This window comes from Ruegeria sp. HKCCD6604 (genome assembly GCF_013110635.1).
Taxonomy (GTDB): domain Bacteria; phylum Pseudomonadota; class Alphaproteobacteria; order Rhodobacterales; family Rhodobacteraceae; genus Ruegeria.
This window is the reverse complement of sequence record NZ_WVQW01000006.1, coordinates 56,828-172,170: the sequence shown is the minus strand read 5'-3', so window position 1 is coordinate 172,170 and position 115,343 is coordinate 56,828. Positions and strand designations below refer to the sequence as shown.

Below are 115,343 nucleotides of genomic sequence, written 5' to 3'. Positions count from 1 at the left end.
CGCCACCGCCCGTTGATTTGCAAATACGACTGCGCCACGCCCTCGTATTTGAAGGCCGAACTTTCCAGCAATCCGCGCGACGCCCGGTTTTCCGGCAGGCAGGCGGCTTCGATCCGGCTCAGGTCCAAACGGGTAAAGGCATGGTGAACCATCGCGCCGATGGCTTCACGCATATACCCTTGTCGGGCAAAAGCCTGACCGGTCCAATACCCCAATGTGCCCGCCTGCGCGGGACCGCGCCGAATGTTGTCCAGCGTGATGGCCCCAACCAACACGTCATCCTCGCGGCGAAACAGAAAAAGCGGGATTGCCGTCCCGGCCGCTACCGAACGTTGTGCCCAATACACACGGTTGGTAAAGGATTTGCGGCTCAGGTGGTCCTTGGCCCAGATCGGTTCCCAAGGCGTCAGATAGTCTTTCGAGGCCCGCCGCAACGCGGCCCAATCGTTGAAGTCGGAATGTACTGGCGGGCGCAGGCTGAGCCGCGCAGTCTCGAGTTTCAGCTTGCGTCTGCCCAACAGCATCACGCCGCCCGCCTCTCCTGTAGTTCGGCCAATGTCGGCGCCCCCGAAACCGGCCCGTACAGCGCCAAAGCGGCAGGTGCGTTGACGGCCATCTGCTCGGCAAATACGCGCACATCTTCGGTGCTGACCGCATCAATCCGGGCCACCGTATCTTCCAGAGACGGGACCCGCCCCCAGATCTGCACCAGCCGCGCCAACCGTTCGGCCCGGTTTGACGGGCTTTCCAGCCCCATCAACATCCCGGCTTTCATCTGCGCACGGGCACGGGCAACCTCTTCCGCGGTCATGTCCTCTGCTGCGCGCTTCATTTCGTCGATGGTGATGGTGGCAAGCTCTGCCACCTGATCTGCCGAGGTACCGGCGTAGATCGTCGTCGTACCGGTATCGGCATAGGCACCGGTCTGGGCAAAGATCGTATAGCACAGCCCGCGCGACTCGCGCACCTCCTGGAACAACCGCGAAGACATGCCACCCCCCAAAGCGGTGGAATAGATCTGCGCCGTATAGATCGCATCGTCGCGATAGCCCGGGCTTTCCAGCGCAAGTGCGAAATGGGCCTGCTCCAGCACTTTTTCCTGCCGCGCTTCACCACCGGTAAAACGCGCAGGCTCGGCGATCAGCCCTGTGCGTGGTTGCAGATGACCGAACATCTCTTCGGCCATTTTCATCAGCTGATCGTGATCCACGGCACCGGCAGCGGACAGGATCATCTGATCGGGGCCATAATGCTCTGCTACGAAGCCAGAGAGGTCTTCTCGTGAAAACGCACTGACCCGTTCGGAGGGTCCCAGAATGGTGCGGCCCAAAGGCTGGTCGTGATAGCTCTGCTCCTGCAACCAGTCAAAGATCACATCGTCAGGTGTGTCATAGGCCTGGCCGATCTCCTGAAGGATCACGCCGCGCTCAACCTCGATTTCGCGCGGGTCGAAAACCGGGTTCAGAACGATGTCGCCGATCACGTCCATCGCCAGCGCCACGTCGTCCTTCAGGACGCGCGCGTAATAGGCCGTTACCTCGCGCGAGGTATAGGCGTTGATATACCCGCCCACATCCTCGATCGCCTCGGCGATTTGCAGCGCCGAACGTCGCTCGGTTCCCTTGAACGCCATATGTTCAAGGAAATGTGCGATGCCGTTCTGTTCGATCCGCTCATGCCGCCCACCGGCGGTTACCCAGATGCCGATGGCCGCAGATTGCAGCCCCGGCATATGTTCACTGACGATACGAAAGCCGTTCTTCAGTTGGTCTTGTCTGACAGTCACTCGGCGATGTGCCCTTTGATATGATCCTCGATGGCGCCCAGATCGTTGGCGATCCGGGTGACCCGTTCCGGACGTTCATACAGATCAGACATGCGGGATGGAAGAGGCGGATGCACGTCGCTCGCCTTCTCGACTGCGGCAGGGAACTTGGCGGGATGCGCAGTGGCCAAGGTGATCATCGGGGTATCGGTGGCACGGTGGTCTTGGCCGACCTTGATCCCGACCGCAGTGTGGGGGCAGACCAGTTCCGCGTTGTGGGCAAGCGTATGCCTGATCGTCGCCAGCGTTTCGCCTTCGGACACCCGGCCCGAGTCAAAACTCTCGCGCAGCGCTTCCATCGCGCCCTGGCTGACATTGAAGCCGCCATTTTTGAGCTCATCCATCAACTGCGCCACGGCACCGCCGTCCTCGCCATAGGCGTAATACAACGCCCGCTCAAAGTTCGAGCTGACCTGAATGTCCATCGACGGGCTGATCGAGGGGATGGTGTCGCCCTTGAAATACCCCTCACCCGACAGACACCGGTGCAGGATGTCGTTCTGGTTGGTTGCCACGACCAGACGATCGATGGGCAAGCCCATGCGCTTGGCCAGATAGCCCGCGAAGATGTCGCCGAAATTGCCGGTCGGCACGGTGAAGCTGACCTTGCGGTGCGGCGCGCCGAGGCTGACGGCGGCCGAGAAGAAATAGACGATCTGCGCCAGCACCCGGGCGAAGTTGATCGAATTCACACCCGCCAGCTTGACCCCGTCGCGGAAGTCGAAATCGTTGAACATATCTTTCAGCGCAGCCTGACAATCATCGAAATCGCCATCCACGGCCAGAGCATGAACATTGCTGTCCGCAGGCGTCGTCATCTGGCGACGCTGCACCTCGGACACGCGGCCATGTGGGAACAGGATGAATACATCCACGGCATCCAGCCCCCGAAAGGCCTCGATCGCGGCCGAGCCGGTGTCACCGCTGGTGGCGCCGACGATGGTCACGCGGTCATTGCGCCGTTTCAGGGCCACCTGGAACAGCTGGCCGATCAACTGCATGGCAAAGTCCTTGAACGCCAGCGTGGGCCCATGGAACAGTTCCAGCAGAAAATGGTTCTCGTTCAGTTGCTTCAACGGTGCGCGGGCGTCATGACCAAATCCTTCATAGGCGCGGGCAATGATCTGCTTGAACTCATCCTCGGCAAAGGAGCCGCTGACATAGGGCCACATCACACGGAATGCGATGTCTTCATAGGGCAGACCAGCCAGCGCCGCGATCTCGTCATGGCTCATCACCGGGATCTCGGCGGGCAGATACAGACCCCCATCGCGGGCCAATCCGGTCAGCATCGCCTCTTCAAAGGTCAGTTCTGGCGCTTGGCCACGGGTCGAGATGTATTTCATTGCTCTTCACTCTCAGAAGGGGCGCGATTGCGCCACAGGAAATAACTGGTCATCACAGCCCAGACCAGAGCCAAGCCAAACCAGGTGATTGCATATTGCAGGTGATCGTTTGGAATCCCCGCCGTATCCACCGGCAAAGGCGTCACGTTCGGGTCGGTCTGAGACCGCGCGATCAGCAACACCGGCTCGGCCCCCAAAGCGGCGGCCAGATTGGGCACGTCCCGGGCAAACCAGATGTTGTCGTCAATATCGGGCTCGGGCGTATAGCTGTCGACCTCATCCGGCCAGTGCAGGTTGCCGGTGATCTCCATCGGACCGGTCAGACGCGGCGCCTGTTTTGCCGTTGTCGGCACAAACCCCCGATCGACCAGAATTGTGCGGTCCTCGGTGCTGAACGATTGGATGATGCGATACCCTGCCCCGACCTGTTTGACCGAAACAAGCACATGGATTTCGCCTGGTTCCATTTCACCCGAAACCGTTACCGGAAGGTATTTGTCGGTGTCCTCTGAAACATGCCTGGGCAAGGCGATGGGGTCGGCTGAAATGCGGCTTTCGATCTCTGCCAACAGCTCCTGTTTCCAGGCCAGACGCTGCGTCTGCCAGATCCCCAGCGACAGCAGAACGCCCAAACCGGCGAGGCCGAAGATCAGCAGGAACAGAATGCGGCGCATGGCAGGGTCGAACCTCGTTTCAGGAACCGGCGTCTTGTTAAGGGGCGTGTGGGCCAAATTGCAACCACGCAATTGTATGGGGCGCAATCTTGCGCCCGGAACAGAGAAAAAGCCGCCCCTCAAGGGCGGCTTTTGCAATTTGATCAGCTGATCGGGCTTACATCAGCGGGGCCTGTCCCCAGATGTAGACCGCGAAAAACAGGAACAGCCAGACAACGTCGACGAAGTGCCAGTACCAGGCCGCCGCTTCGAACCCGACATGCTTTTCCGGTGTGAAGTCGCCTTTGAGGGCCCGGATCAGGCAGACCGACAGGAAGATGGTGCCGATGATGACGTGGAAACCATGGAAACCGGTCGCCATGAAGAAGTTCGAATAGAACTGATCATCGCCAAATTTCCAGCCTTCATGGGCCAGCAGCTCGTAATACTCGAACGCCTGCAAACCGGTAAAGGCAATGCCCAGAACGATACCGATGGCCAGACCGTTGATCAGCGCTTTGCGGTCGTTGTCATGCACCAGCGCGTGGTGCGCCCAGGTAATAGCACAGCCTGACAGCAGCAGAACCAGAGTGTTGATCAGCGGCAGGTGGAACGGGTCAACCGCGTGGATGTCCGGCTGGATGTATTCGGTGCCGGCATAGTCGTACATCGGGTACATGCGATGTTTGAAGAACGACCAGAACCAGGCAAAGAAGAACATCACCTCGGACATGACGAACAGGATGAAACCGTAGCGCAGTCCGATGCGAACGACAGGGGTGTGATCCCCCTGGCGGCTTTCGACAACAACTTCGGACCACCAAGCGAACATGGTGTAAAGAACTGCGACCAGACCGGCCCAGAACATCCACGGGGTCAATCCGTGCATCCAAAGGACGGCTCCGAACAACATCACAAAGCCGCCGACAGCTCCGATCAGAGGCCAGATCGACGGGGCCAGAATGTGATAATCATGGTTTTTAGCGTGTGCCATCAGCGTCCCTCACCTACAGGCGTTAGTTCGTGTTTGTTTCTGCCTGCGCTTCAAGGGCGGCATAGCCCTCTGGCAGGTCGATTTCGTAGAATGTATACGACAGCGTGATCGTATGAACATACTTTGCTTCAAGATCTTCGACCATTTCAGGATCGACGAAGAAGGTCACCGGCATCTCTACCCGCTCGCCGGGTTGCAGCACCTGCTCTTCAAAGCAGAAACAGGCAATCTTTTGAAAATACCCGCCTGCCGAATAGGGTGCCACATTGTACGAGGCCTGACCCGCTATTGGACGATCCGTTGGGTTGTAGGCCTCATAGAAAGCCAGTCCAGTCTCGCCGATGCGCACTTCCATCTCGCGAACGACCGGTTTGAATTCCCAGGCCATGTTTTTGGCCTTGGACGCATCAAACCGTACGGTGACCGTGCGGTCCAGAATGTCTTCGGGGGCGGCTTCGGCCACACCGGTTGTACCGCCAAATCCGGTCACGCGGCAGAACCAGTCGTAGAATGGTACCGCCGCCCAGGCCAGGCTGCCCATCAGGACAACCACACCCACGGTTTGAGCGACCGTTTTCTGTGGACCAGACAAAGCCATCAGTTCTGGACCTCCTGTGTGGCCATATTGAAATCAGTGCCCGAGACCTTGACGATCGTCAGGCCAAAAATGATCACGATAAAGGCAACCAGTGTCACTCCAACGCCCAGATTGCGGCTGAACCGTCGCTGATGCAGTTCATGGCTTTTGCGCAGGCTCATGACCATCCTCCCAAACCATAGGGTTTCAGCAAGGCTTCGGCCAGAATAGCGCCGAAATGCAGGAAGAGGTAGAGCAGCGAAAGCTTGAAAAAGCTGCGTTCGACCTTGAAATTATCGGCCTCCGAGTCATCCTCGGTCCGACGCGAAATTTGCCAGGCGCCGCGCAGGAACAACGCGTTCAACACCAAAGCCACGGTCAGATAGATGGGACCACCGATGCCAGAGAATGCGGTTCCCACCGCCAGTATCGCCAGCAGGGCCGTATAGACGAGAATGTGTACACGCGTTGCACGGCGGCCGTGAGTCACAGTCAGCATGGGCACGCCCGCATCGTCATAGTCCGAGCGCATGAACAGGGCCAGAGCCCAGAAATGCGGCGGTGTCCACATGAAGGTCAGGGCGAACATCAGCCACGGTTCAACCGCCATGGACCCTGTTGCGGCCACCCAGCCGATCACCGGAGGGAAAGCGCCCGCCGCACCACCGATCACGATGTTCTGCGGCGTCGAGCGCTTCAGCCACATCGTGTAGACAACAACATAGAAAAAAATTGTGAAGCCCAGAAACGCACCCGCGAACCAATTGGTCGCAAGGCCCAGCATGATCACCGACAGGCCCGACAGGGTCAGGCCGATGGCCATCGCCTCACCCTCTTCCACCTTGCCGGAGGGGATCGGTCGACCTTTGGTGCGTTTCATCACCTTGTCGATATCCGCATCCCACCACATGTTCAGCGCACCCGATGCGCCGCCGCCGATGGCGATGAACAGAATGGCGCAGAACCCGACAAAGGGATGGACCGGAACCGGGGCCGCCAGCAGACCGACCAGAGCCGTGAACACGACCAGAGACATCACGCGCGGCTTCAGCAAGGCGAAGTAATCGCCAAAGCTGGCCTCGTCCGCGTGGGCGGTCGCTGTGCTGGCATTGATGCTTGCGTCGGTCATCTCGGGTCCTTTTGGGGCGAAAGCTGCGCGGTCAGCCCGCACAGCCTGCATTTCGTGTCAGGCGGGCTTCAACCCGCCCTCAGTGTGCTCAGTTCGATGCAACCTGATAGCTTTGCGGCAAACCGGCATATTCTTCGATCGCGCCTTGCAGCCACTGGTCATACGCTTCCTGGCTGACGACTTTCACGGTGATTGGCATATAGGCGTGGTCTTTGCCGCAGAGTTCCGAACACTGACCGAAGTAGATGCCTTCCTTCTCGGCCTCGAACCACAGTTCCGCTAGACGCCCGGGCACGCCATCCTGCTTTACGCCGAAGGATGGGATGGTCCAGGAGTGAATCACATCAGATGCGGTAACCTGCATCACGATAACCTTGCCAACCGGAACAACAACGGCAGTGTCCGTGGCCAGCAGCCATTCGTCATCGCTGTAACCCGCATCTGCCAGCTTCGCGCGCATGGCATCGTCAAGCACAAACGGGGTCACGTCGGCGTCAGCCGGGCGCGCGCCCTCGTCCAGAGTGGCCGGATGGCCCAGCAGGTAGCTGTCGAAGGCAAAATCGTGATCAACATATTCATAGGTCCAATACCACTGGTTGCCCACGACTTTGATGGTGATATCGCCTTCCGGGATCTCCTGCTGTTTGAACAGAACCGGCAGCGAAAACGCACCGATGAAGACCAGAATCAGGATGGGGCCAAGGGTCCATGCAATCTCAACCGGGGTATAGTGCGAAAAACGTGCCGGTTTCGGGTTAACGCGTTCGTTGTAACGCACGATGCAATAAACCAGCAGGCCGGCAACCAGCAGGCAGATAACGGTGATGATCACCAGAATCATGCCGTCCAGACGCTGAATTCCTGTGGCAAGGCTGGTGGCTGCCGGCTGAAAGCCCATACCGCCGTCAACCGGTTTGCCAATAATCTCAAGCTCCTGAGCCATGGCTGGAAGGCTGGAGAGGGCTGTCATAAACCCTGAAAGCATCAAAGCATTCTTCATGTTCTGTCCTGATCGTTTGATCTTTGCGTCCCTGGCGAAAAGGTGTGAATCGGTCGCACCTCTCCCGTTGTCTTTGGCCGCGTTAAAAACCATATTCCGTCGGGTAGATAAAGCAAAATGCTTGCGTCAAACAGACGCTATTTTTGATCTGGATCAAACCCGAAAGGTCCCAACCCATGACCGACGCCCCGTTTCGCCCGTTTGAAAGCGCTCTACCGCACGATGAAGCGCTTGCCATTTTGCGCTCGGCCACGGACGGTGCCGAGGACGGAGAGCTGTTTGTCGAGCGGCGAAAATCCGAGTCTCTCGTGTTCGATGACGGCCGTCTGCGCACCGCGTCTTACGATGCGTCGGAAGGGTTCGGGCTGCGTGCCGTACAAGGTGAAGTGGCTGGATATGCGCATTCCACAGACGTTTCGATTCCTGCCCTGAAACGGGCGGCGGAAACGGCAAGACTGGCTGTCGGGGATGGCGGCGGGGTCTTGGCGGATGCTCCGCGCTCCACCAATACGCGCCTCTACACGGACGAAGACCCGATTGATTCTGCCGCGTTCCCGGTCAAGATCGAGACATTGCGTGAGATCGACGCCTTCGCCCGCGATCTGGACCCGCGTGTGGTTCAGGTCAGCGCCACGATCGCGGCAGCCGTGCAAGAAATCGAGATTCTGCGCCCTGACGGTGTGATGGTTCGCGATGTGCGCCCCATGACCCGCGTGAACGTGTCGGTCATTGTCGAACAAAACGGACGCCGCGAAAGCGGATCCGCCGGTGGTGGTGGCCGGGTTGGCCTGAGCGGGTTGATCGAACCCGCCGACTGGCAGGCCAAGGCCCGCGAAGCCCTGCGTATCGCATTGGTCAACCTGGACGCAGTTCCTGCGCCGGCCGGCGTGATGGAAGTCGCATTGGGCCCCGGCTGGCCCGGCATCCTGCTGCACGAGGCCATCGGGCATGGGTTGGAAGGAGACTTTAACCGCAAGGGGAGTTCGGCCTTTGCCGGGCTGATGGGGCAGCGGATCGCCTCCAAGGGTGTGACCGTGGTGGATGACGGGACGATCCCGGATCGTCGCGGCTCGATCACAGTGGATGATGAGGGCACGCCCAGCTCGCGCACCGTGCTGATCGAAGACGGCATCCTGACCGGCTACATGCAGGACCGGCAGAATGCGCGCCTGATGGGCGTGTCCCCCACCGGCAATGGACGCCGGCAAAGCTATGCGCACAAACCGATGCCGCGCATGACCAACACGATCATGCTGGGCGGCGATGCCAACCCGGCGGATCTGGTGGCCGAGATCAAGGACGGCATCTGGGCGGTTGGATTCGGCGGCGGTCAGGTGGACATCACCAATGGCAAGTTCGTTTTCTCGTGCACCGAAGCGTATCGTGTCGAAAACGGCAAAATCGGCGCGCCGGTCAAGGGCGCCACGTTGATCGGTGACGGGCCATCGGCCTTGAAACGTATCCGAGGGCTGGGCAACGATATGGCGCTGGACCCGGGCATGGGAACCTGTGGCAAGGACGGACAATGGGTGCCGGTAGGTGTTGGCCAGCCGACCGTCCTTATGGACGGGCTGACTGTCGGTGGTTCGGCCGCCTGAGTCGGACGCGGCGCAGTCCAAGAGGCGCAGGGTTAACCCAGCGTCTCTTTTTTCCGAAGATCGCCTTAGGTGACCAAAGCGCCCTTTCTAATTGAGCATTATTTATTTTACTTATTATCAATGTGTTATGTGCTTTCCCCCGACAGAATTGCAAAAAATCACTTCTAATTTTCAACGATTCACAAGCTGTTAACTGCCTGTCCCGTAAACCAGTTCTGCAACAAGGCGGAGCAACGGATGACCGAAGAGCAGCTTTCTTCCAATCACCCCCCACTCCCACCCACCACGGAAGAGGACCGGTTCTCGTGGCTTCGTCTGTTGCGTTCTCGCAAGGTCGGTCCGGTGACATTTCGTCGGCTGCTTCGCGAACATGGCTCAGCGCAGAACGCGCTGGCCGCGCTGCCTGAAATGGCACGCGCCGCCGGTATAAAAGGGTATGAAACCTGCCCCCCCGGCGTGATCGAGGCGGAACTCAGGGCCGCAAAAGCCGCTAAAGCGCGGCTTTTGTGCCTTGGGTCCGCTGAATTCCCCGCGGCCCTGGCTGAACTGAACGAAGCCCCGCCGCTGCTTTGGGCGATCGGAGACGTTTCGCTGCTGCAAAAACCAGCAATTGCGATGGTCGGCGCGCGAAACTGTTCCTCGCTCGGCGCGCGGATGGCACGTGGCCTGGCCACCGAACTGGGCAGCAAAGGGCACGTTATCGTCTCGGGCTTGGCGCGTGGCATCGATACAGCCGCGCATATGGCCGCGCTGGAAACCGGCACGGTGGCAGTCATGGCCGGTGGCGTTGATGTGATCTATCCGGCCGAAAACACGGAACTGGCCCATGACATCGCGTCCCGCGGCTTGCGGATTTCGGAACAACCGATGGGCGTGACACCCCAGGCCCGGCACTTTCCACGCCGAAATCGGATCATTTCGGGGCTTGCGCAGGCGGTTGTCGTCGTCGAGGCTGCCGCCAAGTCCGGCAGTCTGATCACGGCACGGGACGCACTGGATCAGGGGCGCGAGGTTCTGGCCGTTCCCGGCCATCCATTCGATGCGCGGGCCGCCGGCTGCAATCTGTTGATTCGTGATGGCGCCGCACTTGTCCGATCCACTGAAGACGTTATTGAAGCCTTGCCGAGGCAGGACGACCTGTTTTCCCGGCCAATCGAACCGCCCTCGGGACCAATCGCGCGTCCCGCAAGAGACCTGCACGAGCAAATCATCGCGCGGCTTGGCCCCTCACCCATCGCCGAAGATCAATTGCTGCGGGATATCGCGGCTTCGGCCGGTGAGCTTGGACCGGCGCTGATCGACCTTGAACTTGACGGGCGAATCCAGCGTCAGCCCGGAGGTCTGCTGTCGCTGGCAAGTTGATCGTACCCTCGTACCGGCGTGCCCGGTTTCTGAAGATCGGTGGTAGCGCACTGAAATCACGGCGCTTTTCCACCGGCGAAAGGAACGCATTGACAATTCCTGCTTGCCCCACACATTTTGCACCACCATAGAAGGCGCCAAATTCGTCGAGCGAGGTTTCCCCTTAAATGCCCGTAGTTGTTGTAGAATCTCCGGCCAAAGCAAAAACAATCAATAAATACCTGGGCCCCGACTACACGGTTCTGGCCTCTTACGGCCATGTGCGGGACCTGCCGCCAAAGGATGGATCGGTCGATCCCGAACATGACTTCTCGATGAAATGGGAGGTCGGCAACGACAGCCGCAAGCATGTCAAGGCCATTGCCGACGCGTTGAAAGAAGACAATGCGCTGATCCTCGCCACCGACCCCGACCGCGAGGGCGAGGCGATCAGCTGGCACCTGCAAGAGGCGTTGACCAAACGCCGCTCGATCAAGAAGGATACGCCCGTCAGCCGCGTCACCTTCAACGCCATCACCAAGGACGCCGTGACCGAGGCGATGCAGAACCCGCGTCAGGTCGATATGCCGTTGGTCGAGGCCTATCTGGCCCGCCGCGCGCTGGATTATCTGGTTGGGTTCAACCTGTCTCCGGTTTTGTGGCGCAAACTGCCAGGTGCGAAATCGGCAGGTCGCGTGCAATCCGTCTGTCTGCGCCTGATCGTCGAACGCGAAATGGAAATCGAGGCATTCAAGCCGGTGGAATACTGGTCGGTTCGGGCGCTGTTCGAGACACCGCGCGGGCAGACCTATGAGGCGCGTCTGGTCACGCTGGCCGGCAAGAAGCTGGACAAGCACGATCTGGCCAATGCGACGCAGGCCGAGCTTGCGGTTCAGGCCATCACCAGCCGCGCGCTGAGCGTGACTTCGGTCGAGGCCAAGCCCGCCGCCCGCAACCCCAGCGCGCCGTTCATGACATCGACCCTGCAACAGGAAGCCAGCCGCAAGTTCGGCATGGGCGCGCGCCACGCAATGCAGGTGGCGCAGCGGCTTTATGAGGCCGGGTACATTACCTATATGCGGACCGATGGCATCGACATGGCGCCCGAGGCCGTGGCCGCGACCCGCGAAACAATCGCGGATCGATACGGCGCTGAATATGTACCGGACAGCCCGCGCATGTATAAGAACAAGGCCAAGAACGCTCAGGAAGCGCACGAGTGTATCCGCCCGACGGATATGTCGCGCGATGCCAAGGCGCTGAAAGTGACAGACGAGGATCAGCGCAAGCTTTATGATCTGATCTGGAAACGCACCATCGCCTGTCAGATGGCTGCCGCGCGTCTGGAGCGCACCACCGTCGAGATCGGCAGCGACGACGGTCAGGTCGGCCTTCGCGCCACGGGCCAGGTGGTCATGTTCGATGGGTTCATGCGGGTATACGAAGAAGGCCGGGATGACGTCGCGGACGAGGATGAAAAGCGCCTGCCACAGATCACGCAGGGCGATCCGGCCCGTTTTGCCAAAGCCTCTCTGAAGGATCAGTTTGCCAAGGCGACCAGCGAAAGCGGCGACAAGATCGCGAAAGAAGCAATCCTGTCCGAGAACGAAGCCGTTCTGGCCCTTCAACACCACACCCAACCGCCCCCGCGCTATACCGAAGCGACACTGGTCAAAAGGATGGAAGAGCTGGGGATCGGGCGCCCATCAACCTATGCGTCGATCGTAACGACGATCCAAGACCGGGAATATGTCCGCAAGGACAAGAACAGACTGATCCCCGAGGAAAAAGGCCGGATCGTCACGATCTTCTTGCTGAATTTCTTCCGGCAGTATGTGGGGTATGAATTCACTGCCAATCTGGAAAAAGAACTGGATGACGTCAGCGCCGGGGAGCGCGACTACAAGGACCTGCTGGGCAAGTTTTGGCGTGATTTTTCAGCCGCGATTGGCGAGACATCCGAACTGCGGATATCGGAAGTGTTGGACAAGCTCGACGAAGCTCTGGCTCCGCAGCTCTACCCGCCGCGCGAGGATGGGTCCGATCCGCGTATCTGCCCGAAATGCGGCACCGGTCAGTTGCACCTGAAGACCTCTCGTACGGGTGGGTTCGTTGGATGCGGAAACTATCCGGAATGTACCTATACGCGCCCGATTGCCGGTGAAGGCGCGGAAGGTGACGAAAGGCTGCTGGGCGAAGATGCCGGGGATGAGATCTGGTTGAAATCCGGCCGCTTCGGTCCTTACGTTCAACGGGGCGAACCCACGCCCGAGAACAAAAAGCCCCCGCGCGCATCCCTTCCGCGCGGGTGGAGCAAGGATGACATGGATCTGGAAAAGGCGCTGACGCTACTGTCCCTGCCTCGTCAGATCGGCGAACACCCCGAAGGCGGCATGATCAGCGCGAATTTCGGGCGGTTCGGGCCTTACCTGATGCATCAGCTGCCGGAGGAGCCGAAGCCGGTCTATGCTAATCTGAAAGACCCCAATGACGTGTTCGAGATCGGCATGAACCGCGCCGTTGAATTGCTGGCCGAAAAACGGGCAAACCCTGGTCGTGGGCGGCGGGCCGCGGCAAAACCTCTGAAAGAACTGGGTGAGCATCCCGATGGCGGCGCGATGCAGGTTTTGGACGGGCGCTATGGGCCTTATGTGAAATGGGAAAAGGTCAACGCAACGATCCCCAAGGACATCAAACCCGAGGACGTGACGCAGGAAATGGCCATTGAGCTTGTCAACGAGCGCGCTGCCAAGAAAGGCACCAAGAAAAAGGCCACGTCCAAAAAGAAAGCAACCACCAAGAAAGCAACAACCTAGGCTGACAGGTGGTCGGGGTTGAAAAAGCCCCCCCGCAATCGCCGTTTCGGCATTGCGGGAGGGCTGTCAGCGAATTACCTGGGCTGTGGGCCGCACCGGACTTCCAGCGTCGTCTGCCAGTCTTCTGAGCTGCTTGAGCTAGGATAGTAGCCGGGTGCGCTGCCTGAGTTCTGGGCAGCAGCGGTCAGGACATCGATGATCAGGGCTGCATTCTTGTCCACCCCCTGATAGCCGGTATCGCTGGCCAGAACGAAGGCCTCTTTACCCTGCTGTGCGCACCGTGCGTTGGCGGTTGAAATTGCAGATTCAAGTGAAGACTTCTCAGAATAACCGGTTCCTATAACTTTGATCTTGTTATCGTCGAGCGGAAGTACGGTCGCTTGCTCAGGCTCACAGGCTGACATAGCCAAAAGCGCAACACCCGCGACTGTTCCGACCCAAATTCGTTCCATGTTTTCAATCTCCTATAAAGGTACGTCGCTTATGCTGAACCGTCCGGTTCATTGCAACAGCTCATTTCACTGGTAGAAATACCACCTCCTCCTTGGTTTCATTGACTTCCCCGTGACACGGCGGCACAACCAGCCCATCACCATGTCATTGGGGGAGTTTTCCATGAAGAAAGTCTATGCCAATGCCACTGAGGCGCTCGATGGGGTGCTGTCGGATGGCATGCTGATTGCCGCAGGCGGGTTTGGCCTCTGCGGAATTCCGGAACTGTTGCTTGAGGCCATCAGGGACTCGGGCGTCAAAGACCTGAGCTTTGCGTCGAACAATGCCGGTGTGGACGATTTTGGAATCGGCATCCTGTTGCAGACCAAGCAGGTCAAAAAGATGATCAGCTCGTATGTCGGTGAAAACGCCGAGTTCATGCGCCAGTATCTGAGCGGTGAGCTGGAACTGGAATTCAACCCCCAAGGAACATTGGCCGAACGGATGCGCGCCGGTGGCGCGGGCATTCCGGGCTTCTACACCAAGACCGGCGTCGGCACCGTGATCGCCGAAGGGAAAGAGCACAAGGACTTCAACGGCGAGACCTACATTCTGGAAGAAGGCATTTTTGCCGATCTGGCCATCGTCAAAGCCTGGAAGGCTGACGACACCGGCAATCTGGTTTTCCGCAAGACCGCCCGTAATTTCAACGTTCCTGCTGCGACCTGTGGTAAGATCTGCGTTGCCGAAGTGGAAGAGATCGTTCCGCGTGGTTCGCTGGACCCCGACTGCATCCACCTGCCCGGTATCTATGTGCATCGCATCATTCAGGGCGAACACGAAAAGCGCATCGAACAGCGCACCACCCGCAAGAAGGAGGAAGCATAATGCCCTGGGACCGCAATCAGATGGCCGCACGCGCGGCAGAGGAACTGGAAGACGGCATGTATGTGAACCTCGGCATCGGGATCCCGACGCTGGTGGCAAACTATGTGGGTGACAAGGACATCACTCTGCAATCGGAAAACGGCATGCTGGGCATGGGCCCCTTCCCTTTTGAGGGCGAAGAAGACCCGGACCTTATCAATGCAGGCAAGCAGACGATCACCGAACTGTCCCGCACGGCCTATTTCGACAGTGCCACATCCTTCGCCATGATCCGCGGTGGCAAAATCGCTGCGGCGATTCTGGGTGCCATGGAAGTGGATGAGAAGGGCGATCTGGCAAACTGGATGATCCCCGGCAAGCTGGTGAAGGGCATGGGCGGCGCGATGGACCTGGTTGCAGGCGTCGGCCGAGTGATTGTCGTGATGGATCACACCAACAAGCATGGCGACAGCAAGGTCCTGAAGGAATGCACCCTGCCACTGACCGGAAAGGGCGTCGTGGATCGCATTATCACCAATCTTGGTGTGCTGGATGTGGTTGAAGGCGGTCTGAAAATCGTCGAACTGGCGGAAGGTGTCAGCGAAGACGATCTGCGCGCCGCAACGGAAGCGACAATCGTTTCCTGATCAAATGGAAAGGCCCGCCGGATCACGACGGGCCTTATTAGTTGGAAGTCTGAAAAACACAGCCATCGGAAATCAGGTCTGGCGGCGTTGCGCACAAAGCCCGCGCGATCTGAAACGCGGCGAGGACTTTTGGCACGTAGTCTCGAGTTTCAGCATAGGGTGGCACGCCACTGTGTTTGCGTACGGCCCCCTCTCCCGCGTTGTATCCAGCCAATACAAGTATTGGATCATTCCCGAACTCTTCCATCAGCCAGTTGAGGTATTTCACACCGCCCGCAATGTTCTCAGAGGGCTTTAGGCTGTCCTTTACTCCGAATCTCGCCGCTGTCGCGGGCATCAATTGCATGAGCCCCTGTGCGCCTGCGGAACTGACCGCGTCTGCACGTCCGGCCGATTCCACCGAGATGACCGCAAGCACCAGCGCAGGTGAAACATTAGTTCCCACAGTGGAACGGAGGATATCGATCCCGCGTTCCTTTGCGATATCTTGCAGCGATTGTAGTCGCGGTGATCTCACGTTGGTTGCGGCCAGGGCGTTGATCGCTGCGTCAAGCCGCCCGGCCCCGCGTTCATCAATGTGCGGTGAAATCCGGCTCCAGAAAGCCTTGTACGATCCTTTGGGATCTCGTTTGACTTCCGCACCCGGCGCTGGCAGCGGGGCGACTTTGGTACGCGCGATGATTTCCGGGACTACCAGTTCAGTGCCCGTGCTGGGCGCTGAAGGGTTAGCTGCGTGTTCTTCCGGAGTGATCTGCACGGTCACACGCGGACGTTCACCGGGTTTTGGGGCTTTGACGCGCTTGTATACGCCGCGCGGATCTGTCTCGGTCGCATTTACAGATGCGGTGCCCGATATCAGAAACGCCAGCACACCGGCGCATTGAAGTGCGTTCCGGAGGTTCATTTGCCTGCCTCATGTTTTCTTTTTAGGCGATTTGAACCCCGAATCTTCCCGCAAGGCCAGAAAAACAAAGCGAAATGGGGCAGTTTCGCCTCATTTGGCGCAATTTTGCATCGCTATAGAGCCTTTGCTTCAACCGTTGTGATTTTTTTATCTTTTATTTTCATGATGTTATAAAAAATATAACCAAAAAGTTAAGCCGTGCGAAAAAAAATCTGTGTTTGGCCCAATTCCTGCCACGCCCAACGGTCAAACATAGTCCCATACCGAGACGGACATGAGCGGACTGAGAGAGAAAGCTCTGAAAGACGCCTAGGTTTGTTAAACTCTTTTTGATCCTTTAGGAGGGACGTAACATGATCAAGTTCATCAAGAACTTCCGCAAAGACGAAGACGGCGCAGTAACAGTTGACTGGGTTGTTCTGACCGCAGCAGTCATCGGCCTGGCCGCCGTTGCTTATCAGCAGATCTCGGCTGGCGCCACTGGCCTGGCAACCGGCGTAAACGAAGCGCTGAACGCCGCATCGCTGAGCACCGGCAGCAACACCGCGACAGGTGGTATCACCGGCGAAGGCAAAAGCAACTAAGTTGCTGATCTAGAGAATTTCCAAGGCCGCGCTCATCGGGCGCGGCCTTTTTTATGATCTGAAACTGCTCCATCCCAAGTTCGCTGGAGCCTGCCCGAGCGCAAGTTGTGAAGGCAATCGCGACGATCATGGCGTTTTGCTGTAATTGCCGCGTTTCTTCTGCCCCGATCAACTCGACCAACGCGCAAAACCTGCCAGGATTTCCCAATTTCCTTAGGAAATCAATATTTAGCCCAACTTTCGCCATCCATGCGAACCAGTTTTAGGCCAACCTGTTTTTAGCACTGACGCGACGTATTTGGAGATAAGCACATGTTAAGGTTCCTTAATCAGTTCAAATCTGACGAAGCAGGAGCGGTGACAGTTGACTGGGTGGTGTTGACCGCCGTGGTCATAGGATTGTCGGGCGCGACCTACCTTGTAATAAGCTCAAGCGTCGACAGCATGGGCGGCAATATCAACGGGGCCATGAACAGCGCCGTCGTCAGCACCGGCTCGAATACTGCACCGTCTGGTATTATCACGGCGGGAACTGCCGGCGGCGGCGGCTAAGTTGCAGCTGGTGCGCGCTCTGGCTGGTTTCCAAAAACGTCTTGCTTAACCCTTTCGAAGCAAAGCGCTGCGCCCGTTGGGTGCAGCGTTGTTTTGTTACGCTCGGTCCGCTGGCAATCATGGGAAAGGTAACAATAACCATGCGGAATTGTGCGGAAGAAGGCGCAGAAATCTGACAATCAGGCATTTTTGTCCCACATTTCGACACAATTTGCGGTTAGCAAATAGGCTGTTTCAATGTGGTTCCTTGGCCGCTAAGTATTCGACCAAACAAAAGAATGAGGTACACGCATGCGAGCAGTTTTCGGACTTGTCCTGATTGTCGGCGTTGCACTGGCCGGGGGCGCCGTATACATGGCGCGAAACTATATCGCGGCTTACCAAAGTGAACTGGCACGCCAAAGGCTTGCTGCGGAAGAGGCTCTGGCCAATGCCAAAGTCGATGTTGTTCCGACAGTCACTGTATTGGTGTCGAACCGCGCCCTAAAATACGGCGAGCGACTTACCGAGGAAGATATCCGCGCAGTTGACTGGCCGGAAAACGCGATTCCGGAAGGTACATTCACCGAACTCACTGCCCTGTTCCCCGAAAGCGGCGCAAATGAACGTTTCGTTTTGAGGGCAATGGAAAAAGACGAAGCGATCATGGAGGTCAAGATCACTCGTCCAGGCGAAAAGGCCGGCCTGACGTCACGTCTGGAAAAAGGTATGCGTGCCTTCGCGATCAGCGTTGACGTAGCTTCTGGCGTTTCAGGATTCCTGCGGCCCGGCGACAGTGTTGACATCTATTGGACCGGTTCCAGTGGAACCATCGAAGGGAACAGCGGCGGAATTACCCGCCTGATCGAAACCAACGTGCAGCTTATTGCCGTCGATCAGACCGCTGGTTCAGACGTCACCAACACAACCATTGCACGTACAGTCACGGTCGCAGCCACACCTGAACAGGTCGCGGCTTTGGCACAGGCTCAGAACACGGGGCGTCTTTCCTTGGCTCTGGTTGGGGTACAGGATGAGTCCGTTGCCTCTACGATTGAAGTGGATCAGCGCAAGCTGTTGGGAATTCAAGAAGCCGCGCCGGAACCAGAAGCAAAAGCCGAAAGGGTATGCACGACACGTATTCGCCGCGGTGGCGAAATTGTAAATGTGCCTATCCCCTGCACAAATTGACGCCAATTCAGAACGTTACAGGTTCAGAGCCGCGCCCTTGGTGCGGCTCATTTTTTTGCGGATGTTGCCAATTCCCCACATAAGGAAACTTACGGAAACCATTGATTATTGCAATAAATTCGGATTTCGCGCAGTCTCTCCTCCCATAGGGCATAAGACCCAAAAAAACGAGGCGTGATCGGAGAGGCAGGTCACATGACAATACGTACCTGGATCAGCGCAACCCTGCTGGGGTTGTCGCTTGTTATGGGCCCCATTGGCGACACCGCCTGGGCTGAAACTTTGCGCGTGGTGAAAAAAGGGACTGTGGAAACACTGGACGTCCCGATGAACCGCGCAATCGTCGTAGAAAGCGAACAACCTTTCGCAGAGCTCAGCATTGCCAATGCCGGCATTGCAGACATCTCTTCTTTGTCGGAGCGCACGATCTATGTTCTAGGCAAGGCGCCTGGCCTGACCACGCTGACACTGTTTGACGGCGCGGGCAATCTTTTGGCCAATGTCCGCGTCCGGGTCGCACCGGATGTTACAGAATTCAAGGAACGTCTGCGTCAAATCCTGCCCAACGAACCAATCGAGGTTCGCACAGCCAATGATGGCATTGTTTTGTCCGGTACGATCTCCAGCTCGGCCAAACTGGCGCGCGCGCTGGAACTGGCTGAACGGTATGCCCCCGAGCGTGTCTCGAACCTGATGTCGGTCGGTGGTGTGCAGCAGGTCATGCTGAAGGTCCGCTTTGCAGAGATGAACCGCTCGGTCGCCAAAAGCCTGACAGCGTCGCTTGGCTTCGGTGGAAGCGACGTTACCGGAGGCTTTAACACGCTTAACAACCAGTTCGCACTGAACAACGCTTTGGCGAACAACATTCCGGCAGTTCAGGCCAATACCGGTGCCATCCTGTTTGGGTTTGGCGCGGGTTCGACGCAGGTTCGCCTGTTGCTCGAAGCTCTGGAAACCAAGGGGCTGGCCCGCAGCCTGGCCGAGCCGAATCTGTCCGCGCTGTCCGGCCAGGAGGCATCGTTCCTAGCCGGTGGCGAAGTTCCCATCCCGGTACCGCAGGATGACGGCGTTGTGGCCATCGAATACAAGGCCTTCGGCGTTGAAATGGACTTCATCCCACGCGTCGTGGATGGCGATCTGATCAACCTTGAGATGGGCACGGCTGTTTCAAGTATCGACAACAGCTCGGATTTTACCATCAACGGGGATTCGGTTCCTAGCTTCATCACCCGCAGGGCCAAAACAACGATTGAACTTCGCGATGGTGAAAGCTTTGCCATTGCAGGCCTGATCCAGGACGATTTCGCGGATCTGAGCAACCAGATTCCATGGTTGGGGGATGTGCCGGTTCTGGGCGCGTTGTTCCGCAGCGCCAACTACCAGCGCGAGCAAAGTGAACTCGTCGTTATCATCACCGCGCATCTGGTTTCACCGACTCGGGGCGAAACTCTTGCGCTTCCAACCGATCGGGTCAAACCGCCCAGCGAATTTGACTTGTTCTTGAACGGCCAGGTAGCGCGTACACAGCGCACGGGCGCCGGCGGAGCGTCAGAAGTCGCCAAGCAGAACTTCGGCAGCTCCTACGGCTACGTCCTAGATTGATCAGGAGGATAGGACCAATGCATAAGTGGATCATCACACTGGGTCTTTCGGTCGCTGTCGCCGCATGCACCCGCGAGGCCGGGTACGAGATCGATACAGGCACTTTCGGAAACGCGACGCTCAACAACGTCCAGGTACAAAGCGGCGAATTAACCTACGCGCAGATTCTCAGCCGCCGGTTTGCCGCGGATGTACCCAGCCAGGTAAACTTTGCGTTCAACAGCTCGCAACTCGATGCTTCGGCTCAGCGCATTCTTTTGCAACAGGCTGACTGGATCAAGCAGTTCCCCGAGGCCCGGTTCCGCGTTTACGGACATACGGATGCTGTGGGGTCGGCCAGCTACAACAAAAGCCTTGGCCTTCGCCGCGCTCAAGCAGTCGTCGCGTTTTTGGGGCAGCAGGGTATCTCGCGCTCACGGCTTGAGGCGGTGGTATCGTTTGGCAAAACGCAACCGTTGATCGCAACGCAAAACCGGGATCGCAGGAATCGCAGAACGGTCACTGAAGTTTCGGGATTCGTTGATCGCAACCCGCAGCTTCTGGACGGCAAGTACGCTCAGATCATTTACCGCGAATATGTGGAAAGTGCGACCGCTGTAAGCCAGATTCAGGAAGTGAACGCCCAAGACGCTGGCAGCGGTGGATAATACGTTTGAAATGGGCGACATCGTCGCCCATTTCCCTACAATTGGTTCTTTTGCGCCCAATTCTCGCCCAACTTCAAAGCAACATTGTGAACAATAGGGTGACCTGCGGCCAAATTTGACCGTATTGGGGCGACAGCACATCAATCTGGCGGATTTCGTTCATATGACATGCTGAGCCCTCACGACGAGGATAGTGTTTATGACCAGCGCAACGCCGCAAGACGACAATACTGCAATCTTGGCCTGCACCATCAGTCGGGATGTTCAGAATTTCGACCTTCTGATCGAAGACATGGAAGCCATCTTGGGCGAACGCTGGGGAGATCTGGGATTTGCAGAAGCGTTGGCCTTTTTCAGCCAACCCGAAGCTGAAACGCTGGAATTCGTAGCACTGGCGATCGACGGAGAAGACGAAGACAACCTTTCTCTGCTAGGTGAGATAATCACTCAAGCCAATGAAAAGAAAGTAAAAGTTGTTCTGATCGCCGAGGATGTTACTCCGGCATCCCTGCACCAACTGTTGCGCAAGGGTGCTGACGAGTTCGTGCCCTATCCTCTTCCCGAAGGCGAATTGCAGGAAGCCATTGAGCGTATGAAGCAGCCCGACCCGGTTGCCGTTGCGCAAGCAGCCGCCGTTCCTTTGGCCGGCGGCGCGTCCAAGGAAGGCGCACTGTTTGTCGTTCAGGGCCTGGCAGGTGGCGTCGGCGCAACGACACTGGCCGTTAACCTGGCCTGGGAACTGGCATGTGCCTCTGACAAAGACGCGCCGACCGTGTGTCTGATCGATCTGGACCTGCAATACGGGACCGTTTCCACCTATCTGGATCTGCCGCGACGAGAGACCGTGTTTGAAATGCTGTCGGACACCGATGCGATGGACAGCGAAGTATTCTCGCAAGCCCTTCAAACATATGAAGAAAAGCTTCAGGTTTTAACCGCACCCTCCGATATGGTGCCACTGGACTTGATCACTCCGGAAGACATTCAGCGCGTGATCGACATGGCGCGCGCGCATTTCGACTATGTCATTGTCGACATGCCAAAAACGCTGGTCCTGTGGTCGGAAACAGTTTTGCAGGCCGCCCATGTGTATTTCGCCCTGATCGAGCTGGACATGCGGTCCGCCCAGAATGCCCTGCGCCTGAAGCGTGCGTTGCAGGCAGAGGAACTGCCATTCAACAAGCTGCGTTTTGCGTTGAACCGAGCGCCGAAATTTACCGATCTGAACGGGAAAAGCCGCGTGAAACGCATGGGGGAAAGTCTTGGAATCTCCATCGACCTGCTGCTGCCTGATGGTGGCAAACCGGTCATGCAAAGTGGGGATCATGGTCTGCCTCTGGCAAATGCGGCCGCCAAGAACCCGTTGCGCCGGGAAATCGCAAAGCTGGCGAAGTCGCTTCACAGCCTCGGCAGCAGTGCCGAAGAAGCTGCGTAACATCATCCCAAAGGGGGGATAAGCCGTGTTTTCAAGATACAAAAAGCAACCTGCAGCGCAGCCCGTCAAAACGCCGGCACAACCGGCTGAAACAGCGGCATCTTCTGCACAGGCGACACCTGTTGCGACCGCGGTGGCACGCAAACCCGTGAAAAAGATTGCAGGTGAGGTCGCAAGTTCAGACAAAGACCGCAAACGCAAGGAGCGGTTGGGTGAGATCAAGATCGAACTGCACCGTGAACTGCTGGAAAACCTGAACCTGGCCGCGCTGGAAAACGCCGGCGAAGCCGAGTTGCGCACTGAAATCAGTGCTATCGCCAGTGAAGTTCTGGAAACACGAAACATTGTTCTGAACCGCGAAGACCGGTCCCAACTGAACAAGGAACTGTATGACGAGGTGACGGGCCTTGGCCCGCTTGAGGCGCTGCTTCAGGACGATTCGGTCAACGATATTCTGGTGAATGGTCCACAACAGATTTTTGTGGAACGTGCCGGCAAGCTGGAACTCAGCGACATTACCTTCAAGGATGAAAAGCACCTGATGCGGATCATCGACAAGATCGTGTCCGCCGTGGGCCGCCGCGTCGATGAATCCAACCCGTATGTTGACGCCCGTCTGGCCGATGGATCGCGTTTCAATGCCATGGTGCCTCCGATCGCGGTGGACGGATCGCTTGTTTCCATTCGTAAATTCAAGAAAGACAAGCTGGGAATTGACGACCTGGTCAATTTCGGTGCGTTCACCGAAGAAATGGCCGCATATTTGCAGGCCGCCGTGTCCACCCGACTGAATATCATCGTTTCCGGGGGTACGGGTTCGGGTAAAACAACCACGCTCAACGCCCTGTCCAGCTTCATCGACGATGCCGAGCGGATCCTGACCATCGAGGACACGGCGGAACTTCAGCTGCAACAGACACATGTGGGTCGGATGGAAAGCCGCCCGCCCAACGTGGAAGGCAAAGGTGAAGTCAGCCCGCGCGACTGTCTGAAAAACGCCCTGCGTATGCGTCCTGACCGCATCATCGTGGGTGAGACACGCGGCGCCGAGGTCATCGACATGTTGCAGGCCATGAACACCGGTCACGACGGATCGATGACCACGATTCACGCCAACTCGGCCCGTGACGGCATTTCACGTCTGGAAAACATGATCGCGATGGCCGGGATCGAAATGCCGATCAAGGCGGTCCGCAGTCAGATCGCCTCGGCTGTGAACCTGATCGTGCAGGCCAGCCGCCTACAGGACGGTTCACGCCGGATGACCTCGATCACCGAGATCACCGGGATGGAAGGGGACGTGATTTCCATGCAGGAAATCTTTCGTTTTCAACGCGTTGGCCTGACACCAGACAACAAGATCATCGGGCATTTCACCGCCACTGGCGTCCGCAGCCACTATTCGGAACGGTTCCGTCTGTGGGGCTTTGACTTGCCAGCGTCCATCTACGACCCAACCACAATGTAGGAGAACCAGGTATGCAATTGCCTATGGAGGCGATCATTTATGTCGCCATCTTTGTGGGGGTTCTTGCCTTGGTCGAGGGCATCTATCTTGTCGCCTTCGGCAAGTCCATCAGCCTGAACAGCCGGGTCAACCGACGCCTGGATATGCTGGAAAAAGGTGCCGGACGCGAACAGGTGCTGGAGCAGCTGCGCAAAGAGATGCAGCAGCATATGAAATCGCAGAGCATTCCTCTGTACTCACTTCTTGCTGACAAGGCGCAAAAGGCTGCAATCGCGTTCTCTCCCCGTCAATTGATCATGATCATGGGTCTGGTATCAGCCATGGCCTTTGTCGGTTTGAGCATTGGCACCGCTACGGACACGGCACTTCGTATCGTTGTTTCCATCGCAATCGGCATCGGCGGCGTTTACGCCTGGGTCAACCACAAGGCCAAGAAACGCATGGGTATGATTGAAGAACAACTGCCCGATGCGGTTGAGCTGATGGTTCGATCTCTGCGTGTTGGCAATCCATTTGTGTCGACGATTCAGGTGGTTGCAAACGAAGTTCAGGATCCGCTGGGAACCGAATTTGGCGTTATCGCTGATGAATGTGCCTATGGTCGCGATGTGGGCGAGGCGCTGAAGGACATGGCTGAACGATTGGACATGCAGGATATGCGCTTTCTTGCCGTAGCCGTGGGTATTCAGCAGCAATCCGGCGGCAACCTTGCCGAAATTCTGGCCGGATTGGCAAAGGTGATCCGCGCTCGTTTTCGCCTGTTCCGTCGCGTCAAGGCGATTACGGCCGAGGCACAATGGTCCGGCAAGTTCCTGTCCGGGTTTCCCGTTGCCTGTCTGATTTTCATCTTGGTCAAAGATCCGGGCTATTACGACGAGGTGCTGGATCACCCATGGTTTATTCCCGCGTGTTTTGTTGTCGCCATCCTGCTGACATTGAACCTGATCGTCATGAAAATCATCACCAACATCAAGGTCTGAGGGCAGCACAATGGAATTCCTGACCAGCATCAATGACCTGTTAACCCAGCACCTGGGCGAATTCGGCCCCCTTATCATTGTCGGCGTACTTGGCCTGCTTATGGTTCTGGTCGCTGTCACACTGATGATGAAGCAGCCGGAAGATCCCCTGAAGAAACTGCAAAGATCGAATGCGGCTCCTCCAAAGCAGAAAAAAGGGAAGAAAGAGCAGCTTCGAAACTCAAGCCGAAACGAGCAGCTTGAGAAGTTCGCAACATTCCTTGAACCCAAGAACGAAGAAGAATACTCGGCCGTCGAGCTGAAGCTGCGCCAGGCGGGCTACAGGTCGAAGGATTCGGTTCGGTTCTTCCACTTTGCGCAGTTTTCCTTGGGTATCCTTGGTATTCTCATTGGTGTTCTGCTGGTCACGGTCTTTTCCGGCGGCCAGGAATTTACCGGAACACAGATGATGATCCGGGTGCTTGTCCCCGGCGCGATTGGCTATTTCGCACCAAAATACTGGATCACGCGCCGGGTTGAAGAACGGAAGGAAGCAATTACCGCTGGCTTTCCTGATACGCTCGATTTGATGCTGGTCTGTGTCGAGGCCGGTCAATCGCTTGATCAGGCCATCGTTCGCGTTGCCAGCGAAATGAGTGCGTCTTATCCGGATATCGCGCAGGAATTCGAAACTGTCGCGCACGAAATGAAGGCTGGTAAGGATAAGGATACAGTCCTGCGTGATTTCGGCGTGCGATGTGGTGTGCAGGATGTGAACTCTTTTGTCACCGTCATGATCCAATCGGCGACATTTGGTACATCGATTGCCGAGGCATTGCGGGTTTACGCCGGCGAGATGCGCGACAAACGCGTGATGCGCGCCGAGGAGGCCGCGAACAAGTTGCCGACCAAGATGACTCTTGTCACAATGATGCTGACGGTCCCGCCGCTGCTGATTATTCTGGTTGGCCCGTCGGCGAATGTTATTTCGAGTTTTGGACGCTAGGTCGGATAGAACCATATGAAAGCTGAATTCAGGTGCTTCCCTTCCGGGTTTCGCCGAATGCTCCGGGCCACCATGGTTTTTGCCATGGTGGCTTCTTGCACAGAAGGCCTGTCATCCAACGGATTGGATGCACCGGGAATTGACGCCAAGGGTCAAGCAGAGGACAACATCGAGGTCGGAAACAGATTGATGGCCGCCGGAGAATACGAACTGGCGCTTGAAACCTTTACCCGGGCCGCGCTTGAACAGGGTATGACGCCCCAGGTCCTGACTTCTCTGGGTACTGCAAATGTGGGGCTACGCCGCTTGGGGCAGGCGGAAAAACTGCTGCGCAGGGCCGTCGAAGACGACACGGACTGGCCGGTGGCCTGGAACAATCTCGGTGTCCTGCTGATGGAAAAACAGGAATACCCCGAGGCCGCGCAAGTGTTTCAGCGGGCCTATGCGCTGGACAATGGCGAAAGTGACGCAATCCGGGACAATCTGCGCTTAGCACTCGCAAAAATGGAAAATCCTGTTAATAATACCCCACAAGAACAACAAGAATACACACTGGAGCAGCTTGGCGACGGGCAATTCACGCTACGCAAGATCCAGTAATTGAGGCGAGAGCAGTAAAGGACGCAAAAAATGCGCCAGCAATTCTTGATTCCGACTGTTGTTATCAGTGGTCTGATCCTGTCGGCCTGCGCAAAGGAAACCGAAGAGGAAAAGGTTGAACGAACGTTTCAGGAAGTGAACGTTATTGACGAAACAAACCTGAATGATGTGCTTCTGAGCGCCGCAGATCCAAACGAAGCAGTGACCTATTTCCACGGTGCAGCGCTCAAGAACCCGGACCGGATCGATCTTCAGCGCGGACTGGCAATTTCTTTGGGCCGTGCCAAACGCACGACCGAGGCCGTGACCGCATGGAAGCGCGTCACAACGATGAAGGGCACGAACGCCGCGGACAAGGTTGAATACGCGGACGCCTTGGTCCGAAACGGCGACTGGTCGCAGGCCAAAACGGTTCTGGATTCGGTTCCCCCCACCTTTGAAACCTTCAAACGGTATCGACTCGAGGCAGTCGTTGCGGATTCCCGGAAAGAGTGGAAACGCGCGGATCATTTCTATGAAACCGCTGTCGGGCTGACGACACGTCCGGGCAGTGTGATGAACAACTGGGGCTATTCCAAATTGACTCGCGGCGAATATGCCGAAGCGGAGCGGTTGTTCTCGGAAGCGATCCGACAGGACAATTCGCTGTTTACCGCCAAGAACAACCTGGTTTTGGCCCGATCGGCGCAAGGCAACTACAGCCTGCCAGTCGTCCCGATGACTCAGGTCGAGCGGGCGCGTCTGCTCAACACGATGGGTATTTCGGCAGTCAAACAGGGCGATATCACCACAGCCAAGAACCTGTTCCGCGAAGCTATTTCAACCCACCCGCAGCATTTCGACGAGGCGGTCCGCTCGCTTCGGGCGCTTGAAGGGGCCTGACACATGCAAATACCCGCAGTGGCAGCGGCCTGGTTTCTGCCGTTTGTGCTGCCGATCTGCTTTTACGTGGCCTTCACGGATATGCGTGAGATGCGGATCAAGAACCATGCAGTCCTTGCGCTGACGCTGGTTTACATCGTGATAGGTCTGATCGCCATTCCACCCTGGTCTACAGGCAGCCTCAGCGGCAATCTGGGGCCGGTCACCGTGTCTATGCCGGTCTATTTCTGGCAATTGCTGCATATTGTCGTGGTTTTGGTTATTGGCATCTTTCTGAATGCCGCGGGCACAATGGGCGCTGGCGATGCCAAATTTCTGGCCGCCGCTTCGGCGTTTGTCTGGCTGGGCGATCTGAGAATTATACTGATGATCCTGACCGCCTGTGTTCTGGCTGCCGTGGTCACACATCGTTTGGCCAAAATCACAAGGCTGCGCACGATCGCGCCGCATTGGGAAAGCTGGAGCCGGGGCAAGCAGTTTCCGATGGGTTTCGCCTTGGGCGGATCATTGGCCATGTACCTGATTTTGGGTACTGTTCTCGGATCGTAAACTATCATCAGCGCGCCTTGTCGCTGCCTTTGTCCCGCCACAAAGCTGGTTCATTTTTCTTCAAGACGCCCTTTTTCGGGTTCTTGGCGTGACAAATTGATGGACGAGCACCGCGCATGAATATGCAGAATTCCTCTGTTATGGCCCCCCCTGCCCCCAAGGGTTTGGGCGAAATGAAGCTTCCGCTTGTAATGATGCGAGACATCCTTCTGAAGACGGTTTTTCGTAAAAACGCGAGCACGGTTTCAGAAGTGGCCGAAGCGATCTGTCTCCCCGGATCGGTAACTCAGGAACTGGTCGATATCGCGCGCGATCAGAAACTGCTTGAAGCGACCGGGACACTGAACGCCAATAGCGGCAATGAGATGGGATATCAGCTGACCGATGCAGGCAAGGCCCGTGCGCTGGATGCGCTGAGCCAATCCGAATATTTCGGCGCGATGCCGGTGCCGCTGGATGTCTATCGCGAGCAGGTCAAACGCCAGTCGATCCGAAATATTCAAGTCACGCGAGAGCAACTAGTTGGCGCAATGGGTCATCTCGTTCTGCCCGACAGCCTGCTGGACCATCTGGGCCCGGCGGTTAGCGCGGGCCGGTCGATTCTGATGTACGGTCCTCCGGGCAACGGTAAATCCTCGATCTCGAACGGCATCCGGGATGCGTTGGGTGACAACGTCTATGTGCCCTACGCTATCGAATATGCGGGGCAGGTGATCACGGTCTATGACCCGATCGTGCACACGGCGATCGAACAGGAGCCGGACGACCCCAACAGCCTGCGTCGTCGCAAGCGGTTCGATTCTCGCTATGTGCAATGCGAACGCCCTACCGTCGTAACCGGTGGTGAGCTCTCGCTCAGTATGTTGGATCTGGTCTACAATCCGACCGCCCGAACCTATCAGGCCCCGTTGCAACTGAAATCCACCGGTGGCATTTTCATCGTAGATGACCTTGGCCGTCAGGCCGAACCGCCGCAGGCGCTGGTCAACCGTTGGATTGTCCCGCTTGAAGAAAACAAGGATATCCTCGGCCTGCAATCAGGTGAAAAGTTCGAAGTTCCGTTTGACACGCTGGTCATCTTCTCGACCAACTTCCACCCCAATGAGATCTTCGACCAAGCGGCCTTGCGCCGGATCTTCTTCAAGATCAAGATTGACGGCCCCAATCAGGAGAACTTTCTGAAAATCTTTGCCATGGTGGCCCGCAAACGTGGAATGCCGCTGGACGAGGCGGCATTGGTGCACCTCTTGAAGGTCAAGTACCCGACTATCAACAATATTTATGCCAACTACCAACCGATCTTCCTGATTGATCAGATGATCTCGATCTGCGAGTTCGAAGGCATCCCTTATCAGATGAGCCCGGACCTGATTGACCGTGCCTGGGCCAACATGTTCGTAAAAGACGAGAAAATCGTTAAATAACGCCGTGCCAATCCCTCCTCCGGGCGGGTAATCTGCAACCATGACGCAGATTCCCGCTCGGATTGGTACGTGGTTCTCCTCCAAAGGCTGGTCCATCCACCCGCATCAGAAAGAGATGTTCGACCGGGCGGAGGAGTCGGCAACCCTGCTGATCGCCCCAACCGGTGGCGGCAAGACCATGGCCGGATTTCTGCCTTCCCTGTCCGAGCTGGCCGACGGTGGCCACAACGGTTTGCATACACTCTATGTCTCGCCGCTCAAGGCGCTGGCAGCGGATATCAAACGTAACCTGCGCACCCCGGTGGAAGAGATCGGCCTGCCCATTCGGATCGAGGATCGCACCGGTGACACCTCGGCCACGCAGAAAAAACGCCAAAGGGCCGATCCACCCCATATCCTGCTGACCACACCGGAAAGTCTGGCACTGCTGACCTCGTACGAAGATGCGCCGCGCATGTTCGATGGGGTACAGCGGATCATCGTCGACGAAATCCACGCGCTGGCGGAAAGCAAGCGCGGCGATCAGCTGATGCTGGCCCTGGCACGCCTTCAGCGCCTCAACCCGGGTCTACGTCGTGTAGGCCTGTCAGCCACAGTCGAAGACCCCGCGGCAATTGCCGGCTTTCTGGCGCGCCACCCGGACCCCTGCCGGATTGTGCAGGCCGATCCCGGCCCGGACCCAGACATCCAGATGTTGGAAACAACGGAAATGCCGCCCTGGTCCGGCGGAGGCGCGGCCTATTCGATTCCGGCTGTGCTGGACCAGATCCGGCGGCACAAGACCACGCTGATCTTTCACAACACCCGCGCGCAGGCCGAGATCTACTTTCACAATCTGTGGCTGGCGAATGACGACGGCCTGCCCATCGGCATCCATCATGGCAGCCTTGACCGACAGCAACGCGAGCGGGTCGAGGCCGCGATGGTGCGTGGCGAATTGCGTGCCATCGTCTGCACCGGCAGCCTCGATCTGGGCATTGATTGGGGCGATGTCGATTTGGTGATTCAGATCGGTGCGCCCAAGAACGTCAAGCGGCTGGTGCAAAGGATTGGTCGGGCCAACCACCGCTACAACGCGCCTTCCAAGGCGCTGCTGGTTCCTGCGAACCGTTTTGAGGTTGTCGAATGCGTCGCTGCGCTCGAGGCTGCCAAAGCCCATGAACTGGACGGAGAACCCCGAGGCCCCGGCCCCCGCGATGTGTTGTGCCAGCACATTCTGATTGCGGCCTGTGCCGGGCCCTTTGGCGCTGATGATCTATATGCCGAGATGACATCCGCCGGACCTTACGCACAGTTGACCCGACCGGAATTTGACGCCTGTCTGGATTTCTGTGCCACCGGCGGCTACGCCTTGCGCGCCTATGATCGATGGCAAAGGTTGCAGAAGCGTGTCGACGGGCAATGGCAATTGCGCGATCCTCGAGCAGCGTCGCGCATTCGCATGAATCTGGGCACGATTCAGGACACGGATACACTCAAAGTTCGCCTTAAACGCAGCCGTGGCGGTAAACCGTTGGGCGAAGTCGAGGAAGCCTTTGCTGCTTCGCTGACCTCCGGCGATACCTTCCTGATCGGCGGACAGATCGTACGGTATGAAGGTCTGCGCGAAATGGTGGTCGAAGTCAGCCGTCGCGCCGATCGCAAACCAAAGATCGCGACCTTCTCGGGCACGAAATTTGCGACCTCAACGCAACTCAGCGACCGCATTCTGCGCATGTTCGCCCAAACTGACTGGCCGCACCTGCCCTCCCATACGGCTGATTGGCTGGACTTGCAGCGTCAAATGTCCCGCCTGCCTCAACGGGATCGTCTGCTGATCGAAAGCTTTCCAAGCGACGGGCGAGAGCATCTGTGCGTATACGGATTCGCTGGCCGCAACGCGCAACAAACACTGGGGCTGCTGTTGACCAAGCGGATGGAGGATACCGGTTTGGCGCCGCTGGGGTTTGTCGCCACAGACTATGCCACGCTGATTTGGGGTTTGGATGCGGTCACTGACCCACGCCCATTGTTTCAACCCGAAGCGCTGCGTGACGGGCTGGACACATGGCTGGCAGGCAACGCAGTCATGAAGCGTACCTTTCGCGCGTCGGCCACGATTGCCGGTCTGATCGAACGCAACATGGCCGGGCAACGGAAAACCGGGCGGCAAGCCACGTTTTCGTCGGATATTCTCTATGACACTTTGCTGAAATATGATCCCGATCATCTGTTGATGCAGATCACCCGCGAAGAAGCCATGCGCGGGTTGGTTGACTTCGGTCGGATCGAGGCAATGCTGGCGCGCATCGGCGACCGCATCGACCTGCTGCGTCTAGATCGCGTTTCCCCACTGGCCGCGCCGCTGTTTCTTGAGGTCGGAAAGGTGCCTGTCAAAGGGGCCGCCGAGGAAAGGCTGCTTGCAGAAGAAAGCGCACGCCTGCTGGAAGCCGCCGGGTTGGACCAGCTTTGATCCCCTTGCGCAAGATGTGGAATCAGGTCAAGAACGTATCATGAACGTGTGCAAGTTTTCCTTTGCAGGCCAGCAACTCGATGCGTTGCCGTCTGGCGCATTATGGTGGCCGGCGCGGCAACTGCTCTGTGTTTCGGACCTGCATCTGGGAAAATCCGAACGTATGGCCCGTCGGCGCGGGGCTACGCTGCCGCCTTATGACAGTCGCGAAACGCTTGACCGGCTGGCCCGCGATCTGGAACACACCAACGCCGAAACCGTCATCTGCCTAGGTGACAGCTTTGACGATCTCGAAGCGGCCCAAGCCTTGCCCGACGCAGAAGGGTTGAGGATTGCGACTTTGCAGGCCGGGCGACAATGGATCTGGATCGAAGGCAATCACGATCCCGGCCCGATCGAGATGGGGGGCTCTCATCTGGTCGAATGGCAGTGCGGCCCTCTCGTCTTTCGTCACATCGCCCAGGATCGGCCGCAAGGTGAAATTTCAGGCCATTTTCATCCGAAAGCACAGATTCGGACGAAAGGCAGACACATTTCACGACCTGCCTTTCTGCTGGACAGAAATCGGCTGATCCTGCCTGCCTACGGAACTTACACCGGGGGGTTGCGCAGTTCGGATCGGGCACTTTCCGATCTTTTGGGCGCGGACGCCATGGCCATTCTGACCGGCCAGCAACCGCAGATGATCCCAATGCCGCGTTGAGTTCAGATCAACCCGTCTTCTTCCAACTTCGGTTTGTACTTGCGGCTTACTGGAACCAGATCGCCGTTCATCAAGCGCAAAAAAGTTTTGCCCCCCGATTTTTCAACCCCAACGATTGATGCGTCCACCACCCAATGTGAACGGTGCGAACAGTGTCCGGGAACCGGCTCCATCTCGGCAATTGCGTCCGTAAAGCGCGAGCGGACCGTGAACGTGCCTTCCGAAGTGACAATATCCACATTGTGATCCCTGACCGTCAAACGATGGATTTGACCATGGAAGTCAGGCGGCAGACGCCTGATCAGGCGCGGCCTCTCGGTTTCAGGTGTTGAGGCCATCAATGGGTTCAAATCATTGCGTTGCACAAGAACCAAACCCGTTGCAAACAGGACCCCATATACCGCCACGGTCTGGGCGCCTGGTGCCATGTGACCTCCGCAGGTGAACAGGATCCATGCCAACATCCAAAGGGACGGCGTGAACAGAACCAGGATCAGTGCCGCGAATGCCAGATCACGGACGGGAACATTCAACAGAACGGGGTTTTTTTGCATCAAGTTGCGCGCCAACCCGGTGACTGTCAGGGCAAGAACCATCACTCCGGTCCAGAAAAGAAGACGCAAACCGAAGCTCAGATCCGCGACCAGAAACGGAGGAAACGCGTAAGCAAGCAATGGAAGAAAGACAAGGCCCGCCGTCACTCGCTGTGGGGTGCAAGCATTCCGAATAGTGTTTATCCCAGACGTCATACCGCTTTTGTGCATGACTTAACAAAATTCAACCTTAGCACGACAAGCACTGAAGCACCTTACCTGTAACCAACTGGGAATACAGGGATATCACGATTTTTTAAGCTGTCAAACCCATTCAGGGCAAATTGACTGGAGCGTCCGATGATTGTCCCGCGAAGTCATGCACAACCGAGGAATGTGCCGGGCCGACAAGATCGACCCGACCAGATTACCTTACGCCGTCAAACCTTCTGGTTCGGGCAGAGCGTTGGCGCGGCAGCACGCAGTCAAAGTGTTGGCCAACAGGCATGCAATGGTCATCGGACCTACACCCCCCGGAACCGGAGTGATGGCGCCAGCACGCTGGGACGCGCTGGCATAGTCCACGTCACCGACCAGCTTGTTCTTTCCGTCGCGTTCGATGCGGTTGATGCCTACATCGATCACGGTCGCGCCTTCCTTGATCCAGTCACCCGGCACCATTTCCGGACGCCCCACGGCAGCCACGACGATGTCGGCGCGGCGTACGACGTCCGGCAGATCCTTGGTGCGCGAATGCGCGATGGTCACGGTGCAGCTATCGCCCAGCAGCAGCTGCGCCATCGGTTTGCCCACAATGTTCGAGCGACCGATCACAACGGCGTCCATGCCGGAAAGCGAACCGTGGTGGTCACGCAGCATCATCAGGCAGCCCAGCGGGGTGCAGGGCACCATCGACTTCTGACCGGTGCCCAGCAGGCCCACGTTCGAAATGTGGAAGCCATCCACATCCTTGGCCGGGTGGATCGAGTTGATCACCAGATCCTCGTTCAGGTGTTTGGGCAACGGCAACTGGACCAGAATGCCATGCACGGCCGGGTCGTTGTTCAGCTTGTCAATCAGCGCCAGCAGATCTTCCTCGGATGTATCGACGTCCAGCTTGTGCTCGTACGAATTCATGCCGACTTCAACGGTCATTTTGCCCTTCGAACGGACATAAACCTGGCTGGCTGGGTCTTCGCCCACAAGAACCACGGCCAGGCCGGGGGTGATGCCGTTTTCTTCTTTCAGCTTTGCGACCTGATCGGCAACTTGACCGCGCACTTTTGCGGCAAAGGCCTTACCGTCGATAACCTGAGCTACCATACTTCGATCCCTTCTTTCAAAAAACGGATCGGGCGCACAGAACGCCCGGTCAGTCAGTCGGTGCCAATCACGCGCTCTTCGCGTGCAATCGACCAGTCAATCAATATGCGCCATAGCTTCTCGGCCAGATCCGGGTCCATCCCCAGCGCGTCCGAACTTGCACGCACGCGTTGCACCACCTCTTCGACACGTTCCGGGATTCGGGCCGGAAGGCCCTCGCCCGGTTTCAGCTGCGACGCGCGGTCAATATATGTCGCGCGCGTTACCAACATTTCGATCAGTTGGCGATCCAGCTTGTCGATCTCAGCCCGCAGCTCCTGCATCGTGTTGCAGTTCTGAGGCGGTGTCAGAGTGGGCATCGTCATCTCCTCATGGCCCGGGAATGAATCCCCGGACCACGAGATGTCCTATTCGGCGGCTTAGAACAAGCCCTCGATCTCACCTGCGTCATTGAGGCAGATGGTTTCAGCAGCCGGCTTGCGGGGCAGACCAGGCATGGTCATGATCTCGCCGCAGACGACCACGATAAAGCCCGCGCCCGCGCTCAAGCGTACCTCGCGCACCGGAACCGAATGGCCCGTGGGTGCGCCCCGCAGCGATGGGTCGGTCGAGAAGGAATACTGCGTCTTGGCCATGCAGACCGGCAGGTTGCCATATCCGGCTTCTTCCCATTCACGCAGCTGGTTGCGGATCTTGTTGTCAGCCAGAACCTCGTCAGCGCGGTAGATGCGCTTGGCGATGGTTTCGATCTTCTCGAACAGAGGCATATCGTCGGGGTAGATCGGTGCGAAGTTCGCGGTGCCACCTTCGACGATTTCGACGACTTTCTCGGCCAACGGCGCAGACCCTTCGGAACCCAGTTCCCAGTGACGCGACAGAACCGCCTCGACGCCGTGCTCGCCGCAATAGTCTTTCACCGCCTGAACTTCGGCATCGGTATCGGTGACGAAGTGGTTGATGGCGACGACAACCGGTACACCGAAGGATTTCACGTTCTCGATGTGACGGCCCAGGTTGGCACAGCCTGATTTGACGGCCTCAACGTTTTCCGCACCCAGATCGGCCTTGGCAACGCCGCCGTTCATCTTCATCGCGCGCACGGTCGCAACCAGAACAACTGCCGACGGGGCAATGCCCGCCTTGCGGCATTTGATGTTCATGAACTTCTCGGCACCCAGATCCGCACCGAAACCGGCTTCGGTCACGACATAGTCGGCGACTTTCAGAGCGGTCTTGGTCGCGATGACCGAGTTACAGCCATGCGCGATGTTCGCGAACGGGCCGCCATGGACGAAGGCCGGGTTGTTTTCCAGCGTCTGCACCAGGTTCGGCTGCATCGCGTCCTTCAGCAGAACGGTCATTGCGCCTTCGGCCTTGATGTCACGGCAGTAGACCGGTGTCTTGTCGCGGCGATAAGCAACGATGATGTCGCCCAGACGCTTTTCCAGGTCTTTCAGGTCGTTCGCCAGACAGAGGATCGCCATGACTTCGGACGCTACGGTGATGTCAAAACCTGCCTCACGCGGGAAGCCGTTCGACACACCACCCAAGCTGGCGGTGATCTGACGCAGGGCACGGTCGTTCATGTCGACCACACGGCGCCATGCGACGCGGCGGGTGTCGATCTCCTGCTCGTTGCCCCAGTAGATGTGGTTGTCGATCATCGCCGACAGCAGCGAGTGAGCAGAGGTGATGGCGTGGAAGTCACCGGTGAAGTGCAGGTTCATCTCTTCCATCGGAACGACCTGCGCATAGCCGCCACCCGCAGCGCCGCCCTTCATACCGAAGTTCGGGCCAAGCGAGGCTTCGCGGATACAGATCATCGCGTTCTTGCCGATGCGGTTGAGACCGTCACCCAGACCCACTGTGGTCGTGGTCTTGCCCTCACCTGCCGGGGTCGGGTTGATTGCAGTCACCAGGATCAGCTTGCCGTCTTCGCGGTCCTGCACCGAGTTGATGAAGTTCTGGCTGACCTTCGCCTTGTCATGGCCGTAAGGCAGCAGATCCGCAGAGTCGATGCCGATCTTGGCACCGATTTCCTGAATCGGCTTTTTGTTCGCTTCGCGGGCGATTTCGATATCGGATTTGTAGCTCATTGGCCGGGGTCCTTGATTGAATACCGTGCAAAACCGACGCGGGGCGTCGGCGCTGTGCATTCCATACCCTTGTGTACAATCCCGATAGCCATGGATTCCGACATTCTGGCGTCGCGAAGCGTCGTAAGTTCGTTTCAGGGGTTTCTAATCGGAAACAAGCCTGTTTTCACAAACCCACGCAGGTTGATCCGGAACAAACAGTTTCAGCCGATCCCGCAGTTGAATGCGCCCCGGACGTTCGACCCATCCCGTGACGCCCCGACGCCCGACCGCCGCAGGTTTGAAAGCCGCGCCATGCCCCGGTTGATCCGCTTCGATCTCGCGCCCCGGCAGAACACAAGGGGCGTTTTCCATGTCCACCGTTATCGTCGCCCCGCTCGTTGCCTGAAGACGTGAAGACGGGGGGATATGCGAAAAATCCGGGATCCCGCGCAGCACAATGGAAACCCCAAGATAGGACGGATCAAGCTGATCCAACCCCATGTCCTGCGAAATTTGCTGCAACTCCTCTTCGGACAAAACTGAAAGCTGACGCACGTTTCGAATTTCAGTGCCTTTCGGGTAAAGGTTCGAGACCCTGACACAGGACGCCCGATTAAGGCCTTCGTGGCGCTCACCCTTCACGCCGTCAAAACCCAGATCCAGCGTGTCAACAGCCTTGGCCCGTAAAGAAGTTCCCGCAGAGACATGGCCAAGCCAGACTGCTTCGGCGGCAAATTCGGTTTCACGCAAAAATGGCATAGCCTTCCCTTTTCGCTCTTTTTCTTGCGTGCATATTGCCAGGCAAAACACCGATGAAAAGAAAAAAGACCCGGACGATGCGCCGGGTCTTTTTTGACTATGCGGTGGGTTCGGGCTCCATCCCGCCATCGGGCGGAGATTTCTTGGCCTTTGTCTTGGGAATCGCCGTGACACTGGGCGCGCTGCCTTCATCCGGCTTGTCGCCTTCGTCATCATCCTCGGTGGGTGATTCACCATTCATGACACGCTTGATCTCATCACCCGTCAGGGTTTCGTATTCAAGCAAGCCCTGCGCCAGGCGTTCCCATTCTTCGCGCTGTTCGGTCAGAATCTGGTGCGCGCGCTCATAACCCTGCTGGATAAGGCGTTTCACCTCTTCTTCGATCAGCTCTTTCGTATGCGCCGACACCGAGAACCCTGCGGTGTTGCCCTGATAGCCTTCGTGCGCCTCGGCATAGTCGATGTTACCGACCTTGTCCGACATGCCCCAGCGCATCACCATGGCACGCGCCAACTGGCTGGCCTGCATGATGTCCCCGGCCGGGCCGTTCGAAACGTGGTCTTCACCGTATTTGATAACCTCGGCGGCTTTGCCGGCCATGGTCATGGCCAGCTTTTGCTCACACTCATCACGGTGGTAGTTCAGGCGATCCATTTCAGGCAGAGATACAACCATACCCAGCGCACCACCGCGCGGAATGATCGTGGCTTTGTAGACAGGATCGCACAACGGCAGGGTCAGGCCGACAACGGCATGCCCCGCCTCGTGATAGGCTGTCTTTTCCTTCTGGTCCTGCGTCAGCACCATCGAGCGGCGCTCGGCGCCCATCATCACCTTGTCCTTGGCGTTCTCAAAGTCTTCCATGGTGACAAAGCGGCGACCCACGCGGGCGGCCATCAACGCAGCCTCGTTCACGAGGTTCGCCAGATCGGCCCCCGAGAAGCCCGGCGTACCGCGCGCAATGATGCGCAGATCGACATCGGGGCCCAGAGGCGTCTTACGTGCGTGCACGCCCAAAATCTTCTCGCGGCCTTTGATGTCGGGGTTACCAACGGTCACGTTGCGGTCAAAACGGCCCGGACGCAGCAGCGCGGGATCCAGAACGTCTTTACGGTTGGTAGCCGCCAGAATGATCACGCCTTCATTGGCCTCAAAGCCGTCCATCTCAACCAGCAACTGGTTGAGGGTCTGTTCGCGCTCGTCATTACCACCGCCGTAGCCAGCGCCACGATGGCGACCCACGGCGTCGATCTCGTCGATGAAGACGATACAAGGCGCATTCTTCTTGGCCTGTTCAAACATGTCTCGGACACGGGATGCACCGACACCCACGAACATCTCGACAAAGTCGGACCCCGAAATAGTGAAGAACGGCACACCCGCCTCACCCGCGATGGCGCGGGCCAGCAGCGTCTTACCGGTGCCCGGAGGGCCCACCAGCAGCGCGCCTTTCGGGATCTTGCCGCCAAGGCGGCTGAACTTCTGTGGATTGCGCAGGAATTCGACGATCTCTTCCAGCTCTTCCTTGGCTTCGTCGATGCCCGCGACGTCGTCAAATGTGACGCGGCCATGCTTTTCGGTCAGCATCTTGGCCTTCGACTTGCCAAAGCCCATTGCACCGCCTTTGCCGCCGCCCTGCATCCGGTTCATGAAATAAACCCAGACACCGATCAGCAGCAGGAACGGCAAGAGCGTGATCAGGAAAGACTGGAAGCCCGACTGCTGTTGCTTGACCGCCTGAACCGGGATGTTCTCATCGATCAAAAGCTTGGTGACCTCGGCGTCGCCGGGTTTGATCGTGACGTAAGTCGCACCGCTTTCGGTCGTATAGCGGATCTGTTCGCCGTCCAGCGTCACGTTCTTGACTTCACCGCTTTGCACGGCGCCGACGAAATCGGAATAAGTTCTTTCATTGCTCTGAAGCGTTCCGCCCGGTCCACTGAACAGATTGAACAGTGCAAGGATCAGCAGAAACAGAACGACCCAAAACGCGATATTGCGAGCGTTGCCCAAGGAAATTCTCCCAAAAGTTCCGGCAGGTGAGGAGCTGCCAAGTTACCTCTTAAAATAGAGAGGATTGTGGTATGTTCAATGCGATAAAAAAGATGCGTAGAACTCGGGCCATTCCGGCGTCGTGTCCGCGCGCCATCCGTTCGCAAATCCCGCAAGCGGAGCGGCCAGCACCGCGCCCCCCTTCCAGACTGCGGGCGTCGCACTCAAGGCCAGCCTGGGCCGGCCTGTTTCGCGCCATTCGGGCACCTGTCGCAGCCCGTCTTCACCCAGAGCGCGGATCTCGGCACCGGAAATCTCGGGCCCGGTCAAGACCCATTTGCCATCCCAAACTTCGTCACGTGCTGAAATCCGAGCCTCCACGGCCTTGAATTCCCTGCAAATCCAAACACTCATCCCTTCCGGGACCAACAGGCAACCGCTGAGCGACCCTGCCCGCCCGTCGGTTATGGCCTTCATGGCCTGCTCGACCGCCGCCTGACGCGGGGGATATCCCTGCCCTGCGATCCAGGCAAGGCATCCAAGCAACACGCGGCGTCGGATTTCCTTGGGCAATGCGGCAAAACCGGCCCTGTCCACCTTCACGTCGCTTTGTTCGACCTGGGCGACATTCCGTGCGGATTCCTGCGCAAACACACCCAGGGCTGCATGGGCCTGCGCCAGATTTTCGGCCACTCGCGACAATGAAAGCGCGTCAATTCCCAGTGGTTTGAGGCCGGACACGGCCTCTCGTGCCTTGATCCGGTCGAAACGAGGGTCCTGATTCGACGGATCTTCGACCCATGTTGCGCCGATACCGGTCAGGTAGGTTCTCAGATCCTTGCGTGTGATCCCCAGCATTGGCCGCAGCAATGTCACACCTTCCCATTGCCGGCTTGCCGACATGCCGGAAAGTCCCGTAACACCTGATGAACGACCCAGTCGCATCAGCAACGTTTCTGCCTGATCATCCGCCGTGTGCCCCAACGCGATAGCGTCGATTCCGCGCTGTTGCGCCCAACCGGCAAGCAGGCTGTAACGCGCCTTGCGGGCCTCGTCCTGAACATTGCCCGACCTGTCCCAACCCGCCCAATGCAAAATGTCATGCGGCAGCCCCAAAGCAGCGGCCTGGCGCGACACTGTCACGGCCTCCTGCGCTGCGTCGGGGCGCAAGCCGTGATCGACCGTGGCCACAAAAAGGGCGATCTCTTCGTTTTGGGCGACTTGATGCAAAAGATGCATCAACGCGACGGAATCCCCACCGCCCGAGACCGCCACGCCCAGTTTAGGCGGAAGCCTTTCGGGAAGCCGGGCGCGAAGCTCTGCAAGCAGGTTTTCGCTGTGACGGTTCAAGAACACCCCAGCGCAGACATCTCTTGCGTCGCATCCGCAAACGCCGGAGCGGATGGAAAGCGCACGCCAACTTCATTGAGCGTGATGCAGGCCTGATCGGTCTGCCCCAGACGCCCCAGCGCCGCGCCCAACTCGAACAGCGCCTCGGGGGCAAATGCTCCTTCGGAATCTCCGGTAAAGCTTGCCAAGAACGCCCGTGCCGCTTCGCGGGTGTCGCCAAGGCCTTCAAGCGCATGACCACGTTTCAGATTCACTTCGGGCGCCAGGGGGCTGCCGGGATAGTTCGTATCAAACTGCGCAAACAAATCAGCCGCAGTCTGGTAATCCCCATCGGCCAGTGCTTGCGATGCCGCGTCGAAATCCGCCCGCTCGCCCACGGCCAGTTCACCCTGATCGGTTTGGGATGGCGTGGCAGGCGTGATAACGGCCGTACCTACATCTGTGCCCTCTCCGCCCAGTGTGCTGGTCGGTTCGCCTGAAATCTCGCAGTTTGCCTCAAGCTCGCACAGGCGGAACTCCAGATCTCCGATGCGATTGGTGCCGTCCGAGACAATGTTTTGCACACGCTGGTTCAGCTGCTCGGTCTGACGGGTCAGGCGTTGCAGTTCCGCTTCAATGGCGTCAACCCGTTCAAGAACCGAACTGCCGGACAAGTTTGGCGCTGGCGATCCTGTGGTGGAAAACTCGCGCTTCAGGCGCTGAATTTCCACATGCAGCACCGTCAGCTCCTGACGTATGTCGGCCAGGGTTTGCTGATCCTGTGCCTGTGCAACACCGGCTGTCGCCATGACCGCCGCCAATACCCATCCTGCCATACGCATTGTCTTACCCCAGTGTTGATCCGGTCAGCACAGTCACTGCGCGGCGGTTCTTGGAATAGCATTCCTCAACGCTGCAAATCTCGATTGGGCGCTCCTTGCCGTAGCTGACGGTTTTGAGACGGTTGCCAGCAACACCACGCGAAATCAGATACTCACGAGCGGCATTTGCGCGACGCGCACCCAGCGCAAGGTTATACTCGCGCGTACCCTGCTCGTCCGCGTGACCTTCGATCGTGGCAACAAAATCCGGATTGGCCAGAAGCCAGTCCGCTTGCCCTTGCAACACGGTCTGCGCCTGTGGTGTCAGGGTGGACTGGTCCACGGCGAACAGAACACGATCCCCGACGGTCTGCTGGAAATACGCAGGCGAACGCGGGTCACTGGGCGAGCCCGGTACAATTGCGCCTGTGCCGCCGGCACCGCTGCCGCCCAAGGCGGATGGGTCATTGTTCGTACAGGCGGCGATCACACTCAGCGCGCCCAACGCCAGGACTTTGCTCAATACATTCATTTCAAGTGCCTCGTGTTTTGATTGTTGCCGCCTGTCTACCACAGGGACGATTCGTTGTGAACTTTGCTGCGATCAATTCTGTAGTGGGCCCCATGACGGATCACTGCCGCCATCCGGTGTACGCACCGGGCGCAGGTTGCGGCCCGAGATATCCACCGAATATAGCGAGGCCCGGCCGCTGGCGCCCTGCGTTTCACGGGTGAACATGATGACGCGGCCATTGGGCGACCAGGTCGGGCCTTCGTCCAGAAACGAGGCGGTCAACAAGCGTTCCTCTGATCCGTCCGTGCGCATCACCCCGATGTGGAAGCGGCCCTGGTTTTGCTTGGTAAAGGCAATCAGATCGCCGCGCGGCGACCATACCGGCGTGCCATAACGACCCGAGCCAAAGCTGATCCGCGTGGCCTCGCCGCCATTCGCGGGCATCACGTAAAGCTGCGGTGTACCCGAACGGTCGCTTTCAAACACGATCCGGCTGCCATCCGGCGAATAGCTGGGGGCGGTTTCAATCGCCGGCGTGTTGGTCAGACGAGTGCTTTGCCCCGACGCCAGATCCATTTTCCACAGGTCCGTGTTTCCGCCCTGAATCAATGAATACACGATCGACCGGCCATCCGGCGAAAAGCGGGGCGAAAAGCTCATGGTTCCGTCCTGCGTCTTCAGTTCCTGCCGTTTGACGCGGCCCACATCCAGAACATAGATGCGCGGGCTTCCGCTTTCATAGCTGGTGTACAGCAACCGATCGCCAGTAGGCGAAAAGCGCGGCGCCAGAACGATTGCGGCACTGTCGGTCATGTACTGCACGTTCGCGCCATCATAATCCATGATCGCCAGACGTTTCAGGCGTTGGTTTTTCGGCCCACTTTCCGAAACAAAGGCCACGCGGCTGTCAAAATATCCGCCCTCGCCTGTAATCCGGCTGTACACCTGATCGGCCACTTTGTGAGCCATGCGCCGCCAGCCCTCGGTGGTGCCTGCCAATTGCAGCCCATTGCCCAATTCCTGACCCGAAAACACATCCCAGACCCGGAATCGAACCGTGAGGTTCTTGCCCGAAACATTGACTGCCCCCGTGATCAGCGCATCGGCATTGATCGCTTTCCAATCGGCAAACTGAACCGGAGCCTCAAAGCTGCTGACCCGACTGATGAAGGCATCCGAAGAGATCTCGCGAAACAACCCGGTTCCTGTCAGATCAGCCGCCACCACGCGCGAGATGTCCTGTGCATATTGCGCCGCTGACGGGCCATCGGGAACAAAGTTCGGCACCGCAAAGGGCAATGGTTCGATAATGCCCTGGTCCAATTCCAGCCGCAGGGGACTGTTCTGTGCAAGAACCGGCGTAGACATCAGCGTCAGGCCGACAAAGAGGCTGGTCAGAAGTTTCATCATTTGATCCGCATCCTCTCGGGATTGAATGTAATCTCAACATCCTGCCAATGAGCGTATTTGTCAGCAGGCAAGTCATATCCTCTGGCCCCGCAGCGCAAAATCGCGCGCCGGGCGGCCTGATAGGCCTGATTGGCCGCGCCAGCAGACCCACCAGAACTGTCCAGCATCCGAATGCTGCCATCCACAACCGTACCATCACGGTTTAGCGAAAAAGCCACAACGACCACAGTACTCAGTGCATCCGTAGACAAAGAGCCCACATTCCAGCACTTGGACACGGCTAATCGCATCGCGTCCTTCTCGCCGCTGGTCAGTGGTGGGCCGGATGGCTGGGTTCCACTGCCCAAGGCTTCGGCCAGAGCGTCATTGATCGCGGCCTCGTCGGCCTGCGCGTTCGGTTCGGGCGCCGCCTCGGGCGTCTCTGCCACAACGGGTTCGGGCGGTGGGCTTGGGCGGTTCGGACGCACCCGCGGTCGCGGAGACGTAAGCGGAGACTGCTCTTTGGTTTCCTCTGCCTCGGTCACGATCTCGGGGGCCGCTTCTTCCGGCGCGGTCTGATCCTGTTGTTCCTGCTGAACCTCGGCGCCCTCATCCAGTGAAACGGGCGGCGTTTCGAAATCATCCGGTTTTGCCTCGGGCGGTGGTGGCGCTATGGCCTCGGGGGCAACACGATCGGACGGGCGAGGCTGCGCCTCGGGCCCCGGAGGCACAGGCTGTGCGACAGGTTCGACCTCGGGCTCTGTCAGTACCGGCAGCTCATCCGGCACGTCCGGTTCCGGCGGTGCTTCGACGATAACGGGCGCAGGCTCGGGTTCGGGTTCGGCAGGCACGACGGGTTCAGGGCGGGGCTGTTCCTCGACCACAGGTTCTGGCGGCGTGCTATCAGCCTGTGGTTCGGGCGGTTGTTGCAATGCCGCCGGCACCTCTGGGATCTCAGGCGCATCCCGCTGGGCCGTCATGGCCGCGAATTGTTCAGCGGTGATCACGGACACATCCTGTACGGCCATCGGCAAAGGCTCGGACCGGAACGTACCGCCGAAAAGCGCCACTCCGATCAGGCTGACATGCGCAATCGCTGAAATCTTGGTGCCGGTATCCACCGTGCGCCCTCACTCTCCACCTTCGTCCAGCGTCGGCCCGCCCGTATCGGTCACAAGCCCAACGTTGGAAAACCCGCCCGCGTTCAGCGCGCCCATGACCTGCATGACCTGCGCGTAAGGAATCGCGCCATCGGCGCGCAGGAAAACCCGGTCACTGCTCCGCTCTGCGGCGATGGCCCGCAGCTTGCCGATCAGTTCCTCGCGCAACACGTCTGTTGTCTGGATCTGCACACGTCCATCTGCCGTCAGGGTCACGGTCAACGGTTCTTCATTGTCACCCGGCAAAGCACTGGCGGCGGTCTTGGGCAGATCTACCGGAACACCGACGGTCAGCAATGGCGCGGCCACCATGAAGATAATCAGCAAAACCAGCATAACATCCACAAACGGTGTCACGTTGATCTCGGCCATGGGTTGCGCGCGCCCGCGACGCCGACCGCGTCTGCGCCCGTTTCCACCCGAGGATTGCTGAACCGCCGCGCCCATTTTTAGCTGTCCAACTGGCGCGACAGAATGGTCGCGAACTCGTCGGCAAAGGCTTCGTAGCCGCCAACGATGCGGTCACAGTCTGCACTGAGCTTGTTGTAGAAAATAACCGCTGGGATCGCGGCCAGAAGGCCGAGCCCCGTTGCCAATAGTGCCTCGGCAATACCCGGGGCCACGACCGCCAGGTTGGTATTCTGCTGTTCGGCGATTTCGATAAACGCATTCATGATGCCCCAGACCGTACCAAACAGGCCGATGAACGGCGCAGTCGATCCAACCGTGGCCAGGATGGGCAGACCTTTCTGCAAGGTCTCTGCCTCTTTCGCTATGGCCACATCCATGGACCGGTCTATCCGCGCGGTCGCTCCGGCAATCAATCCGCCATCATTTCGGTGCGACCTGCGCCATTCGATCATTCCGGCAGCAAAAATCTTTTCAGAACTGCCATCCGGCTGGGTTCCGATCTGCTCGAACAGCTCGTCCAAAGGGTTGCCGGACCAGAAGCTCTCGTCAAATGCCTGCGCCTCGCGACGGGCCGCGCGATAATTGATCAGCTTCTGAATGATGATGCCCCAGGACCAGATGGATGCACCGATCAGCATCAACATCACCAATTTGACGATAAAGGTCGCGCGGGCATACAGCCCCCACATGGAGAAATCGATCTCCTGCGCCAGCGCCAGCGTTTCAGCTTCCATGAACCTGCTCTTTGTTTTTGCCTGACGGCCGTTTGTTTGGCCTTGTTTTGCCAAACGCTAACGCAGTTGGGGCTGAAATGCCAACAGAACCACCCCTGACCCGCAAATTGTTACATCAATGCGCGAATCTCTGCCGGAAGCCGGATCGGCCTGCCATCCTTGTTGATGCAAACGGCAGTGACCGAGGCGCGAAAAATCTCGGTCTCGCCGCGCCGGACCAGCTGCGCCATGGTCAGCCGCACACCCGAGATTTCCGTGACTTCGGTTTCGACGATCAGTTCGTCATCGAACCTGGCAGGCGCAAGGTATTCGGCCTCGACCCGCCGCACGACCCAAACAATGCCTTCTTCCCGCATCGCGTTCTGGTCATTGCCCAGATTGCGCACCCAATCCGAACGCGCACGTTCGATATACCGCAGATAGTTCGCGTGATAGACGACGCCGCCCATGTCGGTGTCTTCATAATAAACGCGAACCGGATAGGTATGTTTCATTGCAGTGGCTCCAACCGGGCAAACAACCTGAGCGCATGAGACGCATCCTGCGCCGAACCCGGTAAAACCGGATCGTAAGCAGCCCGAATCAACGCAGCAATATCGGGGCGCAGGATCGTCGTTTCGCCCGCCACGGCCAGCGGAGATTGCGTCCGAAACGCAGTATCGGACCAAAGCAGGATGGTCTGCACCACCTGGCTCAGCGCCAGCGTTTCCGCCGGTACCTTGGACAACTGCTTGTCCATGCGAAGAAAAACAAAAGCCGCACGGATCGCGCCGTCTTCTTCGAACCGGAAAATGCGGTACTGGTTTGCATCCGCTTCAACCAAGCGCCCGACCAACGGTGCCAGATCCGGGATCAGACGATCAAGATCCGGCACGTCCAGCAGCTCTTGCCAATCCCGGAAGAAGAAGACCATGCAGTTGGCACCAAGTTCGGGGTCGGTTTCGGCCATTTTGTGACCGGCCAAGGTGACAACCGCCTCGAAGGCGCCCTTCACAGTGGACAGCGTTTCGTCTTCAACGCCAAACACAATCGGCACGATAGGTCGTCCCCAACGGGCAAACAGAAACTCACCGCTTTCGCGCGTGAACAGCGCCTCAATCTCTTCCGGTGTCACGGTCAGGCCTTCATCTTTTCGAATATACTCTCGCCGAAGGCATAAAATTTCCAAGCGCAAGCTTCAACCGAACAGATCGCTTTGCCGTTTGGGTGCAGTCATGCCCAGATGCGTCCAGGCCTTTTGCGCCAACATCCGCCCACGCGGTGTTCGCTGGATAAACCCCTGTTGCAACAGAAAGGGCTCGATCACTTCTTCCAGCGAGTCACGGCTTTCAGACAAGGCGGCTGACATCGTTTCGATCCCGACAGGACCACCACCATAATTCTCGGCGATCAGTTTCAGATACCGGCGGTCCGCACCATCCAGTCCCAAATGGTCCACACCCAGCCGCGTCAAGGCTCCGTCAGCCAGTTCGCGGGTGATCCGCCCATCTCCTTCGACAATGGCGAAATCCACCACCCGGCGCAGCAGACGTCCGGCGATGCGCGGTGTACCGCGCGACCTGCGCGCAATCTCGCGCGCGCCCTCATCATCCGCCGGAGCGCCGAGTTTCCGCGCGTTTCGGGTGACGATCTCATGCAGTTCGTCCACAGTGTAGAACTGCAACCGGGTCGGAATACCAAACCGGTCGCGCAAAGGTGTGGTCAGCAAACCCATGCGCGTCGTGGCCCCGACAAGCGTGAAGGGTTGCAACTCGATCCGAACCGTTCGCGCGGCGGGCCCCTCGCCGATCACCAGATCAAGCTCGAAATCTTCCATCGCGGGGTAAAGCACCTCTTCCACCGCCGGGTTCAGGCGGTGGATTTCGTCGATGAACAAGACATCCCGCGCTTCGAGATTGGTCAGGATCGCAGCCAGATCGCCCGCTTTCGCCAGAACCGGCCCGGACGTCATGCGAAAATTCACCCCCAGTTCACGCGCCATGATCTGCGCCAGCGTCGTCTTGCCCAACCCCGGAGGGCCATGGAACAACGTGTGATCCATCGCCTCGCCCCGCTGGCGGGCGGATTGGATGAAGATGCGCAGATTGGCGCGTGCCTCGGCCTGACCGATGAACTCATCCAAGCCCTGCGGGCGCAATGCGCGGTCGTTGTCCTCGGGCAATGGATCGGGGCGCACAGTGGGATCAGCGTCTACCATTCATTCAGCCTTTCGGAGCCAGCAATTGCAGCGCGGCACGAATCAGACCCGCTTCGTCTGCATCCGGGTTGTTGGCGGCCGCCTCGGCAACCGCGGCTGCTGCATCCGATGGCCCATAACCCAGATTAGACAAGGCAGACAGCGCACCTGCGGACGCCGCGGCGGCCCCAGAGGCCGGATTTGGCGTCTGCTTCCGAGCAGGCGCTGCCTCGACAGGCTCTACAACTTCGATCGAAGGGCCATCCATCGCATCGGTCAAGGTGCCACCCATGGCCATCACGCCCGGCGCCTTGTCCTTGAGGTCCAGAACGATCCGCTGCGCCGTTTTCGGGCCCACACCTTTCGCCGCCTTGACCGCCGCCCAATCTCCCAGTGCGATTGCGCGGCTGACACCGTCCGGCCCCAGCGCGCTGAGGATCGCCAGAGAGACTTTCGCTCCGACCCCCTGAACCGAGCACAAAAGCCGGTGCCATTCCTTCTCGACCAGCGAAAGAAAGCCATAAAGCTGCATCAGGTCTTCGCGCACGACCATGTCCGTATAAATCGAAACCGCCTCGCCCACGCCCGGCAATGCCGCCATGGTCCGGTCGGAACAATAGACGATATAGCCCACACCCCGGACATCGATCAGCACATGATCCGCCGCGCGATAGTCCAGCCTTCCGGTAAGTTTTCCGATCATGCCCGCACCTCTTTCACACGCGCCTGCTGGGTCTTGCCGTAGTAGGCATGGCAAATCGCAATCGCCAGAGCATCTGCTGCATCCGCGCCCTTGGGCTGACATCCGGGCAATTGCAGTTTGACCATGTGCAACACCTGCTCCTTTTCCGCGTGCCCGACACCCACGACCGTTTTCTTGACCCGGTTCGGGGCGTATTCCCCCACCGGCAATCCGGCCTGGGCCAGCGTCAGCAACGCAACACCCCGCGCCTGACCCAGTTTGAGCGTACCGGCGCCATCCTTGTTCACAAAGGTCTGTTCGATGGCCGCCTGGTCCGGTTGATGATCGGCGATGACTTCGACAATCTGGTTATGGAGAGACAACAGCCGCTCACCCAGATCATCCCCATCCGACTTGCACAAACCGTTGGCCACGTGGCTCAGGCGGCTGCCATTTGATTCGATGACGCCCCACCCCAGGGTCCTAAGCCCCGGATCAATGCCCAGAATTCGCATGTTTTGCCTCGGCCTGCTCGGGTTCTGTGATCTTTTTTCAACGCCTAGCACGAAGCGTGAACATTTTCCAAGAGAATTGACCCAAAGCCTGAAAACGACACACCTGTCCCATAGGCGACTCAACACGCCATTTGCGACTTCAAAAAGTCTGAATTCGACACTTTTGTGAACGCGTTTTCACCAATTATTTAAGGGGATTAAAGCCTTTTGGAGCATTGCAGGAAACGCATAGGACACATGCAAAAACTGAACTTGTGCGGGCGATTTGGCGGCACTAGATGCCGGGCAGATCGCAAGACCGCAAAGTGAACACCAACCAGAAGGAAACAGGATATGGCTGCACTGGACACCACCCGCTTCGCCTCCACTGGCTCGTTCGGCCTCGTTGGCCGTATCGGCGCATTTTTCGTATCGGCCGTGAACGCCGCCGTCGAATGGAATGACGCCCGCGTTACCCGCAACGCGCTGACCGGTCTAAGCGATCGTGAACTGGAAGATATCGGCCTGTGCCGTGGCGACATCGACGCCATCGCCCAAGGTCGCCGGTGATACCGACCACCACTCGCATACGCCCCTTCCTCCTCCCTTGAGGGGCAAATAGAAACACCGCGCGCCCCGGGCACGCGGTGTTTTTCGTCCGAAAACTGAGTCAAAACTGAAATTCAGTATAAAATCTTGTTGAGTTGCACGGCAATCGCCTGCGACACCGGGTCAATCTGCATCACCCAGGCACCTGCTTTTTCGACCGATGTGCCTTCGTTTAAACTGTCGATCCGATATTGGTATCCGGTCGGGCCAAGGCTGGACAAAAGAAACGCCTTGAACGCCACAACACTCAGAAGCGTAAGCAACAGCACCCTGGCCGGCACTGCCGAGCTTACCCGCTGCGGCTTCATGACGACCAGACCATCCTTGCGCATAGTCGCGCGATAGCCACGGCTCATCTTTTGATGTTTTTTGTTCAGGCGATTAACGCGCTGAGTGAACTCCAGTTGTTTACCCGTCATGGCAGCCTCCAAAAACCGCCCCCCTCGACTTCAGTCAGAAAACGGTAAAAAGAGATTACGACAAAAACGTGGCAAAATTCCACAAAACTCCTGCAAATGGCCTAGTTTGCGCCCTGTTTCATTAAGATTAGGGTCGTCCATTCACCAATCTCATCCCTATGGGTAAGATTGAATTCATTTTGAGAATAAACGGACACCACATCATCGGCCTGTTCGTTGAGGATCCCCGACAGGATTGCATACCCTCCGGGACGCAGATTCGCCGCGATTTCCGGCGAGAGGGCGACCAGAGGACCTTTGAGAATATTGGCAAAGATCAGGTCATAGGGCGCGTGCGCCCTGAGATCGGGGTGGTCGAAACCCGCGGCTTCCACGCACCGCACGGCACCGGACATCCCGTTCGCCTTGAGGTTGGCTTCGGCCACGTCAACGGCCACTTCATCAATGTCGCTGGCAATGATGTCACCGTCCCAGACCCGGGCTGCGGCCATGGCCAGAACGGCGGTACCGCAGCCGATATCCGCCACTTTCGTCGCGGTGAACCCTTCGTCCAGCAATCTGTCAAAGGCCTTGAGGCAACCCAACGTCGTACCATGGTGGCCGGTGCCAAAGGCCATTGCGGCCTCGATCAGCAATGGAATGCGACCTTCGGGCAGCTTGTCGGCATCATGGCTTCCATAGACAAAGAAACGCCCTGCCTCGACGGGCGCAAGCTCGCGTCGCACATGCGCAACCCAGTCGGTTTCCGGCAGCTCTGAAACAACAAACGGTTTGGCGTCGAACGCGGCGGCCAGAACCGCCAGTGCGGTTTCGTCCGGGGCTTCGGTGAAATATCCGCCGACCTCCCACAGGCCGGATCCGTCTTCGACCTCGAACACACCAACGCCGGTTGGTTCCGGCTCCAGACGTTCCATCGCCTCGCCCAGACCTTCGGCGGCCTTCTTACCTGTCAGCGTCGTCAGTGCGGTGAATGTGGGCATTGGGGCCTCCTGTCTCGATTGACACCGCGCCTAGGACGCCGCGCCGTCAAGGTCAAGCGCCGAGGCCTATTCAGCAGGGGCCGGAGCGTATTTGGTCAGGATGGTCTCGTTGCCGGGCTCGGGATGACGCGGGATCAACAGGGACAGCAGCAGCGAAACGACAGCCATCGCCGTGGCCAGGCCAAACACGGCGCCCGGCGACACGACCCAAAGCAGGCCAAGCAAAGCGGGCAAAAACACCGCCGCAATATGATTGATCGTAAAGGCCACCGCAGCGGTCGGCGCGATATCAGCAGGGTCGGCGATTTTCTGGAAATAGGTTTTCAACGCCAAAGCCAGCGCAAACAGCACGTGGTCGATCACATAAAGGATTGCCGCAAGCAGAACACCCCAGCCGAACCAATAGATGCCGCCATAGGCTGCGAACACGATGGCCAGACCGGTGTATTCAAATATCAGCGTGCGCCGCTCACCGAACTTTGCCACCGCCTTTCCCAGCAATGGGGCGGCCATCATGTTGATCATCAGATTGATCAGATAGAGGCTGGTGAGCTCATGCACTTCAAAGCCGAATTTCTCGACCATCATGAACCCGGCAAAGACGACAAATATCTGCCGCCGCGCGCCTGCCATGAACTGCAATGCGTAATACAGCCAATACCGGCGACGCAGGATCAGCTTCTTGGTCTGGGGCGTGGGCGCATCGAATTGAGGATAGGCGAACAGACAGAACAGTGCCAACGCAGCCGTAACTCCACCCGACGCCATGAATACAAAGTTGTAGGACAGATCAAAGCGATCCCAGGTCAGTACGATCAGCCCATACACCACCATGGTCGCCGCCGATCCCATCGCAACCAGCCATCCCAGCACCTGCGGAGCACGATCCTTGGGCAGCCACTGCAATTGAAGCGACTGGTTTACGGTCTCGTAGTAATGGAACCCGATCGAGCTGAACAACGTCACAAACAGCAACCCGCCCAGGCTGGGAAACCACGCGGTCACCGCCGTTGCGACACCAAGCATTATCAGAGAGATCATCGCCAGCACCTGCTCGCGAATGAAAATGATGACGGCAATCACGCCAACCGCCAGAAACCCCGGAATCTCGCGCACTGTATGCAGCAGACCGATATCCGCGCCATCAAAGTTCGCCACCTCAATAACAAAGTTGTTCAGCAGCGCGCTCCATGCGTTGAACGCAATGGGCATGGTCAGCGCCATCATGAACAACAGCGTGATGGGGCGGCGCCAGAACGGCAGGATCTGCGCCTCGGTAAGGGGCATGGGTTTCAGCATGAGAGTCCTCTACGCCCATTTCACCGCTTTGGCGAGAGGGAAGCGGTCTGCGCACAATCACCCTGCACAGATGCAGAGGTCAGTAAAAACTCTGTGGGTCGATATCGACGGTCAGGCGGATATCGCCCTTCAGGCGCAATGGGGCGATCCAGCGCGCAATGGCATCCTGAATCGGCGCCCCTTTGGGGGCTTTCACCAACAAGCGCACTCTGTGGCGGCCGCGTATACGCGCAATAGGTGCCGGCGCGGGGCCAAAGACCTGAGCACCGATGGCGCGCAGGGGCGCATCGTTGCGGGCCATTGCATTGCCGATATCGAACACCGGCCCGACCTCGGGGCCCGACAACACGATCCCGGCCATGCGACCATAGGGCGGCACGCCTGCCGCCTGCCGACCCGCTGCCTCGGCTTTCCAGAACCCTTCCTCATCACCCGACAGGATGGCCCGGATCACCGGGTGTTCCGGTTGAAAGGTCTGCAAAAGCGCCTGCCCCGGCTTGTCCGCCCGTCCCGCGCGCCCCGCCACTTGCCGCATCAATTGAAACGTACGCTCAGCCGCGCGCAGATCCGCGCCGTGCAGGGAAAGGTCAGCGTCAATCACACCGACCAATGTAAGCTTGGGGAAGTTGTGCCCCTTCGCCACCAATTGCGTACCGATGATGATGTCGGCATCCCCGGCGGCGATCTCTTCAATCTTGGCTTTCAATGCCCGGGCTGAACCAAAAAGATCGGAACTCAGCATCGCGGTTTTCGCCTCGGGGAAGGTCGCCTCGGCTTCTTCCGCCAGCCGTTCGATCCCCGGCCCGACCGGGGCCAGCTTACCCTCCACGCCGCAGGAGGGGCAGGCTTCGGGCATCGGCTTGGTTTCGCCGCATTGGTGGCACATCAATCGCTTGAGAAACCGATGCTCGACCATGCGTGCGTCGCACTGATCACAGGCGATCTGCTCGCCACAGGCCCGGCACAAGGTGACCGGCGCATAGCCACGGCGGTTGATGAACAACAGCGATTGTTCACCTTTTTCGATCCGCTGCTGTACCGCTTGCCGCAAAGACGGAGAAACCCACGTTCCGGGCGGCATCTGCTCGGCCCGCATGTCGATGGGCTTCATCTCGGGCAATACCGCCGCTCCGAAGCGCGAGGTCAGGTCAAGCCTTTCGTACTTGCCCGCCTCGGCATTGGCCCAACTTTCAAGCGAAGGTGTCGCACTGGCCAGAATCACCCGCGCGCCACAGATCGCCGAGCGCAGAACCGCCATGTCGCGTGCGCTGTAGTGCACGCCGTCTTCCTGTTTGTAGGACGTGTCGTGTTCCTCATCGACGACCACAAGCCCCAGATCGCGAAATGGCAGAAACAGCGCCGACCGGGCGCCCACGACCAGTTGCGCATTGCCCTGCCCGACCATCCGCCAGACCCGCCGCCGTTCCGTCATGGTTGCGCCGGAATGCCATTCCGCCGGGCGCGCACCGAACCGCGCCTCGACCCGGGTCAGAAATTCTGCGGTCAGGGCAATCTCGGGCAGCAGAACCAAGGCCTGCCGCCCCATGCGCAACGCCTCGGCCACGGCCTCCAAATAGACCTCGGTCTTACCGGAACCGGTAACGCCTTTCAGCAGCGTGGTGCCGTAATCGCCGGTCCGCTGCCCAGCCTGAAGCCGTTCGACCGCCGCTGCCTGATCCGCTGTCAGGTCTTTCCCGGGAAGGTCCGGATCAAGATGAGGATAAGGCAGGTCGCGCGGGCTGTCCTCTTCGCGCACGGCGCCTTGTTGGACCAACCCTTTTACCACGGATGACGTTACACCCGCCTGCTCGGCGAGTTCCTTCAAGGTAAAAGCCAGCCCGCCGTAGTCGCGCAATACCTCCAGAACCCGGGTCCGGGCATCGGTCATTCGGTCTGGTTGACCTTCACCCAACCGATAGACCTTGCGCATCGATGGCGGATCACCCAAGCCCGGTGCCCGCGTCGCCAGACGCAGCATCGCAGGCATGGGTGTCAGAGTGTAATCGGCGACCTTTTCCAGAAACACCCGCATCTCTTCACGCATCGGTGCAACATCTAGAACCCGGAGCACCGAGCGCGCCTTGCTCAGGTCAAAGCCGCCCTGCCCCGGCCCCCAAACCACCCCAAGCACCTTGCGCGGGCCCAAAGGAACCTCGACAAACGCGCCCAGAACGCACCCGCCTTCGGGCGCCTTGTAATCCAGCGTCCGGTCAAGCGGCTGCGTTGTTAGCACCGCAACCAGCTCTCCTTGGTCGAAAAATCCGTTAGCGCTCACGGCATATCCTTCGCAGGGGGTTCCAGCAGGGGTCTCTTTGAGGTAAAGCCATCCGCGACCAAGGCCAACCCATCAAAGGACTGCCCTCATGAAATTCTTCATAGACACCGCCGAGATCGACGCCATTGCCGAACTGAACGATCTGGGCATGGTGGACGGCGTCACCACCAACCCTTCGCTGATCCTGAAATCAGGTCGCGACATTCTGGAAGTGACCAAAGAGATATGTGATCTGGTCGATGGCCCGGTATCGGCCGAGGTTGTCGCCACCGAAGCTGACGACATGATCGCCGAAGGCCGCAAACTGGCCAAGATCGCGCCGAATATCGCCGTCAAAGTGCCGCTGACATGGGCCGGCCTGAAAACCTGCAAGACGCTCAGCGACGAAGGCCAGATGGTCAATGTGACACTCTGCTTCTCAACCAATCAGGCGATTCTGGCTGCAAAAGCGGGCGCGACATTCATCTCGCCTTTCATCGGACGGCTTGACGATATCAACCTCGACGGCATGGACCTGATCGCAGACATCCGTCAGGTCTATGACAACTACGGGTTCGAGACCGAAATCCTTGCAGCATCGATCCGGACCGTCAACCACGTGACCGACAGCGCCCGCATCGGGGCCGATGTGATCACCGCACCGCCTGCCGTGATCAAGAAACTGGCCGACCATCCGTTGACGGACAAAGGTCTGGAAACCTTCCTCGCGGACTGGGCCAAAACCGGTCAGAAGATCCTCTGATCCCAGACCCGACCGCGCGGTGCCGAAAGGCGCCGCGCCCGGCCCAACGGCCAAATGCCTGTTCTGTGATCAGGCATGGCGGGCGGGAGCCTCTTGCCACAGCATGCAAGGAAATCCACCCTTGCGTGCATTTTTTCCAAGGCAAATCCGGTCCGGCATGTTATAAGCCGCGACAACAAAAAAAAGACCGGACGGGACATGAGCAGCACCCCCAAACTCGAGGATAACCTCCGCGCGGCGATTCTGGCCGAGCCGGATGTCGTACTGGACGACAAAGACCTGATGCAGGCGCTTGTCGCTGCCAACGAGCAAGCGCGCGGCGACAACGTGATTGACCTGCGCGGCATTGCGATGCAACGGCTCGAGGCGCGACTGGATCGGCTGGAAGACACCCACCGTTCCGTCATCGCTGCGGCCTATGAAAACCTCGCGGGCACCAATCAGGTCCACCGCGCCATTCTGCGATTGTTGGAACCTGTCGAGTTCGAAGATTTCCTGCGCACGCTGGGCGCCGATGTGGCGGACATCCTGCGCGTCGACAGCGTTACGCTGGTTCTGGAAACAACCGTGGTTCAGAACGATCCCGCAATCGACACGTTGGGCGGGGTCCTGACGATTGCGGAACCCGGTTTCATCGACCGGTACCTGACCATTGATCGCGGCGGTCCTGCGCGGGATGTGATCTTGCGGGAAATCCATCAGCCGAGTCGGCGTATTTTCGGGTCACAGGCCGATCAGCTTCGTTCCGAGGCCTGCCTGAAGCTGGACCTCGGGGCCGGTCGCCTGCCTGGCATGATCGTCATGGCCGCCCGCGACCCGCGGCATTTCACACCGCAGCTGGGCACCGATCTTCTGGCCTTTTTTGCCGGCGTGTTCGAACGCTCGATGCGCCACTGGTTGTCGTGAGCCTGATCTCGCCTGCCTGCCGCGACGCGCTTCAGCATTGGCTGGACAGCCTGAGCGCACTGGCCGGACGATCCGAGAATACGCTAAACGCCTATCGTGGCGACGTCGTCGAGTTTCTGTCGTTCATGACCCTGCATCACGCCGAACGGCATGGCCTGAAGGCGCTGGAACGGATCACAGTGTCGGATATGCGCGCCTGGATGGCGGATCAGCGCGGCGCGGACGTCAGCGCGCGGTCTTTGGCGCGTAAACTGTCGGCGGTCAAAAGCTTCTACCGTTGGCTGGCAGAGCGTGAGGGGTTCGAGCCCACCGCCGTTCTGTCCACCCGCGCGCCGAAATTCACCAAGAAACTGCCCCGGCCACTGGCCGAAGATGCAGCCCGCGCCATGATCGATACGGTGGAACTGCAATCCACATCCGACTGGGTCGCGGCGCGCGACGTCGCGGTTGTGACGCTGCTGTACGGATGCGGCCTGCGCATATCCGAGGCGCTGTCCCTGACCGGAGCGGACGTGCCTTTGCCCGCCACGCTGCGCATCGTCGGGAAAGGCGACAAAGAACGGGTCGTACCGGTTCTTCCTGCCGCCCGCGAAGCGGTCGACAGATACCTGAAGTTATGCCCCCATCCACAAGCACAGGACAAAGCCCTATTTCGAGGTGTCCGTGGCGGGCCATTGAACCCACGTGCAATCCAAGGGGTTATGGCCAAGGCGCGTATGCAATTGGGGTTGCCTTCAACCGCAACACCCCACGCGATGCGGCACAGCTTTGCCACCCACCTGCTGTCAGCCGGAGGCGACCTGCGGGCCATCCAAGAGCTTCTTGGCCACGCCTCCTTGTCGACGACGCAGGCCTATACGGCAGTGGACACTGCGCGGTTGATGGAGGTCTACAACCGCGCGCATCCCAAAGCCTGACGTGCACATGACTCGAAAACCCGGGCTTTTGGTTTGCATCTCGGACGCGCATCAGTCATGACGCTCGCATGACACTCAGATTCAAAGCTCTTTCCGTTCATCTCTTTACTGCAACAGGCGCTGTTTTTGCCATGCTGGCCATGCTGGCTGCCGTTGAAGAGAAATGGAGCCTTATGTATCTTTGGCTTGTCGTGTCTTTCATTGTAGACGGTATCGATGGCCCGCTGGCGCGACATTATCACGTCAAGCACAACGCGCCCGAGTTCGACGGCGTTCTGCTGGATCTGATCATCGATTACCTGACCTATGTGTTCATCCCGGCCTTTGCCCTGTTCAAATCGGGGCTGATGGACGGCTGGACCGGATGGTTCGCGATCATCGTCATCACATTTGCCAGTGCGATGTATTTCGCGGATACACGCATGAAAACCAAGGACAATTCCTTTTCCGGTTTTCCCGGGTGCTGGAACATGTTCGTGATCGTGATCTTCGCGCTGGAACCGAATTTCTGGATCATCCTGCTGCTGGTCACCCTGCTGTCGCTGGCCATGTTTCTACCGCTGAAATTCGTTCATCCCGTGCGCACCGAGCGCTGGCGCAGCCTGACTTTGCCGATGGCGCTGGCATGGACGTTCTTCGCGGGTTGGGCCGCATGGGTCGATTTCCACCCGGAAAGCTGGGCCCATTGGGGGCTGGTCATCACCAGCCTGTACCTGACCTTCGCAGGCATCGCCCAACAGGTTGTTCCGCAGCGCCGCGCCTGACGCAGCGCTGCCCGTCCCGTTTTACAGAACGTCCTGCACCTCGAATTCGGTGCCGTTATGGGTAAAGACGTCGCCCTTTTGCAGACCTGCCATCGCCAGATATATCGGGCTTTGGGTTGAAATGCCCATATAGGTCTTGCCATCCACTTCAAACCGCGTTGTTGAAACACACACAACAAATCTGCGGTTGTTGAACTTGATCACAGCTCCTGGCCTGACCGTGTCGGCAAGGCTGAAATCGGTATTTTCGATGACATCAATCTTTGCATGATGCGCATGGACCGGGGCATCAAAGGCAGCCGCCAGATCGGCGTTTTCCCGCGATGCGGCAATGTCATCCTTGTCGTGACCTTCCCGGTCGTCCAACTGGGCATCTTTCAAAAACGCATCGTAATGCGCCTGCGCCGTTGCAAGCTCTTGCGCTTCAAGCGACATCAACCGGTCGATAATGGCCTTCTTGCGGGCTGCACGGTCTTGTTCAGTGGTCATGCAATGCGGTCCTTCAAATTCAGCAATGGTTACAAGTTGTGTCTGCAAAAAGCGGATTGCAACCGAATTTCGACGCTCAGATCAAAAGACCTGCCGCCCGCTCATGCCGCAACAGGGCAACTTTCGTCTCAACACCACCGTCGCCCGAAAAACCGCCCAAGCCATTTGCGGCCAGTACCCGGTGGCAGGGAATGATCACGGGAATGGGGTTTGCTCCGCAGGCTTGGCCAACCGGCTGGGCGGGCTGCCCCAGTTCTTTGGCGATATCGCCATAGGTGCGCGTTTCTCCAAGCGGGATGGCATACATCAGGTCACAGACCCGCTTTTGAAACTCTGATCCGTCAACGCGATACGGCAGATCGAAACGGTCAAGCCGCCCTTGATCATAGGCCCTCAACTGGGTGGCGGCTTCGCGCAGCAGCGCAGTCGGCTCACCCTCGTCCCTGCCGTTCCAGACAAGCCGTGTAAGGGCCCCGTCTGTTTCTTCAACACCAAGTCGTCCGAACTGAGTTTCAACGGAAATCATCGCCATGGACCGACGGTTTCAGATCAAAGCGCCAAGCACAAGCGCGGGAATGTGCAAGACCACGCAAAACGTCATTTTTGGGCATTGGCGCCATTCGTGATACGCTCCTGCCGTTACTTAGAGAGATTTTGGAGAACGCAATGGGTCGACATTTGATCCTCACAGTACATGGAATCGGTGAACAAAAACCCGGCGAAACCGTCGATCAGGTCGTTGGCGCAGCAACAACTTGGCTGGATGGAAACCCCAGACCACCGATCGAAGTCGAACGCGGCATGATCGAACTGGCCGAATCCACCTTCGACGGAAATCCAAGAAATGCAGAGCTGTTCGAAGTCAATCTGCGCACGGTGACTGACCCGGCTGTTCCTCAGGACAAGGCCCTGTTTGCCGAAGTTTATTGGGCTGATCGCTCTCCGGCCCCGAAAGGAGCGATCAAAACCGTGCTGGACCTGATTTGGGTCGTTCTGGCGTTGGGATATCTGGCGATGGACAATGTCGAGCAAACCCACATCCGCAAAGGCGTTGCCTCGGACCAGCCCAATGGCAGGAATACACTTGCGGCACAGCTGGTACATCTTTTCACATGGATCTTCTTCGGTGCGGTTGCGACGCTGAACGTCTTTTTGTTGATTGGTGCCGCAGCGGTCATGACCGACCGGATACCTGTCTCGGTTTTCCAGAACCCTGCCCTGTTGTTCTGGCTTCTGTTCGGGCTGTACGCCGGCGGGGCCATTGTCGGGCTGGGGCAAAGCCGATCTGCGCCGACCTATCTCAGACGGGTCTTCTGGCGTGGAATGCTCGCAATGGGAACAGCACTGACTCTGTGCCTGGTCATTGGGCCGCTGGGCCTGAAATTGTGGGCATGCGTCCCTTCCGACACGGGAAATTGCCCGCCGGCCCTGGAGCAATTCGTGGCGTTTCAGGTTTTTCTGCTGTCCATTTTCTGGGCCACTCTTATCTTCCTGACACTCATTCTTTACGCGTTGTCCGCCTGGACGTTGCAGATCAATGATACGCTTTCAGAGCACAGGCGGCTGTACCCCAGCATCTGTGCAGGCATGCTGGTTTTCTGGATGTTCTTCATTTCCGGCCTCTGGTTGACCATAGAGCAATTGCTGGAAACTGTTTCGGGCCTGTCCGGCGGTCAGCTGCAACGTCTTTTTGAAAGCAATTTGAACGAGTCCATCGAAACTCTCAGCGTGGCCTTTGTGGCCATCGTTCTGTTGGGGTTCGTTGGCGTCGGGCTTTTTGCAGGTCGAAAAACGTACAAGGCCAACCTTCACACCCGCAGCGGTCTGATCAGCCGGGCGATTGTAAACCGGCTGGCGCAGTGGGTCTTTCTGTTTGGTACAATCGTGCTGGTTCTGGTCACGATCCGAGAGATCGCAGCCAACCAGAGTTTTGAGGCCGCATGCAACGTGGGCATAGGTGAAACCAACCCGATCTCTTGGGCTTTGGACAGGTTGGCCTGTTCGCAAGGCGAGATCGGCCTGATCGTTCTTGGCGCAACTGCGTTGATGTACCGGTTTTCTGATTTTGTTTCCGCCGGGCTGGGCGTTGCACGGGATATCGTTACCTACGCCATTCGTGACAAATGCTATCTGGGAAAAGATCTGGAAACGCGACAACGCAACTATCCGGATCGCAAGGCGATAGACGAGCGTTTCTATCGCACGTTGTACTATGTTCTCGATATCTTTCCAGCGGATCATATTACGGTGATATCCCATTCGCAGGGCACCGTGATTGCCACACAGATGCTTGCTGACCCACGCGTCCAGAGACGCATCGGCGGGCGGACTTTGACACTCATCACGATGGGCTCTCCGGTCACGCATATCTATCAGCGCTATTTTCCCGAGATGTTCACCATCACCGCCAGTCAGTTGAACGCCTCGTGGTTCAACATCTTCCGGCAGGACGATTTTGTCGGAACCGAGATCGAGGGTGGTCTCATTTTTGCAAATCGAAACATCCCGGTCGATCCCGGCGGGCACACCGGTTACTTTACGGACTATCAGGTTTGGAAAGCCCTGTCAGATCCCGCGATTGGCTTTGATCTGTTCAATCCAACACCGCAGCCTGTGCAGACATAGCCCTAAATGCCCCCCGACTGAATTCGGGGGGCGCGTTGATTTATCCCAATGCCTCATTGCAGCGCCCGCAGACGCCCGCGTGGGTGTGGCGGCCCACATCAGGCAGGATTTTCCAGCAACGCTGACATTTCTCGCCTTCTGCTTTTTCGAACACGACGGCAACGCCTTCGATTTCCGGCACACGGAACGCCTCGGCCGGGCCGGGATCGCCGGTCACGGTCAGGCCCGAGGTGATGCACATGTCGTCCACGTCGAACGTGGCCAGCAGATCGCGGGTATCGCCATCCTCGACATGCACGATCGGTGCCGCCTCGAGGCTGGAGCCGATCACCTTGTCCTGACGCTGAACCTCGAGCGCGGCGGTCACGGCCCGGCGCACACGGCGCACCTTGGCCATGTTGGCCTCAAGCTCGGCATCGCGCCAATCGGCGGGTGTGTCCGGAAAGTCCACCAGATGGACCGAACTGTCATCGCCCGGGAACCGCTCCAGCCAGACCTCTTCCATGGTGAAGACCAGAACCGGGGCCAGCCAGGTGGTCAGACGGTGGAACAGGATATCCAGAACAGTGCGCGCGGCGCGGCGGCGTGTGCTGTCCCCGTCGCAGTACAAAACATCCTTGCGAACGTCGAAATAGAAGGACGACAGATCAACCGTAGCAAAGTTGAACACGGCGCTGAAAACACCCTGGAAGTCAAACGCGGCATAACCCTTGCGCACCTGCTCATCCAATTCCGCCAAACGGCTGAGAACCCAGCGTTCCAGACGCGGCATATCCTCGGGCGCGACGCGGTCGGCCTCGGTGAAGTCGGCCAATGAGCCCAGCATGAACCGCATGGTGTTGCGCAGACGACGATAGCTGTCGGCGGTGCCCTTCAGAATCTCCGGCCCGATCCGCTGATCGGCGGTATAGTCGGTCTGCGCCACCCACAGGCGCAGGATATCGGCGCCGTATTGCTTGACGACCTCTTCCGGCACGATGGTGTTGCCCAGCGACTTGGACATCTTGTTACCCTTGGCATCCAGCGTGAAACCGTGGGTCACTACGTTGCGATAGGGCGCGCGGCCCTTGGTGCCGCAGGCTTGCAGCATGGACGAATGGAACCAGCCGCGGTGCTGGTCGGTGCCTTCCATGTAGACATCGGCGATGCCATCCTCGGTCCCGTCCTCGCGATCGCGCAGAACAAACGCGTGGGTTGAACCCGAGTCGAACCACACATCCAGTACGTCAAAGACCTGTTCGTAGTCGTCCGGGTTGGCGATTCCGTCGAGGATCTTTTCCTTGAAACCGTCGGTGTACCAAACATCCGCACCGTCCTTCTCGAACGCCGCCTTGATGCGGGCGTTGAGTTCGGCGTTGCGCAGCAGGTAATCCGCGTCGGTGGGCAGAGCGCCCTTCTTGGTGAAGCAGGTCAGCGGCACACCCCATGCACGCTGGCGCGACAGAACCCAATCCGGGCGCGCTTCGATCATCGAATACAGGCGGTTGCGGCCGGACTGCGGCGTCCACTTCACCAGCTCGTCAATCGACCGCAGGGCACGTTCGCGGATGGTGTTGCCCATCTCGCCCATACCGTCATCCAGCTTGCGGTCGACGGATGCGAACCACTGCGGCGTGTTGCGATAGATGATCGGCGCCTTTGAGCGCCACGAATGCGGATAGCTGTGCTTGATCTTGCCGCGCGCCAGCAGCCCGCCGACCTCGACCAGCTTGTCGATGACGGCCTTGTTTGCGTCACCCTCGCCGCCCTTGCGGGACAGGATATATTTGCCGCCAAAGAACGGCAGATCGGCACGGAACGAGCCATCGTCCATCACGTTATAGGTGATGACCTGTTCCAGCATGCCCAGATCACGGTACAGCTCGAACTCCTCCATCCCGTGGGACGGCGCGCAGTGGACGAAACCGGTGCCTTCGGTATCGGTCACGAAGTCAGCGGCGCGGAAATCGCGGATGTCGTCCCATTCGCCATTGCCGCCTTCGGCCCCGGCCAGCGGGTGAAGCAGCTGCACGCTCTCCAATTCGTCGGCGGTCACGTCGCGCACACGGGTCCATTGATCGTCGTTCAGACGGGCACGGCCCAGAACGTCAGCGGCCAGATTGTCGGCCAGCAGGAACTTGTCGCCTACCTTGGCCCAGCATTCCTCGGGCGTGCCGGTAACTTCGTAGAGACCGTAGGAAATGTCCTTGCCATAGACGACGGCCTTGTTCGACGGCATGGTCCACGGCGTCGTCGTCCAGATTACCACATAGGCATCATCAAGATCGCCCGCATTCACGACCTTGAACTTCACCCAGATGGTGAAGCTTTCCTTGTCGTGATACTCGACCTCGGCCTCGGCCAGGGCCGTCTTTTCGATGGGCGACCACATGACAGGCTTCGAGCCCTGATAGAGCGTGCCGTTCATCAGGAACTTCATGAATTCGTCCGCAATCACCGCCTCGGCGTGATAATCCATGGTGATGTAGGGATCGGCCCAGTTGCCGGTGATGCCCAGACGCTTGAACTCTTCGCGCTGGATGTCGATCCAGCCCTCGGCGAACTTGCGGCATTCCTGACGGAAGTCGACGATGTTCACCTCGTCCTTGTTCTTGCCCTTCTTGCGGTACTGTTCCTCGATCTTCCATTCGATCGGCAGGCCGTGGCAGTCCCAGCCGGGCACGTATCGCGCATCAAAGCCCATCATCTGATGGGATCGCACGATCATGTCTTTGATGGTCTTGTTCAGGGCGTGGCCGATATGCAGATGACCATTCGCGTAAGGGGGGCCATCGTGCAACGTAAAGGGCGAGCGGCCCTTTTTCTCGCGCAGGCGGTCATAGACACCGATGGTCTCCCACCGTTCCAGCCATGCGGGTTCGCGCTTGGGCAGGCCGGCGCGCATGGGGAAATCGGTTTTGGGCAGGTTCAGCGTGTCTTTGTAATCAGGTGTCTGGATCGTGTCGGCGCACATTTGGGGCGTCCTTTGGATGATCTGGTCGTCTATTGGATCGAAGCGGTCGGTGCGAAGTCTCAAACACCTTTGCCCGGCGTCTCAGGAGGTCAGAGCGCCGGGGATATAATTCGAATAATGATGGCCATCCGGTCATGCATGGCGCGCTTATATGACGCCTGCACCTAATGGTCCAGAGGTTCTGCCCGCTGCGGCGAATGGCGCAGTTTTGCCCACCGGTTCAGCCACGCAAGACCGGCCAGCGCAAGGCCCAGCGCCAACAGCGAAAACACCCGGATCAGGCCGCCCAGACCGGCGATGTCGATCAGGAAGACCTTGGCCACCGCCAGCCCGATCACCGCCAGCCCTGCCTTGCGCATCAGGTCGGATCGGCGGGCAAGAGATTGATAGAACAGAGCGGCCCCGATCAGCAGCAGCACCAAAGTGTAGGTATACAGTTCCGGCTGGGTGACGCCGTTGCCTTCATACATCCCCGCCGCGCCCTGCCAGACGTGACGGATCGTCAAACCCAACCAAACTGCGGCCAACGTCCCTGAAACGGCAAAGCTTGCTTGCATGATCGGTTTCGGCATTTCCCGGATCCTCCAGGCCGATCCGCCGATGGCCAATGCGGGCAACAGATAGGCAACGGCCAGCGTATTCAAAACCGGCGGCCCAAGCACCGGATCGGCATTCGGATCAAACAAGGGGTTCTGGTCCGCCAATGCCAGCAACAGATAGAAAAGGCCATGACCCGCAAAGAACATAGCAAGCAGGTATCGCAGGTAGTTCAGTTTGCCACCCAGCCCGAACCTCTGCACCTGCGCGAACGCAAGCAAAAGCCAGATGACGGCCAACAGACCCAGGCCCCAATGGCTGTTGTCAGCGCCGCCCTCGCCGAAGCCTTCAAGCCAACGCAGAAGCAGCAAGGAAAGCAGGATACCCGATGTCGCCCAGGCCGCACTTTCCAGCAGCAGCGCCGCCAGTGGGCGCTTCAACGGACGCAAAAGCCACCAGCCCCCGACAAATCCCAATGTGGCCACGCCATAGACCATCGCCATCTCGGACACCGGAGCGGAATTGGCCCAGTCCAGCCCGGGATCAAGCACCAAACGCACCGTGACGGTAAAGACACCGGCCCAGATGAACCAGCTCATCGGCGGCAGGATGAACCTGCGGTCCAACGCGGCCGCAACAACAACGCTGGCGACCAAAGCAACCGTAAGCGCCGCCGAGCTGAGCACGATGACGCAGGCAAAGACCAGACACGACAGCATGGACAGGGTGGCCAGTGCCGCCCGTATCCGGTCATCGCCGTCAACGCGGGCAAAGCGTTCAGCCAGAACCACCATCAACACAGCCAGCACAATCGCGTGGAGCGCCCAAGGATAAGCCCCGATTACCGAAGCCGGATGCCAGCCTGTTTCCAGCGCGATGGCCAACATGGGTGCAAAAAGCGCAGCTCCTCCGGCCCAGACGGCGCGATACTGGCTCGCCTTGAATGACCGCCACGCCATCAGAGCCGACATCAAACCTCCCAAAGCGACCAGAACAGTCACCACCATCGGATAGTCGGCCTCGGGCGTTTCCGCGTAAGTGCCCGCAAACCTGTCCAGAACCGCGCCATTCTCAAGCCCGTGAGAGGCGACAAAGACCACCAAACCAGCCGCAGGCAGGACGGTCAGGTCCCGAAGGGCCGGTGCATCCTTGGCCCAGAGGAGCAGAGCCAGAACAAGGGCAAACAACAGGCACACGCCCAACCAGAATTCGGGTTCCGTGTCCGCCCAATGCCAGGACAGGATCACCGTACTTGCCGCGATGGCCCCGGCGGCCAGTCGAGTTGGGAATTCTGGCCAGGGGCGGGCCTTTGGGCGGCGGATCATCTCAGTCAGCATGGGGCCCGCGTGATTTGGCCAAATGCGCCGCACCGGAATGGCGGTTGCCAAAAGCGCCAGCACCGTTGCCGCGAACAGGTATCCCGATTCCGTACTCGGCGCGCCCATCACCAGAAGCAGGTTCGCCGCATAGGCCCCGAACAGTGTCAGGACCGAGATCCATGCCCAGCGCCGTACCGTGTCGATACCCAGCCCCAAGACGGCAACCAGCAGGAAATACGCGTAAAGCCACGACGGATCATCGGACGCGCCTCCGACCAGGAAAGGCGCCGCGAAGGCACCGATCAGACCGACCGCAGCCAGCAGCGGACCATGGAACCACCCCAGAACGAGCCCCACCAGCGCGACAACGACCATCCCTGCCAGTGCCGTTTCGGCACCGATCAGGTTGTACAGCTGGCGCGCGGACAGGATCGCCCCGAACAAAGTGACAAGCCCGGCACCGGAAAAGACCGAGGGCAGATAGGCGGTTGCCACCGCTTCGTCATCACCGAACTTGCGGCGCAGGACTTCTCCTCCGAGGATCAGAACAGTGCCGAAACCCAGGGCAGCGACGACACGGGCCGCCGGCGGCAGCAAACCGTTTTCGACGCCGTATTGCACAAGGAAAATACCGGCCAATGCCAGAGACAGGGCCGAAACCACATAAAACCAGTTCTCGCGCAGCCACGCGCCCAAAGCCGCAAACCTGTCATGGCGAAACACGACAGCCGATGAAGAAACCTCTGCATCCTGAGCGTCGGCACTGTTGTCTTCCTGCCGTTTCGGAACCGACCAGGGTGCCGGCCTGCGCGGCTTCTCTTCAGCAGCAGGTTGCGGTGCAGGCGTTTCCTGTTCCGGTTGCGGCAGGACGGTCGCATCGCCTGAGGCCAAGGCGTCGATTTGCGCTTCCAGCTGCTCTACCCGGCGCCGCAAACGGGAATGCCCGACCAAAAGGGCAATCAATGTCACAGGGATGGCCAGAACAATCAGGCCAACAAGAACAAGCAGCGATTCCAACCGAGTCTCCGATCCTTTTGAAGGTCAAGCTATCTTGAGCCGTCCGGAAGTGACAGTCAGGAAAGCCGTGACCCGATCTAAAACACCGAAATCGTCAGGCGCGCGATCGTTGGCCTGAAAAGGTCCGGGGTCTGCGGTAACGCCTGCCGCAAGAACCGTCATCCCAGCGGCGCAAAATTTATGGGTGGAACAAGGACCCGACGAGATACGCGATCAGCGCGGCCAGCCCGCCGATCAAAAACGTCTCGATCCCCGACCGCCACCAGGGGGCCAGTGACCACCGGCTTTTGAGCGCGCCAATCGCGAAAAAGACAGCCATGGTCATCCAGGCCGAGATCGCAAACGCGTTCGGCACGGACGCCAGGAACGGCAGCAATGGGATCATCCCCGCCACCAGAAACGCAAAGAAGGTGGCCAATGCGGCTTTCATCGGATGCGGGTCGACACTGCCCAGACCATATTCACCTTCGATCATCAGGTTGATCCAGTTTTCGTTGCTCGAGGTGATCTCTGCCGTGGCATCGATCAGAATGTCGCCAGACAGCCCTTTTTGCGCAAGGATCTCTCGCACTTCTTCGCGCTCACCATCCGGGTACAACGCAATGTGGCGTTCCTCGACCGCGCGGATGCGGCGAATGTTGTCCAGCTCGGCCTTGGTGCCCGAATAATTGCCCGCCGCCATCGAAAATCCGTCAGCCAGAACATTCGCCAGGCCAAGCGCCACGATAACGAAAGGGGAAAGGCCTGCCCCTGCAACGCCTGCCACAATGGCAAATGTGGTGACGGACCCGTCGATGCCGCCATATACGACATCGCGCAACACGCCGCGTCCGGGCGGCGCGTTGATCCGTTCGGCGATTTCCTGCGGGCTGTGACCGTGATCCGTCATGGCTGGCTCCTTTGACACATTCAGTGTGCCGAACCGCAGGCCGGGGCGCCTTGCTTTGGATCAACCCTTGGAAAACAGGCCCTGCAAGGCGCGCTTGATGACGCCCCGCGTCGAAGGTTTGTGCCTGTCCGAGAAGGGCAACGGGCGGCACACCTCCATCGCGGCCACACCCACACGAGCGCTGAGGGCCCCGTTGACCAGACCCTCGCCGAACCGGCGTGACAGTTTGCTCAGAACGGAACCGCCCAGGACAGGCTCCAGCAGATCATCGCCGACTGCAACCGCCCCTGTCGCCACCAGATGCACAAATACACTGCGGGTCAGACGCCAGCCGCCCAACGTACCCGCGCGCCCGCCATAGATTTCGGCAACCCGGCGGATCATCCGCAATGACGCGGCCAGCGCGGTTATCACATCCGCAAGCGCCAATGGCACCAATGCGGTCACGGTTGCAACTTGCCGGGCCGCGGCCTCGACTTCGCGGCTGGCGGCTTCGTCCAGAGGCGCCAACAGCTCAACTTCGGCAAGTTCCAGCAGAGCTGACGCATCGAACTGATCCGCCATCCGCTCGGTCAATCGTTCGCGGCCCCAGCGCGTGTCTTCCCGGCCTTTGTAGAATGCGATGATACGATTGGTGACTGCGCGGGCCTGAGCCAGATCGTCCTCAGCCAACGCGGCATCTGCGGCCCGGCGCAGGCCATCCACACGGGACAATCGCCCCAATGCGGCCAGTTCACGGATTGCGATCATAAGCGCCACAAGAACCAGAGCGGCGATCAATCCGGTTACGATCCAACCCAAAAAAGGCGTTCGCGCCACCAGCGAAGTTGCAAAATCCCACGCGGCCACCGATACGGCCGCCCCGATCACTGCCAGTGCAAGCCCCCAGAACCAGCGTGCCAGAGCCGATGGTTTGCGCGCCGCCAGCCGCGCCGCGCTTTGCATCGCCTGCCCTTGTGGTTGCGCGATGTCCGGCACCGGCGGGGCCTTGGCGACATCGGCAGGGGGCTCATCCGTTTCAAGATCGATCAAAACCGGGCCTTTAGCCATTGATCACATCCTCGCTGCGCCAGACAAACCGTATGTCCGGCAGGTTTTCGTCGTTGTCCGCCCCATCGCTGCGAGCCACCTCGGCAAAGCCGTTACGTTCATAAAACCGGCAGGCTCGGGCATTGTCCTGAAACGCGTACAAGCTCAGCTCTGAGCGGGCCGATTTGGCGTGATCCAGCAATTGCCGACCAATCCCGCGGCCCCGAACCGAAGCATCCAGATAAAGCGAATGGATTTCACGACCGTCGAGCGCCAAAAAACCAACAACGCCGGCCTCGGTTTCGGCCACGGTCACCCATTCCAGATCAATCATTCGACCACAGAAAGCGATCGTCTCGGCGCAGCTGTGCAATTCAGGCATCCAGTCTTTTTCCAAGGCGAAATTGTGCAGGATCGACCCGATGGTGCCCGCATCCGTCGGGCGTGCGTGGCGCAGAATTGTCGTCACAACCGATCTCCGATCAAGAACTGTGCCGCCCTGTCCAGCCGGATATGCGGCGGGCCATCACCGGGTTTCAGCGACAGCTTTGCCGGGGCAAAGGCCATGAAGCCGTAATCTTCGCCCAACCACGCATCAGCCCCGTTGCGGGCCGGACCCAACAGATGCGCTGGATCCTCGGGCAATTCTCCCGGGTAGAAGGCGGCCTGTTTGCCGCTCTCCAACAGGGTACCCCGAACGCATGGCAAGTCTGTCCCGTCGTGGTGGCGCAGTTCTTCGGTCGTGGCACGCAGCGAAGCCAGAGACAGGGCCTCGGTCCGGGCTCCGGCGAAATTCGCCCGATCACGCGCCTCGCGCGTCAACGCCTCGATAATCGCGGTCAGGCGGGGGTGCTGCATGTGGTGCAGGTGGTCCGCTTTTGTCGCCGCAAAAAGGATGCGTTCAACCCTTTTGCCCAGCAGCAATTGGCTGAGCCAGGCGTTTCGGCCGGGGCGAAAGGCCGACAGGATATCAGCCATGGCGCGGCGCATATCCTCGACCGCCTGAGGACCTTTGTGAATAGCGCCCAGCGCATCGACCAGAACCACCTGCCGGTCGATGCGCGAGAAATGATCGCGAAAAAACGGTTTCACGACCTGGGCTTTATAGGCTTCGTATCGCCGTTCCATCTCGCGTTGAAGCGTTCTGCGCCGCGACGGGCCAGACACCACCAACGGCGCAAAGGTCAGAACCGGAGATCCGGCCAGGTCCCCCGGCAGCAGGAACCGCCCGGGGGTACAGTCGTAATACCCCGCGTCACGCGCCTGATTGAGATAGGTCGTGAACGAGGATGCCAGCGCCTGCGCTGTCGGCTCGTCATGCGCGCCGGACGGGTCTGCGGCATGGGCCTGCCCCAAATACTCGGCTGCCTCCGAGCGGGCCTCGATACGTTCCAGTGTTTCCCGAGACCAGTCTGCATAAGACCTGTCCAGCAGGGCCAGATCCAAAAGCCATTCGCCGGGGTAATCGACGATGTCCAGATGAACGGTGCGCGGTCCCTGCAAGCCGGCAAGCAAGCCGGCTGGGCGGGCTTTGAAGGACAGGCGCAGCTCTGACACCGCGCGCGTGCTGTCCGGCCAGTGCGGTGTCGGACCCGTTAGGGCGGACAGGTGCGTTTCATAATCGAACCGGGGCACGGTGTCATCCGGCTGCGGTTGCAGATAGGCGGCATTGATCCGACCTTCCTGCTGCGCAACCAGCCCGGTCATGCGCCCCCGATCCAGCAGGTTCGCCACCAGCGAGGTGATGAAAACCGTCTTGCCCGACCGCGCCAACCCGGTGACACCCAGGCGGATGACAGGCTCAAAAAACGTCTCGGATACGCTGTCGCCGATGGTTTCGACGCCGCGCACAAGACTGTCTGCCAGTGATGAGATGACCAATCTGTCGCCCCGCAATTATCGTTTCACCCAAGATAGGTAGCGGGTACCGCACATACCAGCGCTTTCGCCCCCTTGCCCGTTCCCGCGCCGCGCTGTACCAGCGGCACATGCCCAGATACGCGTTGAAAGTCGAATACCAGGGGGAACCCTTTGCCGGATGGCAGCGGCAAAAGGATCAGCCGTCGGTACAAGGTGCCATCGAAGAGGCCCTGTCCCGTATCCAGCCGGGTGCGCATACGATTGCAGCCGCGGGGCGCACCGACGCCGGCGTTCACGCGTTGGGTCAGGTTGCTCATTGCGACATGGCCAAGGAATGGGACCCGTTCCGCCTGTCCGAGGCGCTGAACTATCACCTCAAACCGCAGCCGGTGGCGATCGTGGACGCCGTGCGCGTGACCGACGATTGGCACGCGCGGTTTTCGGCGGTCGAACGGCAATACCTGTTCCGCATCCTGATGAGGCGCGCGCCTGCAACCCATGACAAAGGGCAGGTTTGGCAGATCAATCATCCGCTGGATGTCGAGGCCATGCAGGAAGCGGCGAACATGCTGCTGGGTCGCCATGATTTCACGACCTTCAGGTCGTCGATTTGTCAGGCGGCCAGCCCGGTCAAAACTCTGGATGAGTTGCGGGTTGAACAGGTTCAGGGCTTTTCCGGCCCCGAAGTTCATTTCCACGTAAGGGCTCGGTCATTTCTGCACAATCAGGTGCGCAGTTTCGTCGGAACGCTGGAACGTGTGGGCGCCGGAGCGTGGACCCCGGAAGAGGTGCGCGAGGCGCTGGAAGCTGCCGACCGTGCGGCCTGCGGTCCAGTGTGCCCGCCGCAGGGGCTGTATCTGGCGCGGGTCGGGTATCCGGAACCGGTTTTCGACTGACCTAAATCGCACGCAGCAGCAAACCACTTGCGATCACGGCAATGATCAGCCCGGCCACCAGTTCGATTGTTGGGGCCAGCACCGATGCGAACCGTGTGGCTGAGGCTGAGGCCAGCAGACCTCCGCGAAGGCCAAAGGACGTCCATCCCACCAGTGTCGTCACCAGCGCCGTGCCCAATGCCATGGCAAAAGCCCCGGCGATACCGACCATCGCGATGCCCATCTGCCACGTCAGGATCAGCACGAACAAAGCCCCCGTGCACGGTCGCGCCGCGATGCCCGCAATCAGGATCAGGGCCTCGCGCAGTGAACCCACATTTGCAACTTCCTGCGCGGTCGGGCCATGGCGGTGGCCGCAATCTGAACAGACTTCGCCATCATGGTGGGGATGATGCGAGTGATCGTTTTCGTGATGGTGGTGATCATGGGGCGACGTGGTTCGTCTCTTTGCAAAACTGCGCAAGGACCGGGCCACCAGCCAAAGACCGATAAGGGCGATCGCTCCGTAGCTTATCGGAGCCATGACCTGTTCCGTCGTTCCAACAAGGCTTTCACGGGACATCTGGAACACCAGCACCCCGGCATAGACCAAGACGACGGCCGTCACCGCCTGCCCCAGGCTGGACAATACACTGATCGCCGACAACCGCCAGAAGGCGACACGCCGACCCAAACCGTAACCCCCGATCAGGACCTTTCCGTGGCCGGGGCCGATGGCATGAAAGAACCCGTAGGCGAAACAGACTGTCAACAGCGTTGCCACCGCCTCGGGTTGCTCGGCACGCGCGGCACGCAAGGATCGGGCGATCTGGTTCTGGAATTCTCGTTGCTCCCCCGCAGCCCAGGCCGCAAGACTGTCAAAGCCTCCGCTGCCCCAAAACCAGAGCAGCAGTACAATCGCCAGGCCGACAGGCAGGATCAGGTAGCGGGACATGAAACGCGGATCTCGGTCGCAAAACGTTCACCGACCAGAGGGATGTCATTTTCCTCGAGGTCATAGTCGGCGTCCAGGGTCAGCAGAAAGGCCTGCATCTGGGCCAGTTCGCCGTCGATATCCGGGTCAAACCGGTCAATCTGGCACGCGGCGGGGCCCGTCACGGTCACGGGCCGCGTCACCTCGTAGGCGGTATAAAACGTCTCATCAAACGCTTTCGCAGACAGCGCCGCGGCCGCGACGGAACCGGCCTCCACCGCCCTGAGATGCGTGGTGACAACGCGTCCGTCTTCAACTGTCGCCTGCGCCTCCATCGGGCCCGACAGCGCGACGTGGTTTCCGTCTGCGGTAACGACAAGATCGCCGTTATATCCTTCCTCCCACTGCGTATCGAACCCGGTCAGGAACCGTTCTTCGCTTTCCGTCAGAACGCCGTCAGCATCCTGATCCAGCTTCATGTCTTCCAGAACCAGCAACGAGTAGAATTCGTCATACGCCCAGGTCACGCGAACATGGGTCAGTTGACCAGCGTCATCCACGACGAACTCCAGCCCGGTATCAATGAAGACATGCGGGTGGGCGTTGGCCTGCATCGGTAAACAAAGGATCAAAGTGGTTATAAGGTAACGCATAGGCGCAAGATAGGTCTCCCTCCGCGTGGCGGCAACGACATTTTCACTCCCGATGCGAAATCCGGCCCACCATCAGGTCGGCGGAAACAGAACCAGTGTTTGCAGCGCTGTGCCCACCGGACCTTGTGTATCAAAGAGGACGGACTGAGACATGCCGATGCCGGAAGGCTGCCAATGCGAAATCGATTTTGAGGCCAGCCAATCCGAAACCGGTTCACGGTGGATATGCACAGTCAGGTCCGTATTCATGAACCCCATTTCCGTGGTCGGCGCATTCCATGAGATACCGTTTCCGCAATCGGCCAACGGGCACAGGGCCTGTATGGGCGATTGATCCTCGCCTTGCAAAAGCTGCGGAGTACGCATCCAAATCGTTTTGGGTCCGGCCCCCTGTTTTCCCCCTGCGGGATAGCGAATATCGCTGTAATGGGCAAAGCTTGGCAGGTCGTGGCGAATTTCACCTATCGGAAAAGGGCCATCGACAACGTTCTCTATTTTCGGCGCATCCATCTCGACATTCGGCACCTGCCCCAGATCGCGCCGCAACAGGTGCATGGTTGTTGCCGTGGCGCACAACGTATCGTCGAGATCGTGCACCGTGACCCGCGTGGTCCCGAGCGTCTTTGTGTGGCGCGTGGTCTCTGCCGCAACGCGAAGCCCGGCCAGCGGGAGCGGCCTCAGCAAATCGACAGTCAGTCGGGTCAGCATCTTCTCGGGGCCGATTTCGGTTTCAGCGGCCCGAACGATCAAACCGCTGACCGGCCCCGCGTGGCAATGTGCGGCAGACCAAGGCCCGCGCGCGGCATCGTTGCCAACAAACGCCCCGTCCTCGCGCTGATGAAAATAGGTCGTGTTGGTAAAGTCGAGCGCTTCGGCCATGTGATCCTCAGGTCTGTTCTTGCGCAAATCGTTTCCGTTTGTCTGAACCCAGGCGTTCAAACACTTTCCCCGTTCCGACTTTGGGGGCGAATTTGTTTGACACGCCGGCCTTGCGATCAGTTTCGCCATCACCGCCAGGGACACATGCGTCATCCATCCGAATGACCTCGGCCCCGGTCATATCAGCAACGTCTTGCAGATGATCATGAATTTGCACGGCCAGGCTGAATGTCATGTTTTCGGAAATGTCCCTCTGAAGCACCGGGTCCGGGCTATACTTTTGCCGCAAGGATGGCTTAACTGCCCGGGCCCTGTCCACCGCAGTGACGGGACGTCACCACATCAAACATATGCAGGAGCCGCACATGGCGTTGTTGATCGAAACCGGGCTGTCCAACTGGATAAGTGATGACGAAATTGCCCGCAGTTTACAGGCGGTGTTGCCGGATGCGGATATCCGCACCGCCGAAACGTTGGGCAATCCGGATGACATAATGATGCTGGCCGTGGTTGACATGCAACGTGACCACCCGACGCGACTGCCGAACCTGAAACTGGTTCAAAAGCTGGGCGCAGGGGTCGAGACCATTGTCAGCCATCCCGGTCTGCCCGGTCACGTGCGCATCGCCCGCCTGAAGCCTGACGCACCGGCACAGGGCATTGCCGAGTGGTTTCTGGCCTATATCCTGCGCGCTCAGCGACACATGGCGTTTCACGAAGCGGCCCAAACCCGCGCCGAATGGTCCCCGCGCGCACCGGTTTTTACGCCGGACACCGTGGTCGGTGTTCTGGGTCTTGGCCACATCGGCGCCCGCACCGCGCGGATGCTGCACGCCGTGGGCTTTCAGGTCATGGGCTGGAGCCGGACGCCCAAAGCCATTGAAGGCGTAACTTGCATGCACGGGCAGGACGCGTTGCCCGCGCTTCTTGGCCAATGTGACCACGTTTGCGCCATCCTGCCCTCGACCCCTCAGACCGCTGGCCTGTTTGATGCCCGGATGCTGGCGGCGATGAAACCCGGTAGTCAGTTGCTGAACGCGGGGCGCGGAAATCTGATTGATGAGGACGCCCTCATCGCGGCACTGGACGCAGGTGTTCCGGGGCATGCCGTGTTGGACGTCACCTCGCGGGAACCTTTGCCACAAGACAGCCCGCTATGGCGCCACCCCGGCGTGACGATCACTCCACATGTTTCAGGCTGGCATCTGGGCGATGCCTTGTCGGATGTGGCTGAAAACTTCCGACGCCTCAGTTCCGGCGCGGCCTTGCTGCATGAAGTCAATCGTGATCAGGGCTACTGAACTCTGAGCTGATGATCAGGGCGTAAGGATCCAATTGCCGTTGCCGTCGTTGCAGCGGCGGGTTCGAATTTCCCTGCTCTGATCACCGCCTTCCGGCTGAATCACATGCTGAAGACCAACGCAATTTCCCTGTACCGATCGCACCCGGATTGTCCCCTTGGAACCCGTGTCGTCATTCTTCCATGACCGTTCCTGGCCCACGGAAGGCGTACCGCTGGTCAAAAGCGCGTTCGAGGCTGCGTTGACCACTTCGAAATCTGCCGGAGACAACCCCATCTCGGCTATGATTCGAGAAAGGGGCTTGGCCTCGACCACAGTGCTCATCAATAAAATGCCGCATGCGGCGATGGCGGTAAAACATGGGGCATTCATGGCGGCCTCGCAGAGCTGAAATCATTTGTGGTCAAGGTTATACCTCTAATCCGGCAGGGCCAAGCCCCTGACGCGAACCTTCAAAACACCCCGGAAAGACCTGTCTGCGAGACTTTTGTTCGCAAGCCCGCAACGCGGGCGATCCGGAGTGGTTCGGGCATTGGCGGCACAGGGACTGCAACCGACATTTGCCATTGCCCACAGCTCGCCGGTAACACCTTTCCGACGGGGTGGCGTCGCAAATTTCTGACCTTGGGGCTTCACAGGCGGGCCGGAATTTGCTGAAATCCAAGTAAATTCTGATTTTGAGCACTGGAGATTGTTCCATGAAACTACGCCCCGCCCTGCTGGCCGTCGCAGCACTCGCTTCATCCGCGGCCCTTTTTGCATCCCCCATCTCGGCCAAGGAAGAAACCAAATCCGTGTTCGTCATGAGCCGCACCTGGGCGGTGACACAGGTTTCCGATGCGCCGGTTGTCTATCGCGCCACGCGTGACAACAACAACCTCAACCCATTCGGTCCGCCACCGCGCCTGCGCACCGTTCAGGCAATTGCCGCGATTCAGCAGGCAACCGGGTGCAAGCCGATCGTGGCCAGCATGTATCAGAACATCTCGGGCCAGTTTTTCTCGCAGGTCAGCTGCAACTGACACAGCGTCAGATCAGGCATTGAGGTCGCCCGACCGGCCTGCCATAGCTTGCGCATGAAACTCGCAATAAACGGATTCGGCCGTATTGGCCGTACGATCCTGCGGCAGGTTCTGGCCCTGCCGGCAGGGTCAGATATCGAGCTGGTGCTGATCAATGACATCGCGCCGCTGGACACCTGTGCATACCTGTTCAAATACGACAGCACATTTGGTCCCTATCCCGGCGATGTGTCCGCAGGGGACGCCGCGCTGATCGTGGATGGGCACTCAATTCCCATGACCCACAGCGATGATCTGTCCCGCGTTGATCTGTCGGGCGTTGACGTCATGCTGGATTGTACGGGTATCGCCCGCAGTTCGGACGTTGCGCGTCGCGGTTTGTCTGCGGGCGCAGGCAAAGTACTGATTTCAGGCCCCTCCCCCGCTGCTGATGTCACCATCGTTCTGGGTGCGAACGAAGACCAGTTGGGCAGCGCCCGGATTGTGTCAAACGCTTCCTGCACCACAAATGGGCTGGTGCCACTGGTCAAGGTCATCGACGATATCGGCGGTGTTGCATCGGGGCACATGACCACCATCCACTGCTATACCAACAGCCAACCGATGGTGGATGCGCCGCGTGGCGACCTTGCCCGTTCTCGGGCTGGGGCGCTGTCGATGGTTCCGACCACATCGAGCGCGATGCACCTTATCGATGTCGTCCTTCCGCATCTGGCCGGGCGTATCTCGGGCGCGGCTGTCCGCGTTCCAACGGCAAGTGTGTCAGCCGTGGACCTCGTGGTCACATTGCAGCGCGGCATGAGCGCCGAGATCTTCGATCGAGCCCTGAAGCAGGCCGTTGCTGCATCCCCAGTGCTTGGCTGGACTGATTTGCCACTGGTCTCGTCCGACCTGCGGTCCCGCCCTGAATCGCTGGTTGTTGCCGGGCCCGAGACCCGTATGGTGGGTGAAAATCAGGTCAGGGTCTTTGGTTGGTACGACAACGAATGGGGCTTCTCGGCGCGAATGCTGGACGTGGCCCGCCTTATGGCAGCCGAATAGCCTGGCGGCAACCTCAACACAATTTGGCCGAAAAAATTCTCGTCTCATGTATAATTCCTTTCCCCATCCGCTTTCAGATGCTCTAACCTGAATTCAAAGGGCCGTGCACGACACGGACAAGAGAACTGGAATTGGGACAGTTGGGGCAATTCATGCAAAGGAGCAAGCGGCAATGCCGTCTGGGGCGCTGGCTGATGGCCACAGTTGTGACTTTGGCCCCAACCACGCTGGCGGCGCTGGAAACCTCCCTTTCGGCCCCCGGCGCATCGAAAGAACTGGTTGATCGCCTCAAGGAGACATCCTCAGTAACCACCGCTGAGGAACGCGGCCTCGACACCCCGCTTGAAATCCTCTCGGCAGCTTTGTCGGATTACCGTACGATCGTGCAAATCCTTTACGACGAAGGGTATTTCAGCCCGGTCGTCAGCATCAAGCTTGATGGACAGGAGGCGGCCGAGTTGAGCTCTCTCACGGTGCCTGCACAAATAAACCGTGCTGCGATTACCGTTGAAACCGGGCCAAGCTTCAAATTCGGCACCGCCACTGTCAAGCCCCTGGCCCCCGGAACGGAACTGCCCGAAAACTTTGCCCCCGGGAAACTGGCGACGACCGGTGCCATTCAACAGGCCTCCTCGGCCGGTGTTCAGGGATGGAGGGACGCGGGTCACGCAAAAGCCGGAATTGCGGGTCAGACAATCATCGCGCGCCACGCCCAATCCCGTCTGGATGCCCAGATCGACCTTGATCCCGGGCGCAGGCTGACATTTGGCAAGATGTTCATCAAGGGCAATTCAGATGTGCGCCACAGATCCATCGAAAAGATCGCCGGGTTTCCAAGCGGAGAGGTCTATTCCCCTGAGAAAATCCAGAAGGTGGGAACACGGTTGCGCCGGACCGGCACGTTCAACGTGGTCTCGTTGCAGGAACGAGAGACGCCGAATCCGGATGGCACACTGGATTTCGATGCCACGTTCGAAGACCTGCCCAAACGTCGGTTGACCTTTGGTGTCGAACTGGCCTCTCGCGATGGTGTTGATGTGACCGCGACGTGGACCCATCGCAATATGTTCAGGCGCGCAGAACGTCTGCGCTTCGAAGTGGCGGTTCGAAATATTGGCGGTGCAGAGGATATTGATGGCCGGATCGGGTTGCGTCTGGATCAACCTGACCGGCTTGGCCCGGATGACAACACCTTCTGGAGCGCCCTGCTGGAACGCCGCAACACGGAAAACTATAATGTAACGGTGGCTTCGCTGGCCTATGGTGCGCGCCGCACTTTTTCCGACAACTTATATGCCGAGGCATCCGCCGGGTTTCAGCTGTCAGACGCCGACGACGCATATGGCACTGGTCGCAAGTTCAGGTATTTCATCCTGCCCTTCCGGTCTGAATGGGACCAACGCGACAGCAAAGTCAGCGCCACACGCGGATTCTATCTGGACTCGCAAGTCATGCCCTTTGTCGGAATATCCGGTACGGATACCGGCCTCCGCCTTTTCTTTGATGGGCGGGCCTATACCAGCTTGGGGACAGGGGGGAGGATCGTTTTGGCCGGTCGCGCGCAGCTGGGATCCGTGATTGGCCCACCTGCCGATGGCGTCACGCCTGACTTTCTGTTCTTCTCGGGCGGTGCGGGAACCGTTCGCGGGCAACCCTATGAAAGCCTTGGCATTCCGGTCGGGACCGGCATCGCGGGCGGCAAGTCATTTATTGGCTTGTCCGGCGAGATCCGTGGCAAGGTTACTGACAGCCTGTCGCTGGTTGGGTTTTATGACTACGGTGTCGTCGATACATCTTCCTTTGTCGGCAGCGGCGCGCAAGAAGATCACTCGGGCGCCGGTATTGGCGTAAGATATGATCTGGGCGGGTTTGGCCCCTTGCGTCTTGATCTGGCCTATCCTGTCAGCGGTCCCACCGGGGACGGGCTACAGTTCTATATCGGGATAGGACAGGCATTTTGAGACGGTACCTTTCATACCCTCTGCTGATCGGCGCGCTGGCAATCGTGCCTGTGGCCGGACATCCGCAGGAGGACGAAGGCGGCAGCATGATCGAGCGGTTCCTGCAGGATACCCTGTCGGGCGAGGATCAGAACGTTACTGTCAAAGGTCTGCAAGGTGCACTGAGTTCACGTGCCACGATTGCCGAGATCACCGTTGCCGATGACGAAGGGGTCTGGCTGACCATAAAAGATGCCGAACTTGACTGGAACCGGCTGGCTTTGATCCGTGGGCGGTTCTCAGTCAATGCCCTGACGGCGCAAGAGATCGATGTTGCCCGCGCGCCTGGCACCACCACCAAAGACACGCCGCCGCCAACCGCAGAGGCAAAAGGCTTCCAACTGCCTGAACTGCCTGTTGCCATCGAAATCGGTGAAATTCGCATCGACGAGCTGGCTTTGGGCGAGCCCCTGATCGGAGTGGCCGCAGAACTGGCGGTTAGTGGCAACCTGTCACTGGCCGACGGGACGCTGGACACCAACCTTGATATCACCCGGCTGGACCGGGCAGGTGATGAAATCAAGTTGACAGCGGGCTTTCAGAATTCAAACAGCCAGATCGATCTTGACCTTCAGGTGACAGAGGCGGCGGGCGGCCTGATCTCGACCGCTCTTAAAATGCCGGATACCCCGCCTATCGCGCTGACAGCGAAAGGATCCGGACCCGTGACCGATTTTACGGCCGATATCGGTCTCAGCAGCGATGGTCAGCCTCGGGTGACGGGTCAGGTTCGGTTACGCTCGGCCCCGACTGCCGCGGCCAGCGCGGAAGAGGGCATTGCGTTTACTGCCGATCTCGGCGGTGATTTGACACCTTTTGTCGCTGAAGAAATGGATACGTTTTTCGGTGCCAAAACACAGCTCTATGTGGATGGGCGAACCCAACCTGAAGGTGCGCTGGAAATTGACGAGCTTGAGATCTCGTCACAAGCACTGAACCTGAAAGGCCAGTTACAGTTGGCGGCAGGTGGGCGATTGCAACTCGCAGCCCTGCAAGGACGCATAACGCCGCCGGAGGGTGAAAGGGTAACTCTTCCAGCTTCGGGCGGTGACACGTCCGTTGGAGCAGCACAGATTTCAGCGCTGTACGACGAAAAAAACGGCAATCATTGGGATCTGAGCCTGACTGCAAACGCCGTGCAGGCCGAGCAGGTTGATTTGGAGCGCGCGCAAATTACTGCTCACGGGACCCTCGAACAGGGCGCAGTGCTAAAAATCAATGGCAACCTGCAGGCCGCGTTGGACGGTATTGACCTGGCGGACAAGGCCCTGAATGCAGCAATTGGCGACCTCGTCACTCTGGATGGCACTTTCGAATATGGCAGTGACCAATCCCTGAACCTGACCGGTCTCGAACTGGTTGGTGCGGATTACGAATTGGGCGTCGACGCATTGGTCAGCGGCCTGTCCACCGGTCTGGCCGTCGACGGCACCGCCACTTTGGAAGCCGCGGATCTGTCCCGGTTTTCGGAACTGGCCCAACTGGAGCTGGGAGGCCAGGTCTCGGCCCGTCTAAACGGTCAAGGCTCGCCACTGGAAGGCAGTTTCGACGGCACACTGGAGGTCGAAGGAACCGACCTCTCGACCGGGCGTGATGACATCGATCCGGTGATCAAGGGCAATACAACAGTAACGCTCGACGCCAGGCGCGGTGCAGATGGCGTAACCATCCGAGATTTCACCCTGATCGGTGATACCTTGCGCGCCCAGGCCGACGGCACGGTAACGACCCCTGATGGCAACGTGACGATTGATGGTCAGGCGACGGTCAATTCCCGGGACCTGTCCGTGTTTTCCGGCCTTGCCGACCGCGAGCTTGGGGGTGCGGTGCAAGCAAAGCTGAACGGAAAGGGAACCGTTCAGACGCTGGAGTTTGACGGAACGGCCAGCGTATCGGGCCGGGATATCAAAACCGGTCTAACCGAGATCGACCCGCTTTTGGTCGGTCGCAACGAGATCACGTTCGACGGTGCGCTGAGCCAAGAACAGATTGTTATCCGCGACGCATCGGTGAACGGTTCAGCCCTGACCGCCAAGGCCTCTGTTACCATAGACGATCCAAGGAAAGCCCTTGCCATTGACGGGCAGGTCAATGTGAACATCCCGGACCTGTCACCGTTTTCCAGCCTTGCAAAACGCGATCTGGCAGGGGCGATCCGAGCGGATGTTGCCGGCAAGGGCGCAGTCGGCAGCAAAGCGTTCGACGTAAAAGGCAATTTGGCGGCGGACGATATCAAAACCGGGATCGACGCCGTTGACGACCTGATCCAGGGGCGAACGAACCTGACCGTGGACGCGATGAACAACGATGAAGGCCTGGATATCCGTACGTTCCAACTGATTGGAACCGCCCTTTCGGCGAATGCATCGGGCAAGCTGAACCGAGACGCCGGCGGTTTGGACTTTTCCGCCAAACTGGATGACCTTGCCCGTCTGTCGCAAACCTTGTCCGGCCCGCTGAACCTGAGCGGGAACGTCGCTCCGACCGGCTCTGGACTGGAAGGCACTGCTCGCCTGGATGGGCCTGACAGCTCTTTCGCCAGCCTTCAAGGAACGGTCGGCCAGAATGGCTCGGCTGATGTGGATTTTGACGCCAAACTCAACCGGATCGAGCGGTTCGTTCCCGAATTTCCCGGCACTGTGGCAGCAAAGGGAACGGCCAAACGCGATAACGGTGTCTGGACGATTGACGCCAAGGCGCAAGGGCCTGCCGACATAGACACCACGTTGGCCGGCACTTTTGATGAAACCAGCAGTCAGGCGGATCTGAAGGCACAGGGCGGCATCAACCTTGGGATCGCGAATGTCTTCATCACACCCAACAAGATCGACGGGTCGGCGCGCTTCGATCTGGCACTCAAAGGTGCTCCGGCGCTGGCGTCGCTGAGCGGTTCGGTCACCACTTCGGGCACATCCCTTGCCATTCCGGGTGCTGGTCAGACCATTACCGGGATCAGTGGTCAGGTGGATCTGGCGCAAAGTCGCGCAAACATTACACTGAATGGCGGAGTTCGGGCGGGCGGCAACTTTACCGTCAACGGGCCTGTTGACCTGACCCCTCCGTTCAACGCCCAGATTACCACCACCCTGAACAACCTGGTGCTGACAGACCGGTTGCTGTATGAAACCACCCTGAACGGTCAGATTGCCATGACCGGGGCGTTGGCCGGAAACAGTTCGCTTGCCGGTCAGATCACGTTTGACGAAACCAACATCAACCTTGCCGCCGCGTCCGGCGCGGTAGGCGCGGCACCTATCCCGGACATCCAGCACATCAACGAAAGTCGCGCCGGTTTCGTCACGCGAGAGCGGGCCGGATTGGTCGTGACCGAAGGATCGGAGAAAAGCGCATCCCGTATTGCGCTGGATATTAGCCTGCTTGCACCCAAAGCGGTTTTCGTCAGAGGGCGCGGGGTGAACGCTGAACTGGGTGGTCGAATTTTCATCGGCGGCACCACTGCCTCTGTCGTTCCGTCCGGTCAGATCGAACTGATCCGGGGGAATTTCGACATTCTGGGCCGCAGATTGGCACTGACCAAGGGGATCGTCACGTTGCAGGGCGACCTGACCCCGTATATCGAGTTCGAGTCTTCAGCCAGCACGTCTGACGGCACCGCAACGATCGAAATAGCCGGCCCGCTGGATTCACCTGAGGTCAATGTGTTTTCCGACCCCGAACGTCCGGCTGAAGAAGCACTGGCAATGTTGCTGTTCGGGAACCGGTTTTCAGAAATCTCGCCTTTCCTGATCGCGCAAATGGCAGCATCACTGGCGCAGCTTAGCGGTGCGGGAGGGGATGCAACCAAAGGTCTCCGCGACTCCACCGGAGTCGACACGGTCGACATAGGAGCTTCGGAAAGCGGCGCGGGCCGTTTGGGCGCGGGCGCGTACCTGGGTGAAAACCTCTATACGGACTTCACCGTGAACACCGAAGGTGACACCGAAGTGAACCTGAACCTCGATGTCACGGACAATTTCACGGTGCGCGGTACGGTCGATGGCCGAGGAGAGACCGGCGTGGGTGTGTTCTTCGAGCGTGACTACTGACCAACAGTCAAAAAAGAAACCGAGTTGAGCCTCCCGTTCATGTCGCACGAGCAGGTGACGGGTGTTCAAATTGTCTTGTCGACGCCTGATTCCGATTTCGTTGGTGGTCGCGATGCAATCGCCAGCGCGGAAATTTGCGTGGTGCCGCGGCCAATTTAAAACCCGACGAATTGCCGGGGCAAGTCAGATGGGGCAATCGTTTGAACGACGGCGCAGCAAAGAAAAAAGCGGCCCCCTTCCAGAGGCCGCCCTTGTTCAGTCTGGCCGCGATCTTACTCCGCTGCCATCGCATCCTCGATCTTTTCGACACGAATGGCCGAGAATTTGAACTCGGGGATCTTGCCGTAGGGGTCGATGGCCGAGTTCGTCAGGATGTTCGCCGCCGCTTCGACATAGGCAAACGGGATGAACACCATGTCTTCGGCAATGGCCCGGTCTGCGCGCACCATGATTTCAATCGAACCACGACGCGTGGTCAGGCGGATCATTTCGCCCGGCTCAATCCCCATCAGCTTCAGCGTGCGCGGGTTCATCGAGCAATTGGCCTCTGGCTCGACTGCGTCAAGAACCTTTGCCCGTCGGGTCATTGAACCGGTATGCCAATGTTCCAGCTGACGGCCGGTGGTGGCAATCATCGGGTATTCATCATCGGGCGCCTCATCAGGCGGGATGACATTGGCCGGAGTGAACCTTGCTTTGCCACCCGCGCGGGGGAAACCATCGCCGAACACAATAGACTGGCCGGGATCGGTTTCGCTGAGCGACGGATAGGTGATCGTCTCGGTTTCCAGCCGTTCCCACGTGATGTTGTCAAGCGACTCCATGGTCAGTTTCATCTCGGCAAAGACCTCGGACACATCGGAGTAGTCCCAGTTCAGCCCGATCCGCTGCGCCAGTTCGACCGTGATCTTCCAATCCTCACGTGCCTCACCCGGAGGTGCCACGGCCGGACGGACACGTTGCACCTGACGGTTGGTGTTCGACACCGTGCCGTTCTTTTCATACAGCGCCGAGGCCGGCAGGATGATGTCGGCATAGTTCGCGGTTTCGGTCAGGAAGATGTCCTGCACGATCATCAGGTCAAGCTTGGCCAGGGCCTCACGAGCGTGGCCAACATCCGGGTCGGACATGGCCGGGTTTTCACCCTGAATGTACATGCCCTTGATGTTGCCCGCATAGGCTTGGTCAATGATCTCGGTGACGGTCAGACCCTTCTCGTTCGAGAAATCATCCGATTTCCAGATATTGGTGAACTGCGCGCGAATGCCGTCATCCGTCACCGTCTTGTAGTCCGGCAGGAACATAGGGATCAGGCCGGCGTCTGATGCACCCTGCACGTTGTTCTGGCCCCGCAGAGGGTGCAGACCCGCGCCGCGTTTGCCGACATTCCCGGTCATCAATGCCAGCGAGATCAGGCAGCGCGAATTGTCGGTGCCGTGGATATGCTGGCTGACGCCCATACCCCAAAAGATCAGACCAGCCTTGGCTTCTGCAAAGGTGCGCGCAACGCGACGCAGCTGATCCGGTTCGATGCCGCAGATCGGCGCCATCGCCTCGGGGGTGAACTGGCGCAGGTGTTCTTTCTCGGCCTCCCAGTTCTCGGTCCAGCGGTGGATGTACTGGCTGTCATACAGCTCTTCCTCGACGATCACGTTCATGATCGCGTTCAGCATCGAGACATCGGCACCTGGCCGAAATTGCAGCATTTCGTCCGCAAATTTGCGCATGCCGACACCGCGCGGGTCCATCACGATCAGCTTGCCGCCGCGCTTGGCGAACTGCTTGAAATAGGTCGCCGCGACGGGGTGGTTCTCGATCGGGTTGGCGCCGATGATGATCGCCACATCAGCGTTCTCGATCTCGTTGAAGGTCGCCGTCACTGCGCCCGAACCCACGTTCTCGATCAGAGCGGCAACGGACGACGCATGGCACAGACGGGTGCAGTGGTCGACATTGTTGTGTTTGAAACCCTGACGGATGAACTTCTGGAACAGATAGGCTTCCTCGTTGGTGCATTTGGCCGATCCAAAGCCCGCAACGCTGCGCGGGTCTTGGTCGCGCAGGGCCATCAGTCTGGTGGCCGCCAGATCCATCGCTTCTTCCCAGGTCGCTTCGCGGAAATGGGTCGACAGGTTGCCGGGATCAGCGTTCAGACCTTTTGACGGTGCATCCTCGCGCCGGATCAGCGGTTTGGTCAGGCGATGCGGGTGGTGGATATAGTCGAACCCGAACCGGCCCTTGACGCACAGACGGCCTTCGTTGGCGGGGCCGTTGATGCCCTCGACATATTTGACCTTGCCGTCCTTGACCTTGAGGCTGACCTTGCAGCCCACCCCGCAGAAGGGGCAGACGCTTTCGGTTTCGGAATCGTAATCCTTGCTGTCGCCGTGCTGCTGGTCGTCCAGCACGGTGGCGGGCATCAGAGCGCCGGTCGGGCAGGCCTGAACGCATTCGCCGCAGGCCACGCAGGTCGAATCGCCCATCGGGTCGTTCTGGTCGAACACCACCTGCGCGGTATGCCCGCGCCCGGCCATGCCGATCACGTCATTGACCTGCACGTCGCGGCATGCGCGGACGCAGAGGTTGCAGTTGATGCAGGCATCCAAATTGACCCGCATCGCCACATGGCTGTCATCCAGCAACGGGATCTTCTCGGCCTCTTTCGCCGGGAAACGGCTGTCGCTGACGTCGTTCAGCTTGGCCATGTCCCAGAAATGGCTCGAGGCATCATGCGGCTGCTCGGGCTGGTCGGCCACCAGCAGTTCCATCACCAGCGCGCGCGATTTCTCGGCGCGGTCGGTGTCGGTTTTCACCACCATCCCGTCAGCCGCCGGACGGATGCACGAGGCGACCAGCGTACGCTCGCCTTCCACCTCGACCATGCAGGCGCGGCAGTTGCCATCGGGTTTGTAGCCCGGTGCCGGTTTGTGACACAGATGCGGAATCACCAGCCCACGGCCATTGGCCGCTTCCCAGATGGTGGTGCCTTCGGGCACGGTGACGTCATCGCCGTTCAGGTTGAAGGTGACGGTCTTGTTTGGGCTTGCATCAAGCATGGCTCTGTCTCCCTCAGATTTCTTCAGCGAAGTGTTTCATGACCAGGCGAATCGGGTTCGGGGCCGCCTGCCCCAGACCGCAGATCGAAGCGTCGCCCATCACCTGGCACAGATCTTCCAGCAGGTCGGTATCCCACTTCTCGGCCTGCATCAGCTTCACCGCCTTTTCGCAGCCCGCCCGGCAGGGCGTGCACTGGCCACAGCTTTCGTCCTCGAAGAACCGCAGCATGTTCAGCGCCGCATCACGGGCCGTGTCCTGATCGGACAGAACCACAACCGCAGCAGACCCGATGAAGGTGCCCAGCGGCTGTAGTGTGTCAAAGTCGAGCGGGACGTCGTCGATGCTGGAGGGGAGAAGACCTGACGACGGCCCGCCCGGTTGATACGCCTTGAACACATGACCTTCGGCCATGCCCCCGGCTGCATCAATCACGTCAAGAATGGTCGACCCTGCCGGCAGCAGGTAAACGCCCGGCTTGGCCACCCGGCCCGAGACCGAATAGCTGCGCAGCCCCTTGCGGCCATTCTTTTCAACCGAATTGAGGATCTCCGGACCTTCCCGGCAGATTTTGGACACCCAGTAGAGCGTTTCCACGTTGTGCACCAGCGTCGGGCGGCCGAATACGCCGACCTGCGCCACGAAGGGCGGGCGGTGACGCGGCAGGCCCTTTTTGCCCTCGATCGACTCGATCATCGCGGATTCTTCTCCGCAGATGTAAGCGCCCGCGCCGCGGCGCAGGTCGATATAGCCTTTCTCGACGATCCCGGCCTGTTCCAGCGCGGCAATCTCGCGCCGCAGAATTTCCAGAACGGCTGGATATTCGTCACGCATGTAGATAAAGCAGGTCTCTGCCTGAACCGCCCAGGCGGCGATCAGCATCCCTTCGAGGAAAACATGCGGCGTGCGTTCCAGATAGTAGCGATCCTTGAAGGTGCCGGGTTCGCCCTCGTCCCCGTTCACGGCCAGATAGCGCGGGCCGTCATTCATGCGGACAAAGCCCCATTTCTTGCCCGACGGGAAACCTGCGCCGCCCAAACCGCGCAGACCCGAGGCCAGAACCTGTTCCTGAACCGCTTCCCAGTCGCCGCCCTCGCGCAGCTCTTTCAGCTTGGCGTAACCGCCGTTCTCGACATAGGTCGCGAAGGTCTCATAGTCGGGCAGATGGGCATGAGTGTCGCCCGCAGCAATCGAAGCCTGCACCTTTTCAGGGGTCGCGTGGTCAATATGGTTGTGCCCGATTTCCAGCACCGGTGCCGTGTCGCAGCGCCCCATGCAGGGCGCGCGCAGAACGCGCACTTCGGACGGGTCCAGCCCATCCTCCAGCGCTTTTTGCAACTGCTGCGCACCAGCCATTTCGCAGGACAGGGAATCACAGACGCGAATGGTCAGCGCGGGGGGCGGCGTTTCACCTTCTTTCACCACGTCGAAATGGGCATAGAAGGTCGCGGTCTCGTAAATCTCGGCTTGGCCGATCCGCATCTCGACGGCCAGCGCGGCGATATGGTCGGCGCTGATATAGCCGTGTGTGTCCTGAATCAGGTGCAGAAACTCGATCAGCAGGTCGCGGCGGCGTGGGCGGTCGCCCAGCAGGCGCGCAATTTCGGCCTGCGCTTCATCCGTAAACTGTCGGCCCTTGGGCGTGTGCCGCCCCTTGCCTTTACCTGACTTCCAGACGCCCTTGGGTGCGCCTGATGGCTTGGTGTCTAATGGTGCCATGATGCCCTCCGATTCAGGCCCCGTGTCTCATCAGGCTAGCATATCGTCAAATCGCTTTTTGCAATCGCACGATAACGACATCTTATCACCGTAAAGACGTCACCACAGCGCGCAGTGCCTGCACCGTGGGCAGTTCAGGGTCTCGGCTCAGGGTGGCCAGACAGATCGGTTTACTTACAATCGGATCGACCAGCGGCAGCACCTTTGTCCCCTGCAACTCGCCCAATGCCCGAATAAGGACACGTGGCACAACCGTGGCAGCCAGCCCCTCGCGTGCCATCACCATCGACGCGGTGAATCCGCTGGTTTCGGCGACCACGTCCGGGTGCAGCCCCTGTTCGGCAAAGATACGATCCAGAATACGCCGGTTTTGCATCTGCGGCTCGAGCAGGCTCAGCGGAAATTCAGCCACGCGCGCCCAAGGCAAGGGGCCGGTTTCGTCCGTCATGTGTGACGGAACCAGCAGAACATAGGTTTCCTCGTACAAAGGTTGCACCTGTCGCAGATCAGTCCCGATGCTGTCACCATATGTTATCCCGGCGTCCAGACTTCCTTCGTCCAGCCGGTGTTGAATGGCGGTGGCAGACATGGTTTCGATGCGCGTAACGATGCGAGGATGGGCTTGCCGAAAGCGTTTGGTGAGGCGCCCGGTAAAGGCGATGGCCGTCGGTATCACGCCAAGGATCAGCGTGCCGGTGATCTCGCCCCTGGTGGCCAGCACCTGCTGTTCCAGTGCTTTGGTGTCATCGAGAATACGCCGCGCCCGTTGGACAATCATCTCGCCCTCTTCGGTCAAGCCCTGAAACCGGTTGGCGCGGCGGACGATGGACACGCCCAGCCGATCCTCGAGGTTGCGGATGCGCATGGAAAAGGCGGGCTGCGAAATCCCGCATTCCTCGGCGGCCTTGGCGAAATGACGGTGCCGCGCCAACGCGCTGAGCAGTTGCAGGTCGCGGATTTCGATCATGATTCAAATTTCCAACATCAGGCCAAAGACCACTCTAACTGCATTACCGTACAGGGAAAGCACCGTCTTTACCGTACAGGGAAAGCACCGTCTTTCAGCGCGGGCGCGTCGGAAACTGGTGCTTTGTCGTATAAGAATGCCCACCATTAATGGGCGCTGGGAACAAGTAGGCGAGGTACCGCATGACCGCTGTAGACGTATTTCAAAAACTGTTTGATGCGTATGTCGGATGCTACCGATCCCGAAAAGCAGCTGGGTGCGCATCGTTTTTCACCGAAGACGCAGAGCTATACTCACCTTTTGGCCCCGCAACCAAAGGACGAACAGCCATTGAAACAATACATTCGGAATGGCTGGAGGAAGGTGGCGAGGACAAAGTCATCGAAGTCGTGCAGGCTGGCATAGACGGCCAAATCGGCTGGTGCCTTGCGACTTTCCGCGAAGGAACGACAGATGACGGCACATCTCTCAACGTTTTGTACAGACAGCCGGACGGCGGGTGGCTGATTCGACAATGCAGCTTGAACGAAACGCCCTGATGTCGGTACAGGGCAAATGGCGTCAGGTGTTGAACAGGAAATGCATCACGTCGCCATCCTTGACGATATAGCTTTTCCCCTCGGCCCGCATCTTGCCTGCCTCTTTCGCCCCCTGCTCGCCGTTGCAGGCGATGAAGTCGTCATAGGCGATGGTCTCGGCGCGGATGAATCCCTTTTCGAAATCACCATGAATGACACCAGCCGCCTGCGGTGCAGCGGTGCCGGTGCGGATGGTCCAGGCGCGGGCCTCTTTCGGGCCGACCGTAAAATAGGTTTCCAGTTTCAGCAGGTCGTACCCGGCACGGATCAGACGGTCGAGGCCGGGCTCTTCCAGACCCATTTCCTCAAGGAACATCTGTGCCTCGTCCGCTTCAAGCAGGCTGATCTCTTCTTCGATCTTGGCGCTGATGATGACGTGAGAGTTGCCTTGGGCGGCAGCCATCTCGGCGACTTTCGCCGAGTATTCGTTGCCTTCAGCGGCTTCTTCCTCAGACACGTTGCAAACATAAAGAACCGGCTTGGTGGTCAGCAGCTGCAACATCTTCCAGGCCTTGGCGTCCTCGTCCGAAACCTCGACCAACCGTGCAGGTTTGCCGCTCTCCAGCATCTTTTGCGCTTCGGCAAGCAGGCGGTCCTGCTGTTGGGCCTCTTTGTCATTGCCTTTCAGCTTGCGCACAAGGTTGGCACGGCGCTTTTCGATGCTTTCCAGATCGGCCAGCATCAGCTCGGTCTCGATGGTCTCGGCGTCGGCCACAGGATCGATGCGGCCTTCAACATGGGTCACGTCGCCATCTTCGAAACAGCGCAGGACATGGGCGATGGCATCGACTTCGCGAATATTTGCCAGAAACTGGTTCCCCAGCCCCTCGCCTTTCGAGGCCCCCTTCACCAGACCGGCGATATCCACGAATGTCATGCGCGTCGGGATGATCTGTTTCGACGACGCGATTGCCGCCAACTTGTCGAGCCGCTCATCCGGCACGGCCACATCGCCGACATTGGGCTCAATCGTGCAGAACGGGAAGTTCGCGGCTTGCGCGGCAGCGGTTTTGGTCAACGCATTGAACAGGGTCGACTTGCCCACGTTTGGCAGACCCACGATTCCCATCTTAAAGCCCATAACGGCCTCCTGCATAGAATACGAACGCAGCTTCTATGCAGGTCCGCATCAATGCGCAAGTGATTGCCGGGGCTACTTTGTTTGAGTCCCTTCGGCCACATCACGAAATTGTTCTCAAATCGTGTTCTTGTCGGTCCTGAAAAACGAAGGGTAGGATGAACAATTAACATAGCGCGACCAAATTAAATGGCAGAATATAATGGAAAAACTACTTCTTGCAGCCGTACTGACGGTCTCTACATTTGCTACAGCCCAAGCTCAGACGGTTGTTTTTGGTGCCGGGTATTCAGATTTTTCCGAGGCGACGTCCGAAGATCAGGCACTGATCGCTCTCGAATACCATCACACTCCTTTTCACCAGGCAACTCTGTTCAGTGCTGGCTGGGGTGCTGCGTTTTCTGTGGACGAAGACGGGGATACGCATATCGGTGTGGGGCTGGTCGGACTGTATTCTCTGGGTGAGCGCTGGTTCGTCGAAGGCAGTGTCATGCCAGGGTACTTCAATGCCAGCAACGACCAGAACGACCTGGGCGGAGACTTTCAGATCCGCAGCCTTTTGGGTCTTGGATATAACCTGAACAACGGCAACAGAATGTCAGTTGCGATCACGCACAAATCGAACGCCAGCACCAATGATGAGAACCCTGGTGTAAACGCGGTTCTGCTGCGGTACCATCTGGGCTTCTGAGCTATTCCTGCGTTGGCGGGATTGATTTTCGGTCAAAGTTTCTGCACACGGGTCCAAACCCGATTGCAAGGACATCCGATGACCCGTATCGACGCTAAGTTTGCCGCCCTGAAAGCCGAAGGAAAGAAGGCTTTTGTTGCCTATGTGATGGCAGGGGACCCAGACTATGACACCTCGCTCGACGTGGTCAAAGGCCTGCCCGGCGCGGGTGTGGACATCATCGAACTTGGTTTGCCCTTCACTGATCCGATGGCGGATGGCCCCACCATTCAGGCGGCGGGTCAACGCGCGCTGGACGGCGGGATGACGTTGCAGCGCACATTGGATCTGGCGCGCGCGTTCAGGGAAACAGATGACACGACACCAATTGTCCTGATGGGGTACTACAACCCGATTTACAGCCGCGGTGTCGAGGCTTTTCTGGCCGATGCCAAAGATGCCGGTATTGACGGGCTGATCGTTGTCGATCTGCCGCCCGAGGAAGACGAAGAGCTTTGCCTGCCTGCTCAGGTGGCCGGGCTGAACTTCATTCGTCTTGCAACACCTACCACGGATGACCAGCGCTTGCCGCGCGTTCTGCAAAACACCTCGGGCTTCGTGTACTACGTCTCAATCACTGGCATCACCGGCGCGGCCGAGGCGCAGGCAACGGATGTGGCCCCCGAGGTTGCCCGCATCAAGGCCGCTACCGAGCTGCCGGTGATCGTGGGCTTTGGCATCAATACGCCCGAGAAATCCCGCAATATCGCGTCCGTGGCAGATGGTGCCGTAGTCGGATCGGCGATCGTCAGCCAGATCGGCGCAGGCAAACCGGTCGAGGAAGTTCTGGATTTTGTAAAGTCCCTGTCGGATGGCGCTCATAGCGCCTGATCCGGCAGATAACACAACACACTCGAAAGCCTGCCGCAGACTGTTCTGGGGCAGGCTTTTTTGACTGCCCGCCGCCGGGCCAGATCATTGCAGGCTTTGACATGCATTGGTAAGGAAAACGAACCAGTAAGTTCGGAGGTCTGAGTCATGCCTGTGATAACCAATATTGAAGACCTCAGGCGCATTTACGAGCGTCGCGTGCCGCGGATGTTCTACGACTACGCTGAAAGCGGCAGTTGGACGGAACAGACATTCCGCGAAAACAGTTCCGATTTTGAAAAGATCCGCCTGCGTCAGCGGGTTGCCATTGATATGTCCGGGCGTTCAACTGCCTCGGAAATGATCGGCCAGAAGGTGTCGATGCCGGTCGCGTTGGCCCCGGTCGGGTTGACGGGGATGCAGCATGCGGACGGAGAGATGAAGGCCGCCAAAGCCGCAGAGGATTTTGGTGTTCCCTTTACCCTTTCCACAATGTCGATCAACTCGATCGAAGACGTGGCCGAGCACACCGATAAGCCGTTCTGGTTTCAGCTCTACACGATGAAGGACGCTGACTATGTCAGCCGTCTGATCCAGCGGGCCAAGGACGCCGGATGTTCGGCGCTGGTGATTACGTTGGATCTGCAGATTCTGGGCCAACGGCACAAAGACCTGAAGAACGGCCTGTCCGCACCCCCCAAGCTGACCGCGAAGACCATCGCGAACCTGATGACCAAATGGGCCTGGGGCATTGAAATGCTGCGGGCCAAGCGGCGCGAGTTCGGCAATATAGTGGGACATGTGCAAGGTATCTCGGACGCGTCTTCACTGGGGGCCTGGACCGCTGAACAGTTCGACCCCACCCTCGACTGGAGTAAAGTCGAAAAACTGATGGAACAGTGGGGCGGAAAGGTGATCCTGAAAGGCATACTCGACGCGGAAGATGCCAAAATGGCTGCCAAGCTGGGAGCGGATGCCATTGTCGTGTCGAACCATGGCGGGCGTCAGCTGGATGGTGCGCTCAGCTCGATCCGGGTATTGCCCGAAATCATGGACGCTGTCGGCAATGATGTCGAAGTGCATCTGGACAGTGGTATCCGCTCGGGTCAGGACGTGCTCAAGGCATTGGCGCTGGGGGCCACGGGGACGTATATCGGCCGCGCATTTGTTTATGGGTTGGGCGCCATGGGTCAGAAAGGCGTCACCACCGCGCTGGAAGTGATTCAGAAGGAACTTGATACAACAATGGCGCTGTGCGGTGAAAAAACCGTTAGCGCACTGGGGGCGCACAATCTTCTGGTACCAGAAGATTTTGGTGGTCGCTGGCAAGGCTGAGCCCGCGGGAGATTTGGGGCTCTGCCCCCGCCGCCCGTTCCGGGCGTCTCCCCCGGGATACTTGTGGCCAGATGAAACAGCGGACCCTTCACTGATCTGGCGAAGAACACTTCGGAGCGCGCGGCTGAGCCCCTCAGAACGGCAAGCTGTGAATTACCCCTTTCCAAACCGGATGAATCGAGATAAGGACGCGGCTTCACGCGGGTATACAGCCTTGGAGGATACCCGCCCTAACATTGGAGAATTATCATGGCTGGAGAGATTCCTGATCTCGTAGCTCTGGAACGGACGGGGACAGGCAAGGGCGCCGCTCGCAAAACACGCCGCGAAGGCATGGTTCCGGGCGTTGTGTTTGGCGGCGACAAAGATCCGCTGCCGATTCAGATTCCGTTCAACGAACTGTTCAAGCACCTGAAGGCCGGTCGCTTCAAGTCGACCCTGTGGAACCTGAAGGTCGAAGGCCATGAAGACGTTCGCGTCATCTGCCGCGACGTTCAGCGCGATGTCGTCAAAGACCTGCCGACACACCTGGACCTGATGCGCCTGCGCCGGACCACCAAGATCGCGCTGTACATTCCGGTTGAATTCATCAACGAAGATGAAGCCCCCGGCATCAAGAAGGGCGGCGTTCTGACCGTTGTCCGCCCGGAAGTCGAGCTGTTGTGCACCGCAGGTGACATTCCTGAGAAGATCACCGTTGATGTGGCCGGAATGAACATCAACGACGTCGTCACCATTTCGTCGGTTGACCTGCCCGAAGGCACCAAGCCGACCATCGACCGCGACTTCGTAATCGCGAACGTCTCGGCACCGACCGGTCTGTCCACGAGCGACGACGAAGAAGGTGAAGAAGCGGAAGTTGCAGTCGACGAAGTCGAAGTCGTCGGCAAAGAAGAAGAATAAACCCGGATCAAACGTCTGGATTTTGAAACGGGGTTCTGACGAGCCCCGTTTTTTTATGGTCAACACGCACAGCGCTGGCTGGATTTCCATGGCGATTCCGGGCATCACATAGCCTCGAGGCTACAGAGGCGGAGCATGGTCATGAAACTCTTTGTCGGATTGGGAAACCCGGGGCAGAAATACGCCCGGAACCGGCACAACATCGGGTTTATGGCCGTGGACCGGATTGCGGAAGACCATGGGTTTGGCCCATGGAAATCCAAGTTTCAGGGCGAAATCTCGGAAGGGCGGTTGGGCTCTGAAAAAATCCTGTTGCTGAAACCGCAGACCTTCATGAACCGGTCCGGTCAATCCGTGGGTGAAGCGATGCGGTTCTACAAGCTCGAGTCCACTGATGTTGTCGTGTTCCATGACGAGTTGGACCTCGCCCCAGGCAAAGTGCGGGTAAAGGCGGGTGGTGGGCACGCTGGGCATAATGGTCTGCGTTCGATCCACGACCATATAGGCGCAGCCTATGACCGTGTCCGGCTTGGGATCGGACATCCGGGCCGCAAGGAAATGGTCTCGGCTTATGTTCTGAGCGACTTTGCGAAATCCGAGAGTGACTGGCTGGACGACGTTCTTCGGGGTGTTTCGGACGGCGCGCCCCATCTGGCCCAGGATGATGGTGGAAAATTCATGAACGCGGTGGCCCTGCGCACTGCTCCGCCCCGGTCGTCCAAGACGGCCGCTCCAAAAGCTGAAACCGCATCTGAGGCACCTCCGAAGCCACCGGCCGACGAACGGTCGGCCATGCAGAAACTGTTGGACAAGTTCAAATAACGCCCCGCCCTCTTTCCGTTACGTCGGCGTTGCGAAAGAGGGATGTCCACGTTCCAATACACGCAAACAAGGGAGGCTATGCGATGCGGTCCATACTGAAGTGGGTTCTGCGCATTGTGCTGGCGCTGGCTTTGGCCGCCGCTGCCGTTGGGCTTTGGAAACGCGAAGAGTTGCAGCGCCTGATGGCGGTGAACTCTCTGTTTGCCGAGGACAAGATCGTTCACAACTTTTCGCATATGGATGAAGCCTTTCTGACCGTGGATCTGCCGCGTGGAAACGCCCCAACATGGGAACTGCCCTACGGCGAAGGTTTCGATCTTCCGGAAGGCACCGACACTTGGATCAATGAACGCTCGGTCACTTCTTTGCTTATCATGCAGAACGGCAAGATCCGGTTCGAGGAATACTATCTGGGCACCGGTCCCGATGATCGTCGGATTTCGTGGTCAGTGGCAAAAAGTTATCTGTCGGCGCTTTTCGGCATTCTCCTGCAAGAGGGCGCAATCGATTCATTGGATGATCCCGTCGTCAAATACGCCCCCAAACTTGCAGGCAGCGCATATGACAGGGCGACAATTCGGAACGTTCTGAACATGGCCAGCGGCGTCACGTTTGACGAAGATTATCTGGACCCGAAATCTGACATCAACAGGATGGGCCGTGTGATTGCCCTGGGCGGTGAACTGGACGATTTTGCAGCCTCATTGCAGGACAGTTTCGCGCCCCCCAGTGAAACTTGGCAATACGTTTCCATAGACACGCATGTATTGGGCATGGTGATACGCGGGGCGACCGGTCGCAGTGTCGCGGATCTTTTGACGGAAAAAATCCTTCAGCCCCTGGGCCTTGAGCGTGACGGGTATTATGTCACTGACGGCGCTGGTGTCGCATTTGTTCTGGGCGGATTGAATTTCACGACACGTGACTTTGCACGGTTCGGGCAAATGATCCTGCAAGATGGGGAATTGAACGGCCGGCAAGTGGTGCCCGCCGACTGGATATTCGAGGCAACTCAACCCAGCGCCCCGACCGCTCAGGGGAAGATTGGATATGGGTACCAGTGGTGGATCCCGCGCGGCGCCCATGAGGGAGAGTTTCTGGCCCGGGGCGTGTATGGGCAATACATCTATTTCAACCAACCTCGTGGCGTTCTGATTGTGTCTACCGGCGCTGATCGGAAATTCCGCGACACTGGCGTAAACGACCAGAATATCGAAATGTTCCGCAAGATCGCAGAAAGCCTGTAAGGTGTGTTCATGCAGAAACAAGACAGTATCAATGTACTCGGCGGCGTTCTGGCGCCCTGCTCACGCGATCCTCTGACCGGGTTCTTTCGGGATGGTGCGTGCAATACCTGCCCCGAGGATCAGGGCAGCCATACCGTTTGTGCCGTGATGACGGCCGAGTTTCTGGCATTCTCGAAATACGTCGGCAATGATCTGAGCACGGCTCGGCCCGAATTCGATTTCCCGGGTCTCAAGCCCGGTGACAGCTGGTGTCTGTGTGCCGGCCGGTTCCTACAGGCCCATGACGAAGGATGCGCGCCAAAGGTTCACCTGGAGGCGACCCATCAACGCGCGCTCGAGATTGTGCCGCTTGATATCTTGCTTCAGAACAAGGCGAATGCCTGAAAGCCATTGCGCCCGGGGCGAGACGTGATCCGCGATCCAGTTTCGCCCCAAGGTCAGAATGCCATTTGCCAGATCAGGCTGATGCTGTAGTTTTCGAAACCGCTTTCACCAATGCCATCGTAGAACACGTTTGCTGCAAGCAAGCTGTTGTTTTCCAGCCGGTAGTCCAGGCCCAGATCCGCGCGGGCACGGGCGGTATCGCCAATCGGTGTCACGCCCGGGGCGGTCCCGGTACCCGAAGTCGTGCTCCAAATCCCAGAAAGCCCACCCGTCAGCATCATCTCTCCACGTGACACTTGCAACGGGTGACTGAAATCGACACCCAACCGTGCCGTCGTCAAACTGAAATCCTGCTGTGGAATCAGATTGCCCAGGCTGTCGGTATAAGCTTTCTGATCGTCGCTGGCATAACTTACGTCCAGCAAAGGCATCAATGTCAGGGCGCCACGCTTTATCTCACCGGTTACGCGCGACTGGACCAGCCAACGGTCACTGTCGAAACTGTCCTCGTAGGTGCCAAACGGAGAGATGTTGTTGTCGGCCTGACCATAAAGAACGCGCCCTTCAAGAAACACCGAATGATTGGGCAATTTTGCCACTGCATAAGGACCAACCAGCCAGCCCGTACCGTCCACGCTGGCCGGGCCGTTTTCCGTTTCGGCATAGTCGAACTGAAGCATGGCACCGATCAACAGGTTCGAATTGATCTGGCGATGAGCCCCGACAACTGCCAGTGCATAGGAGTTGTCAAAATCATCCTGCGAACTCCAGTTACCGGTCACACTGAACCAGACGGGGCGCGCCGGATCACTGGCGAAATTCAGATACCCCGAGCCCTGCGTGACCGAAGCGTCCAGTACACCCGACCCCGAGCCTTGCAGAAACTGGGTCAGTTTCGGCTGGTTCGACACAAGGCTGTTGGCCCGGGCGTTCTGGAACGCCTGAATCTGACGTTGAGCATTTGTCACGGCTTGAAGCGTGCTGACCCTGTTTGATTCAAGGTTCAGATTCCCAGCCGCGTCCGAGAACACCCCCGCCGGAATGAAAAGCTCGATGGTGCCGTTGTTCTGGGGCGTCAAAGTGGCGACATAGCTGGTGCCGGACCCGGTCAGAGTAGCCGTTGCATTGGTGACGGACAGGTCGCCCACGGTGAAATCGGTGCTTGGTTCGCTCAGGGTAATGGTTGCTTGAAACGTTCCGCTGCCGGTCGGCGTCAAGGCCCCGATCGTTGCAGTTGGTTGTGTCGTATCCACCAGAACGCGCGTGTTGACGATTTGGGTGTTCGTTACACCGGACAACGCGATCTCATAGCGATAAAGCGGCCCACCGGCGGTTTCGCGCGCGGTGAACGTAATCCCCATGTATCCGTCTGCCGCATATGTGGAATCCGCGCCATCCTGACTGAGAATGGTTGCGCCGATATAGCCAAGGGAGGCAAGGCCGGCGGGCGTGATCGCACTCTGGTTCAAAATGCCGTTGTTGAAATAGAAACTGCCGCCGGGAACCTGCCCCGACCCCCCCAGCGAAACAAAGGCCGTGCCGGTAAATGGGATATTGTTGAAAAAGATGCTTCCCCCGTTCGGCGTCGGAACCGAGGTTATGATGAAGCCGCCACCAAGGGCCGCACCCTCTTTCGCGCTTCCGATCATGAGTGCTGAAATCAGAAAACAGAGGCACAACAGCCTCGAAATAACGGACCTAACCATTTTACCTCCTACAACACCGCGAGGGCGCTAAACACCAGGGCGCCCGGGCAAAGACACTGTGCCCCGAACCACGTCATCCATTGTCCCATCCATTGCAGAGACGTCCCCTGAACCGGCCGCAACTACGCCAGTTACCCAATAGTTAATTCAATTTGGAGACACTGTATAGAATTGGAAACAACTCAACTTTGGCGTGCGGGCCACATGGCCATGCACAAACCGCAAGGCAAAGGCGAAAAATCCCCGGAAAACACTTCGGACCTCGGTGTTTTCAGGGTGTCTTCTAGGCGAAAGGTCACAACAAGCCGAGACTTTGCAAGTCATATGCTCAAGATATGCCGGATACAGACCCTCGGCTTTGACGGGATATTCGCAACAATCTCGGGCAGGGGTCGCAACTGGCAGTTGTTGAGAAACAAATGCAGGTACAATGATCGAGGTTTCACAGCAGCCGGCGATTCCTCCGGCTTCTGTGTTGTCCTTACATGCGCATTGGCGGCGGTCCTTTTTGCAGGGCAACCTGATTTCGGCGGACATGTCACATGTTTGACTATCCCGCCTTTCCTGCCTTGGAATTATTGCTTTCAGGTCTGCTTGAGCCATCGACCCCAAGACAGAGCAACCGGGACATGCCGCCCCGGTTCACACTCAGTCCGCCGTACGGCCTTCGGTGTCTGACATATCGAAGTTCAGATATTTGGCTACGGTCTGAACGTCCTTGTCTCCACGACCGCACATGTTCATGCAGATCAGGTGATCCTTGGGCAATTCCGGTGCGATCTTCATCACATGGGCCAAAGCGTGGCTTGGTTCCAGCGCCGGGATGATCCCCTCGGTTGCGCAGCACAGCTGGAACGCCTCGAGCGCTTCCTTGTCGGTGATCGAGACGTAATTCGCGCGTCCAATTTCGTGCAGCCAGGAATGCTCGGGCCCGATGCCCGGATAGTCCAGCCCGGCCGAGATCGAATAGCCTTCAAGAATCTGGCCATCGTCATCCTGCAACAGATAGGTCCGGTTGCCGTGCAACACGCCCGGCCGACCGCCGGTCAGCGAGGCGCAATGCTCCATTTTCTCGTTCACACCTTTTCCGCCCGCCTCGACGCCTATGATGTTGACGTCCTTGTCGTCGAGGAAGGGATAGAACAGACCCATCGCGTTCGAACCGCCGCCGATTGCCGCGATGATCGTATCCGGCAAACGGCCTTCAGCCTTCATCATCTGCTCTTTCGCTTCCTTGCCGATGATCGACTGGAAATCGCGGACCATTGCCGGATAGGGGTGCGGTCCAGCCACGGTGCCGATGCAGTAGAACGTGTCGCGCACATTAGTCACCCAGTCACGCAGCGCGTCATTCATCGCATCCTTGAGCGTCCCACGACCCGAGGTCACAGGGATCACCTCGGCCCCCAGAAGACGCATGCGGAATACGTTCGGAGCTTGCCGCTGCACGTCGTGCGCCCCCATATAGACAATGCATTTCAAGCCAAACTTGGCACATACGGTGGCGGTGGCCACGCCGTGCTGCCCTGCCCCGGTTTCAGCAATGATCCGGGTCTTGCCCATACGCCGCGCCAGAATGATCTGACCCAGCACGTTGTTGATCTTGTGTGCGCCGGTGTGGTTCAGCTCGTCACGCTTCAGATAGATCTTGGCACCCCCCAGATGCTCGGTCAGGCGCTCCGCAAAATACAGCGGCGAAGGACGACCCACATAGTTTGCCCACAGGTCATCCATCTCGGCCCAGAACGTCGGATCATCCTTGGCCCTGTTGTATTCCTCTTCCAGCGACAGGATCAGCGGCATCAGAGTTTCACTGACAAAACGCCCGCCGAAGATGCCGAAACGTCCCTGTTCGTCAGGGCCGGACATGAAGGAATTGAAAAGATCGTTGGCCATGGGTGTCTCCCTCGTCGTATCTGTTGTTCATAGGTGGTGGCAGCGGGATTTGCCATGGGCAAAACGCATCATTCCACAACCTGCGTGTTTTGACGCCAGACCTGAATCGCCTGTTCCGGCGAGGGCACACCAATGCACGGAAAATGATGAAACCTGTTCACATCCACCAAACGATCGGCCGCCAACACGGCACGCCTGTGGGGGCCGGATTGGGAAAATGTCAGCATTGCTTCAATGTCTTGCCAGACACTGAATGAAAAATAGATGCCATCCTGCCTGAACAAGTCAGCGTGCAGGCACAATGGGTCGCCTTGCGCCTGCCGACAGGCCTGTCCCGCGCGCCAGAAAAACTCCGGCGCATGGTACCAATGTTTCAAGGAAACGCCCCCGATTGCTGCGAGCATGCTCAACCCCTCTGTTTCGAGGGATACGCAACAAGATCTTTTTCAGATCACCTGAGAGCCGATGCAAAGTCACGGATCAGGGCCGCATCTTTCACACCCGGCGCGCTTTCGACACCGGTTGACACATCTACCTGCCGGGCACCTGTCATCCGGACAGCTTCGGCAACGTTCAGGGGTGTCAGGCCTCCGGCCAGCATCCAGGGTCGCCGCCAGTATTTCCGTCCGGCCAACAGCCGCCAGTCAAAGGCCAACCCGTTGCCGCCCGGCAATTCAGCCTCTCTGGGCGGTTTCGCATCGATCAGCAGTTGATCGGCCACCTCCGAGTAAAGATCGATGGCCGCCAGATCCTCGGCCTCGGCCACTCCTATGGCTTTCATCACCGGCAAACCAAATCGCTCGCGAATTTCGGAAACCCGTTCGGGCAATTCCTTGCCATGCAGTTGAAGCATATCAAGCGGTACAGTCGAAACGATGCCGTCCAATTTTTCGTCAGTGGCATTCACCACCAAAGCCACCTTGGCAACGCCAACTGGGACCAGATGCGCCAGTTCTGCGGCCCGCGAAACATCCAGATTGCGTGGCGATTTCGGAAAGAAAACGAACCCAACATAGCCTGCCCCGGCGTCTGCCGCAGCGCGCACTTGATCCGGTGCGGTCAGACCGCAGATTTTGAACCGAACATCAGGCATATCGGTCAGGCTCAGCTCGCCTCATCCAGAATGGCAAGCACGTCGTCCTTGCCTTCGTTTTGCTTTTTCTTGAGTTTCTTGACTTCGCGCTCAAGCTTGCGCACTTCGGTTTTCTTCACGGTCGCGTCGCGGCGGTGCTTGTGTTCCCGCAGCCATTCCCACAGGAAACCAATAACCAATCCTGCTGCAACACCCCCTAAAACCACCAGAAACAGCGGCAGTGACGCGCTGAGGTTAAAACCCAGAAGCTCGGCCAGAGCATCCGGCATCAGTTTCAGTTCAACGGACTGAACATTGGCAAGAGACACGGAAATCAGGATGATCCCGAGAGCCGCCAGAAAAGCATATCGAAGGTAACGCATCATGGTGTCAGGCTTTACCGTTCAATCGATCCCTGAGCAACTTGCCAGTTTTGAAAAACGGTACACATTTTTCTTCGACCTGCACTGTCTCGCCCGTGCGCGGGTTGCGCCCAACACGTGCGTCGCGTTTCTTCACGGAAAAGGCACCAAAGCCCCGCAGTTCGACACGGTCACCGCGCGCCATGGCGTCTGTGACTTCTTCGAATACGGTGTTCACGATCCGCTCGACATCACGCTGATAGAGATGCGGGTTTTCGTCAGCGATTTTCTGAATCAATTCTGAACGGATCATGCGTGATACCCTCCCAGGCAGCCGGTGTGACAGGTCTACTGTTTTGACAGTATAGGAAAAAACCCGGAAGGGGGGAACGGATACTCTGAGTTTTGAGGCTTTATTTTGCCACATTCTCGCGCGAAATTTTATCTGTCAGGCCAATTTCCACACTTAATGCGCGATCAATCCCCTTATTAACCCTGCGGTTCGGAACATATTGATTCGCAACAAAAACGGCCCCGCACTGTCGTGCGGGGCCGAAATTCATGCTTGGGATACTGCCTTGGCTCAGTCGCCGGATTTCAAGGCTGCACCCAGGATATCGCCCAGCGATGCGCCCGAATCGGAAGAACCGTACTGTTCCACGGCCTCTTTCTCTTCGGCGATCTCGCGCGCCTTGATCGACAGGCCCAGACGACGGGTCTTGCTGTCGACGTTGGTGACGCGGACGTCGACCTTGTCACCGACCGAGAAACGCTCGGGGCGCTGTTCGGCACGGTCACGCGACAGATCCGAACGACGGATGAACGACTTCATGCCTTCGTATTCGACCTCGATGCCGCCATCTTCGATCGCGGTGACTTCGACAGTGATCACCGAGCCACGCTTCACGCCGCCCACGGCTTCGGCGAACTTGTCACCGCCCAGGGCTTTGATCGACAGCGAGATACGCTCTTTTTCGACGTCAACTTCCGAGACAACCGCCTGAACGACATCGCCCTTGCGGTAGTTCTGGATCGCATCCTCGCCACGCTCGTCCCAGGACAGGTCGGACAGGTGAACCATGCCGTCGATGTCGCCTTCGAGGCCAATGAACAGACCGAATTCGGTGATGTTCTTGACTTCGCCTTCGACCTCGGTGCCCTCGGGGTGTGTTTCTGCAAACACTTCCCACGGGTTGCGCTGAGTCTGCTTCAGGCCCAGAGACACGCGACGCTTGGCGCCGTCGATTTCCAGAACCATGACGTCGACTTCCTGGCTGGTCGAAACGATCTTGCCGGGGTGGACGTTTTTCTTGGTCCAGGACATCTCGGACACGTGCACCAGACCTTCGACACCGGCTTCCAGCTCGACGAACGCGCCGTAGTCGGTGATGTTGGTAACGCGACCCTGATGGACCGAGCCCAGCGGGTACTTGGCAGCAACCAGATCCCACGGATCTTCCTGCAGCTGCTTCATGCCCAGGCTGATGCGGTGGGTCTCTTTGTTGATCTTGATGACCTGAACCTTGATGGTTTCGCCGATCGTCAGGATCTCGGACGGGTGGTTCACACGGCGCCATGCCATGTCGGTGACGTGCAGCAGGCCGTCAACGCCGCCCAGGTCAACGAATGCACCGTACTCGGTGATGTTCTTGACAACACCCTCGACGGTCTGACCTTCGGACAGGTTGCCGATGACTTCGGCACGCTGTTCGGCACGCGATTCTTCCAGGATGGCGCGACGCGAAACAACGATGTTGCCACGGCGGCGGTCCATTTTCAGGATCTGGAACGGCTGCTTCAGACCCATCAGCGGGCCGGCGTCGCGCACGGGGCGCACGTCAACCTGGCTGCCGGGCAGGAACGCAACTGCGCCACCCAGATCGACGGTGAAACCACCTTTGACGCGACCAAAGATTGCACCTTCGACGCGCTGGTCGTCGGCATATGCTTTTTCCAGACGGTCCCATGCCTCTTCACGGCGGGCCATCTCACGCGAGATGACGGCTTCGCCACGGGCGTTTTCTGCGGCACGCAGGTAAACTTCGACCTCGTCACCAACAGCGATTTCAGGGGCTTCGCCGGGATTTGCGAATTCTTTCAGATCAACGCGGCCTTCCATTTTGTAGCCTACGTCGATGATGGCTTGGCCGGCTTCGATCGCCAGAACCTTGCCTTTGACAACAGACCCCTCTTCGGGTGTGTCCATTTCGAAGCTTTCATTCAGGAGGGCTTCGAATTCCTCCATGGATGCGTTAGCCATGTGGCGTTGTTTTCCTTTACAATACGTTTTTGCTGGCCGAGCGGTTGTCTCCGCCGGTCTTGTTTCATGATGTCTTCAGGCGTGATCCGGTGCGCCCCTGAGCAAACAAACACAAAGGGCCGAGGTAACTCGGCCCTGCTCAGAAACGTCATCCGGACGTTGACCGCCCTTGTATCGACAGCGCGCGTATAGGCGGATTCCCCGGTATGTGCAAGGGCAAAGCCCATATTTTCAAGGTTTGGCGGCTCTGTACCCAGGCGCGTTGCCGGTTTTGAAGGTCCAAACCCCGGCATCGCGCCGCAGCATGGCCTGTTCAATTGCGTCCAGTCGCATCAACGCTGCGGATGGGTTGCGCGCACCTCCGGCCCGGTTCCAGATTTTTTGCGCAGAAACGGGGCTCCACGGCAAGCTTGCCGAGGCCAACCACAGGCGCAGCCCTGACGGCAGAGAGTCGTAGACCTGCATAAGCGCCGCCTGTCGTCTCCGACGTTTGAGGGTACTCCGCAAGTTCCGACCCCTTGTTTGCCCTTGTTTCTTGAGTTGTTGCAATACGGTCGCCTTTCGCAATGTGTATGTAATTACATTACATATCAACAAAGCACACGGAAGTAAAAAAGACGGGGAGTTTGCACCCCGCCTTTACTGCAAACATTCCCTGCGCGACGGGCAGGAAGCAGTCAGAACAGTTGCAGATCCTTTTTGCCGCTTTGGATTTCAGCAAAGTTCGGCATGTTCTCGATGACAACAGGGGCTGGCGCCGTGCCCGGCATCGCCACTGTAGGCTTCATTGCCGCCGCCATTCCAAAGGCAGGTTGATCAAGTTCCCCCCGGATATCGCGCAACAGTGTTTTGTGATCCGGCATGGATTTAACGATCTTCGCCAGATCCATTTTCGCGTTCTTCATACCCTGGAACCAAATCGGTTTCTTCAACGGTCGAAGACGATCACGGATGCCCGAACCATAGCCCGTATCATAAACCTGTTTTCCCAACAGAACGGTCTGATAAACGCGGCTGTCAAACAAAGTGGCGAACTCGATATCGTGATCCATCGGCAGGCGATACTGCCACAAGTCAAGGTTTTCGGCCAACCGATCCGGTATCTTCATCTCGGTGCGCGCATCGATCCAGTATTGGTCATCGGTACGGTTGCCCAACCGATAGTGCAAACAGATGAATTCCAGAACCTCATTATAGAGCTTGTCCATCTGCCGATTGTATCTGTCCCTCAGCGAAGGCTCGATGTCTCGCGTGGGCAAATGCTCGGCGAACCAGCGTATCGCATGGTCAATCATGTGGATCGCCGTGCTTTCCAGCGGTTCAATGAACCCGCCGGACAGGCCTATGGCCACGCAATTCTTGACCCAGGCATTGCGCACGCGACCGACGCGCATCGGGATCACGCGCGGTGTCAAACCCTTGCCGCTGTCTCCCAGCCACTCAAGGTATTCGTCCGCCGCCTGATCATCCGTGCGGTGTGCCGACGAATAGACATATCCTGTGCCCACACGGTTAAAAAGCGGCACGCGCCACGTCCAACCCGCGCCCAAAGCAGTGGATCTGGTGGCGCTTTCGATCTTGTCAGGATCCGGATGCTCGATCTGCAACGCCAAGGCCCGATCATTGGGCAGGTAGTCAGAGTAATCCAAAAATGGCTCGCCAAGTGCCTTGTTGATGATCAGCCCACGGAACCCGGTGCAATCCACGACCATCTCAATGTCATGGCGGCCTTTTGCCTCGAGCATGAGATGACTGACATTGCCCTGTTCATCCAACTCGACCGTTTGCACCTCATCCCGGATATGCTCCACTCCGCGCTTCGTGCAGACCCTGGTCAGCATGCCTGCAAACTTTACGGCATCCAGATGATAGGCATAACCAAACCGTTGTTCGAATTCCGGCTGCCCCAACTGACGCGCGCCCTTACACAAACGGGCCAGATCATCATGCGGCGATATGGACTGCGTGAAATCCCTGTCGCCATTGCCGAAGCGCAGGAAATACTCGGCGGCCTCCAGCCCCTCAAGCATCTGGCCGTGCGCAAAGGGGTTCATGTAGTCGATGCGATTGCCCTTGGCGTCATTGTTCCAATTGCAGAACTTCACACCCAGCTTGAAGGACGCGTTGGTCTCGCGGAAGAAACTCCGCTCTGAAATACCCGCCTGACGCAGCGTGACAGGCATCCGCGGAACCGTGGCCTCACCCACCCCCACGGTCGAGATGTTCGGGCTTTCGATCAGGCAGATTTGCGGTCGATCCTTGGGCGTTGACGTGCGGGAAAACACCATGTCCAGGATCAGCGCGGTCATCCATCCAGCCGTACCGCCACCCACGATGGTGATTTTGTTCAAACGATTGTTCATGTAATTTTGTCCCTGTTGGCTTGGGAATTTTTTGCTGCGCCCCTGTTTTTTTGCAGGTTGTGTCGCAGCTTTCCCTTTTCGCTGGGAAGAAACTATAACAGCTTTCCTGAATCCATCTAGGGTCTATGACGCACCGGCCTGAAGGCCCGGCCGCGCAACATCGGCCAACCAGCAGGCGTCACGCCAGTCCCATATTCACGGTGCAGTCAGATCTCTTCGCCTTTCTTCAGCAGCTCTTCAATCAACTCACGTTGCAGATCGGTGCTGTCGCCGCCTCCGAACTCTGCCGCACCGCCGGAATACAGGGTGCCATATGTCCTGGCGATGTTCACAGTCTGGGCCAGCCCCGAGATCAGCTGGTCTTTTTCCAAAAGGGACAATGGGTGGATAAACGCAGCCCACAAGGTGCCATTGGCAATCGCATAGCGGGCATCCAACGTGCTGTCGAAATTGGCCTGCATCATTCGGATCAAGTCTTCCTCCGACAGCGCCTCGGCGCTGCGGATCGGGACCATGGCCCGCATCCGATCCGCATTGGTGTCGGTGATGACCAAGACCTGCACCCCTGCAATCGTCAATTGAAACCCGGGGCCGCTCGGCTCTGCTTCGGGGTCAAGTGCAAAAAGAATGTTGCCCAGCCGTTCGTAGGTCATCGGCGGTTCAGCTTCGGGTGGGCTTTGCACGGGCTCTTGCGCGGCAAGGCTTCGGGCAATGAAAACAAGAATGAAGGCTAATCGGATCATGATGACACTCCTGCGGGCATTCTTTCAGCATAGGTGTGAAAACCCGCACTGACCAAACAAAGCTTGGTGAATGCGCCTTCTGGCCATTCAGATACTTGTACGATCTGCAATATCTGATGGCCTATCTGCGATTACACGTCCAGCTTTCATCCCCTAACTATGTTTCACCGGTCGACGATCCGATCGACCCGAACCCAGAACCGAAAGGAAACGTGTAATGAAAACCATCGTCTTCACCGCCCTGGCAGCCGCCATCGCCCTGTCCACCCCGGCCTTTGCCGCCGACGAAATCAACGTGTCAAACGGCATCTCGGCCGCAGGTGCCCCGCTTGCCGCACATGGGGTCGATCTGGTTGCATTGGTCAATGATGGCAACCCGGTCGAAGGTTTCGCCACCCACTCGGCGACCTATGATGGTGCATCCTATTACTTCACCACCGCCGCCAACCTCGAGGCGTTCGAGGCGAACCCGGCGGCCTACCTGCCGCAGCATGGTGGGTTCTGCTCGTTCGGCGTATCGGTCGGCAAGAAGTTTGACGGAGACCCGGATCAGTACCTGGTTGCAGATGGAAAACTGTACCTGTTCCTGAACGCCGAAACCCGCGCGGCCTTCCTGAAGGACGTTCCCGCCACCGCAAAAACGGCGGACGAACAGTGGGCAAATATCAAGAGCATCGCCGTAGGCGAGCTGTAAATTCTGCCCCCTGCCTGCGACGTCAGCGCGTCGCGGGCAGTTTTGCGCTTATGATTTCAAGCGCCTTGGCCAATGCAGCCTCGATACTGAGGTCTGTTGTGTCCAGTTGCACTGCATCCTCAGCTGGCTTCATCGGCGCAGCGCTGCGCTCTGCGTCGCGCGCATCCCGCTCTTTGACATCTGCCAGAACCTGTTCGCGCGTCACGTCAGCCCCTTTTGCGCTAAGCTCCAGAAACCGGCGTTCGGCTCGCACCTCTGGGCTGGCCGTTACAAACAGCTTCACCTCGGCATTGGGACAAATCACTGTCCCGATGTCGCGCCCATCCAAGACCGCCCCGCCTGACCTTCGGGCAAAGGCGCGCTGAAAATCCACCAAGGCAGCGCGAACCTCGGGGATCACCGCCACTTTGGAGGCGGCCTGCGCGATTTCAGCCGTGCGCAGATCACCCTGCTCAAGCTCTTCGGCGGTCAGGGCCTGCGCTGCTTCAAGCGCGCCAAACCCTTCAAGAGTACGCCGCCCAACGGCGCGATACAGCAAGCCGGTGTCCAGATGCGCAAACCCGAAATGCGCCGCAACGGCTTTGGAGATCGTACCCTTGCCCGCAGCCGCAGGTCCGTCAATGGCGACAGTGAAGCTCACCTGCGCTCTACCTTTGCTCCCAGCGACGCCATCAACGGTTCAAAAATCGGGAAGGATGTCGCGATCGGGCCGCCATCATCCACGCTTACCGGGTTCTGCGCGCCCATGCCCATCACCATGAAGGACATGGCAATGCGGTGATCCAGGAAGCTTTCGCACGTCCCGCCGCCCGGAACCTTGCCGATGCCCAACCCTTCGACCGACCACCAGTCGTCACCCTCGTTGACCGTGACGCCGTTGGCGCGCAGACCGCGTGCCATGGCGTCGATGCGGTCGCTTTCCTTCACTCGGAGTTCCTTCACTCCGCCCATCATCGTCGTTCCCGTGGCGTTTGCGGCAACCACGGACAAAACGGGATATTCGTCGATCATCGAGGCCGCGCGTTCAGGCGGCACGTCAATGCCCTTCATGTTTGGCGAGTACTTCGCGCGCAGATCGGCAACCGGCTCGCCGCCCTCTTCGCGTTCGTTTTCATAGGTCAGGTTAGCGCCCATCTCGCGCAGCGTCGTGAACAGGCCCGCGCGCGTGGGGTTCAGGCCGATACCCGGCACCAGAACGTCCGAACCGGGCGTGATCAGCGCCGCGCAAACCGGGAAGGCCGCGCTGGACGGGTCGCGCGGTACGGCGATGACCTGCGGCTTCAATTCGGGGCGCCCCGTCAAAGTGATGACCCGGCCTTCATCGGTGTCTTCCACCGTGATTTCGGCACCGAACCCGGACAACATCCGCTCGGAATGATCGCGGGTCGCCTCTTTCTCGATAACCACGGTTTTACCGGGGGCATTCAGCCCCGCCAGCAGAACGGCGGATTTCACCTGGGCCGAGGGCACCGGAACTTCGTACCGGACCGGAGTCGGGTCCGACGCACCGACGATCGTCATGGGCAAACGCCCCCCCGAGCGGCCTACGGCCTGCGCCCCAAACAGCGCAAGCGGATCCGTTACCCGCGCCATGGGGCGCTTGTTCAGGCTGGCATCACCAGTAAAGGTTGCCGTAATCGGCGAGGTCGCCATGGCACCCATGATCAGCCGGACTCCGGTGCCGGAATTGCCGCAGTCAATCACCTGATCCGGTTCGGCAAACCCGCCGACGCCCACGCCATGCACCGTCCATTCGCCGCCGCCATGATCTGTGACTTCGGCCCCGAAGGCCCGCATTGCCTTTGCGGTGTCCAAGACGTCCTCGCCTTCGAGCAACCCCGAGATCCTGGTCTCGCCCACAGCCATCGCGCCAAGGATCAACGACCGGTGCGAAATCGACTTGTCGCCCGGCACCTCTGCCGTGCCGGTCAGCGGGCCGCAGGGATGCGAAGTCATCGGGATGGGCGTTCCGTGTCCGGACATGGGGGCTCCTTTTGCGCTATCAGTGCTCAAGCCGATTAGCGAATTGGCACCGGTTGGTCCAGCGGCAATCAGTCTTTGCGGCGGAAGGTCAGGTAATGGGGCGTGCGACCTTCACGCAAGGCTTTCTGCTCGTAGCGTGTGGAAATCCAGTCGTCCCACGGCTCGCGCCAATCTGCGGGGCGCTCGGCCAGCCACTCGAACCCGGCGCGGGGGACTTCCTCGAGAGTCTGCCGCACATAGTCGGGGATGTCCGTGGCGACCCGGAAGATCGATCCGGGCTTCAAGACCTTTGCCAACGGTTCAAGATGTTCCGGTGTCACGAAACGGCGACGATGATGCCGGGTTTTGGGCCACGGGTCAGGATACAGAAGGAAGGCGCGCGATATGCTGGCCTCTGGCAGAACGTCGAACAGGTCTCGGGCATCGCCGGGATGCACAGCAAGGTTATCAACCCCCGCCTGCCGAATTTTACCCAGCAGCATAGCAACACCGTTGATATAGGGCTCGGCCCCGATGATGCCGATGTCGGGGTTGCTTTGCGCCTGATGAACCAGATGCTCGCCGCCGCCAAAGCCGACTTCCAGCCAGACCGGCTTGCCGCCGAACAACTTGTTCAGGTCCAACGGCCTGCGTTCGGGGTTTGTATCCCAATCCACCGCACCGGGCGACAAAGCCGCCAGATCTTCGTTCAGATAGGTCTTTTGGCTGGGCTTCAGGGTCTTGCCCTTGAAGCGGCCATAGAAGTTTCTGCGCGGGCGTTGTGGGGTCTCGGTGCTCATGGCGGTCGCCATACTGCGGGCCAGAGAACGTTGCAAGGGCGCGTGGTACACACGAGGAAAAAGCGCGCCCTGAAAGGCGCGCTTTGTGTTGTTCAGATCAAACTGCGGATTTCAACGCATCGACCAGATCGGTGCGCTCCCAGCTGAAACCCCCATCATCGCTCGGCTGGCGACCAAAGTGGCCGTAAGCAGCTGTGCGCTGATAGATCGGTTTGTTCAGTTGCAGATGCTGGCGAATGCCGCGCGGTGTCAGATCCATGACCTCACCCACAGCTTTTTCGATAACCGCATCCGCCAATTGGCCGGTTCCGTGCGTGTCGGCATAGATCGACAGCGGCTTGGACACGCCAATCGCATAGCTCAGCTGAATCGTGCAGCGTTCGGCCATGCCGGCCGCCACGACGTTTTTGGCCAGATAGCGTGCTGCGTATGCTGCCGAGCGGTCAACCTTGGTCGGGTCTTTGCCCGAGAACGCGCCGCCGCCATGAGGGGCCGCACCGCCATAGGTATCCACGATGATCTTGCGCCCGGTCAGGCCCGCGTCACCATCCGGTCCGCCGATAACGAATTTGCCGGTCGGGTTGACGTGCCATTCGGTTTCGGCCGACAGCCAGCCGTCAGGCAGGGTTTCGCGGATATAAGGCTCGACGATGGCGCGGATATCATCCGAAGACAACGCTTCATCCAGATGCTGCGTAGACAGAACGATCGAGCTGACGCCAACCGGCTTGCCGTCGCGATAAACGACTGAAAGCTGCGACTTTGCATCAGGGCCCAAAGCAGGTTCGGTACCATTCTTGCGTACTTCCGCCAGTCGCCGCAGGATAGCGTGCGAATACTGGATCGGTGCGGGCATCAGCGCCGGAGTTTCAGTCGTGGCATAACCGAACATGATGCCCTGGTCGCCGGCACCCTCGTCCTTGTCATCCGCAGCATCAACGCCCTGAGCGATATGGGCGGATTGTTCGTGCAGCAGATTGGTTACTTCGACGGTTTCGTGGTGAAACTTGTCCTGCTCGTAACCGATGTCTTTGACACAGTCGCGGGCGATCTGTTCGATGCGTCCCATGTAATCGTGCAGCTTGTCTTGATCAGACAGACCTACTTCGCCACCGATCACAACCCGGTTGGTCGTGGCGAAGGTTTCGCAGGCCACACGGGCTTCTGGTTCTTCATTGAGAAATGCATCAAGGACAGCATCCGAGATGCGGTCACAGACCTTGTCGGGATGCCCTTCGGAAACGGATTCCGAAGTAAATGTATAGTTCTGTCGGGACATAAATGCGCTCCATTAGGGGTTTCTCCGCCACGCCAGGAAGCCGTTGTGACAGGTCACAGACGCATACGCTCGCTTAAAGATGGGGTCAATCTTAAATTATTTGGTCAGGCGACGGATGTTGAACCACGCCAATGCAGCAAGAAACAATAGCAGTCCAAGAACAGGGCTGTCCCCGATGCGGGAATAAACTGTTGGCTGATGTGGCTGCGGCAGGATCGCATCCACGTATCCCGCCTTGCCCAGCGCCATTGAGGCCGTGACCTGACCCAATGGGTCAATCATGGCCGATATGCCGGTATTGGCTGAACGGATCATCGGCAGACCCTGTTCAATTGCCCTCATCCGGGCCTGTGCCAGATGCTGAAACGGTCCCGAACGCGTTCCGAACCATGCGTCATTGGTGATCTGCAACAGAAAGTCCGCCCGACCCGCCGCCCCGTTCACATCCTGCGGGAACACGGCTTCGTAACAGATCAGAGGCAGCGCCTTTCCCAATTTGCCAAGGCCCAAGAGCTCGGGCCCCGGCCCTGCGCTGAATCCATGCCCCGTTGTGGCCGCCATCCCATAAATCCCAAAACGGCCCATCAACTCGCCAAAAGGCACATATTCTCCAAACGGGGCCAGATGGTGTTTGTCATACAGACCGCCCTGCTGCCCGGCTTCGTCCAGATAGACCATCGAGTTGAAAATCCTCTGGCCGTCTCCGCGCTGGATCCCCAAAACCACGGGCGTCCCCTGAGCGGCATCCGCAATGGCCGTCAAATACGGTTGCGCGCTGCCCAGCCAGGCTGGAACTGCGGTCTCGGGCCAGACGATCAGGTCCGGTCTGGGCAAAGCGGCGGAATATTCAATCTGACGGGCAAAGAACAAGGGCGCATATGCCGGGTCCCACTTTTGGTGCTGCGGGGCGTTGGGCTGAACAACACGAACTGTGTGCGGGCCTTCCTGAACCGTTGGCCGCATCGACGTATAGCCAATCGCCAGCACCGCCGCCACAGCTGAAAATCCCAGTGGACGGACCAGTGCCCGCAAGCGTCTTTCCTGAGCCAGTGCCGCCCCTATCGGAAACGCCACGGCAAATGTCAGCGCATTCAGGCCATACGGCCCTACCAGAGACAGCAATTGCGCCACGGGCGTATTCACCCAGATTTGCGCCACTCCGCCCCAGGGGAACCCGGTCAGCACGTATCCCCGTGCCAGTTCAGCCAGCGACAGCGTTGCGATCAGCAAAACGCTTTGCTGCATGGCGGTCGCGCCAACATGCCGCGCCAGTCGAAACGCAATTGCCCAGAACAGGGCGAGCCCGCCGGCCATGAAAACCAGCGCAAACGGTGCCATCCAGGCGTGGCGCTCTGCATCCACCTGGAAGGGCTCGATGATCCAGCTGAGCGCATGGGCAAAATAGCCGGTGGCGAAGAACCAGCCGATCCACCCCGCGCGAGCACGGGTTTCACTGCCAAGGAACACCGGAACGATCAAAACCAGTGCAACAACCGTAGCGCCCCAATACCCATGCGGTGCCTGGCCAAAAGCGCCGAAGGCGCCCAGTGCGGCGGCGGCAAACAATCTCAACGATGACGGCCAGCCCCGGAGAGGCGTCATGCAGCGACGTCCGGCAGCATGACGCGCAACCGTTTGATGCGTCGCGGGTCGGCTTCAATCACTTCGAATTCCGGCCCTTCCGGATGGATCACGACCTCACCCCGTGCCGGAACACGCCCGGACAGCATGAACACTAGCCCCCCCAGCGTGTCGATGTCTTCTTCATCCACATCCTCGTGGCTGGTCAAGGATCTGCCGATCTCGGCTTCGAAGTCCTCAAGCGGCACACGTGCCTGCACAACGTAACAGCCCGGCTTTTCCTGCACCCAAAGCTGATCTTCGTCTGCATCGTGTTCGTCCGCGATCTCACCCACGACCTGCTCGATCAAGTCTTCGATCGTCAGCAGCCCGTCGACGCCGCCATACTCATCAATAACCAACGCCATATGGCGACGTTCGGTCTGCATCTTGGTCAGCAGGACACCGATCGGCATTGAAGGCGGCACAAACAAAAGCGTGCGCAACATGGATTTCAGGTCAAACTTGTCGGCACCGCCATTGAAACCATGGGTCAGTGCGAAGTCCTTGAGGTGAACGAAGCCCAACGGCGTATCCAGCGTTCCTTCATAGACCGGGATTCTGGACAACCCACTGTCCCGGAACACGTCGGCCAGTTCATCCTTGGTGATGGTAGAAGGAACCGCGATGATCTCGGCCGTTGGAATGGCCACGTCTTCGACGCGCATCCGGCGCAGGTTCATCATCCCGTGAGGCCGAGCTGCCGCTGCGCTCTGCCCATTCATCACCGGGCTTTGCTGAGTCTCATGACCCGAAAACGCGTCGAAAATTCGAGAAATAAACCCGCTTTTCTCTTCTGTATCATTGCCGCTGTCCTGAGGTTGCGCGCTTTGCGCTGCCCTAGAACTGCCGTCTGTTTCGCCCATTACCTTGTTCCAACTGATCGGGTCGCTTGACCCACCTTATACCTTATATGGGTCATCTATACCCAACTTGCCAAGTATCTCGACCTCAATCCCTTCCATCAAAGCGGCATCGGGGTCACGAATGTGATCATATCCCAGCAAATGCAACGTTCCGTGAACAAGCAAATGAATGACGTGATCGTCAATGCCCTTGCCTGCCTCATCCGCCTCACGCGCGCAGGTGTCGAAGGAAATCGCAATATCGCCCAAAGGAATTTCACCGGTGAAATCCGGCTTTGGCGGATGCGGCGCTTGCCCGGCTTCCTCCGGGGCCAAGTCTTCTGCCGGCCAGCTCAGAACATTGGTGGCGGCTGGTTTGCCGCGAAACTCGGCGTTCAGCTCCGAAATGCGCGAATCATCGCATCCCAGAACGCTGATCTCGCAAAGCTCAGGGTCCAGTTCCGCATGGGACAGGACGGCAGATATTGCTTGCCGCGACAAAGCTTCAAGCCCTTGCCACCGGTCGTCTTCGACAGTGAGTTCCAGATTCATCTTATCGCACAACAGCCCTGTGAATGAGCCTTGCAATCAACTGGTTTCGCGGCCCGCATCCGCCTCATACGCTTCGATGATCGCGGCCACAAGCGGGTGGCGAACCACGTCCTTGGACGTGAAATAGTTGAAACTGATGTTGGGGATCGTTTTCAACAGTCTTTCCGCATCCTGCAAACCCGACTGAACGCCGCGTGGCAAATCCACCTGAGACCTGTCGCCGGTGATTACCATGCGGCTGCCTTCGCCCAGACGAGTCAGGAACATCTTCATCTGCATGGTCGTGGCGTTCTGTGCCTCGTCCAGCACTACAAAAGCATTGGCCAACGTGCGTCCACGCATGAACGCCAGCGGCGCTATTTCGATTCGCTTTTCCTCGATCAGCTTGGCCAACTGCTTGCCGGGCAGAAAATCATTCAGCGCGTCGTACAGCGGCTGCATGTAGGGATCGACCTTGTCCTTCATGTCACCGGGCAGATAGCCCAGTTTTTCACCCGCCTCGACCGCCGGGCGGCTGAGGATGATTCGATCCACATGGCCGCCAATGAACATCGACACGCCCACGGCGACAGCCAGATAGGTTTTCCCCGTGCCAGCTGGCCCGATGCCAAATGCAAGCTCATT

Annotated in this window: 109 protein-coding genes and 1 riboswitch (2 of these 110 running past the window's edge); of the genes, 41 read left to right on the top strand and 68 right to left on the bottom strand. The window is 58.7% G+C overall.

Annotation, left to right across the window (positions count from 1 at the left end; all coding sequences use genetic code 11):
* The 9 genes from GS614_RS15175 to coxB all read right to left on the bottom strand — a co-directional run.
* Positions 1–524 carry the 5' portion of a GNAT family N-acetyltransferase gene (locus tag GS614_RS15175; protein ID WP_171117536.1) on the bottom strand. Its footprint begins 61 nt before the window's first position, so 524 of the gene's 585 nt are visible here — the first part of the coding sequence; the start codon lies at positions 522–524; its stop codon lies beyond the left edge, outside the window.
* Complete coding sequence (locus GS614_RS15170; RefSeq protein WP_171232575.1) at positions 524–1,786, bottom strand: pitrilysin family protein; 1,263 nt, start codon at positions 1,784–1,786, stop codon at positions 524–526. The genes GS614_RS15175 and GS614_RS15170 overlap by 1 nt, the downstream gene beginning before the upstream one ends.
* On the bottom strand, positions 1,783–3,171 hold the full coding sequence (gene thrC, locus GS614_RS15165) for a threonine synthase (protein WP_171726697.1): 1,389 nt from the start codon (positions 3,169–3,171) through the stop codon (positions 1,783–1,785). The genes GS614_RS15170 and thrC overlap by 4 nt, the downstream gene beginning before the upstream one ends.
* Positions 3,168–3,845, bottom strand: coding sequence for an SURF1 family protein (locus GS614_RS15160; RefSeq protein WP_171726696.1), 678 nt, complete (start codon positions 3,843–3,845; stop codon positions 3,168–3,170). Before GS614_RS15160 ends, thrC begins: the two co-directional genes overlap by 4 nt.
* 157 nt (positions 3,846–4,002) lie before the next feature.
* Positions 4,003–4,818 carry a cytochrome c oxidase subunit 3 gene (locus GS614_RS15155; protein ID WP_152457261.1) on the bottom strand — a complete coding sequence of 272 codons (816 nt, stop codon included), beginning with the start codon at positions 4,816–4,818 and terminating at the stop codon, positions 4,003–4,005.
* A gap of 22 nt (positions 4,819–4,840) precedes the next feature.
* Positions 4,841–5,416, bottom strand: coding sequence for a cytochrome c oxidase assembly protein (locus GS614_RS15150; RefSeq protein WP_152457260.1), 576 nt, complete (start codon positions 5,414–5,416; stop codon positions 4,841–4,843).
* Positions 5,416–5,577: a hypothetical protein gene (locus GS614_RS15145; protein ID WP_171726695.1), complete on the bottom strand. Its 162-nt coding sequence runs from the start codon at positions 5,575–5,577 to the stop codon at positions 5,416–5,418. Before GS614_RS15145 ends, GS614_RS15150 begins: the two co-directional genes overlap by 1 nt.
* Complete coding sequence (gene cyoE / locus GS614_RS15140) at positions 5,574–6,524, bottom strand: heme o synthase (protein ID WP_152457259.1); 951 nt, start codon at positions 6,522–6,524, stop codon at positions 5,574–5,576. Before cyoE ends, GS614_RS15145 begins: the two co-directional genes overlap by 4 nt.
* An 88-nt stretch (positions 6,525–6,612) precedes the next feature.
* Positions 6,613–7,524, bottom strand: a complete 912-nt coding sequence (coxB, locus tag GS614_RS15135) for a cytochrome c oxidase subunit II (RefSeq protein WP_152457258.1) — start codon at positions 7,522–7,524, stop codon at positions 6,613–6,615.
* Between the two features lie 176 nt (positions 7,525–7,700).
* Here coxB and tldD point away from each other — a divergent pair, with 176 nt between their 5' ends.
* The 3 genes from tldD to topA all read left to right on the top strand — a co-directional run bounded on the left by tldD (position 7,701) and on the right by topA (position 13,279).
* Positions 7,701–9,122 carry a metalloprotease TldD gene (gene tldD / locus GS614_RS15130; protein WP_171726694.1) on the top strand — a complete coding sequence of 474 codons (1,422 nt, stop codon included), beginning with the start codon at positions 7,701–7,703 and terminating at the stop codon, positions 9,120–9,122.
* A 237-nt stretch (positions 9,123–9,359) separates the two neighbouring features.
* The gene (dprA, locus tag GS614_RS15125) at positions 9,360–10,484 is read left to right on the top strand and encodes a DNA-processing protein DprA (RefSeq protein WP_171726693.1); all 1,125 of its coding nucleotides are present in this window, start codon (positions 9,360–9,362) and stop codon (positions 10,482–10,484) included.
* A 167-nt stretch (positions 10,485–10,651) separates the two neighbouring features.
* Positions 10,652–13,279, top strand: coding sequence for a type I DNA topoisomerase (topA, locus tag GS614_RS15120; RefSeq protein ID WP_171726692.1), 2,628 nt, complete (start codon positions 10,652–10,654; stop codon positions 13,277–13,279).
* Positions 13,280–13,353: 74 nt separating this feature from the next.
* Here the strand turns inward: topA and GS614_RS15115 are convergent, their stop codons facing one another.
* Positions 13,354–13,731 carry a hypothetical protein gene (locus tag GS614_RS15115; RefSeq protein ID WP_171205640.1) on the bottom strand — a complete coding sequence of 126 codons (378 nt, stop codon included), beginning with the start codon at positions 13,729–13,731 and terminating at the stop codon, positions 13,354–13,356.
* A 163-nt stretch (positions 13,732–13,894) separates the two neighbouring features.
* On the opposite strand from GS614_RS15115, the gene GS614_RS15110 reads away from it, so the two are divergent.
* On the top strand, positions 13,895–14,599 hold the full coding sequence (locus tag GS614_RS15110; protein ID WP_152457253.1) for a CoA transferase subunit A: 705 nt from the start codon (positions 13,895–13,897) through the stop codon (positions 14,597–14,599).
* Complete coding sequence (locus GS614_RS15105) at positions 14,599–15,225, top strand: 3-oxoacid CoA-transferase subunit B (RefSeq protein WP_171616284.1); 627 nt, start codon at positions 14,599–14,601, stop codon at positions 15,223–15,225. Before GS614_RS15110 ends, GS614_RS15105 begins: the two co-directional genes overlap by 1 nt.
* Before the next feature lie 37 nt (positions 15,226–15,262).
* Here the strand turns inward: GS614_RS15105 and GS614_RS15100 are convergent, their stop codons facing one another.
* The gene (locus tag GS614_RS15100; RefSeq protein ID WP_171726691.1) at positions 15,263–16,129 is read right to left on the bottom strand and encodes a lytic transglycosylase domain-containing protein; all 867 of its coding nucleotides are present in this window, start codon (positions 16,127–16,129) and stop codon (positions 15,263–15,265) included.
* Between the two features lie 353 nt (positions 16,130–16,482).
* Between GS614_RS15100 and GS614_RS15095 the strand changes: the two genes are divergently transcribed.
* From GS614_RS15095 to pdeM, 15 genes are all read left to right on the top strand, one after another.
* A complete protein-coding gene (locus tag GS614_RS15095; protein WP_117869713.1) occupies positions 16,483–16,713 on the top strand; it encodes a Flp family type IVb pilin in 231 nt (76 codons plus the stop codon).
* A 312-nt stretch (positions 16,714–17,025) separates the two neighbouring features.
* A complete protein-coding gene (locus GS614_RS15090) occupies positions 17,026–17,265 on the top strand; it encodes a hypothetical protein (protein ID WP_152457250.1) in 240 nt (79 codons plus the stop codon).
* Positions 17,266–17,556: 291 nt separating this feature from the next.
* Positions 17,557–18,435 carry a Flp pilus assembly protein CpaB gene (cpaB, locus tag GS614_RS15085; RefSeq protein ID WP_152457249.1) on the top strand — a complete coding sequence of 293 codons (879 nt, stop codon included), beginning with the start codon at positions 17,557–17,559 and terminating at the stop codon, positions 18,433–18,435.
* A gap of 195 nt (positions 18,436–18,630) precedes the next feature.
* The gene (locus GS614_RS15080; RefSeq protein WP_152457248.1) at positions 18,631–20,037 is read left to right on the top strand and encodes a type II and III secretion system protein family protein; all 1,407 of its coding nucleotides are present in this window, start codon (positions 18,631–18,633) and stop codon (positions 20,035–20,037) included.
* A gap of 17 nt (positions 20,038–20,054) precedes the next feature.
* Positions 20,055–20,684 carry an OmpA family protein gene (locus GS614_RS15075; RefSeq protein WP_152457247.1) on the top strand — a complete coding sequence of 210 codons (630 nt, stop codon included), beginning with the start codon at positions 20,055–20,057 and terminating at the stop codon, positions 20,682–20,684.
* A gap of 199 nt (positions 20,685–20,883) precedes the next feature.
* Positions 20,884–22,119: an AAA family ATPase gene (locus tag GS614_RS15070; protein ID WP_152457246.1), complete on the top strand. Its 1,236-nt coding sequence runs from the start codon at positions 20,884–20,886 to the stop codon at positions 22,117–22,119.
* Positions 22,120–22,144: 25 nt separating this feature from the next.
* On the top strand, positions 22,145–23,587 hold the full coding sequence (locus GS614_RS15065) for a CpaF family protein (RefSeq protein WP_152457245.1): 1,443 nt from the start codon (positions 22,145–22,147) through the stop codon (positions 23,585–23,587).
* 11 nt (positions 23,588–23,598) lie between these two features.
* Entirely contained in the window at positions 23,599–24,567 is a 969-nt protein-coding gene (locus tag GS614_RS15060; RefSeq protein ID WP_152457244.1) for a type II secretion system F family protein, read from the top strand.
* Between the two features lie 10 nt (positions 24,568–24,577).
* A complete protein-coding gene (locus GS614_RS15055) occupies positions 24,578–25,552 on the top strand; it encodes a type II secretion system F family protein (RefSeq protein ID WP_171117514.1) in 975 nt (324 codons plus the stop codon).
* Between the two features lie 57 nt (positions 25,553–25,609).
* A complete protein-coding gene (locus GS614_RS15050; protein WP_371419729.1) occupies positions 25,610–26,152 on the top strand; it encodes a tetratricopeptide repeat protein in 543 nt (180 codons plus the stop codon).
* A gap of 30 nt (positions 26,153–26,182) precedes the next feature.
* Complete coding sequence (locus tag GS614_RS15045) at positions 26,183–27,034, top strand: lipopolysaccharide assembly protein LapB (RefSeq protein WP_171170846.1); 852 nt, start codon at positions 26,183–26,185, stop codon at positions 27,032–27,034.
* A gap of 3 nt (positions 27,035–27,037) precedes the next feature.
* Positions 27,038–27,583 carry a prepilin peptidase gene (locus GS614_RS15040; protein WP_171616292.1) on the top strand — a complete coding sequence of 182 codons (546 nt, stop codon included), beginning with the start codon at positions 27,038–27,040 and terminating at the stop codon, positions 27,581–27,583.
* A 116-nt stretch (positions 27,584–27,699) separates the two neighbouring features.
* The gene (locus GS614_RS15035) at positions 27,700–29,007 is read left to right on the top strand and encodes an ATPase (RefSeq protein WP_152457240.1); all 1,308 of its coding nucleotides are present in this window, start codon (positions 27,700–27,702) and stop codon (positions 29,005–29,007) included.
* Between the two features lie 40 nt (positions 29,008–29,047).
* Positions 29,048–31,459, top strand: coding sequence for a ligase-associated DNA damage response DEXH box helicase (locus tag GS614_RS15030; protein WP_171726690.1), 2,412 nt, complete (start codon positions 29,048–29,050; stop codon positions 31,457–31,459).
* Positions 31,460–31,499: 40 nt separating this feature from the next.
* A complete protein-coding gene (gene pdeM, locus GS614_RS15025) occupies positions 31,500–32,162 on the top strand; it encodes a ligase-associated DNA damage response endonuclease PdeM (protein WP_171229707.1) in 663 nt (220 codons plus the stop codon).
* Between the two features lie 2 nt (positions 32,163–32,164).
* Here pdeM and GS614_RS15020 read toward each other — a convergent pair whose 3' ends face one another.
* The 18 genes from GS614_RS15020 to ruvC all read right to left on the bottom strand — a co-directional run bounded on the left by GS614_RS15020 (position 32,165) and on the right by ruvC (position 48,579).
* Positions 32,165–32,785, bottom strand: coding sequence for a LytTR family DNA-binding domain-containing protein (locus GS614_RS15020; protein ID WP_253285386.1), 621 nt, complete (start codon positions 32,783–32,785; stop codon positions 32,165–32,167).
* Positions 32,786–33,127: 342 nt separating this feature from the next.
* Positions 33,128–34,018, bottom strand: a complete 891-nt coding sequence (folD, locus tag GS614_RS15015; RefSeq protein WP_171726689.1) for a bifunctional methylenetetrahydrofolate dehydrogenase/methenyltetrahydrofolate cyclohydrolase FolD — start codon at positions 34,016–34,018, stop codon at positions 33,128–33,130.
* A 53-nt stretch (positions 34,019–34,071) separates the two neighbouring features.
* The gene (locus tag GS614_RS15010) at positions 34,072–34,377 is read right to left on the bottom strand and encodes a chorismate mutase (RefSeq protein WP_171117503.1); all 306 of its coding nucleotides are present in this window, start codon (positions 34,375–34,377) and stop codon (positions 34,072–34,074) included.
* A 60-nt stretch (positions 34,378–34,437) separates the two neighbouring features.
* Complete coding sequence (locus GS614_RS15005) at positions 34,438–36,114, bottom strand: formate--tetrahydrofolate ligase (RefSeq protein WP_171170859.1); 1,677 nt, start codon at positions 36,112–36,114, stop codon at positions 34,438–34,440.
* A gap of 144 nt (positions 36,115–36,258) precedes the next feature.
* A complete protein-coding gene (locus GS614_RS15000; RefSeq protein ID WP_171726688.1) occupies positions 36,259–36,855 on the bottom strand; it encodes an MOSC domain-containing protein in 597 nt (198 codons plus the stop codon).
* A gap of 97 nt (positions 36,856–36,952) precedes the next feature.
* Positions 36,953–38,869 carry an ATP-dependent zinc metalloprotease FtsH gene (gene ftsH, locus GS614_RS14995; RefSeq protein WP_152457232.1) on the bottom strand — a complete coding sequence of 639 codons (1,917 nt, stop codon included), beginning with the start codon at positions 38,867–38,869 and terminating at the stop codon, positions 36,953–36,955.
* 75 nt (positions 38,870–38,944) lie between these two features.
* Complete coding sequence (gene tilS / locus GS614_RS14990; RefSeq protein ID WP_371807890.1) at positions 38,945–40,204, bottom strand: tRNA lysidine(34) synthetase TilS; 1,260 nt, start codon at positions 40,202–40,204, stop codon at positions 38,945–38,947.
* Entirely contained in the window at positions 40,195–41,019 is an 825-nt protein-coding gene (gene ybgF, locus GS614_RS14985) for a tol-pal system protein YbgF (RefSeq protein WP_152457230.1), read from the bottom strand. Before ybgF ends, tilS begins: the two co-directional genes overlap by 10 nt.
* A gap of 4 nt (positions 41,020–41,023) precedes the next feature.
* Complete coding sequence (gene pal / locus GS614_RS14980; protein WP_152457229.1) at positions 41,024–41,530, bottom strand: peptidoglycan-associated lipoprotein Pal; 507 nt, start codon at positions 41,528–41,530, stop codon at positions 41,024–41,026.
* Between the two features lie 72 nt (positions 41,531–41,602).
* Entirely contained in the window at positions 41,603–42,922 is a 1,320-nt protein-coding gene (gene tolB, locus GS614_RS14975; protein ID WP_152457228.1) for a Tol-Pal system beta propeller repeat protein TolB, read from the bottom strand.
* Positions 42,919–44,022 (bottom strand): energy transducer TonB, encoded by a 1,104-nt coding sequence (locus GS614_RS14970; protein ID WP_171170864.1) that lies wholly within the window; start codon positions 44,020–44,022, stop codon positions 42,919–42,921. The genes tolB and GS614_RS14970 overlap by 4 nt, the downstream gene beginning before the upstream one ends.
* 9 nt (positions 44,023–44,031) lie before the next feature.
* On the bottom strand, positions 44,032–44,508 hold the full coding sequence (tolR, locus tag GS614_RS14965) for a protein TolR (protein ID WP_152457226.1): 477 nt from the start codon (positions 44,506–44,508) through the stop codon (positions 44,032–44,034).
* 2 nt (positions 44,509–44,510) lie between these two features.
* On the bottom strand, positions 44,511–45,206 hold the full coding sequence (gene tolQ / locus GS614_RS14960) for a protein TolQ (protein ID WP_152457225.1): 696 nt from the start codon (positions 45,204–45,206) through the stop codon (positions 44,511–44,513).
* A 110-nt stretch (positions 45,207–45,316) separates the two neighbouring features.
* The gene (gene ybgC / locus GS614_RS14955) at positions 45,317–45,700 is read right to left on the bottom strand and encodes a tol-pal system-associated acyl-CoA thioesterase (protein ID WP_171170865.1); all 384 of its coding nucleotides are present in this window, start codon (positions 45,698–45,700) and stop codon (positions 45,317–45,319) included.
* Positions 45,697–46,320: a hypothetical protein gene (locus tag GS614_RS14950; protein WP_171171017.1), complete on the bottom strand. Its 624-nt coding sequence runs from the start codon at positions 46,318–46,320 to the stop codon at positions 45,697–45,699. Before GS614_RS14950 ends, ybgC begins: the two co-directional genes overlap by 4 nt.
* A 63-nt stretch (positions 46,321–46,383) precedes the next feature.
* Entirely contained in the window at positions 46,384–47,403 is a 1,020-nt protein-coding gene (gene ruvB / locus GS614_RS14945; RefSeq protein WP_171726687.1) for a Holliday junction branch migration DNA helicase RuvB, read from the bottom strand.
* Positions 47,404–47,407: 4 nt separating this feature from the next.
* Positions 47,408–48,085: a Holliday junction branch migration protein RuvA gene (gene ruvA / locus GS614_RS14940; RefSeq protein WP_171726686.1), complete on the bottom strand. Its 678-nt coding sequence runs from the start codon at positions 48,083–48,085 to the stop codon at positions 47,408–47,410.
* Entirely contained in the window at positions 48,082–48,579 is a 498-nt protein-coding gene (gene ruvC / locus GS614_RS14935) for a crossover junction endodeoxyribonuclease RuvC (RefSeq protein ID WP_171117483.1), read from the bottom strand. The genes ruvA and ruvC overlap by 4 nt, the downstream gene beginning before the upstream one ends.
* A gap of 333 nt (positions 48,580–48,912) precedes the next feature.
* Between ruvC and GS614_RS14930 the strand changes: the two genes are divergently transcribed.
* A complete protein-coding gene (locus GS614_RS14930; RefSeq protein ID WP_170344966.1) occupies positions 48,913–49,128 on the top strand; it encodes a DUF1127 domain-containing protein in 216 nt (71 codons plus the stop codon).
* A gap of 113 nt (positions 49,129–49,241) precedes the next feature.
* Here GS614_RS14930 and GS614_RS14925 read toward each other — a convergent pair whose 3' ends face one another.
* The 4 genes from GS614_RS14925 to GS614_RS14910 form a co-directional block, all read right to left on the bottom strand.
* On the bottom strand, positions 49,242–49,598 hold the full coding sequence (locus tag GS614_RS14925; protein ID WP_224857539.1) for a hypothetical protein: 357 nt from the start codon (positions 49,596–49,598) through the stop codon (positions 49,242–49,244).
* Between the two features lie 89 nt (positions 49,599–49,687).
* Positions 49,688–50,566: a 50S ribosomal protein L11 methyltransferase gene (locus GS614_RS14920; protein ID WP_171205626.1), complete on the bottom strand. Its 879-nt coding sequence runs from the start codon at positions 50,564–50,566 to the stop codon at positions 49,688–49,690.
* Positions 50,567–50,632: 66 nt separating this feature from the next.
* Entirely contained in the window at positions 50,633–51,865 is a 1,233-nt protein-coding gene (locus tag GS614_RS14915) for an MFS transporter (protein WP_171726685.1), read from the bottom strand.
* 79 nt (positions 51,866–51,944) lie between these two features.
* Positions 51,945–54,140: a primosomal protein N' gene (locus GS614_RS14910; RefSeq protein ID WP_171726684.1), complete on the bottom strand. Its 2,196-nt coding sequence runs from the start codon at positions 54,138–54,140 to the stop codon at positions 51,945–51,947.
* Positions 54,141–54,228: 88 nt separating this feature from the next.
* Here GS614_RS14910 and fsa point away from each other — a divergent pair, with 88 nt between their 5' ends.
* The 4 genes from fsa to GS614_RS14890 all read left to right on the top strand — a co-directional run bounded on the left by fsa (position 54,229) and on the right by GS614_RS14890 (position 57,469).
* Positions 54,229–54,882: a fructose-6-phosphate aldolase gene (fsa, locus tag GS614_RS14905; protein ID WP_171726683.1), complete on the top strand. Its 654-nt coding sequence runs from the start codon at positions 54,229–54,231 to the stop codon at positions 54,880–54,882.
* A 198-nt stretch (positions 54,883–55,080) separates the two neighbouring features.
* The gene (locus GS614_RS14900; RefSeq protein ID WP_152457214.1) at positions 55,081–55,788 is read left to right on the top strand and encodes a DUF484 family protein; all 708 of its coding nucleotides are present in this window, start codon (positions 55,081–55,083) and stop codon (positions 55,786–55,788) included.
* Positions 55,785–56,705 carry a tyrosine-type recombinase/integrase gene (locus GS614_RS14895; protein WP_171363687.1) on the top strand — a complete coding sequence of 307 codons (921 nt, stop codon included), beginning with the start codon at positions 55,785–55,787 and terminating at the stop codon, positions 56,703–56,705. The genes GS614_RS14900 and GS614_RS14895 overlap by 4 nt, the downstream gene beginning before the upstream one ends.
* Before the next feature lie 68 nt (positions 56,706–56,773).
* On the top strand, positions 56,774–57,469 hold the full coding sequence (locus tag GS614_RS14890) for a phosphatidylcholine/phosphatidylserine synthase (RefSeq protein ID WP_152457212.1): 696 nt from the start codon (positions 56,774–56,776) through the stop codon (positions 57,467–57,469).
* A 21-nt stretch (positions 57,470–57,490) separates the two neighbouring features.
* Here GS614_RS14890 and GS614_RS14885 read toward each other — a convergent pair whose 3' ends face one another.
* Both GS614_RS14885 and GS614_RS14880 read right to left on the bottom strand, forming a co-directional pair.
* Positions 57,491–57,958 carry a hypothetical protein gene (locus GS614_RS14885; RefSeq protein ID WP_152457211.1) on the bottom strand — a complete coding sequence of 156 codons (468 nt, stop codon included), beginning with the start codon at positions 57,956–57,958 and terminating at the stop codon, positions 57,491–57,493.
* 76 nt (positions 57,959–58,034) lie between these two features.
* Positions 58,035–58,490: a methylated-DNA--[protein]-cysteine S-methyltransferase gene (locus GS614_RS14880; RefSeq protein ID WP_171232599.1), complete on the bottom strand. Its 456-nt coding sequence runs from the start codon at positions 58,488–58,490 to the stop codon at positions 58,035–58,037.
* Positions 58,491–58,624: 134 nt separating this feature from the next.
* Here GS614_RS14880 and GS614_RS14875 point away from each other — a divergent pair, with 134 nt between their 5' ends.
* Positions 58,625–60,583, top strand: coding sequence for a hypothetical protein (locus tag GS614_RS14875; protein WP_171726682.1), 1,959 nt, complete (start codon positions 58,625–58,627; stop codon positions 60,581–60,583).
* Positions 60,584–60,623: 40 nt separating this feature from the next.
* Here GS614_RS14875 and ileS read toward each other — a convergent pair whose 3' ends face one another.
* From ileS to GS614_RS14845, 6 genes are all read right to left on the bottom strand, one after another.
* Positions 60,624–63,536 (bottom strand): isoleucine--tRNA ligase, encoded by a 2,913-nt coding sequence (gene ileS / locus GS614_RS14870; RefSeq protein ID WP_171726681.1) that lies wholly within the window; start codon positions 63,534–63,536, stop codon positions 60,624–60,626.
* Between the two features lie 164 nt (positions 63,537–63,700).
* Entirely contained in the window at positions 63,701–66,409 is a 2,709-nt protein-coding gene (locus GS614_RS14865) for a DUF2339 domain-containing protein (RefSeq protein ID WP_171726680.1), read from the bottom strand.
* 178 nt (positions 66,410–66,587) lie between these two features.
* Complete coding sequence (locus GS614_RS14860; RefSeq protein WP_171170878.1) at positions 66,588–67,298, bottom strand: VIT1/CCC1 transporter family protein; 711 nt, start codon at positions 67,296–67,298, stop codon at positions 66,588–66,590.
* Between the two features lie 60 nt (positions 67,299–67,358).
* Positions 67,359–68,348, bottom strand: a complete 990-nt coding sequence (locus GS614_RS14855; RefSeq protein WP_171726679.1) for a YcjF family protein — start codon at positions 68,346–68,348, stop codon at positions 67,359–67,361.
* Positions 68,341–68,796, bottom strand: coding sequence for a GNAT family N-acetyltransferase (locus GS614_RS14850; RefSeq protein WP_171117459.1), 456 nt, complete (start codon positions 68,794–68,796; stop codon positions 68,341–68,343). Before GS614_RS14850 ends, GS614_RS14855 begins: the two co-directional genes overlap by 8 nt.
* Positions 68,793–70,208: a YcjX family protein gene (locus GS614_RS14845; protein WP_171726678.1), complete on the bottom strand. Its 1,416-nt coding sequence runs from the start codon at positions 70,206–70,208 to the stop codon at positions 68,793–68,795. Before GS614_RS14845 ends, GS614_RS14850 begins: the two co-directional genes overlap by 4 nt.
* Positions 70,209–70,315: 107 nt before the next feature.
* On the opposite strand from GS614_RS14845, the gene truA reads away from it, so the two are divergent.
* Positions 70,316–71,083 (top strand): tRNA pseudouridine(38-40) synthase TruA, encoded by a 768-nt coding sequence (gene truA, locus GS614_RS14840; protein WP_171726677.1) that lies wholly within the window; start codon positions 70,316–70,318, stop codon positions 71,081–71,083.
* 1 nt (position 71,084) lies between these two features.
* Here the strand turns inward: truA and GS614_RS14835 are convergent, their stop codons facing one another.
* From GS614_RS14835 to GS614_RS14820, 4 genes are all read right to left on the bottom strand, one after another.
* The gene (locus GS614_RS14835) at positions 71,085–72,017 is read right to left on the bottom strand and encodes a nickel/cobalt transporter (RefSeq protein WP_171232606.1); all 933 of its coding nucleotides are present in this window, start codon (positions 72,015–72,017) and stop codon (positions 71,085–71,087) included.
* On the bottom strand, positions 72,002–72,649 hold the full coding sequence (locus GS614_RS14830) for a DUF1007 family protein (RefSeq protein WP_171726676.1): 648 nt from the start codon (positions 72,647–72,649) through the stop codon (positions 72,002–72,004). The genes GS614_RS14835 and GS614_RS14830 overlap by 16 nt, the downstream gene beginning before the upstream one ends.
* A 72-nt stretch (positions 72,650–72,721) precedes the next feature.
* Positions 72,722–73,528: a thioesterase family protein gene (locus tag GS614_RS14825; RefSeq protein WP_171726675.1), complete on the bottom strand. Its 807-nt coding sequence runs from the start codon at positions 73,526–73,528 to the stop codon at positions 72,722–72,724.
* 7 nt (positions 73,529–73,535) lie between these two features.
* The gene (locus tag GS614_RS14820; protein ID WP_171330097.1) at positions 73,536–73,763 is read right to left on the bottom strand and encodes a hypothetical protein; all 228 of its coding nucleotides are present in this window, start codon (positions 73,761–73,763) and stop codon (positions 73,536–73,538) included.
* 130 nt (positions 73,764–73,893) lie between these two features.
* Here GS614_RS14820 and GS614_RS14815 point away from each other — a divergent pair, with 130 nt between their 5' ends.
* Entirely contained in the window at positions 73,894–74,829 is a 936-nt protein-coding gene (locus GS614_RS14815) for a glyoxylate/hydroxypyruvate reductase A (protein ID WP_171726674.1), read from the top strand.
* Between the two features lie 15 nt (positions 74,830–74,844).
* On the opposite strand, the gene GS614_RS14810 is transcribed toward GS614_RS14815, so the two are convergent.
* On the bottom strand, positions 74,845–75,201 hold the full coding sequence (locus GS614_RS14810; RefSeq protein ID WP_171170891.1) for a hypothetical protein: 357 nt from the start codon (positions 75,199–75,201) through the stop codon (positions 74,845–74,847).
* 326 nt (positions 75,202–75,527) lie between these two features.
* On the opposite strand from GS614_RS14810, the gene GS614_RS14805 reads away from it, so the two are divergent.
* The 4 genes from GS614_RS14805 (at position 75,528) to GS614_RS14790 (ending at position 82,938) form a co-directional block, all read left to right on the top strand.
* Positions 75,528–75,851: a hypothetical protein gene (locus GS614_RS14805; RefSeq protein ID WP_170344942.1), complete on the top strand. Its 324-nt coding sequence runs from the start codon at positions 75,528–75,530 to the stop codon at positions 75,849–75,851.
* Positions 75,852–75,905: 54 nt separating this feature from the next.
* Positions 75,906–76,892, top strand: a complete 987-nt coding sequence (locus GS614_RS14800; protein WP_171363675.1) for a type I glyceraldehyde-3-phosphate dehydrogenase — start codon at positions 75,906–75,908, stop codon at positions 76,890–76,892.
* A gap of 152 nt (positions 76,893–77,044) precedes the next feature.
* Positions 77,045–78,853 carry an autotransporter assembly complex family protein gene (locus GS614_RS14795; RefSeq protein ID WP_171726673.1) on the top strand — a complete coding sequence of 603 codons (1,809 nt, stop codon included), beginning with the start codon at positions 77,045–77,047 and terminating at the stop codon, positions 78,851–78,853.
* Positions 78,850–82,938 (top strand): translocation/assembly module TamB domain-containing protein, encoded by a 4,089-nt coding sequence (locus GS614_RS14790; RefSeq protein WP_253285385.1) that lies wholly within the window; start codon positions 78,850–78,852, stop codon positions 82,936–82,938. The genes GS614_RS14795 and GS614_RS14790 overlap by 4 nt, the downstream gene beginning before the upstream one ends.
* Before the next feature lie 272 nt (positions 82,939–83,210).
* Here GS614_RS14790 and fdhF read toward each other — a convergent pair whose 3' ends face one another.
* The 3 genes from fdhF to GS614_RS14775 all read right to left on the bottom strand — a co-directional run bounded on the left by fdhF (position 83,211) and on the right by GS614_RS14775 (position 88,678).
* Complete coding sequence (fdhF, locus tag GS614_RS14785) at positions 83,211–85,994, bottom strand: formate dehydrogenase subunit alpha (RefSeq protein ID WP_171726672.1); 2,784 nt, start codon at positions 85,992–85,994, stop codon at positions 83,211–83,213.
* Positions 85,995–86,007: 13 nt separating this feature from the next.
* Positions 86,008–87,711, bottom strand: a complete 1,704-nt coding sequence (locus tag GS614_RS14780; protein WP_171726671.1) for an NAD(P)H-dependent oxidoreductase subunit E — start codon at positions 87,709–87,711, stop codon at positions 86,008–86,010.
* A gap of 85 nt (positions 87,712–87,796) precedes the next feature.
* On the bottom strand, positions 87,797–88,678 hold the full coding sequence (locus tag GS614_RS14775; RefSeq protein ID WP_152457190.1) for a LysR family transcriptional regulator: 882 nt from the start codon (positions 88,676–88,678) through the stop codon (positions 87,797–87,799).
* A gap of 182 nt (positions 88,679–88,860) precedes the next feature.
* On the opposite strand from GS614_RS14775, the gene GS614_RS14770 reads away from it, so the two are divergent.
* On the top strand, positions 88,861–89,217 hold the full coding sequence (locus GS614_RS14770) for a nuclear transport factor 2 family protein (protein WP_171726670.1): 357 nt from the start codon (positions 88,861–88,863) through the stop codon (positions 89,215–89,217).
* A 22-nt stretch (positions 89,218–89,239) separates the two neighbouring features.
* Here GS614_RS14770 and ychF read toward each other — a convergent pair whose 3' ends face one another.
* A complete protein-coding gene (gene ychF / locus GS614_RS14765) occupies positions 89,240–90,337 on the bottom strand; it encodes a redox-regulated ATPase YchF (RefSeq protein WP_152457188.1) in 1,098 nt (365 codons plus the stop codon).
* Positions 90,338–90,536: 199 nt separating this feature from the next.
* Here ychF and GS614_RS14760 point away from each other — a divergent pair, with 199 nt between their 5' ends.
* From GS614_RS14760 to GS614_RS14730, 7 genes are all read left to right on the top strand, one after another.
* On the top strand, positions 90,537–91,025 hold the full coding sequence (locus GS614_RS14760) for an acyloxyacyl hydrolase (protein ID WP_171726669.1): 489 nt from the start codon (positions 90,537–90,539) through the stop codon (positions 91,023–91,025).
* 78 nt (positions 91,026–91,103) lie between these two features.
* Positions 91,104–91,895 (top strand): tryptophan synthase subunit alpha, encoded by a 792-nt coding sequence (gene trpA / locus GS614_RS14755; RefSeq protein WP_171726668.1) that lies wholly within the window; start codon positions 91,104–91,106, stop codon positions 91,893–91,895.
* Between the two features lie 147 nt (positions 91,896–92,042).
* Positions 92,043–93,209 (top strand): alpha-hydroxy acid oxidase, encoded by a 1,167-nt coding sequence (locus tag GS614_RS14750; protein WP_171726667.1) that lies wholly within the window; start codon positions 92,043–92,045, stop codon positions 93,207–93,209.
* A gap of 249 nt (positions 93,210–93,458) precedes the next feature.
* The gene (locus GS614_RS14745; RefSeq protein WP_171726666.1) at positions 93,459–94,112 is read left to right on the top strand and encodes a 50S ribosomal protein L25/general stress protein Ctc; all 654 of its coding nucleotides are present in this window, start codon (positions 93,459–93,461) and stop codon (positions 94,110–94,112) included.
* 141 nt (positions 94,113–94,253) lie between these two features.
* Entirely contained in the window at positions 94,254–94,934 is a 681-nt protein-coding gene (gene pth, locus GS614_RS14740) for an aminoacyl-tRNA hydrolase (protein ID WP_171726665.1), read from the top strand.
* An 83-nt stretch (positions 94,935–95,017) separates the two neighbouring features.
* Positions 95,018–96,181, top strand: a complete 1,164-nt coding sequence (locus tag GS614_RS14735) for a serine hydrolase (RefSeq protein WP_171726664.1) — start codon at positions 95,018–95,020, stop codon at positions 96,179–96,181.
* 9 nt (positions 96,182–96,190) lie between these two features.
* Positions 96,191–96,565, top strand: a complete 375-nt coding sequence (locus GS614_RS14730) for a DUF2237 family protein (protein ID WP_171117420.1) — start codon at positions 96,191–96,193, stop codon at positions 96,563–96,565.
* 53 nt (positions 96,566–96,618) lie between these two features.
* On the opposite strand, the gene GS614_RS14725 is transcribed toward GS614_RS14730, so the two are convergent.
* From GS614_RS14725 to GS614_RS14680, 10 genes are all read right to left on the bottom strand, one after another.
* On the bottom strand, positions 96,619–98,271 hold the full coding sequence (locus tag GS614_RS14725; protein ID WP_171726663.1) for an Ig-like domain-containing protein: 1,653 nt from the start codon (positions 98,269–98,271) through the stop codon (positions 96,619–96,621).
* Positions 98,272–98,919: 648 nt separating this feature from the next.
* Complete coding sequence (gene trpB, locus GS614_RS14720; RefSeq protein WP_171117416.1) at positions 98,920–100,167, bottom strand: tryptophan synthase subunit beta; 1,248 nt, start codon at positions 100,165–100,167, stop codon at positions 98,920–98,922.
* A gap of 68 nt (positions 100,168–100,235) precedes the next feature.
* Positions 100,236–100,571, bottom strand: coding sequence for a hypothetical protein (locus tag GS614_RS14715; RefSeq protein WP_171726662.1), 336 nt, complete (start codon positions 100,569–100,571; stop codon positions 100,236–100,238).
* 47 nt (positions 100,572–100,618) lie between these two features.
* Positions 100,619–101,260 carry a phosphoribosylanthranilate isomerase gene (locus GS614_RS14710; protein ID WP_171726661.1) on the bottom strand — a complete coding sequence of 214 codons (642 nt, stop codon included), beginning with the start codon at positions 101,258–101,260 and terminating at the stop codon, positions 100,619–100,621.
* 11 nt (positions 101,261–101,271) lie between these two features.
* Positions 101,272–101,622 (bottom strand): lipopolysaccharide assembly protein LapA domain-containing protein, encoded by a 351-nt coding sequence (locus tag GS614_RS14705; protein ID WP_171117412.1) that lies wholly within the window; start codon positions 101,620–101,622, stop codon positions 101,272–101,274.
* A gap of 7 nt (positions 101,623–101,629) precedes the next feature.
* Positions 101,630–101,914 carry an integration host factor subunit beta gene (ihfB, locus tag GS614_RS14700; protein WP_050603110.1) on the bottom strand — a complete coding sequence of 95 codons (285 nt, stop codon included), beginning with the start codon at positions 101,912–101,914 and terminating at the stop codon, positions 101,630–101,632.
* A 270-nt stretch (positions 101,915–102,184) separates the two neighbouring features.
* The gene (rpsA, locus tag GS614_RS14695; RefSeq protein WP_068337749.1) at positions 102,185–103,861 is read right to left on the bottom strand and encodes a 30S ribosomal protein S1; all 1,677 of its coding nucleotides are present in this window, start codon (positions 103,859–103,861) and stop codon (positions 102,185–102,187) included.
* A gap of 231 nt (positions 103,862–104,092) precedes the next feature.
* A complete protein-coding gene (locus GS614_RS14690; RefSeq protein ID WP_256368884.1) occupies positions 104,093–104,368 on the bottom strand; it encodes a DUF6525 family protein in 276 nt (91 codons plus the stop codon).
* Positions 104,369–104,538: 170 nt separating this feature from the next.
* Positions 104,539–106,224, bottom strand: a complete 1,686-nt coding sequence (locus tag GS614_RS14685; protein ID WP_171117408.1) for a tryptophan halogenase family protein — start codon at positions 106,222–106,224, stop codon at positions 104,539–104,541.
* 206 nt (positions 106,225–106,430) lie between these two features.
* Positions 106,431–106,967, bottom strand: a complete 537-nt coding sequence (locus GS614_RS14680) for a hypothetical protein (RefSeq protein ID WP_171726660.1) — start codon at positions 106,965–106,967, stop codon at positions 106,431–106,433.
* A 217-nt stretch (positions 106,968–107,184) separates the two neighbouring features.
* Here GS614_RS14680 and GS614_RS14675 point away from each other — a divergent pair, with 217 nt between their 5' ends.
* Positions 107,185–107,661 carry a YHS domain-containing (seleno)protein gene (locus GS614_RS14675; protein ID WP_171726659.1) on the top strand — a complete coding sequence of 159 codons (477 nt, stop codon included), beginning with the start codon at positions 107,185–107,187 and terminating at the stop codon, positions 107,659–107,661.
* Positions 107,662–107,683: 22 nt separating this feature from the next.
* Here the strand turns inward: GS614_RS14675 and cmk are convergent, their stop codons facing one another.
* The 8 genes from cmk to GS614_RS14635 all read right to left on the bottom strand — a co-directional run.
* Positions 107,684–108,301: a (d)CMP kinase gene (gene cmk / locus GS614_RS14670; protein ID WP_170344919.1), complete on the bottom strand. Its 618-nt coding sequence runs from the start codon at positions 108,299–108,301 to the stop codon at positions 107,684–107,686.
* Positions 108,298–109,644, bottom strand: coding sequence for a 3-phosphoshikimate 1-carboxyvinyltransferase (aroA, locus tag GS614_RS14665; RefSeq protein ID WP_171726658.1), 1,347 nt, complete (start codon positions 109,642–109,644; stop codon positions 108,298–108,300). Before aroA ends, cmk begins: the two co-directional genes overlap by 4 nt.
* A gap of 68 nt (positions 109,645–109,712) precedes the next feature.
* Complete coding sequence (trmB, locus tag GS614_RS14660; protein WP_171726657.1) at positions 109,713–110,423, bottom strand: tRNA (guanosine(46)-N7)-methyltransferase TrmB; 711 nt, start codon at positions 110,421–110,423, stop codon at positions 109,713–109,715.
* Between the two features lie 97 nt (positions 110,424–110,520).
* Complete coding sequence (gene metK, locus GS614_RS14655; protein ID WP_171229546.1) at positions 110,521–111,702, bottom strand: methionine adenosyltransferase; 1,182 nt, start codon at positions 111,700–111,702, stop codon at positions 110,521–110,523.
* Between the two features lie 5 nt (positions 111,703–111,707).
* Positions 111,708–111,757, bottom strand: a riboswitch (SAM-SAH riboswitch).
* Between the two features lie 41 nt (positions 111,758–111,798).
* Entirely contained in the window at positions 111,799–113,304 is a 1,506-nt protein-coding gene (lnt, locus tag GS614_RS14650; RefSeq protein ID WP_171726656.1) for an apolipoprotein N-acyltransferase, read from the bottom strand.
* On the bottom strand, positions 113,301–114,188 hold the full coding sequence (locus GS614_RS14645; RefSeq protein ID WP_171330060.1) for a hemolysin family protein: 888 nt from the start codon (positions 114,186–114,188) through the stop codon (positions 113,301–113,303). Before GS614_RS14645 ends, lnt begins: the two co-directional genes overlap by 4 nt.
* A gap of 36 nt (positions 114,189–114,224) precedes the next feature.
* Positions 114,225–114,719: an rRNA maturation RNase YbeY gene (gene ybeY / locus GS614_RS14640; protein ID WP_171330058.1), complete on the bottom strand. Its 495-nt coding sequence runs from the start codon at positions 114,717–114,719 to the stop codon at positions 114,225–114,227.
* Between the two features lie 36 nt (positions 114,720–114,755).
* A protein-coding gene (locus GS614_RS14635) for a PhoH family protein (RefSeq protein ID WP_152457164.1) crosses the window boundary here: on the bottom strand, positions 114,756–115,343 show its 3' portion. The gene runs 435 nt beyond the window's last position; only the last 588 of its 1,023 coding nucleotides appear in the window; its start codon lies off the right edge, out of view; the stop codon is at positions 114,756–114,758.

Coding starts and splice junctions, on each gene's coding strand:
- thrC (WP_171726697.1), bottom strand. CDS start 3,171: ATGAAATACATCTCGACCCGTGGCCAAGCGCCAGAACTGACCTTTGAA.
- GS614_RS15160 (WP_171726696.1), bottom strand. CDS start 3,845: ATGCGCCGCATTCTGTTCCTGCTGATCTTCGGCCTCGCCGGTTTGGGC.
- GS614_RS15155 (WP_152457261.1), bottom strand. CDS start 4,818: ATGGCACACGCTAAAAACCATGATTATCACATTCTGGCCCCGTCGATC.
- GS614_RS15150 (WP_152457260.1), bottom strand. CDS start 5,416: ATGGCTTTGTCTGGTCCACAGAAAACGGTCGCTCAAACCGTGGGTGTG.
- GS614_RS15145 (WP_171726695.1), bottom strand. CDS start 5,577: ATGAGCCTGCGCAAAAGCCATGAACTGCATCAGCGACGGTTCAGCCGC.
- cyoE (WP_152457259.1), bottom strand. CDS start 6,524: ATGACCGACGCAAGCATCAATGCCAGCACAGCGACCGCCCACGCGGAC.
- coxB (WP_152457258.1), bottom strand. CDS start 7,524: ATGAAGAATGCTTTGATGCTTTCAGGGTTTATGACAGCCCTCTCCAGC.
- tldD (WP_171726694.1), top strand. CDS start 7,701: ATGACCGACGCCCCGTTTCGCCCGTTTGAAAGCGCTCTACCGCACGAT.
- dprA (WP_171726693.1), top strand. CDS start 9,360: ATGACCGAAGAGCAGCTTTCTTCCAATCACCCCCCACTCCCACCCACC.
- topA (WP_171726692.1), top strand. CDS start 10,652: ATGCCCGTAGTTGTTGTAGAATCTCCGGCCAAAGCAAAAACAATCAAT.
- GS614_RS15115 (WP_171205640.1), bottom strand. CDS start 13,731: ATGGAACGAATTTGGGTCGGAACAGTCGCGGGTGTTGCGCTTTTGGCT.
- GS614_RS15110 (WP_152457253.1), top strand. CDS start 13,895: ATGAAGAAAGTCTATGCCAATGCCACTGAGGCGCTCGATGGGGTGCTG.
- GS614_RS15105 (WP_171616284.1), top strand. CDS start 14,599: ATGCCCTGGGACCGCAATCAGATGGCCGCACGCGCGGCAGAGGAACTG.
- GS614_RS15100 (WP_171726691.1), bottom strand. CDS start 16,129: ATGAACCTCCGGAACGCACTTCAATGCGCCGGTGTGCTGGCGTTTCTG.
- GS614_RS15095 (WP_117869713.1), top strand. CDS start 16,483: ATGATCAAGTTCATCAAGAACTTCCGCAAAGACGAAGACGGCGCAGTA.
- GS614_RS15090 (WP_152457250.1), top strand. CDS start 17,026: ATGTTAAGGTTCCTTAATCAGTTCAAATCTGACGAAGCAGGAGCGGTG.
- cpaB (WP_152457249.1), top strand. CDS start 17,557: ATGCGAGCAGTTTTCGGACTTGTCCTGATTGTCGGCGTTGCACTGGCC.
- GS614_RS15080 (WP_152457248.1), top strand. CDS start 18,631: ATGACAATACGTACCTGGATCAGCGCAACCCTGCTGGGGTTGTCGCTT.
- GS614_RS15075 (WP_152457247.1), top strand. CDS start 20,055: ATGCATAAGTGGATCATCACACTGGGTCTTTCGGTCGCTGTCGCCGCA.
- GS614_RS15070 (WP_152457246.1), top strand. CDS start 20,884: ATGACCAGCGCAACGCCGCAAGACGACAATACTGCAATCTTGGCCTGC.
- GS614_RS15060 (WP_152457244.1), top strand. CDS start 23,599: ATGCAATTGCCTATGGAGGCGATCATTTATGTCGCCATCTTTGTGGGG.
- GS614_RS15055 (WP_171117514.1), top strand. CDS start 24,578: ATGGAATTCCTGACCAGCATCAATGACCTGTTAACCCAGCACCTGGGC.
- GS614_RS15050 (WP_371419729.1), top strand. CDS start 25,610: ATGCTCCGGGCCACCATGGTTTTTGCCATGGTGGCTTCTTGCACAGAA.
- GS614_RS15045 (WP_171170846.1), top strand. CDS start 26,183: ATGCGCCAGCAATTCTTGATTCCGACTGTTGTTATCAGTGGTCTGATC.
- GS614_RS15040 (WP_171616292.1), top strand. CDS start 27,038: ATGCAAATACCCGCAGTGGCAGCGGCCTGGTTTCTGCCGTTTGTGCTG.
- GS614_RS15035 (WP_152457240.1), top strand. CDS start 27,700: ATGAATATGCAGAATTCCTCTGTTATGGCCCCCCCTGCCCCCAAGGGT.
- GS614_RS15030 (WP_171726690.1), top strand. CDS start 29,048: ATGACGCAGATTCCCGCTCGGATTGGTACGTGGTTCTCCTCCAAAGGC.
- pdeM (WP_171229707.1), top strand. CDS start 31,500: ATGAACGTGTGCAAGTTTTCCTTTGCAGGCCAGCAACTCGATGCGTTG.
- folD (WP_171726689.1), bottom strand. CDS start 34,018: ATGGTAGCTCAGGTTATCGACGGTAAGGCCTTTGCCGCAAAAGTGCGC.
- GS614_RS15010 (WP_171117503.1), bottom strand. CDS start 34,377: ATGCCCACTCTGACACCGCCTCAGAACTGCAACACGATGCAGGAGCTG.
- GS614_RS15005 (WP_171170859.1), bottom strand. CDS start 36,114: ATGAGCTACAAATCCGATATCGAAATCGCCCGCGAAGCGAACAAAAAG.
- GS614_RS15000 (WP_171726688.1), bottom strand. CDS start 36,855: ATGCCATTTTTGCGTGAAACCGAATTTGCCGCCGAAGCAGTCTGGCTT.
- ybgF (WP_152457230.1), bottom strand. CDS start 41,019: ATGCGTATGGCAGGATGGGTATTGGCGGCGGTCATGGCGACAGCCGGT.
- pal (WP_152457229.1), bottom strand. CDS start 41,530: ATGAATGTATTGAGCAAAGTCCTGGCGTTGGGCGCGCTGAGTGTGATC.
- tolB (WP_152457228.1), bottom strand. CDS start 42,922: ATGATGAAACTTCTGACCAGCCTCTTTGTCGGCCTGACGCTGATGTCT.
- tolR (WP_152457226.1), bottom strand. CDS start 44,508: ATGGGCGCGGCGGTTCAGCAATCCTCGGGTGGAAACGGGCGCAGACGC.
- tolQ (WP_152457225.1), bottom strand. CDS start 45,206: ATGGAAGCTGAAACGCTGGCGCTGGCGCAGGAGATCGATTTCTCCATG.
- ybgC (WP_171170865.1), bottom strand. CDS start 45,700: ATGAAACATACCTATCCGGTTCGCGTTTATTATGAAGACACCGACATG.
- ruvB (WP_171726687.1), bottom strand. CDS start 47,403: ATGGTAGACGCTGATCCCACTGTGCGCCCCGATCCATTGCCCGAGGAC.
- ruvA (WP_171726686.1), bottom strand. CDS start 48,085: ATGATCGGAAAACTTACCGGAAGGCTGGACTATCGCGCGGCGGATCAT.
- ruvC (WP_171117483.1), bottom strand. CDS start 48,579: ATGCGAATTCTGGGCATTGATCCGGGGCTTAGGACCCTGGGGTGGGGC.
- GS614_RS14930 (WP_170344966.1), top strand. CDS start 48,913: ATGGCTGCACTGGACACCACCCGCTTCGCCTCCACTGGCTCGTTCGGC.
- GS614_RS14920 (WP_171205626.1), bottom strand. CDS start 50,566: ATGCCCACATTCACCGCACTGACGACGCTGACAGGTAAGAAGGCCGCC.
- GS614_RS14915 (WP_171726685.1), bottom strand. CDS start 51,865: ATGCTGAAACCCATGCCCCTTACCGAGGCGCAGATCCTGCCGTTCTGG.
- fsa (WP_171726683.1), top strand. CDS start 54,229: ATGAAATTCTTCATAGACACCGCCGAGATCGACGCCATTGCCGAACTG.
- GS614_RS14900 (WP_152457214.1), top strand. CDS start 55,081: ATGAGCAGCACCCCCAAACTCGAGGATAACCTCCGCGCGGCGATTCTG.
- GS614_RS14890 (WP_152457212.1), top strand. CDS start 56,774: ATGACACTCAGATTCAAAGCTCTTTCCGTTCATCTCTTTACTGCAACA.
- GS614_RS14885 (WP_152457211.1), bottom strand. CDS start 57,958: ATGACCACTGAACAAGACCGTGCAGCCCGCAAGAAGGCCATTATCGAC.
- GS614_RS14880 (WP_171232599.1), bottom strand. CDS start 58,490: ATGGCGATGATTTCCGTTGAAACTCAGTTCGGACGACTTGGTGTTGAA.
- GS614_RS14875 (WP_171726682.1), top strand. CDS start 58,625: ATGGGTCGACATTTGATCCTCACAGTACATGGAATCGGTGAACAAAAA.
- ileS (WP_171726681.1), bottom strand. CDS start 63,536: ATGTGCGCCGACACGATCCAGACACCTGATTACAAAGACACGCTGAAC.
- GS614_RS14860 (WP_171170878.1), bottom strand. CDS start 67,298: ATGACGGATCACGGTCACAGCCCGCAGGAAATCGCCGAACGGATCAAC.
- GS614_RS14855 (WP_171726679.1), bottom strand. CDS start 68,348: ATGGCTAAAGGCCCGGTTTTGATCGATCTTGAAACGGATGAGCCCCCT.
- truA (WP_171726677.1), top strand. CDS start 70,316: ATGCCCAGATACGCGTTGAAAGTCGAATACCAGGGGGAACCCTTTGCC.
- GS614_RS14835 (WP_171232606.1), bottom strand. CDS start 72,017: ATGTCCCGCTACCTGATCCTGCCTGTCGGCCTGGCGATTGTACTGCTG.
- GS614_RS14830 (WP_171726676.1), bottom strand. CDS start 72,649: ATGCGTTACCTTATAACCACTTTGATCCTTTGTTTACCGATGCAGGCC.
- GS614_RS14825 (WP_171726675.1), bottom strand. CDS start 73,528: ATGGCCGAAGCGCTCGACTTTACCAACACGACCTATTTTCATCAGCGC.
- GS614_RS14820 (WP_171330097.1), bottom strand. CDS start 73,763: ATGACATTCAGCCTGGCCGTGCAAATTCATGATCATCTGCAAGACGTT.
- GS614_RS14815 (WP_171726674.1), top strand. CDS start 73,894: ATGGCGTTGTTGATCGAAACCGGGCTGTCCAACTGGATAAGTGATGAC.
- GS614_RS14810 (WP_171170891.1), bottom strand. CDS start 75,201: ATGAATGCCCCATGTTTTACCGCCATCGCCGCATGCGGCATTTTATTG.
- GS614_RS14805 (WP_170344942.1), top strand. CDS start 75,528: ATGAAACTACGCCCCGCCCTGCTGGCCGTCGCAGCACTCGCTTCATCC.
- GS614_RS14800 (WP_171363675.1), top strand. CDS start 75,906: ATGAAACTCGCAATAAACGGATTCGGCCGTATTGGCCGTACGATCCTG.
- GS614_RS14795 (WP_171726673.1), top strand. CDS start 77,045: ATGCAAAGGAGCAAGCGGCAATGCCGTCTGGGGCGCTGGCTGATGGCC.
- fdhF (WP_171726672.1), bottom strand. CDS start 85,994: ATGCTTGATGCAAGCCCAAACAAGACCGTCACCTTCAACCTGAACGGC.
- GS614_RS14780 (WP_171726671.1), bottom strand. CDS start 87,711: ATGGCACCATTAGACACCAAGCCATCAGGCGCACCCAAGGGCGTCTGG.
- GS614_RS14775 (WP_152457190.1), bottom strand. CDS start 88,678: ATGATCGAAATCCGCGACCTGCAACTGCTCAGCGCGTTGGCGCGGCAC.
- GS614_RS14770 (WP_171726670.1), top strand. CDS start 88,861: ATGACCGCTGTAGACGTATTTCAAAAACTGTTTGATGCGTATGTCGGA.
- ychF (WP_152457188.1), bottom strand. CDS start 90,337: ATGGGCTTTAAGATGGGAATCGTGGGTCTGCCAAACGTGGGCAAGTCG.
- GS614_RS14760 (WP_171726669.1), top strand. CDS start 90,537: ATGGAAAAACTACTTCTTGCAGCCGTACTGACGGTCTCTACATTTGCT.
- trpA (WP_171726668.1), top strand. CDS start 91,104: ATGACCCGTATCGACGCTAAGTTTGCCGCCCTGAAAGCCGAAGGAAAG.
- GS614_RS14750 (WP_171726667.1), top strand. CDS start 92,043: ATGCCTGTGATAACCAATATTGAAGACCTCAGGCGCATTTACGAGCGT.
- GS614_RS14745 (WP_171726666.1), top strand. CDS start 93,459: ATGGCTGGAGAGATTCCTGATCTCGTAGCTCTGGAACGGACGGGGACA.
- pth (WP_171726665.1), top strand. CDS start 94,254: ATGAAACTCTTTGTCGGATTGGGAAACCCGGGGCAGAAATACGCCCGG.
- GS614_RS14735 (WP_171726664.1), top strand. CDS start 95,018: ATGCGGTCCATACTGAAGTGGGTTCTGCGCATTGTGCTGGCGCTGGCT.
- GS614_RS14730 (WP_171117420.1), top strand. CDS start 96,191: ATGCAGAAACAAGACAGTATCAATGTACTCGGCGGCGTTCTGGCGCCC.
- GS614_RS14725 (WP_171726663.1), bottom strand. CDS start 98,271: ATGGTTAGGTCCGTTATTTCGAGGCTGTTGTGCCTCTGTTTTCTGATT.
- trpB (WP_171117416.1), bottom strand. CDS start 100,167: ATGGCCAACGATCTTTTCAATTCCTTCATGTCCGGCCCTGACGAACAG.
- GS614_RS14715 (WP_171726662.1), bottom strand. CDS start 100,571: ATGCTCGCAGCAATCGGGGGCGTTTCCTTGAAACATTGGTACCATGCG.
- GS614_RS14710 (WP_171726661.1), bottom strand. CDS start 101,260: ATGCCTGATGTTCGGTTCAAAATCTGCGGTCTGACCGCACCGGATCAA.
- GS614_RS14705 (WP_171117412.1), bottom strand. CDS start 101,622: ATGCGTTACCTTCGATATGCTTTTCTGGCGGCTCTCGGGATCATCCTG.
- ihfB (WP_050603110.1), bottom strand. CDS start 101,914: ATGATCCGTTCAGAATTGATTCAGAAAATCGCTGACGAAAACCCGCAT.
- rpsA (WP_068337749.1), bottom strand. CDS start 103,861: ATGGCTAACGCATCCATGGAGGAATTCGAAGCCCTCCTGAATGAAAGC.
- GS614_RS14685 (WP_171117408.1), bottom strand. CDS start 106,224: ATGAACAATCGTTTGAACAAAATCACCATCGTGGGTGGCGGTACGGCT.
- GS614_RS14680 (WP_171726660.1), bottom strand. CDS start 106,967: ATGATCCGATTAGCCTTCATTCTTGTTTTCATTGCCCGAAGCCTTGCC.
- GS614_RS14675 (WP_171726659.1), top strand. CDS start 107,185: ATGAAAACCATCGTCTTCACCGCCCTGGCAGCCGCCATCGCCCTGTCC.
- aroA (WP_171726658.1), bottom strand. CDS start 109,644: ATGTCCGGACACGGAACGCCCATCCCGATGACTTCGCATCCCTGCGGC.
- trmB (WP_171726657.1), bottom strand. CDS start 110,423: ATGAGCACCGAGACCCCACAACGCCCGCGCAGAAACTTCTATGGCCGC.
- metK (WP_171229546.1), bottom strand. CDS start 111,702: ATGTCCCGACAGAACTATACATTTACTTCGGAATCCGTTTCCGAAGGG.
- lnt (WP_171726656.1), bottom strand. CDS start 113,304: ATGACGCCTCTCCGGGGCTGGCCGTCATCGTTGAGATTGTTTGCCGCC.
- GS614_RS14645 (WP_171330060.1), bottom strand. CDS start 114,188: ATGGGCGAAACAGACGGCAGTTCTAGGGCAGCGCAAAGCGCGCAACCT.
- ybeY (WP_171330058.1), bottom strand. CDS start 114,719: ATGAATCTGGAACTCACTGTCGAAGACGACCGGTGGCAAGGGCTTGAA.